Annotated in this window: 81 protein-coding genes and 3 pseudogenes (1 of these 84 running past the window's edge); 38 read left to right on the forward strand and 46 right to left on the reverse strand. The window is 73.6% G+C overall.

All coding sequences use genetic code 11. The features are described from left to right. The first annotated feature begins 1140 nt into the window (after positions 1-1140). Together ACGFT1_RS16790 and ACGFT1_RS16795 are read left to right on the forward strand one after the other, a co-directional pair. Positions 1141-1266, forward strand: coding sequence for a hypothetical protein (locus ACGFT1_RS16790; RefSeq protein ID WP_356822753.1), 126 nt, complete (start codon positions 1141-1143; stop codon positions 1264-1266). Between the two features lie 152 nt (positions 1267-1418). Next, positions 1419-2168: a hypothetical protein gene (locus ACGFT1_RS16795; protein ID WP_373909723.1), complete on the forward strand. Its 750-nt coding sequence runs from the start codon at positions 1419-1421 to the stop codon at positions 2166-2168. Positions 2169-2183: 15 nt separating this feature from the next. Here ACGFT1_RS16795 and ACGFT1_RS16800 read toward each other — a convergent pair whose 3' ends face one another. After that, complete coding sequence (locus tag ACGFT1_RS16800; protein ID WP_373909724.1) at positions 2184-3188, reverse strand: acyl-CoA desaturase; 1005 nt, start codon at positions 3186-3188, stop codon at positions 2184-2186. A 247-nt stretch (positions 3189-3435) separates the two neighbouring features. Between ACGFT1_RS16800 and ACGFT1_RS16805 the strand changes: the two genes are divergently transcribed. Beyond that, entirely contained in the window at positions 3436-5604 is a 2169-nt protein-coding gene (locus ACGFT1_RS16805; protein WP_373909725.1) for an acetoacetate decarboxylase family protein, read from the forward strand. A gap of 32 nt (positions 5605-5636) precedes the next feature. Continuing rightward, on the forward strand, positions 5637-5897 hold the full coding sequence (locus ACGFT1_RS16810; protein ID WP_373909726.1) for a hypothetical protein: 261 nt from the start codon (positions 5637-5639) through the stop codon (positions 5895-5897). Between the two features lie 51 nt (positions 5898-5948). Here ACGFT1_RS16810 and ACGFT1_RS16815 read toward each other — a convergent pair whose 3' ends face one another. Together ACGFT1_RS16815 and ACGFT1_RS16820 are read right to left on the reverse strand one after the other, a co-directional pair. Further along, positions 5949-7562: a peroxidase family protein gene (locus ACGFT1_RS16815; protein WP_373909727.1), complete on the reverse strand. Its 1614-nt coding sequence runs from the start codon at positions 7560-7562 to the stop codon at positions 5949-5951. A gap of 139 nt (positions 7563-7701) precedes the next feature. Then, positions 7702-8985: a cytochrome P450 gene (locus ACGFT1_RS16820; RefSeq protein ID WP_373909728.1), complete on the reverse strand. Its 1284-nt coding sequence runs from the start codon at positions 8983-8985 to the stop codon at positions 7702-7704. Positions 8986-9629: 644 nt separating this feature from the next. Between ACGFT1_RS16820 and ACGFT1_RS16825 the strand changes: the two genes are divergently transcribed. Together ACGFT1_RS16825 and ACGFT1_RS16830 are read left to right on the forward strand one after the other, a co-directional pair. Then, the gene (locus ACGFT1_RS16825) at positions 9630-9854 is read left to right on the forward strand and encodes a hypothetical protein (RefSeq protein ID WP_373909729.1); all 225 of its coding nucleotides are present in this window, start codon (positions 9630-9632) and stop codon (positions 9852-9854) included. 166 nt (positions 9855-10020) lie between these two features. After that, positions 10021-11268, forward strand: coding sequence for a beta-ketoacyl synthase (locus ACGFT1_RS16830; protein ID WP_373909730.1), 1248 nt, complete (start codon positions 10021-10023; stop codon positions 11266-11268). A gap of 388 nt (positions 11269-11656) precedes the next feature. Here ACGFT1_RS16830 and ACGFT1_RS16835 read toward each other — a convergent pair whose 3' ends face one another. Together ACGFT1_RS16835 and ACGFT1_RS16840 are read right to left on the reverse strand one after the other, a co-directional pair. Beyond that, positions 11657-12313, reverse strand: coding sequence for a GNAT family N-acetyltransferase (locus ACGFT1_RS16835; RefSeq protein ID WP_373909731.1), 657 nt, complete (start codon positions 12311-12313; stop codon positions 11657-11659). Between the two features lie 306 nt (positions 12314-12619). After that, positions 12620-13321: an ATP-binding protein gene (locus tag ACGFT1_RS16840; RefSeq protein ID WP_373909732.1), complete on the reverse strand. Its 702-nt coding sequence runs from the start codon at positions 13319-13321 to the stop codon at positions 12620-12622. Between the two features lie 309 nt (positions 13322-13630). Here ACGFT1_RS16840 and ACGFT1_RS16845 point away from each other — a divergent pair, with 309 nt between their 5' ends. The 3 genes from ACGFT1_RS16845 to ACGFT1_RS16855 all read left to right on the forward strand — a co-directional run bounded on the left by ACGFT1_RS16845 (position 13631) and on the right by ACGFT1_RS16855 (position 16209). Continuing rightward, the gene (locus tag ACGFT1_RS16845) at positions 13631-14506 is read left to right on the forward strand and encodes a helix-turn-helix domain-containing protein (protein ID WP_373909733.1); all 876 of its coding nucleotides are present in this window, start codon (positions 13631-13633) and stop codon (positions 14504-14506) included. Positions 14507-14568: 62 nt separating this feature from the next. After that, positions 14569-15384, forward strand: a complete 816-nt coding sequence (locus ACGFT1_RS16850; RefSeq protein WP_373909734.1) for an SAM-dependent methyltransferase — start codon at positions 14569-14571, stop codon at positions 15382-15384. Between the two features lie 324 nt (positions 15385-15708). After that, positions 15709-16209, forward strand: coding sequence for a hypothetical protein (locus ACGFT1_RS16855; RefSeq protein WP_373909735.1), 501 nt, complete (start codon positions 15709-15711; stop codon positions 16207-16209). 67 nt (positions 16210-16276) lie between these two features. On the opposite strand, the pseudogene ACGFT1_RS16860 reads toward ACGFT1_RS16855, so the two are convergent. After that, positions 16277-17083, reverse strand: a pseudogene (locus ACGFT1_RS16860) (glycerophosphodiester phosphodiesterase family protein). Between the two features lie 178 nt (positions 17084-17261). Beyond that, the gene (locus tag ACGFT1_RS16865; RefSeq protein ID WP_373909736.1) at positions 17262-18410 is read right to left on the reverse strand and encodes a PP2C family protein-serine/threonine phosphatase; all 1149 of its coding nucleotides are present in this window, start codon (positions 18408-18410) and stop codon (positions 17262-17264) included. 233 nt (positions 18411-18643) lie between these two features. Here ACGFT1_RS16865 and ACGFT1_RS16870 point away from each other — a divergent pair, with 233 nt between their 5' ends. From ACGFT1_RS16870 to ACGFT1_RS16880, 3 genes are read left to right on the forward strand one after another with little or no spacing between them, the layout of a single operon-like run. Continuing rightward, positions 18644-19330 carry a hypothetical protein gene (locus ACGFT1_RS16870; RefSeq protein ID WP_373909737.1) on the forward strand — a complete coding sequence of 229 codons (687 nt, stop codon included), beginning with the start codon at positions 18644-18646 and terminating at the stop codon, positions 19328-19330. Further along, complete coding sequence (locus tag ACGFT1_RS16875) at positions 19327-19602, forward strand: BON domain-containing protein (RefSeq protein ID WP_373909738.1); 276 nt, start codon at positions 19327-19329, stop codon at positions 19600-19602. Before ACGFT1_RS16870 ends, ACGFT1_RS16875 begins: the two co-directional genes overlap by 4 nt. Further along, the gene (locus tag ACGFT1_RS16880) at positions 19599-20330 is read left to right on the forward strand and encodes a metallophosphoesterase (RefSeq protein ID WP_373909739.1); all 732 of its coding nucleotides are present in this window, start codon (positions 19599-19601) and stop codon (positions 20328-20330) included. Before ACGFT1_RS16875 ends, ACGFT1_RS16880 begins: the two co-directional genes overlap by 4 nt. A 344-nt stretch (positions 20331-20674) precedes the next feature. On the opposite strand, the gene ACGFT1_RS16885 is transcribed toward ACGFT1_RS16880, so the two are convergent. The 7 genes from ACGFT1_RS16885 to ACGFT1_RS16915 all read right to left on the reverse strand — a co-directional run bounded on the left by ACGFT1_RS16885 (position 20675) and on the right by ACGFT1_RS16915 (position 27721). Then, positions 20675-21664: an aldo/keto reductase gene (locus ACGFT1_RS16885; RefSeq protein WP_373909740.1), complete on the reverse strand. Its 990-nt coding sequence runs from the start codon at positions 21662-21664 to the stop codon at positions 20675-20677. Positions 21665-22015: 351 nt separating this feature from the next. Then, complete coding sequence (locus ACGFT1_RS16890) at positions 22016-23242, reverse strand: cytochrome P450 (RefSeq protein WP_373909741.1); 1227 nt, start codon at positions 23240-23242, stop codon at positions 22016-22018. Positions 23243-23343: 101 nt separating this feature from the next. After that, positions 23344-24555, reverse strand: coding sequence for a cytochrome P450 (locus ACGFT1_RS16895; protein WP_373909742.1), 1212 nt, complete (start codon positions 24553-24555; stop codon positions 23344-23346). Next, positions 24552-25178 (reverse strand): ATP/GTP-binding protein, encoded by a 627-nt coding sequence (locus tag ACGFT1_RS16900; RefSeq protein ID WP_373909743.1) that lies wholly within the window; start codon positions 25176-25178, stop codon positions 24552-24554. Before ACGFT1_RS16900 ends, ACGFT1_RS16895 begins: the two co-directional genes overlap by 4 nt. Beyond that, positions 25159-25506 carry a DUF742 domain-containing protein gene (locus ACGFT1_RS16905; protein ID WP_356822701.1) on the reverse strand — a complete coding sequence of 116 codons (348 nt, stop codon included), beginning with the start codon at positions 25504-25506 and terminating at the stop codon, positions 25159-25161. The genes ACGFT1_RS16900 and ACGFT1_RS16905 overlap by 20 nt, the downstream gene beginning before the upstream one ends. A gap of 11 nt (positions 25507-25517) precedes the next feature. Further along, positions 25518-25925 carry a roadblock/LC7 domain-containing protein gene (locus ACGFT1_RS16910; RefSeq protein ID WP_356822699.1) on the reverse strand — a complete coding sequence of 136 codons (408 nt, stop codon included), beginning with the start codon at positions 25923-25925 and terminating at the stop codon, positions 25518-25520. After that, positions 25922-27721 carry an ATP-binding protein gene (locus ACGFT1_RS16915; protein WP_373909744.1) on the reverse strand — a complete coding sequence of 600 codons (1800 nt, stop codon included), beginning with the start codon at positions 27719-27721 and terminating at the stop codon, positions 25922-25924. The genes ACGFT1_RS16910 and ACGFT1_RS16915 overlap by 4 nt, the downstream gene beginning before the upstream one ends. A gap of 376 nt (positions 27722-28097) precedes the next feature. On the opposite strand from ACGFT1_RS16915, the gene ACGFT1_RS16920 reads away from it, so the two are divergent. Then, positions 28098-29087, forward strand: coding sequence for a hypothetical protein (locus ACGFT1_RS16920; protein ID WP_373909745.1), 990 nt, complete (start codon positions 28098-28100; stop codon positions 29085-29087). Between the two features lie 315 nt (positions 29088-29402). Then, positions 29403-32777, forward strand: a complete 3375-nt coding sequence (locus tag ACGFT1_RS16925) for a pyruvate carboxylase (protein WP_373909746.1) — start codon at positions 29403-29405, stop codon at positions 32775-32777. 69 nt (positions 32778-32846) lie between these two features. Here the strand turns inward: ACGFT1_RS16925 and ACGFT1_RS16930 are convergent, their stop codons facing one another. The 4 genes from ACGFT1_RS16930 to ACGFT1_RS16945 all read right to left on the reverse strand — a co-directional run bounded on the left by ACGFT1_RS16930 (position 32847) and on the right by ACGFT1_RS16945 (position 38618). Further along, positions 32847-33839 carry an SMP-30/gluconolactonase/LRE family protein gene (locus ACGFT1_RS16930; RefSeq protein ID WP_373909747.1) on the reverse strand — a complete coding sequence of 331 codons (993 nt, stop codon included), beginning with the start codon at positions 33837-33839 and terminating at the stop codon, positions 32847-32849. Between the two features lie 159 nt (positions 33840-33998). Beyond that, positions 33999-34454 carry a hypothetical protein gene (locus ACGFT1_RS16935; protein ID WP_373909748.1) on the reverse strand — a complete coding sequence of 152 codons (456 nt, stop codon included), beginning with the start codon at positions 34452-34454 and terminating at the stop codon, positions 33999-34001. A 207-nt stretch (positions 34455-34661) separates the two neighbouring features. Beyond that, positions 34662-35876 carry a carbohydrate-binding protein gene (locus ACGFT1_RS16940; protein WP_373909749.1) on the reverse strand — a complete coding sequence of 405 codons (1215 nt, stop codon included), beginning with the start codon at positions 35874-35876 and terminating at the stop codon, positions 34662-34664. A 120-nt stretch (positions 35877-35996) separates the two neighbouring features. After that, a complete protein-coding gene (locus tag ACGFT1_RS16945) occupies positions 35997-38618 on the reverse strand; it encodes a TIM-barrel domain-containing protein (RefSeq protein ID WP_373909750.1) in 2622 nt (873 codons plus the stop codon). 315 nt (positions 38619-38933) lie between these two features. On the opposite strand from ACGFT1_RS16945, the gene ACGFT1_RS16950 reads away from it, so the two are divergent. Continuing rightward, positions 38934-40016 carry a GNAT family N-acetyltransferase gene (locus ACGFT1_RS16950; protein WP_373910099.1) on the forward strand — a complete coding sequence of 361 codons (1083 nt, stop codon included), beginning with the start codon at positions 38934-38936 and terminating at the stop codon, positions 40014-40016. 256 nt (positions 40017-40272) lie between these two features. Here the strand turns inward: ACGFT1_RS16950 and ACGFT1_RS16955 are convergent, their stop codons facing one another. Next, positions 40273-41286, reverse strand: coding sequence for a Ppx/GppA family phosphatase (locus ACGFT1_RS16955; RefSeq protein ID WP_373910100.1), 1014 nt, complete (start codon positions 41284-41286; stop codon positions 40273-40275). Between the two features lie 909 nt (positions 41287-42195). On the opposite strand from ACGFT1_RS16955, the gene ACGFT1_RS16960 reads away from it, so the two are divergent. Next, on the forward strand, positions 42196-43347 hold the full coding sequence (locus tag ACGFT1_RS16960) for an FAD-dependent oxidoreductase (protein WP_373909751.1): 1152 nt from the start codon (positions 42196-42198) through the stop codon (positions 43345-43347). Positions 43348-43678: 331 nt separating this feature from the next. After that, positions 43679-46219 (forward strand): discoidin domain-containing protein, encoded by a 2541-nt coding sequence (locus tag ACGFT1_RS16965; RefSeq protein WP_373909752.1) that lies wholly within the window; start codon positions 43679-43681, stop codon positions 46217-46219. Between the two features lie 47 nt (positions 46220-46266). Here ACGFT1_RS16965 and ACGFT1_RS16970 read toward each other — a convergent pair whose 3' ends face one another. After that, positions 46267-47220, reverse strand: coding sequence for a helix-turn-helix transcriptional regulator (locus ACGFT1_RS16970; protein WP_373909753.1), 954 nt, complete (start codon positions 47218-47220; stop codon positions 46267-46269). Positions 47221-47351: 131 nt separating this feature from the next. On the opposite strand from ACGFT1_RS16970, the gene ACGFT1_RS16975 reads away from it, so the two are divergent. Continuing rightward, positions 47352-47696 (forward strand): ANTAR domain-containing protein, encoded by a 345-nt coding sequence (locus ACGFT1_RS16975; protein WP_373909754.1) that lies wholly within the window; start codon positions 47352-47354, stop codon positions 47694-47696. 15 nt (positions 47697-47711) lie between these two features. On the opposite strand, the gene ACGFT1_RS16980 is transcribed toward ACGFT1_RS16975, so the two are convergent. Next, positions 47712-48878: an amidohydrolase gene (locus tag ACGFT1_RS16980; RefSeq protein WP_373909755.1), complete on the reverse strand. Its 1167-nt coding sequence runs from the start codon at positions 48876-48878 to the stop codon at positions 47712-47714. Positions 48879-49022: 144 nt separating this feature from the next. On the opposite strand from ACGFT1_RS16980, the gene ACGFT1_RS16985 reads away from it, so the two are divergent. Both ACGFT1_RS16985 and ACGFT1_RS16990 read left to right on the forward strand, forming a co-directional pair. After that, positions 49023-50486, forward strand: a complete 1464-nt coding sequence (locus ACGFT1_RS16985) for an aminotransferase class I/II-fold pyridoxal phosphate-dependent enzyme (RefSeq protein WP_373909756.1) — start codon at positions 49023-49025, stop codon at positions 50484-50486. A 441-nt stretch (positions 50487-50927) separates the two neighbouring features. Then, entirely contained in the window at positions 50928-53207 is a 2280-nt protein-coding gene (locus ACGFT1_RS16990; protein WP_373909757.1) for a catalase, read from the forward strand. 102 nt (positions 53208-53309) lie between these two features. Here the strand turns inward: ACGFT1_RS16990 and ACGFT1_RS16995 are convergent, their stop codons facing one another. From ACGFT1_RS16995 to ACGFT1_RS17025, 7 genes are all read right to left on the reverse strand, one after another. Continuing rightward, the gene (locus ACGFT1_RS16995) at positions 53310-55010 is read right to left on the reverse strand and encodes a PP2C family protein-serine/threonine phosphatase (RefSeq protein ID WP_373909758.1); all 1701 of its coding nucleotides are present in this window, start codon (positions 55008-55010) and stop codon (positions 53310-53312) included. Continuing rightward, a complete protein-coding gene (locus tag ACGFT1_RS17000; RefSeq protein WP_373909759.1) occupies positions 54994-56052 on the reverse strand; it encodes a SpoIIE family protein phosphatase in 1059 nt (352 codons plus the stop codon). Before ACGFT1_RS17000 ends, ACGFT1_RS16995 begins: the two co-directional genes overlap by 17 nt. Then, complete coding sequence (locus tag ACGFT1_RS17005; protein WP_373909760.1) at positions 56049-56495, reverse strand: anti-sigma regulatory factor; 447 nt, start codon at positions 56493-56495, stop codon at positions 56049-56051. Before ACGFT1_RS17005 ends, ACGFT1_RS17000 begins: the two co-directional genes overlap by 4 nt. Continuing rightward, the gene (locus tag ACGFT1_RS17010) at positions 56495-56875 is read right to left on the reverse strand and encodes an STAS domain-containing protein (RefSeq protein WP_373909761.1); all 381 of its coding nucleotides are present in this window, start codon (positions 56873-56875) and stop codon (positions 56495-56497) included. Before ACGFT1_RS17010 ends, ACGFT1_RS17005 begins: the two co-directional genes overlap by 1 nt. Beyond that, positions 56872-57765, reverse strand: a complete 894-nt coding sequence (locus ACGFT1_RS17015; RefSeq protein ID WP_373909762.1) for an STAS domain-containing protein — start codon at positions 57763-57765, stop codon at positions 56872-56874. The genes ACGFT1_RS17010 and ACGFT1_RS17015 overlap by 4 nt, the downstream gene beginning before the upstream one ends. Before the next feature lie 565 nt (positions 57766-58330). Further along, a complete protein-coding gene (locus tag ACGFT1_RS17020; protein ID WP_373909763.1) occupies positions 58331-59629 on the reverse strand; it encodes an acyltransferase family protein in 1299 nt (432 codons plus the stop codon). A 531-nt stretch (positions 59630-60160) separates the two neighbouring features. Then, complete coding sequence (locus ACGFT1_RS17025) at positions 60161-61099, reverse strand: hypothetical protein (protein ID WP_393733505.1); 939 nt, start codon at positions 61097-61099, stop codon at positions 60161-60163. Between the two features lie 281 nt (positions 61100-61380). Here ACGFT1_RS17025 and ACGFT1_RS17030 point away from each other — a divergent pair, with 281 nt between their 5' ends. The 6 genes and pseudogenes from ACGFT1_RS17030 (at position 61381) to ACGFT1_RS17055 (ending at position 68110) form a co-directional block, all read left to right on the forward strand. Further along, positions 61381-62511, forward strand: a complete 1131-nt coding sequence (locus tag ACGFT1_RS17030) for an abortive phage infection protein (protein WP_373909765.1) — start codon at positions 61381-61383, stop codon at positions 62509-62511. Positions 62512-62834: 323 nt separating this feature from the next. After that, positions 62835-63272: a Fur family transcriptional regulator gene (locus tag ACGFT1_RS17035; protein ID WP_121785463.1), complete on the forward strand. Its 438-nt coding sequence runs from the start codon at positions 62835-62837 to the stop codon at positions 63270-63272. 33 nt (positions 63273-63305) lie between these two features. Then, entirely contained in the window at positions 63306-65537 is a 2232-nt protein-coding gene (gene katG / locus ACGFT1_RS17040) for a catalase/peroxidase HPI (RefSeq protein ID WP_373909766.1), read from the forward strand. A gap of 112 nt (positions 65538-65649) precedes the next feature. Next, a pseudogene (locus tag ACGFT1_RS17045) lies at positions 65650-65889 on the forward strand (carboxymuconolactone decarboxylase family protein); the annotation flags it as partial. 34 nt (positions 65890-65923) lie between these two features. After that, positions 65924-66344, forward strand: a pseudogene (locus ACGFT1_RS17050) (cupin domain-containing protein); the annotation flags it as partial. Positions 66345-66541: 197 nt separating this feature from the next. After that, positions 66542-68110 carry a carbohydrate-binding protein gene (locus tag ACGFT1_RS17055; protein WP_373909767.1) on the forward strand — a complete coding sequence of 523 codons (1569 nt, stop codon included), beginning with the start codon at positions 66542-66544 and terminating at the stop codon, positions 68108-68110. A gap of 244 nt (positions 68111-68354) precedes the next feature. Here the strand turns inward: ACGFT1_RS17055 and ACGFT1_RS17060 are convergent, their stop codons facing one another. Then, complete coding sequence (locus ACGFT1_RS17060; protein ID WP_373909768.1) at positions 68355-68756, reverse strand: VOC family protein; 402 nt, start codon at positions 68754-68756, stop codon at positions 68355-68357. Between the two features lie 347 nt (positions 68757-69103). Here ACGFT1_RS17060 and ACGFT1_RS17065 point away from each other — a divergent pair, with 347 nt between their 5' ends. Together ACGFT1_RS17065 and ACGFT1_RS17070 are read left to right on the forward strand one after the other, a co-directional pair. Next, the gene (locus ACGFT1_RS17065; RefSeq protein WP_373909769.1) at positions 69104-69286 is read left to right on the forward strand and encodes a hypothetical protein; all 183 of its coding nucleotides are present in this window, start codon (positions 69104-69106) and stop codon (positions 69284-69286) included. Positions 69287-69366: 80 nt separating this feature from the next. Beyond that, positions 69367-70257 (forward strand): SDR family oxidoreductase, encoded by an 891-nt coding sequence (locus tag ACGFT1_RS17070; protein WP_373909770.1) that lies wholly within the window; start codon positions 69367-69369, stop codon positions 70255-70257. 26 nt (positions 70258-70283) lie between these two features. Here ACGFT1_RS17070 and ACGFT1_RS17075 read toward each other — a convergent pair whose 3' ends face one another. Further along, the gene (locus ACGFT1_RS17075; RefSeq protein ID WP_373909771.1) at positions 70284-71294 is read right to left on the reverse strand and encodes a phosphotransferase; all 1011 of its coding nucleotides are present in this window, start codon (positions 71292-71294) and stop codon (positions 70284-70286) included. A 104-nt stretch (positions 71295-71398) separates the two neighbouring features. After that, positions 71399-72172 carry a polysaccharide deacetylase family protein gene (locus tag ACGFT1_RS17080; RefSeq protein WP_373909772.1) on the reverse strand — a complete coding sequence of 258 codons (774 nt, stop codon included), beginning with the start codon at positions 72170-72172 and terminating at the stop codon, positions 71399-71401. 403 nt (positions 72173-72575) lie between these two features. On the opposite strand from ACGFT1_RS17080, the gene ACGFT1_RS17085 reads away from it, so the two are divergent. Together ACGFT1_RS17085 and ACGFT1_RS17090 are read left to right on the forward strand one after the other, a co-directional pair. Beyond that, positions 72576-73424 (forward strand): alpha/beta fold hydrolase, encoded by an 849-nt coding sequence (locus ACGFT1_RS17085; RefSeq protein ID WP_373909773.1) that lies wholly within the window; start codon positions 72576-72578, stop codon positions 73422-73424. Positions 73425-73549: 125 nt separating this feature from the next. Next, positions 73550-74644 carry a fatty acid desaturase gene (locus ACGFT1_RS17090; protein ID WP_373909774.1) on the forward strand — a complete coding sequence of 365 codons (1095 nt, stop codon included), beginning with the start codon at positions 73550-73552 and terminating at the stop codon, positions 74642-74644. Between the two features lie 211 nt (positions 74645-74855). Here the strand turns inward: ACGFT1_RS17090 and ACGFT1_RS17095 are convergent, their stop codons facing one another. From ACGFT1_RS17095 to ACGFT1_RS17120, 6 genes are all read right to left on the reverse strand, one after another. After that, positions 74856-75593: an alpha/beta fold hydrolase gene (locus ACGFT1_RS17095; protein ID WP_373909775.1), complete on the reverse strand. Its 738-nt coding sequence runs from the start codon at positions 75591-75593 to the stop codon at positions 74856-74858. Between the two features lie 85 nt (positions 75594-75678). Continuing rightward, a complete protein-coding gene (locus tag ACGFT1_RS17100; protein WP_373909776.1) occupies positions 75679-78426 on the reverse strand; it encodes an AAA family ATPase in 2748 nt (915 codons plus the stop codon). A 640-nt stretch (positions 78427-79066) separates the two neighbouring features. Continuing rightward, a complete protein-coding gene (locus tag ACGFT1_RS17105) occupies positions 79067-79798 on the reverse strand; it encodes a YoaK family protein (protein ID WP_373909777.1) in 732 nt (243 codons plus the stop codon). Beyond that, the gene (locus tag ACGFT1_RS17110; protein WP_373909778.1) at positions 79779-80303 is read right to left on the reverse strand and encodes a DoxX family protein; all 525 of its coding nucleotides are present in this window, start codon (positions 80301-80303) and stop codon (positions 79779-79781) included. Before ACGFT1_RS17110 ends, ACGFT1_RS17105 begins: the two co-directional genes overlap by 20 nt. 37 nt (positions 80304-80340) lie before the next feature. Further along, positions 80341-81003, reverse strand: a complete 663-nt coding sequence (locus tag ACGFT1_RS17115; RefSeq protein ID WP_373909779.1) for a hydrolase — start codon at positions 81001-81003, stop codon at positions 80341-80343. Between the two features lie 191 nt (positions 81004-81194). After that, positions 81195-82385: a low temperature requirement protein A gene (locus ACGFT1_RS17120; protein ID WP_373909780.1), complete on the reverse strand. Its 1191-nt coding sequence runs from the start codon at positions 82383-82385 to the stop codon at positions 81195-81197. Positions 82386-82888: 503 nt separating this feature from the next. On the opposite strand from ACGFT1_RS17120, the gene ACGFT1_RS17125 reads away from it, so the two are divergent. Continuing rightward, a complete protein-coding gene (locus ACGFT1_RS17125; RefSeq protein ID WP_373909781.1) occupies positions 82889-83464 on the forward strand; it encodes a dienelactone hydrolase family protein in 576 nt (191 codons plus the stop codon). Here the strand turns inward: ACGFT1_RS17125 and ACGFT1_RS17130 are convergent. Continuing rightward, positions 83461-85401, reverse strand: a complete 1941-nt coding sequence (locus ACGFT1_RS17130) for an ATP-binding cassette domain-containing protein (RefSeq protein ID WP_373909782.1) — start codon at positions 85399-85401, stop codon at positions 83461-83463. The genes ACGFT1_RS17125 and ACGFT1_RS17130 overlap by 4 nt on opposite strands. Positions 85402-85753: 352 nt before the next feature. Here ACGFT1_RS17130 and argG point away from each other — a divergent pair, with 352 nt between their 5' ends. The 4 genes from argG (at position 85754) to ACGFT1_RS17150 (ending at position 92294) form a co-directional block, all read left to right on the forward strand. After that, positions 85754-87199: an argininosuccinate synthase gene (gene argG / locus ACGFT1_RS17135; RefSeq protein WP_373909783.1), complete on the forward strand. Its 1446-nt coding sequence runs from the start codon at positions 85754-85756 to the stop codon at positions 87197-87199. A gap of 641 nt (positions 87200-87840) precedes the next feature. Then, positions 87841-88596: a thioesterase II family protein gene (locus ACGFT1_RS17140; RefSeq protein WP_373909784.1), complete on the forward strand. Its 756-nt coding sequence runs from the start codon at positions 87841-87843 to the stop codon at positions 88594-88596. Between the two features lie 135 nt (positions 88597-88731). Next, a complete protein-coding gene (locus ACGFT1_RS17145; RefSeq protein ID WP_373909785.1) occupies positions 88732-90528 on the forward strand; it encodes an amino acid adenylation domain-containing protein in 1797 nt (598 codons plus the stop codon). 23 nt (positions 90529-90551) lie between these two features. Then, on the forward strand, positions 90552-92294 hold the full coding sequence (locus ACGFT1_RS17150) for an NAD(P)/FAD-dependent oxidoreductase (protein ID WP_373909786.1): 1743 nt from the start codon (positions 90552-90554) through the stop codon (positions 92292-92294). Between the two features lie 109 nt (positions 92295-92403). Here ACGFT1_RS17150 and ACGFT1_RS17155 read toward each other — a convergent pair whose 3' ends face one another. Both ACGFT1_RS17155 and ACGFT1_RS17160 read right to left on the reverse strand, forming a co-directional pair. Beyond that, on the reverse strand, positions 92404-93696 hold the full coding sequence (locus tag ACGFT1_RS17155; RefSeq protein WP_373909787.1) for a cation:proton antiporter: 1293 nt from the start codon (positions 93694-93696) through the stop codon (positions 92404-92406). After that, positions 93686-98146, reverse strand: a complete 4461-nt coding sequence (locus ACGFT1_RS17160) for an amino acid adenylation domain-containing protein (RefSeq protein WP_373909788.1) — start codon at positions 98144-98146, stop codon at positions 93686-93688. The genes ACGFT1_RS17155 and ACGFT1_RS17160 overlap by 11 nt, the downstream gene beginning before the upstream one ends. A 530-nt stretch (positions 98147-98676) precedes the next feature. Here ACGFT1_RS17160 and gntD (ACGFT1_RS17165) point away from each other — a divergent pair. Further along, positions 98677-99759, forward strand: a complete 1083-nt coding sequence (gene gntD / locus ACGFT1_RS17165; RefSeq protein ID WP_373909789.1) for a guanitoxin biosynthesis L-enduracididine beta-hydroxylase GntD — start codon at positions 98677-98679, stop codon at positions 99757-99759. A gap of 86 nt (positions 99760-99845) precedes the next feature. On the opposite strand, the gene ACGFT1_RS17170 is transcribed toward gntD (ACGFT1_RS17165), so the two are convergent. Continuing rightward, positions 99846-103496 (reverse strand): amino acid adenylation domain-containing protein, encoded by a 3651-nt coding sequence (locus ACGFT1_RS17170; protein ID WP_373909790.1) that lies wholly within the window; start codon positions 103494-103496, stop codon positions 99846-99848. A 1594-nt stretch (positions 103497-105090) separates the two neighbouring features. Between ACGFT1_RS17170 and ACGFT1_RS17175 the strand changes: the two genes are divergently transcribed. After that, positions 105091-107523 (forward strand): amino acid adenylation domain-containing protein, encoded by a 2433-nt coding sequence (locus ACGFT1_RS17175; RefSeq protein ID WP_373909791.1) that lies wholly within the window; start codon positions 105091-105093, stop codon positions 107521-107523. Positions 107524-107560: 37 nt separating this feature from the next. On the opposite strand, the gene gntD (ACGFT1_RS17180) is transcribed toward ACGFT1_RS17175, so the two are convergent. Both gntD (ACGFT1_RS17180) and ACGFT1_RS17185 read right to left on the reverse strand, forming a co-directional pair. After that, positions 107561-108640 carry a guanitoxin biosynthesis L-enduracididine beta-hydroxylase GntD gene (gntD, locus tag ACGFT1_RS17180; protein ID WP_373909792.1) on the reverse strand — a complete coding sequence of 360 codons (1080 nt, stop codon included), beginning with the start codon at positions 108638-108640 and terminating at the stop codon, positions 107561-107563. A 38-nt stretch (positions 108641-108678) separates the two neighbouring features. Continuing rightward, a complete protein-coding gene (locus ACGFT1_RS17185) occupies positions 108679-110313 on the reverse strand; it encodes a condensation domain-containing protein (RefSeq protein WP_373909793.1) in 1635 nt (544 codons plus the stop codon). A 191-nt stretch (positions 110314-110504) separates the two neighbouring features. On the opposite strand from ACGFT1_RS17185, the gene ACGFT1_RS17190 reads away from it, so the two are divergent. Next, positions 110505-111341 carry a putative nonproteinogenic amino acid hydroxylase gene (locus tag ACGFT1_RS17190; RefSeq protein WP_373909794.1) on the forward strand — a complete coding sequence of 279 codons (837 nt, stop codon included), beginning with the start codon at positions 110505-110507 and terminating at the stop codon, positions 111339-111341. Here ACGFT1_RS17190 and ACGFT1_RS17195 read toward each other — a convergent pair. The 3 genes in view from ACGFT1_RS17195 to ACGFT1_RS17205 are tightly spaced (at most 51 nt apart) and all read right to left on the reverse strand, a layout consistent with a single transcriptional unit that may run on beyond the window. After that, a complete protein-coding gene (locus ACGFT1_RS17195; RefSeq protein WP_373909795.1) occupies positions 111317-112942 on the reverse strand; it encodes an amino acid adenylation domain-containing protein in 1626 nt (541 codons plus the stop codon). The genes ACGFT1_RS17190 and ACGFT1_RS17195 overlap by 25 nt on opposite strands. 4 nt (positions 112943-112946) lie before the next feature. After that, entirely contained in the window at positions 112947-114029 is a 1083-nt protein-coding gene (locus ACGFT1_RS17200) for an ornithine cyclodeaminase family protein (RefSeq protein WP_373909796.1), read from the reverse strand. 51 nt (positions 114030-114080) lie between these two features. After that, positions 114081-115343: the 3' portion of an ABC transporter ATP-binding protein gene (locus ACGFT1_RS17205; RefSeq protein WP_373909797.1), read on the reverse strand. Its footprint extends 492 nt past the window's final position; only the last 1263 of its 1755 coding nucleotides appear in the window; its start codon lies beyond the right edge, outside the window; its stop codon occupies positions 114081-114083.

Genomic DNA, 115343 nt, shown 5'->3' on the forward strand with positions numbered 1-115343 from the left:
CCCCCCGCCCCGCCACCGCCCACCGTCCCCGTCCCGCCCCCCTTGCCGGCACCACCCGCGGCGCCACCGGTCCTGCCCCTGCCACCCGGCGTCGTCTTCCCGCCACCCCCACCCCTGCCACCCCCCGGCGGGCTCGCACCCGTACCCGGCGTCCTCCCTCCGGTCGCGGCTCCGGGTACGGGCGTGGAGGCACCGGGGGCTGCAGCGGGCGTCGGGGCGGGGGCCGGGGCCGGGGCTCCCGGGGCGGCTGCGGGCGGAGGTGCGGGTGCGGGTACGGCAGCCGGGGCTGGGGCGGCTGCGGGCGCGGGCGCGGGTGCGGGCACGGCTGCGGGGGCCGGGGCAGGAGCGGGCGCCGCCGGGACGGGAACGGCCGCCGGGGCGGGAGGCGCCGCAGCAGGTGCGGGGGCCGGGGCAGGCACTGGGGCAGCTGGAGTCGGTGCCGGAGCAGGTGCCGGTGCGGGTGCGGGTGCGGGCGCGGGCGCTGGGGCAGGGGTTGCGGCAGCGGGAGGAGGTGCCGCGGCCGGTGCAGGCGCCGCGGCTGGAGCGGGTGCCGCGGCTGGAGCGGGTGCCGCAGCGGGAACTGGTGCCGGTGCGGGCGGTGCGGGCGGTGCGGGCGGTGCCGCGGCGGGCGCGGGGGCCGGAGGGGGTGGCGCTGCTGGCGCCGGTGCCGGTGTCGGTGGTGCGGCTGGCGCCGGAGCGGCTGGGGTCGCGGCGGGCGCGGCAGCCGCAGCGGGAGCGGCGACGGCCGGTGGCGGAGGCGCCACCGGAGGCGGGGCCGCCGGGGCGGGAACAGGTGCCGGGGCCGGAGCAGGTGCTGCCGCCGGGGCGGGAACGGGCGCCACGGCCGGCGAGGGCGGGGCCACCGGCGGCGAGGGTGCCGGCGGTGGGGCCACCGGAGGCGAAGCGATCGGAGGCGAAACAGCCGGAGGCCGGTCGACGGGCGGCCGGCAGACAGGAGGCCAGGCGGCCGGCGGTCAGGGCGCCACCGGTCGAACGACCTCAGGTGGGACGACCTCAGGTGGGACGATCACCGGCCGGACGACCACCGGTCAGGGAACCACCGGCGAGGCGGCCGTACCGGGCCGGCCGCCGGGGCGGAACTCCCGTACCCCTCCCAGGCAACCGCACAACCCGTCCATCATGTCCCGCTTCGTCCGGCCTGGCGGCGGTCCGACCGGACTCGGCCTGCTGGCCGTGCTGTTCCTGATGCTGATCCCCGCCGCCCTGGCCGCCGCCCTCCTCGGCTCCCGGCGCATCAGCCCTTGACCGGCGGCAGAGTGAGCCCCTGACCCCCGGCCCGCCAAGCCCCCGAATCCCCCCAACCCCCGACTCCCCCCCAATCCCTGACCCTCTCAAACCCCTCACTCCCTCCAACCCCTGACTCCCCCCCCGCGAAACACCGACAGGAGACCGAGTCGATGATCGAGATCTTCGCCGTCGTGCTGGGGATCGCCGTGGTCGCCGCAGGCATCGTGGTGATCCGGCATCACTACTGGCCCCCCGCCCCGGACGCGGAACCCCGCGAGGACGTCGCCGAGTACATCTCCATGATGGTCGGCGTGCTCTACGCGCTGGTGCTGGGGCTGTCGATGGTGTCCGTGTGGGAGTCCCGGTCGGGCGCCGAGGGCCATGTGCAGGCGGAGGCGAGCGCCGCTCACCAGATCCGCCTGCTGGCCGCCGGACTCCCGGCCCCGCAGGCCGAACAGACGCGCGATGCCGTCGACGTGTACGTGCACACCGTCGTGTCCGCCGAGTGGCCCGCCATGACGAGCGGGCAGCCGCCGGGCCGGCGCGGCTGGGACCTGCTGAACGACCTCCGGGCCGCGAGCCAGGTGCCGGTCGACGCCACCCCCGCCCAGCAGGCCACGCTCCAGGAGTCCCTGGCCCAGCTCAGCACCCTGGACGACGCGCGGCGCGGCCGGGAGGCCGATGTGGGCAACAGCCTGTCGCCGGTGCTGTGGTTCGGGCTGATCGTCGGCGGTGTGCTGACCGTCGCCTTCATGTTCATGTTCGGGGTGCGCAGGAGCCTGACCCATGTGGTGATGGTGATGGGGCTGACGGGTCTCATCACGTTCACCGTGCTGCTGGTCTACCAGCTCAACCACCCCTTCAACGGCATGTTCGCCGTCGACTCCACCCCCTTCTCCCGCTACTTCCCCGGCGCCTGACCACGAGCCCGGCCGTCAGCCGGCCCGCCGGCCCCGGCCGTGCCGGCGCGGTGCCCGCCGCCCCGCCGCCTCCGTGGTCAGCCGGCCGGCGATCCGCCGTCCGTCCGGCCAGCGCACGTCGTACGCCCAGCCCCACCGCTCGAACCGGGCGATGAGCCAGGCCGTGAGGTCCGGCTGGCCCGCCAGGGCGCCGTGCCGGGCGCTGCCGGGGTCGGCGTGGTGGAGGTTGTGCCAGCCCTCGCCGAAGGTCAGCAGCGCCACCCACGGCACGTCCCGGGACTGGTCGCGGGTGCGGTAGTGCCGGGCACCGAAGGCGTGCGCGACGGAGTTGACCGACCAGGTGACATGGTGGACGACGGCGTACCGGACGAGACTCGCCCAGAAGAACGTGACCAGCGCGCAGTGCCAGTCGTGGGAGACCGCGAGGACCGCAGCGGGCGGCAGGCCGAGGGAGACGGCGGCGGTCACCGGATAACAGCGGTCCAGGCGGCGCACGTCCGGATCGGCCAGCAGATCGGGTGCGTAGCGCGGGTAGTGGGAGCGCACGGGTGAGGAGGAGAACCAGCCGACCTGGGCGTGCCACAGCCCCCTGGCGAGCGCCCGCCGGGTGGTGCCGTACGCCCACGGCGAGTGCGGGTCGCCCTCCCGGTCGGCGTACTGGTGGTGGCGGCGGTGTTCGGCCACCCACATGGTCACCGGGCCCTCCAGGGCGAGGCCGCCCGCCACACCGAGGGCGACCCGCAGCGGCCGCTTCGCCCGGAACGACAGATGGGTGAAGTGCCGGTGGTAGCCGGCGGTGACGCCCATGATGGACAGCGCGTACATCCCGGCGCCGAGGACCACGTCGTACCAGCGCGGCCCCCACCCGGCGGCCAGGGCCGCCGGCAGCGCCAGCGCCAGGACGGCGAGGGGGCCCACCACGAGGGTCAGCAGGTAACCGGTGCGCAGCGGCCGGCCGACCGGGACGGTGTCGGGAAGCGGGGACCGCAGGTTCCCCGGGCGTTCGGCGGACGTGGTCACGACGTGCCCTCCGCCAGATGGGGGACCGGTGCCGTCGGGGGAGTGCAGGGGGTCATGTGCGGCGATTATGCGGCAGTCGTACGACCTCACGGCCCAGGCTCGGCGGGCCGCCCGCAACCGTGCGCGACCTCTACCTGGATGGATGAAGGTGCGGGCCCGCTCGCCCTGGCCGACGATGGGGGCGGGGCCGCGCCCGCGGACGCGGCCCCGCCCCTGTCCCCACGTCGTCGAGCCGAGGGAGCGTCGGATGCGAGCGGAGGGCACCGCACCCGGACGGCCCGTGCCGGACCGTCAGGACGTCCAGGAACTGCTGCGCCGGTGCGCGCGGGAGGTGGTGGACGTCGCCGAGGGCATCCGCGCGGTGTCCGCGCGCACCAGTACCACCCTGTTCTCCCCGGACCTGGCCGCCTCCGCGCGCCGGCGTCCCCGCACCGGCCTCCCCGCCCGCTGGGCGCTGCTGCGCGCCCTCACCAACAAGCAGGGCCTGGGCGGTGCGGCGATCACGGTCCCGAAGGGCGTGGGCCACGTGCTGGGCGCGGCCGGGGAGGTGCTGGGCCGGGAGAGCCTGGCGGCGCTGGTGGCCGTCGGCTCGCTGCGGCTGCGGATCGCCGCCGTACTCATCGACCACCCCGAGTTCGAGCGCGATCCGGGCATGCGCCGGCTGACGGAGGCCGTCACCGCCGACCGGGACCTGGAGTCGGTGCGGGCCCTGAGGGCGCTGTTCCGGGACCAGGGAGCCCAGCGGGCCCTGTCCGGACTGGCCCCGCTGATGGCCGAACTCCTCGCGATCCGCGCCCTGCTGGACGAGGACCCGCAGAACGACGAGACCGGCTGGGCGCTGGCCGCCGGCCGTGCGCTGTCGGCCGACCCGCTGCACGGCGTCAGCGCCGCCCGGCTCGCGCACCTGGACAAGGGTGAGGGCGCCGCCGAGGCCGTCGAACTGACCGACCAGGAGAGGCAGGTCATCGCGCCGGAGGGCTCCTTCCTCGGTTTCCTGCGCAACATCGAGATGCTCTCCACCGACGGGCGGATCCTCGTGCAGAACGTGCGCGGTCCGGACGGTGTCGTCCGTTACGTCGTCCAGGCGCCCGGCATGGCACCGGGCCGCCCCCGCAACGACTCCCCGCAGGACTTCGTCGGCGCCTGGCGCAACCTGTTCCTGACGGACTCGCCGTACACCCGTTCGATCCTCCTCGCCCTGGACGACTACGGCATCCCGCGCGGCGCCGACCTCGCCCTGATCGGGCACAGCGAGGGCGGGATCGCCCTGATGAACCTCGCCCAGGACGAGGAGTTCTGCCGCACCTACCGGGTCACCCACGTCGTCGCCGTCGGGTCCCCGGTCGACAGCAAGAGACCCGCCGACCCGCGCACCTGGGTCGCCAGCATCACCAACCAGCACGACATCGTGCCCGTCCTCGACGGCCGCGGCGCGGGCTCCCCGTTCGACCCGCACCCCGCTTGGTACGAGGTCGACTACATCGGGCCCGGTCACGAATTCCCGCTCTGCCACATGATCCACGAGTACATCGAGCACCTCAGGACCGTGATCCCCGAGGCCCGCGAGCGCGTCGACGAGGCGCTCGCCCCCTACCGGGGCCCCGTCGTGCGCACCCAGGCCTACCAGCTCAAGGACCGCGCCAATCCGCCCGAGGGCTACCCCTTCCTCACTGTGCCCACCGCCTCCGTGCCCACCGCGGCCGGCCCGGTCGACGTGCCCGTGCGCTACTACGACTCCTCCGCCGCCCACCTGTGCTTCCCCGTCGACGCCGATACGGCCCGGAGCCTGCTGCCCGACGTCACCTGGCTGGCACCGAGCCGGCTGGGCAGGCGCGCCATGGCGGTGCTGTCGGTGTACGAGCACCGCTGCACCACGATCGGCCCGTACACCGAGATCGTCCTCTCCGTGCTGGTGGACGACCTGTGGCGGCCCGGCCCCTACGACGTCGCTCTGGACCTGCTGCGCCGCGTCGACCTGCGCCGCACCGGTCGCTACGTCCTCTCCCTCGCCGTGACCAGCGAGGAGGCCCGGGTCGTCGCCCAGGAGATCTGGGGCCAGCCCGTGCTGCGGGTGACCGCCGAGGCCGACCTGATGGGCCGGGAGATCCGCGCCGGCTCCCCGGACCTGGGCATCACCGTCGCAGGCCGCCTCGGCCGGGGCGTGCCCTGCCCCGAGGCCGACTGGATCCTCTACGGCCGCCGGGGCGGGAGCACGGTGCGTACCCTGGTCCGGGCTCACGGCAGGCTCCGCCTGCACCGCGGCGGCGGAATCGGGCTGCGGCTGGACACCGCGGCGGCCGAGCCCTTCGCCGGGCAGCTGCGCCGGCTCGGGATCGACACCGCCCGGCCGCTCTTCGTCCTGACCTGCCCCCAGTTCATGCTGCACCGCAGCGCCGGTGCCCTTCTGCCGCGCTGACATCCCGCACAGCCCGCCGACCGGGAGTAACCATGGTGACCGAGTCCCCAGGAGTGACGTCGTACGACACCCGGCTCCTCGACCGCGCCGGTACGCTGCGGTCGGACGCCGGGCTGATGGAGGAGTACGCGCGACGGCTGCGCGCCACCGCCGCCACGCTCGGCGACTGCCCGGCGGCACCGGACTGGAGCCGCCCGACCCTGGAACAGCACGCCGCCGCCTGCACCACGGCGGCGGCACAACTGCGCGCCGCCGCCGAGGCGTTGCTCGCGCACGCCCGAGCCGGAGACTGAACCGGACCCGGCGGCCCCACCGGGCGGCCCCACCGGGCGGCCCCGGCCGGCTCAGCGGGCCGGGATATCGGCAGCGCTCCGGCCGAGCGACACGAGGTAACGCGTCCTGTCCTCCGGCAGGTTGCGGTGCACCAGGTCGGAGAGGCTGCGCGTCTCCCGGACGATCCGCAGGCCCTCGGGGGAGAAGGTGCCGGGAGTGAACAGGCGGGGCGCCAGTAGCGGGTTGTTCAGCGCCTCGGAGAACGCGTCGACGGAGATGACGCGTTCGAGCAGCCGGCCGAAGACGGCACCGGGCTCCGGCTCCTCGGCGAACAGCCCGACGTACAGGTCGATCGCGTCGAGGTCGCCGTACATGTCGAGCAGCGCCTCCTGGATCCGCGGGTCGCCGGAGATCTGCCGCGGGTCGGTGACCCGGGGGAAGCCGTAGTAGGCGCGGTAGTCGTTGTACGAGGCCAGGCGCAGGTCGCGGCCCACTGCGACGGCGTGCGCCTCCAGCGGCAGCAGCAGCGCGTCCGTGTTGAACAGGCCGACCCGGCCCGCGGGTTGCCGGGACAGGTCCTCGAACAGCGGGCCGAGACCCCGGTCCAGGACCAGCTGCCCGTTGGCGACGGTCCGCTCCAGCGGCACCTCACGGCCGCCGAGACCGTACGTGGACGGGACGAGGCTGTGCCAGCGGTAGACCAGGCTGAACTCGATCGTCGCCCAGTTCTCGCGGTGCCAGACCCCGCGGTCGGTGCGGACGGGATCGAGGACGAACGCGAAGTGGTACGGCGTGATGTGGTTGATGTACTCCTCCAGCATCACCCGGATCATCATCACGATCAGGGTGTTGCGGGTGGTCTGGAAGACGCGCTCGTCGTCCCAGTCCGGATGCGCGTCGGCGATGATGCCGGCGACCCGGTTGTGCTCGCGCAGGAAGAGGACGTTCATCGCCATCGGCCCGATGTGCGCGTGCGCGCGTTCCCCGCCCCACGCGAACAGCGTGTCCACGTACGTCTCGGGCACTTCCTCGAACCGGACCGGTCTGATCGCCCGGAACTCGTCCGTGATCCGGCCGCCCTCGCACAGGGCGGGCGGGAACTCGGCCCCGCCGATGATCCGGCTCTTCATCCGGCCGCCCTCGAAGGTGCGCAGGCAGGCGGTGACCTCCTCCCGGTCGCCGTACAGCTGGGACATGTCCAGGGTGTGCGGCGAGTCGGTGCGGCGCGGGTCGCCGGTGGCGGCGTGGCCGCGCAGGAAGCCGTCGGTGAACCACTGCGCGAACGCGGGCAGCAACGCGGTGGACCGGGTGCAGTAGCGGCCCTCGCCCTCCCGCCGGAACAGCTCGGCGACCTTCTCCGGCGCGGGCAGGCCCTTGCGCACGGCGGCCACGGGCGGCAGGTGCCGGCCGACCCAGGAGCGATCGGTCAGGGAATCCCAGGAGGTGTACGGGGCCTTGGTGCTCAGCGGGTTGGGACGCGGCGGCGCCTTGAGCACCGCCAGGTCGATGAGGGTGGAGTTGAGCCTGCGGTGCAGCCACCTGCTGCGCTGGGCGGCCCGCCAGACCGCGCCGAAACGGGTCAGCAGACGCGTCTCGAAGCGGTTGCGCAGGCCGTCCCGGGACCTGTCCCTGACCCAGGTCCACGGCACCTTCCTGGCCCGGGCTGAGCGAGACGTGACGGTCATGGGCAGTCCTCCGGTCGGTCGCGGGCCGCATCCCGTGTGCAGTTCCCGGTGTCGGTCCCGGTGTGCGGATCCTGTCTCGGTCCCGGTGTGCGGGCCGCGGGCCAGGTCCGTGTGCGGGCCCCGGTGTCGCGTCCCGGCGTCAGGCCGTGGGCACCGCGGTGCGCCCGGACCGCACCGGGTAGTGCTGCGGGAACGGGGTGCCCGCGTAGTCCAGGGCGCCTTCACCGCCGGGCAGTGGGCGGACGCCGGGGCGCAGCAGCACACGCCGCACCAGTTCCGGCACGATCACTTGCGCCGCGTAGCGGCCGACGCAGTCATGGGCGCCGTGACCGAGGACCAGGTTGTGCGCGGGCGGGCGCCCGGGCCGGAACTCGGCGGGCGCGTCCACGACCTCCTCGTCGAACATCGCCGAAGCGAAGCAGGCCAGCACCACGCTCTTGGCCGGGATCACCGTCCGCCGCGGCGTGCCCGCGGCCAGCACGTGCTCGCGTACGCACAGCCGGGGTGTGACCGGCACGAACGGGTGGAAGCGCAGCGCCTCCCAGACGTAGGCGTCGAAGCGCGCCGGGTCGCCCGCGCCCGCCGCCCGCTCCGCCTCGGCCAGCACCCCGGGACGCACGGCGAGTTCCTTCAGCGCGGTGGCCGTGCACTGGGTGGCGTTCTGCTGATAACCCGTCAGATAACCGACCAGGTTGGCGTTGATCCGCTCGTCGTCGAAACCGTACTCGGCGGGCAGCCGGGTGCGCAGCATCCGGCCGAGGACGTCGTCGGGGCCGTCCCCGGGGCCCCCGGCTCGGCGGCGCGCGATCAAGTCGGCCACAGCGCCGCGCAGTTCACGTCCGGCGGCCACACCGGCCGCGTGGACCTCCGGGTCGCGGCCGGGATTCACGGCGAACGCCCACTGCATCCGGAGGGTGCAGGAGTGCAGCGTCCCCTCCTCGATGCCGGCGAAGCCCAGATAGGCGGCGGCGACGCGGGCGGCGGCCACGCGGGCGTAGTCCTGTACGAGGTCGAAGGTGTCCGCGTCACCGGCGGTCGCCTCGTCCAGTACCTCCTCGGCGATCCGCGCGGTCAGCTCCCGCACCCGCGGCGCGTCCTCGGCGGCGAGCATCAGCTGCCCGTACCCACGCTCGCGCCAGTGCACGTCACCGCCGTCCCGGGCGAGGACGAACGGTGCCCCGAGCACATCCTCCAGCGCCGGCCCGAAGACCCCCACGGTGAACGTCCCCGGCGCCGACAGCACCTCCAGGACATCGGGGTGCCGGGTGACGAACACCCCGACGGGTGTGCCGAACACCGGCCGGTGCGCGCGCAGCTCGGCGAAGAGGGCCGCCCGGTCGGTCGCCATGGCCTCCCGCAGCAGGGCCACCCGCTGCGGGACGTCGTCCTCCGCGATCGCGTCGTACGTGGCGAGAAAGTCCATGACGGCCATTCAGCCACCGGCCGGCGGCCACCGCACCCCGGACCGGCATTCGGGGCAGCGCGGGCGTGCGCGCCGGCGCCACCCCCGTCGTGATCGCCCCAGGGACCGTACGGCGGAGAGGAGCGCACGATGCCGCCGGCGTGGGCCGGGGCCCTGGTGCCCGTCTTCAGCGACACGACCGTGAGCGGCACCGGCCACCTGGCGCAGCCGCCCGGCACCGGCTGCCTCCTCGCCGCCAACCCCCCGCCTTCTTCGACCCGGTGCTCCTCATCGGCACCCCGCGCCGGCTCGGCCTGCGCCCCGCCGTACCGGCCACCGCCGGACTGTGGCGGGTGCCCCTGCTGGGCCCGGCCCTCACCCGGGAGGGTTACGTGGCGGTGCACAGGGGCAGCCGCCGTGCCCCGGACGCCCTGCGGCACGCCGCCGACGCGCCCACCGCGGGTCACGGCGTGCTTGATCCACCCCGAGGGCGGCCTGCCGCGCCACCGCGCCTCCCACGACCGCCCGCCCGGACGGCTGAAGTCCGGTGTCGTCAGGCTCGCCCTGTCCACCGGCGCCCCCGTCATCCCCGTCGGGCACGCGGGCGCCCGCCGCGTCTCCTGCGGTGGCCGCGCCGAACAGCTCGCGGGCTGGGCGACCGCCCCGTGCGCCGTCCCCGTGTCCACGTGTACACCGGCTTTCCCGTCCGCCTGGACACCTCCGACCGCCCCCTGGACGACCTCAGGACCGCGCTCGCCCGCGCCTGGGCCGGCGCGGTCCGCACCCTGGACGGCGGCCCCGGCGCGGACGGCACGCCCGAGGGGGACCGCACACCCGACGGCGAGGACACACCCGGCGGGGACGGCCAGTTGCCCGCCCGGTGGCACTGACCGCCGGGCGGTACCGGCGTCCGGGCGGCACCGGTCTGCGGCGACCCGTACCGGCGTCCACCGGCTCGGCCCGATTCGCGCATCCGGGTGATAGCGGCCCCCGTCCTGGGCCGATCGAGTTGCCGCGGCCCGCAGCAGCCCCTCGCGGCACGGATAATCACGCCCCATGCAGCAGGTGAGAGCAGGCGTACGACGGGCCCCGGTCGCCGTCACCGGACTGGGTCTCGTCACCCCGGCGGGCATCGGCAAGGACGCGGCCTGGACGGGCCTGTGCGCCGGGCAGTCCACCGCCGCGGCCGACCCCGGACTGGACGGACTGCCCGTGGCCTTCTCCTGCCGGGTGCCCGGCCTGGACACGGCCGGCCTGCTCGGGCACCGGCTCGCCCGCCGGCTCGACCGGTTCACCGCGTTCGCGCTGCTCGCCGCCCGCGAGGCCGTCACCGACGCCCGGCTCACCCCCGCCGGCTGGGACGGGCCCCGCGTGGGCGTGGTGATGGGCGTCGGCACCGGGTCCATGCAGGGCTGGCAGGCCGAGTTCGACCGGCTCGCCGACCACACCCCCCAGCGCGTCTCCCCGCTCGCACTGCCCCGCAGCGTGCCCAACATGGCCGCCGCCGAGATCGCCCTGGACCTCGGCGCGCTCGGCCCCAACATGGTCGTCAGCACCGCCTGCGCGTCCGGCACCAGCGCGATCGGCCTTGCCCGGGACTGGCTGCTGTCCGGCCGGTGCGACCTCGTCCTCGCCGGTGGCAGCGAGTCCGCCCGGCTGCGGATGACCGCAGCCTGCTTCGCCCAGATGCGCGCCCTCTCGCGCCGTACCGCCGCCCCGCACGCCGCCTCCCGCCCCTTCGACCGCGACCGTGACGGCTTCGTCCTCGGCGAGGGCGCCGCCGTCCTCGTCCTGGAACGCACCGAGGACGCCCGCACCCGGGGCGTACGGCCCACGGCGCTGCTCGCCGGGTTCGGAGCCTCCTGCGACGCCCACCACTTCACCGCCCCGCACCCCGAGGGCGACGGCGCCGCCCGCGCCGTGAGCGGCGCCCTCGCCGACGCCGGGCTGGCCCCCGAGGACATCGACCACGTCAACGCGCACGGCACCGCCACCCCGCAGGGCGACGCCGCCGAGCACAACGCGCTGCACCGGGTCTTCCACCGGCCTCCGCCCGTCACCGCCCTGAAGGGCACCATCGGGCACGCCATCGGCGGGGCCGGGGCCATCGAGGCGGCCTGCACCGTCCTCACCCTGCGCCACCAGTTGATCCCGCCCACCGCCAACCTGGACACCCTCGACCCGTCGATGGACCTGGACGTCGTCACCAAGGTGCCCCGGCCGCACCGCATACGAGCCGCCGTCAGCAACTCCTTCGGCTTCGGCGGCCAGAACGCCGTCCTCGCCTTCACCGCCGTCGACTAGGCGCCCCCGGCCGGGGAGAGGCAGCCATGGCCTCGGAGATCTCCGGCTCCCCCCTGCCGGCGGCCGGCGGCCGGTCCGGCCCACCGGCGGACAGCCGATGATCGGCGTCTGCCCGCTTCCGTGTCGGCGCCGGGGCCGTCCGTCCCGACCGCTCCCACGACTCCCGCGCCAGCCCGTGCCGGTCGGCGGAGCCGCCCGCTTCCGTACCGGCGCCGGGAGCCGTCCGTCCGTTCCGGCCGCTCCGGTGCCGGGCCGTGCCGTCCGGCGGGGCGGACTGCCCGTAGCGGCAACGTGCAGCCGCTCCCCGTCCCGGCCGCACCCCCGTCCCTGCCGGTTAGGGGGCCCACTCGTGGCGACCGCTTCTCGTGGCCCCCGAGTCGGTCCGCGGTCAGTGGCAGCGGGAGGCCGTCGGGGTGTCGTGGCGGTGCCAGACGCTGGTGATCACGCGGCCGTCCGGGAGGGTGTGCCGGGGCGGCCCCTCGTCCGGGACGAAACCGGCGCGGGCCAGGGCGCGGCGGCTCGCGGTGTTGCCGGTCTCCGCGCCGGCCCGGACCGTGGCCAGACCGACATGGCGGTGGGCCAGTTCGGCGCCCGCGCGGAACAGCTCCGCACCCAGGCCCTGGCCGCGGCAGCCCGGCGCCAGCCAGCCGCCCATCTCGCCCGCCCGGTGCTCCAGTTCGAGGCCACCGGCGTAACTGAGGTCGGACCTGCGCACGCACACCAGCAGAAGGGGGTCGTCCGGGCCGGATGCGTACGGCTCGGCCAGGACGCGGGGGATCCGGCGGCCGTCGTCCCCGGCAGGCCGCCATGCCAGCAGGTTCCGGCGGGTGCCGGGGCCGGGCACCACCTCGTCCGCCTGGGTGCCGAGCCACCGCTGTGCCTCGGCGTCCGCGCTCGCGGCGAGTGCCGCCACGACGTCCAGCCGGGTCCGGGGCGTGAACAGCAGCAGCCGCTCGGTGGCCAGGACGTGGCGGCCGGGCGCGCACCGCCCCGGCACGGGCAGTGCGCGGGTGGCGGGGCCCCGGCGGAACAGCGACCAGACCATGGAACCCCCGGCGCGACGGCACACACGGCGGACCCGGACCCCGTACGGGACACGTGCCGCCGCCGGTGCGGACGATCCGCACCGGCCGTGAATCTAGCGGGTCGGGGGACGGATGCCGTGCCGGCGCCGGTGTGGAGCGGGGCGTGGTTCAGCCGGACTGTTCCTTTGAGCCGGGCCTCGGGCCGGTGCGGGTCCAGGACGGGTCGGCGGCCGGGGCGGGGGTGGAGGTGGGTGCGGTGTGGCGCATGGGGGGCTCCTTCGGACGAGTGGGGGACGGTCCGGGGGCGTGTCCGCGGGGTGTGGGGGTCAGGCGCGGCCGGACGGCAGTTCCGCCCAGACGACGCGGGCGCGCCGGCCGGGGACGGCCGTCACTCCCCAGTCGTGGCTCAGCGTGCCGACCAGGAGCAGGCCGCGCCCGTGCGGGTCGTCGGGACCGGGACGGCGGACCGCCGGCAGGGCCGGGCCGCCGTTGGCCTGGTCCTCGACCTCGATCCGCACCCGGTCCGCCGCGGCGGCCAGCCGGCAGCCGATCCAGTCACCCGCCGCGTGCACGAGGGCGTTCGTGACGAGCTCGGAGACCACCAGGACCACGTCGTCCCGGGCGGCCTCCGGCACGCTCCAGGCGGTGAGCAGGTCCCGTACGACATGGCGGGCGGTGCCCACGGACGCCGGCAGGGCGGGCAGATCGAAGGCGGCGGTGCCGCGGCGGACCGCTGCCGGCGGATCGCAGGCGGCGGTGGCGGCGAGGGGTGCCCCGGAGGCGAGCCGGTCGGGGCCGTCGGGCCCGGGGAGTCGACCGGGGCGCTCGCCTCCGGGGCCGGGGAGGCCGGCCGGGGCGGGCAGCCGGCACAGGGACTGCTCGCCGTCCGGTGGCCGGCGCAGGGGTGCCTCGGTGTCCGCCGCACGGTGTTCGGGCGGCGGCCCGGACAGGAGCAACGGCGCCTGCTGCCAGGGAGGTCGGGCCGGTCCCCGGTCGTCGGGCGGTCGGGGGAGGGTGGGCGGAGCCATCGCCGTGCGCCTTTCGTGGCCTCGCTTGTCGGGGGTTGTCACCGTCGGCCCGGCCACGGAGCTGCGAGCGGCACACCGACTCCGTGGAGACCGTGGTGCGGCCCGTCTCCCCCAAGCCGGCCGCGCCGCCCGCTCCTTGGTCGACCGGAGCGGTGGGCCCACTCTGGCACCTGCCAACAACACCCCGCAACCAGCAAGTTGAAATTTGCAAGTAGCCACGTGCATGCTGCATCCGCCAGAACGTGATCGAATGGGCTGGGAAACCGATCGCGTACGAACGTGACCCGGGCACCGGACGAGGGGGTGGGCGTGACCGCGGAGACCGACTGGGGCGGCGCCCCTTCCGTGTTGCGCATGATCCTCGGCAGACAGCTGGAGGAACTGCGCACCCGGGCCGGACTCGGCTACGCCGAGGCGGGAGCGGCGATCGGGGTCAGCCACTCCACGATCCGCCGCATGGAGGCCGCGAAGGTCGCCCGGCTGCGGCTGGCGGACGCCGAGAAACTCCTCCAGGTCTACGGCGTCACCGACCAGGAGGAGATCGACACCTTCCTCCAGTCCGTGCGCGAGGCCAACAAGCGCGGCTGGTGGCACACCTACCGCGACGTCATGCCCGACTGGTTCGCCGCCTACCTCAGCCTGGAACAGGCGGCCCTGCAGATCCGCGTGTACGAGAACCAGTTCGTGCACGGCCTGCTCCAGACCGAGGACTACGCGCGCGCCCTGCTCACCGCGGCCACCCCGCACGCGTCCGCCGAGGCCACCGAACGCCGGGTCGCGCTGCGCATGCGCCGCCAGGAGCTGCTGGCCCGGCCGGCACCGCCGCGGCTGTGGGTGGTGATGGACGAGACCGTGCTGCGCTGGCCGGTCGGCGGCCCCGAGGTGATGCGCGCGCAGATCGACCACCTCATCGAGGTCAGCCGGCTGCCCCAGGTCACCGTGCAGCTCATGCCGTTCCGCAACGGCCCCCATCCCGCCCTGCGGGCCGGCGCCTTCCACCTGTTCCGCTTCCGGGCCCGCGAACTGCCCGACATCGCCTACCTCAGCGGACTCGTCGGGGCGGTCTACCTCGACAAGTCCGAGGACGTCGTGGTGTACCGGGAGGCCCTGGACCGGCTGAGCGCGCAGGCCGCGCCCGCGCGGAAGACCGAGGCCCTGCTCGGCGCGTTGCGTGAGGAGCTGTGATCCGGCCCGTGACGCGATTCCCCGCCCCTCGCAGACCCACCGATCGAATGGGAGACACGGCGTTGCCCGACAACGGATGGCCGGCCGACCGCATCGACACCGAGAACGCCCACTCCGCCCGGATCTACGACTACATACTCGGCGGCAAGGACTACTACCCCGCCGACCGGGAGGCCGGTGACGCGATGTCCCGGGAGTGGCCCGCGCTCCCGGTGCACATGCGCGCCAACCGCGACTTCATGACCCGTGCCGTGCGCTGGCTCGCCGAGGAGGCGGGCGTGCGCCAGTTCCTGGACATCGGCACCGGCATCCCCACCTCGCCCAACCTGCACGAGATCGCCCAGGCCGTGGCCCCCGCGTCCCGGGTCGTGTACGCCGACAACGACCCGATCGTCCTCACCCTCTCCCAGGGCCTGCTCGCGAGCGCCCCGGAGGGCCGGACCTCGTACATCGAGGGCGACTTCCGTGACCCGTCCGCCATCCTGGACGCTCCCGAGCTGCGCGGGACCCTGGATCTGGGCCGGCCCGTCGCGCTCACGGTCATCGCGATCGTCCACTTCATGCTGGACGAGGACGACGCGGTCGGTGTCGTCCGCCGGCTGCTGGAACCGCTGCCGTCCGGCAGCTATCTGGCGATGTCCATCGGCACCGCCGACTTCGCGCCCGAGGAGGTGGGCCGCGTCGCCCGCGAGTACGCGGCCCGCAACATGCCGATGCGGCTGCGCACCCTGGACGAGGCCCACGCGTTCTTCGAGGGCCTGGAACTGGTCGAGCCGGGCATCGTCCAGGTGCACAAGTGGCACCCCGACGGCACCGGTGAGAAGGGCATCCGGGACGAGGACATCGCGATGTACGGCGCGGTCGCCCGCAAGCCGTGACAGACCCGGGGCCGGGGTCCGACCCACCTCCCGGACCCCGGCCCCGACCCGCCCGTACGACGGGCCGGGCGGGCGCCCGGGCGACACCGTGAGCCCCCCCCGCACGCCACCCGTGACACCCAGCGCGCGCAGGCACCGCCGCCGCGCCGGCACCGCGGCGCCGGCCGACCGCGGCGCGGTCGTGGCCCGGCGCGCCGGTGACCCGCGGGAGACGGCCGGAACCGATTCGCCGGGCGGTGGAACCGGACCGCGGAAAACGAGGTCTTACGTTCCGTCGACGGCCGGGATCGGGCCGGTCGCGAAGAAACCGGGGGAAAGAGACACATGTCCATCCGCAGCCGTAAGACCCTGCTCACCGCCGCGGCGCTCACCGCGGGCCTCACCCTGGCCGCGGTGACGCCCGCCCTCGCGGGGGCGGGCGCGAGCCACACCACCCGTGCCGCCGCCGTGTCCTCCGCCCAGGGCGACCCGCGCAACGCCACCCAGCACGTGGCCGACTTCTACGGCGCCTACATCGACGCCGTCTGGGCCACCGACGACCCCACCGCCGCCGCGAGCGCCAAGGCCCTGCGCGGGTTCCACCTCTCCGCCGCCGCCAAGAAGGCGGTCGCCGCCTACGAGAAGAAGGAACACGCCGACGGCATCCTCTTCGCGCAGAACGTGCCCGTGAAGTGGAAGGTGGCCTACACCGGTTCCGGCGCGGGCCACGCCACCAGCCGGGTCACGCTCACGTGGAGCGACGGGGCGCACCCCACGGTCAGCCGGATCGACGTCCAGTCGGACCTGAAGACCCTGAAGATCACCCGTCTGAAGCCGGTCGGCTGACCGGCGGCACCGGGCGTGCGGCCCCGCCCCGCCCCCTTCGGGGCGGGCCCCACGCCCGCCGCACCGGTCAGCCGCGACCGTGCGGGAAGAAGGACCGCGGCAGCGGCATGCCGCGAGCGGCCATGATCTGCCGGACCCGGTCCGGGTAGTCGGTGATGATCCCGTCGGCCCCCAGGTCCATCAGCGCCTCCACCGTCGCCGGGTCGTCGCAGGTCCACGGAACCACCTTCAGCCCGCGGGCGTGCGCCTCCGTGACCATCGCCGCGTCGGAGTAGAACCGGAATCGGGGGTCCCCGACCTTCCCGGTCTGCGGGAAGCCGTAGTCGGGGGAGAGGGGCGTGACGCCGGGAAGCGTCGCCGCCGCCCGGACGAAGTCCCCGCCGTAGTCGTCCGCGTCGATCCCGCCCAGCCACGGGGACGCGCCCGGCTTGCCGACCTCCAGGAAATCGTGATCGGTCAGCGCCTCCGACGGCCACTTCGGCGCCAGCCGGTGCATCACCCTCAGCGCGCCCCAGTCGAATGACTGGATGGCGACCTGCCGCCCGAGGCCCGAGCGGTGGATCTCCTCGTACACGCGGCGGACGAACACCCCGCGCGGCGCGGTCTGTTCGGGCGCACCCGCCTTCACCTTGGTCTCGATCCACGACCCTCAGGTCCCGGCTCACCTGGGTGTCCAGCTCCAGCGTGGACACCCCGAGCCGCATCGCCTTGCCGAAGCCCTCCAGGGACTCCTCGGTCGTCAGGCCGAGGCCACCGCGGTGGCCTGGAGGTCGAAGCGCGCCGCCGGCGGGCCGCCCGGCACGGTGCGCGCGGCCACCGGTGACAGCAGCGCCGGCACCAGGGCCAGACCGGCGAGCAGATGCCGTACCGGCAGGCGCCGTACGGGCGGGAGTCGTAAGGGCATCGGGAACCTCGCTGCGGTCGGGACGCGTACACGGTGTCGCCGTCGGGCACGGGGGCCGGAGCGCGCGCCGCAGATTCTCGCGACACCGTGGCGGGGCGGGCCACCCGCCGGGAGGGACATCGGCGCAAGGGGAGCCGGACGCGGGCCCTCAGCCCTGCCGGGCCGGGCCGCCGCCGTGGCCGTGGTGCTGGTGGCGTTCGGCGCGGGTGCGGTGCAGGGCGATGAGCGCGGCGTCGTCACCGAGGCGCCCCCCGGCGTGGGCGAGCAGATCGCGCCGCAGATGATGCATCAGTGCCTCGGGGCTGTCGTCGGTCCAGCGCGCGACCCGGTCGGCGAGAGGATAGAACCGGCCGCGTTCGTCCCGCGCCTCCACCACCCCGTCGGTGTACAGCAGCAGGGTGTCGCCCGGCTCGAAGGAGAAGACGTCCAGCGTGTGCTCGTCACCGGCGTGCACTCCGAGCGGCGGCGACGGGTGCAGGCTCGGGACCGTGACGACGTGACCGGGGCTCAGCAGCAGCGGCGGCGGGTGGCCGCAGCTGGTCATCCGGGTCACCGGGTCCCGGTCCGGGATCTCCACGAGCAGCGCGGTGGCGAACCGTTCGCCGGCCTCCTCCGGGGGGTCCAGCTCGGCCGCGTAGCGGGTGACGCTCTGGTCCAGGGCGCCGGCCAGCTCGGCCAGCGGGAGGTGCCGGTGGGCGCTCTCCCGGAAGGCGCCGAGCAGCAGGGCCGCCTCCCCGATGGCGGACAGTCCCTTGCCACGGACGTCACCGATCAGGACGCGGACCGCACCGCCGGACCGGGTCGCCGCGTACAGGTCTCCGCCGATCTGTGCCTCGTCCTCCGCGGCCAGGTACAGCGACGCGATCCGCAGCGGGCCGATCTGCTCGGGCAGCGGCCACATCAGGACGTGCTGCGCGGCCTCGGCGACCGTACGGACCTGGGCCAGCTGGGCCTGGCGGCGCTCGCGCAGGGCGCTGTACAGAACGGTCAGCACCACGAGGACCGTGAGGGTGATGATCTGCACGACGTGGTTCGTGGTGCCGAGCCCGCCGTGGGTGACACCGATGACGATCTGGGCGGCCACCGCGAGCGCCCCGACGCCGGCGGTGGTCCGGGGCCCGGCGAAGGAAGGGGTGAGCGCGGGCGCGATCACCAGCGCCGGCCCGAGGTGGACGTCGTCGGGGGCCCGCATGTCCACCACCATGATCACCACGATGAGCACGACCGGAAGCAGCAGCAGCGCGTGGGCCGACTGCCACGGTCGCCGCGGACCCGCGCGCCCGAGCCGGGATGCCATGCCTACCAGCGTGCTCCCGGGCCGGTCGGGCGGCCACTCGCCGCGGGTCGAGCGGGCCGGGCGGACACCGGCCGCCCCTTGCCGGGGCAGCCCTCGCCGCCGTGACCCCGGCGCTCGTGGCGGAGGGCTGAACCTTCCGGTGCCGCCGTGTCGGTGGCGGTACGCCGGGTACCCGTACGAGCCCTGGAGCCGATCAGGCCGGCCCGGGGCGAGAGGCGCCGAATGGAGAGGTCATGACGCACAACGGGGAGGAAGCCGTGCCCGCCCGGCGACCGGAGGCCTCCGGGCTCCGCCTGGCCACGGACGGACCGGATCAGCAGGGCGGGCCCGCCCCCGAGCCGGCGGACCTGCCGCACGACCGCAGCCAGGCGATCCTGGAGGCCGCCAAACAGATCGGCGCCCTCTTCAAACGGGCGGGCCACCCCTTCGCGCTGGCCGGGAGCGTGGCCGTCTACGCCCACGGCGGCAGCCGCTATCTCCAGCACGACGCCGACTTCTGCGTGCTGCCCGACGACGCCGACGCGGTGGCCGCCACCATCCGCGAGGCCGGCCTCGCCGTGCTCACCCCGCCCGAGGACTGGCTGCTGAAGACGACCTGTCACGGGCAGAACGTCGACATCATCTTCTCGCTGGCCCACCGGCCCGTCACCCGGGAGATGCTCGACCGGGCCCATGTGCTGCCGGTCGACTCGGTGCTCATGCCCGTGCTGTCCCCGACCGACCTGATCCGCAGTCTGATCAGCGCCTTCTCGGAGCACTACTGCGACTTCGGGTCGGTCCTGCCGGTGGCCCGCGCCGTCCGCGAGAAGGTCGACTGGGACGACGTCCGCGCGGCCTGCGGCGACCAGCCCATGGCCGCCGCGTTCCTCTTCCTCCTCGAACGGCTGAACGTGATCGACGCCCAGGAGGGGCAGTCATGACCGAGACCAGCCCGCCCCCGCCGACGGCCGGGAACCTGGACTACCGTGTCGCCCACCTCGCCGAACACCTGGCCTCCGGAAACCTCGGGGAACTCGGCGTCCGGCTCGAGATGCGCGGCGACGCCGTCCTGCTGACCGGCACCGTGCCGTCCACCCAGTGCCGGGACGAGATCCTCCGGCTGGCCCGCGAGGAACTGGCGGGGCACCCGGTCCACTGCGACCTGCTCGTCGCGGGTACCACCTCACCCGACCACGGAGAGGACCTGACATGATCCGCGTCGCGGCCGTCGGGGACATCCACATGGGTCCCGAGAGCCAGGGCACCCTGCGCCCCTCCTTCGAGACGCTGCCCGAGTGCGCCGACGTCCTGCTGCTCGCCGGCGACCTCACCCGGCACGGCACACCGGAGGAGGCCGCCGTCGTCGCACGGGAGATCAAGGACCTCGGGGTGCCGGTCGTCGCCGTACTCGGCAACCACGACCACCACGACGAGCGCCCCGAAGAGGTCACCGCGATCCTGCGGGACGCGGGCGCGCACGTCCTGGAGGGGCAGGCCGCCGTCGTCGAGGCCGACGGCGCGCGGATCGGGATCGCCGGGACCAAGGGCTTCGGCGGCGGCTTCGTCGGACGCTGCGCCGGGGAGTTCGGCGAACCCCTCATGAAGGAGTTCGTGCGCTACACCCGCCGGTGCGCCGACGGTCTGCACGGCGCCCTGAAGGACCTGGAGCAGCGGGACTGCGACGTGCGCATCGCGCTGACCCACTTCTCGCCCGTACCGGACACCCTCGCCGGGGAACCGCTGGAGATCTATCCGTTCCTCGGCAGTTACCTGCTCGCGGAGGCCATCGACACCGGCGGCGCCGACCTCGCCGTGCACGGCCACGCCCACGCCGGCACCGAACACGGGATGACCAGCGGCGGCGTCCGCGTGCGCAATGTGGCCCAGCCGGTCATCGGGCAGGCCTTCCACGTGTACCACCTGCCCGGGCGGCAGGAATGAGGCGGGCCCCGCACCCGGACGGCCGGCCGGTGTGACGCGGGCCGGCCGCTCGGGCCGCGGTGCCCGGAAACTCCCGGCCGGTCACGGCGCAGTCCCGAGCCGTCGGCGCCACCGGCACCGGTTCGCCGCGGCGGCGCGCCAGCAGGTTCGCGCCGACCGAACCAGCGCCGCTGACGGACGGGACGGACGGCTCCTCGTCACCGCCGCCGGCCTTTACCCGGTCCGCACCTCGATCAGCCCACTGGCGGTGTCACTCCCGCTCCCGCGTGGGCTTCCTCGCAGAGCCGCAGGGCGCCCGGCACCCCGCAGCGTCCGGCGGCCGACGGCGCCCCACGCCCGTCGTGTCAGCGGTTGACCGTCCGCATCCCCGCCTCGTCGTACCGCTCGCCCGCCGCCCGCGGCAGCTCGGCGTCGATGCGGGACAGGTCCTCCTTCGTCAGTTCGATGCCGGCCGCGGCGGCGTTCTGCTCCAGGTAGGTGCGCCGCTTGGTGCCCGGGATCGGCACCAGGTTCTCGCCCTGGGCCAGCACCCAGGCGATGGCCAGCTGCGCCGGGGTCACGTCCTTCTCCGCGGCGATCTCCTTCACCTTCGCCGCCAGCCGCAGGTTCGCCTCCAGATTGGCGTCCGTGAAGCGCGGGTTGGTGCGGCGGAAGTCGTTCTCGTCCAGCTCCTCCGGCGAGGAGAAGCGGCCCGCGAGGAAGCCGCGGCCCAGCGGCGAGTACGGCACGAAGCCGATGCCCAGCTCCCGGCAGACCGGCAGCACCTCGGCCTCCACGTCCCGCGACCACAGGGAGTACTCGCTCTGCACCGCGGTCACCGGATGCACGGCGTGGGCGCGCCGAATGGTCTCCGCGCTCGCCTCGCTCAGCCCGATGTAGCGCACCTTGCCCTCGGCGACCAGCTCGCCCAGTGCGCCGACCGTCTCCTCGATGGGGACGTTCGGGTCGACCCGGTGCTGGTAGTACAGGTCGATGTGATCGGTGCCGAGCCGCTGGAGCGAGCCGTGGACCGAGCTGCGGACGTGCTCGGCCGAGCCGTCCTGCCGGCCGACCGTGCTCATGTCGCCGGGGACGGCGTCGTCCATCCGGTAATTGAACTTCGTGGCGATCACGTATTCGTCGCGACGCCCCCTGACCGCCTCGCCGACGAGTGACTCGTTGGTGAGCGGACCGTACACCTGCGCGGTGTCGAGGAAGTCGACACCGAGGTCGAGGGCGCGCCGGATGGTCGCGATCCCCTCCTCCCGGTCGGCGGAGCCGTAGAAGGCGGACATCCCCATGCACCCGAGCCCGATGGCCGATACCTGGAGGTTTCCTAGCCTGCGCTGCTGCATGGGAGATCCCTTCCTGCACACTCGATCGTCATTTCCGCACCGCACGTGGGCCTTCCTCCATCTAGCGACGGATTCCGGCACCTGGCATCCCGTGCGGGACACCGGGGCCGGACGGCCTCTTGCGCGCCTGCTGTCCGCGACGCTACGAGCTGGAGCGCGCTCGAAGTCAAGCCCGCTCCGTGCCGCACCACGGAGCGAGCCGCACAGGTCGTTCCGCGTGACCATCGGCAGGTCCCGCGGGCAAGGACGGTGCGGACGGCCGGGACGGTCAGACCCGTCCCGTCCGCCACACCCGCCGGCCACCCCCGGACGGCCCCGACGCCCAGCAGTCGCTCGTGTGTCCGTGCCGGACTACGGATCAAGCCGCACGGGCAGCTCGAACAGGTCGTTCTGCGTGACCACCGGCTTGTGGCGCAGTTGTGTGGCGGGCACCGCCAGTTCCAGGCCGGGGAAGCGGGCGTACAGGGCCGGCAGGGCGACCCCCGCCTCCAGGCGGGACAGCGCGGCGCCCGGGCACACGTGCGGGCCGTGCCCGAAGGAGAGGTGACGGGCCGACGGCTCACGGGTGATGTCGAACTCCCCGGCGGTCGGGCCGTGCGCCCGCTCGTCGCGGCCGATCGCGCCGTACGACACGATGAGCGCGTCCCCGGCCGGGATCACCCGGTCACCGACCGGCACGTCCTCGGTCGCGAACCGGATCAGGACGTGGGAGGTGGGGGTCGCGTAGCGCAGGGTCTCCTCGATCACCGCCGGCCAGTCGGCCCCGCCGGACAGCACCAGGGCGCGCTGCTCCGGGTGGGTGGACAGGCCGACGACGGCGTTGACGATCAGCGAGATCGTCGTCTCGTGGCCCGCCGCGACCATCAGCTGGAGCGTGGAGACGATCTCCTCGTCGGTGAGGCGGTCGCCGTCCTGAGAGGCCAGGATCAGTGCGCTGGTCAGGTCGTCGCCCGGCTCGGCCCGCTTCGCCGCCACCGTCTCCGCCATGATCCCCGCCAGCTCGGTGAGGGTCGCCACGACCTCCTGGGGCGGGGTCTGGGTGGAGAAGAACTTCTCGAACAGCACCTTCAGCCGGGGCAGCCGCGCCTCGTCGATGCCCATGAGGTCGGCGATGACGTACATGGGCAGCGGGTAGGCGAACGCCGCCTTGAGGTCGACGGTCGAGCCGTCCGTGGGCAGCGCGTCCAGCAGGTCCTGGGTCAGCTTCTCGATCCGCCCGCGCATCCGCTCCACCCGGCGCGGGGTGAGCGCCTGCGCGACCAGGGTGCGCAGCCGGCGGTGGTCGGCGCCGTCCACCGTGAGCATGGAACGCCCCGGGTTGGCCAGCCCGATCAGCGGCCAGTCCGCGGGGATCTCACCCCGCTGCCAGGCACCCCACACGTTGATGTCCTTCACCAGCCGCGGGTCGGTGAGCAGTGCCTTCGCCTCGGCGTGGCGGGTGACGGCCCACACCGGGACGCCGCCGGGCAGTTCGACGGCGGCGAGGGGGCCGGCCGCGCGCAGCGCCGCGCTCTCGGCGTCCAGGTCGGTGACGAAGGGGTCCAGGGCGATACGGGGTGCTTCGGTACCGGTCGTCATCGTGACGTGCCTTCCAGGGCGGGGTCGGGGTACTGCGCCTGTCCCGGGGGCCGCCCCCGGGTCCCCGCCGCGAGAAGCGGGCCGGCCGAGGCGGCCCGGGATCACAGGGCGGGTACGGGGGTGAACCGGACGGGCAGCCGGGTCAGACCCCCGAGCCAGGGCGAGGGCCGACGGGTGAGGGAGTCGGCGGGAACCGCGAGATCGATGTCCGGCAGCCGGTCGAGGACCACCTCGATCCCGGTCCGCGCGATCACCTCGGCGATCTCCTGCGCGGGGAACGGACACCGGTGCTCGCCGTGACCGAAGGAGAAGTGCGCGTTGTTGCCGCCGGTCAGCGCGGAGGCGTCGGTGCGCACCTGCGGATCGGAGTTGGCGCCCTGGAGGCCGAGCAGCAGCAGGTCGCCGGCCCGGATCCGCCGGCCGCCGAGGTGTGTGTCCCGGGCGGCCCAGCGGCCCGCCACGTTCTGTGTGGGCGTGTCCTCCCACAGCACCTCGTTCATCGCCTCGGCGACGCTGTGCCGACCGCCGAACAGCGAGGCGGCGAACCGGTCGTCGGTGAGCATCAGCCGCAGCGAGTTGCCGATCCAGTCGGCGGTCGGCTGGTGGCCGGCGGCGAGCATCACCATCAGGTCCTGCACGATCTCCTCGTCGCTGAACCCGCTGTCGTCGGCGAGCATCCGGGAGACCACGTCGTCGGCGGGCTCCTTCGTCCGCTCCGCGAGCAACCGGCTCATCGAGGAGGCCAGATGGGACTGCCCGGCGAGGGCTCGCTCCCGTCCGTCGATCATGTCGTTCAGGGCGGTGACCAGCCCCGGGCCGTCCTCGTCGGGGAAGCCGTAGAGCCGGGCCAGGACCCGTACCGGCAGCAGCATCGCGTACTGCGCGATCAGGTCGGCCTCGCCCTCGCCGCACAGCGCGTCGATCAGCTCGTCCGCGAACCGCTCGGCGTGCCGCCGCAGTTCGGACGGGTCGACCGCCTCCAGCGCGTTGCCGACCATCGCCGCGCGCTGCCGGTGCCGTTCGCCGACGGTGTAGAGGATCGACGGCTGTCCGCGGCCGATCATCGGCAGCAGCGGCCAGTCCGCGGGGATGTTCTCCCACTGGTTCCACAGGCCCGAGTCCCGGCTGAACAGCGCCGGATCCCCGGTGACCTGGTGCAGTTCCCGGTAGCCGAGGACCAGCCAGGCCGGTATGTCACCGTCGAGCAGCACCGGTACGACCGAGCCGTGGTCGCGCCGCATCTCCCGGTGGAGACGGGCGGGTTCGGTCTGGAACCGGGATCCGCTGAGCGGGACGGCGTCGGGGGTGGTCACACGAACTCCTGTCGGGGCAGGCCCGCCCGCGCGGACGGGTCGGCGTACCGGTTCTTCACGTGCTGCACCAGCGTGATCAGCACCTGCTTGCCCGACTCCCGGGAACGGGCGTCGCAGTCGAGCAGCGGCACCCGCGGATCCAGGTCGAGGGCCTCGCGGACGTCCGCACCGGCGCGGACGGGGCCGCCGAAGTCGTTGCAGGCCACGATGAACGGCGTGCCGTGGTGCTCCAGCCGGTCGATCGCGTACCAGGAGTCGTCGATGCGGCGGGTGTCCACCAGTACGACCGCGCCGAGCGTGCCGGCGAACAACTGGTCCCACAGGAACCAGAACCGCTCCTGGCCGGGTGCGCCGAACAGGTACAGCACGTTGCGCGCGTCCAGGGTGATCCGGCCGAAGTCGAAGGCGACCGTGGTGGCGGACTTGCCGCGCACCTGGCGGATGTCGTCCACCGACTCACCGGCCCGGGTCATGGTCTCCTCCGTGGTGAGGGGACGGATCTCGCTGACCGAACGGACCAGCGTGGTCTTGCCGACGCCGAAACCGCCCACGACCACGATCTTGAAACCCTGGTCGGCGGAGGCACCCAACGGGGTGCGGGCGTCAGAGGTTGCGGAGTCCAACGAGCACCTGCTCCAGTATGTCGGGGTCGGTTATGGCCGGCCGGTGCGGATGACGGGCGCTGACGCGGCCCGCCGCGAGCAGGTCGCACAGCAGCACCCGGGTGATGCTCACGGGCAGCCGCAGCTCGGCGGCGATCTCCACCACCGAGGTGGGGGACCGGGTCAGCTTCAGGATCGCCACGTGCTCCGACTGCATGCCGGCCACCGGCTCCGACTCGGCGACCACGAGGGTGACCAGGTCGAAGGGGGTGTCGGGGCCGGTGCCGCTGCGCCCCTGGGTGAGGGTGTACAGCCGGTCGGGGGCGTCGTCCCGGCCCGGCCGGTTCATGCCCGGACGGCTCATGAGGTGCGGGGCGGAGCGGTCAGGTAGGCGCCGAGCTGCTCGACCAGTTCACTCATGTTGTGGCCGACGACCCCGGCGTCCGCGTCCTCCGCGGCGATCACCGCCAGATGGGCACCCGCGCCCGCCTCCACGATGAAGAGCACACCGCCGTAGAACTCCGCCATCGCGGAGCGCACGCCGCCGCTCCCGTCGCCGAACTCCACGGACGCGCCGTGCGACAGCGACTGGATGCCGGCCGCGATCGCGGCGAGCTGGTCGGCCTGGTCGACGCTCAGCTCCGGCGTCCGGCACAGCTTCAGCCCGTCCCGGGACAGCACGAGCGCGTGCCGGGCACCCGGGGTCTTCTCCAGCAGGCCTTCCAGGAGCCAGGTGAGCTTGTCGTCGGCGGTGGTCGGGCCGGTCATGAGGTGGAGTCGCCTTCCGGGTGCTGGTGCTGGTGTTCGTGCTCGTGCTGGTGCGGATGAGAGGAAGCGGCCGGGGCGCCGGGGCCGGCGGTGTCCTGCGGGGAGTCCCCCGCCGGAGCGCTGCCGGGCGCGGGCCTCTCAGGGGGTACGGCGGTCAGGTCGTCCGGCGCCACGGAGTGCGCGGAGCCGGAGGCGTGGTCGTCCTGGAGTGGCTTCCCGTTGCCTTCGTCCCGTGCCGGACCCTGGTGTGCGGGTGCGGGTGCGGGTGCGGGTGCGGGACCGGGCCGGCGGGTGCCGGGTGCGGACGGCCGTACCGCCTGGCGGAAGCTGCTGAAGCGGGCGGCGCGGGTCCTGCCCTCGTCGGTGCCCGGCGCGGTGCGGGCTCCGGCGGCTCCCTGCGCGGACCGGGCGCGTTCCGCCTCGGCGAGCGTACGGCCGCGGCGGCGCCTGGGCAGCCCGGCCGGGCCCTCCTGGGGCGGCGCGGCGGACTCGTGGACCGGGGCGGCGTCCACGGCGGCCGGCGCCTGCGCCCGTACCGGGGTGCCGGTCTCCTGGCGCGGAGCCGTGGTGGCAACCGGAGCGGCCGTGGCAGCCGGAGCGGCCGTGGCAGCCGGAGCGGCCGTGGCAGCCGGAGCGGCCGGCGTGGCCGGACCGGCCGGGGAGGGGCCGGTGAGGATGTCCTGCGGGATGAGCAGCAGCACGCCCGTGCCACCCCGCGCCGACGGCCGGAACGACACCTTCAGGCCGTGTTTGCGGGCCAGCCGGCCGACCACGGCCAGCCCCAGCCGGGTGCCGGTCAGACCGCCGAGCTCCGAGACGTCACCGGAGACCGCCCGCTCGGCGCGGCGCAGCTGGACCTCGCCCATCACCAGCCCGCTGTCCTCCACGGAGACGATGGCACCGGCCGGCACCTCTTCGACGTAGACGTGGACCTCGGCGTTGGGCGGCGAGAAGTTCGCGGCGTTGTCGAGGAGTTCGGCGAGGGCGTGCATCACCCCCTCGGCGGCGTGCCCGGCGACGGCGGCCTCGCTGACGGAGTGCACCCGCACCCGCCGGTACCCGGCGATCCGGCCCATCGCGCCGCGCAGGATGGACTCCATCCCGATCGGCCGCGCCCATCGGCGCCCCGACCGGGCCCCGGTGAGGACGGCGATGGAGTCGGCGAGCCGGCCGGCCTGCGCGGTGCGGTGGTCGAGCTGGAGCAGGTCGGCGAGCACGTCCTCGTCGGTGTGCCGTTCCTCCATCGCCCGCAGGTCGGCGAGCGTCGCCGTGGCGAGGGCCTGCATCCGGGCGGCGGCGTTGGAGGTCGCGGAGACCGCGGCGGCCCGCTCGCGGCGGGCGAGGTCCAACTCCCGGGACAGCCGGATGTTGTCCTGTCCGAGCCGGTCGAGCTCCCGTGCGGCCTCCTCCTCCCGGCGTGCGCGTTCGGCCGCGAACGACTCGGTGAACTCGGTCCGCTGCCGGGCCAGTTCGTCGATGAGGCGCTGCTGTTCCTGGCGCGCCTCCTCGGTCACGCGGGCCTGCTGCTGGAGCAGTCGCCCGATGTCCTGGGTGGCGCCCTCCAGCCTGCGCCGGGTGTCCCTGGCGCTCTGCAGGGCGTGCGCGGCCGTGGCCACCGCCGCGCTGAGTACGACCGCCGCCGCGCCGGCGCCCCAGGCGAGCGGGGAGCGCACCGAGCCGGGAGCCATCGCCACGGCCGTACAGACCACGAGCGCCGACAGCACCGCCGTCACGGCGAGGGCGGACACGAACGTGCGGAGGGAAGGTCGTTCGCCGGGATGCGTGGGCGCGGTCATCGGTCCGGTCTGGTCCTCGCGGCAGATGCGGGCAGTGGGGCTGGGAGACGTGCGGTCGGGAGGCGTACGGCTGGTGAGTGGTGACACCGGTGGTGAACTGGCGGTCACTATACGAGAATTCGTGATCGAAACAGAAAGGTTCCCTGTCCGTTCCAGGAACTGGACGGTCACAGACGTGGGTTCACCGTGAACTCGGGTGCGTTCGGGGGTAGACGGGCAGGGGTGGGTCGGCCGGGGGAGATCCGCACATCTATACGATGGCGCCTGAAACGGACGCAGGACGGACAAACGCCTCGCCCCGCCGGACCACCGGGAGCGAGGTGAAAGGGGCGATGGAGATGACGGGGGAAGCGAAGGCGATGGGCTGCCGTGCCTCATGACCACTGAACCGCACGCCGGGCCGTTCCGCTCACTGTTCGTACGGTTCGCCCGGTTCACCGGGCGCACACTGCGGGGCGAGTGGCAGGCCATCGTCGTCGATCCCGTGCGGCAGTTCGCGCGGCGCGGACTGTCCGGGCTGCTGCTGGCGTTCGTCGCCGCGGCCGGAGTCGTCTTCTTCCACGACATCGCCCAGCACCCCATCGGAGCGGTGTGGGTGCGGCGGCTCGGCGGCGTCCAGGCCGACCTGCCGCTGTGGCTGTCCCTGCTGCGCACCCCCGTGTCGCTGTACGTCCCCGCCCTCGATCTTCCGGTGTGGGCGGGCATCACCCAGCTGTTCCTCGCCTTCGCCTGGGCCGAACTGACCCTCGGCCGGGCCCGGACCCTGGCGGTCGCCTACGCCACGACCCTGGCCGGCACCCTCACCGCCCGTCTGATGATCGCGCTGGGACCCGGCTGGTGGGGGTTCGGTCTGCCACCCGAGGCCGGGCAAGTCCTCGACACCGGGCCCTCCGCGGCCGTCGTGGGCCTGTTCACCTACCTCGCGGTGATCCGGCGCGCGCCCGTGGTGTTCACGATGACCGGCGGCTCGATGGTGTGGGAGTCCATCGCCGTGCCCAACCTGGCCGGCCGCGAGCACCTGGTCGCGGTGGGCGGGGCGATCGTCCTCGGGCTCCTGCACGGCCGCGGCGAGCGGCTGCGCGCCGTCGTACGGTCCCTGGCCGCCCACGCGGTGGACCGCTCACCCGCCCCCCGGACCCTGACGACCCCCGCTTCCACGGAGACCCTGACAAAACCCGCTCCCACCCGGACCCCGACGGCCCCCGCTCCCACCCTGGTCCTCGCCCCCGAGCCCGGCCCCGGCCCCGAGCCCAGCCTCGCCCCCGAGCCGATCCACACCGTGCCGGCTCCCGCGTCCCCGTCCGCCCCCGCCGAACAGCCCGCAAGGACCCTGTCGAAGGTTCCGGCGCCGTGCGCCGACCGCTAGGGTCTTCCGTTCGGATCAGGCCGGATCAAGCCGGATCAGGGCGCGGTGCCAGGACCCGCGCGCCCGGCATGATCCGGACGGCAGGCCCCAGGGCCACCGGCTGCTGCGCCGGGCCGCAGCCTGCTGTACTGGTGAGGTGGTGACCACCCCCGGCGGGACCGGGCCGGCGCGGACGTGTGGCGGCGGCCACCCCGTCGATGTGATGGTTTTCGCACCTCGACCCGCGCGGACACCCCCTAGGGTGGCCGCGAGATACGGCAGGCGTGGCCGACACCAGGGTGTTCGTCGCCGGCAGGCAGCTGAAGGGAATCCAGGATGTTCCGCAAGGTGCTGGTCGCCAACCGTGGAGAGATCGCGATCCGCGCGTTCCGGGCGGGCTACGAACTGGGCGCGCGCACCGTCGCCGTCTTCCCGCACGAGGACCGCAACTCACTGCACCGGCTGAAGGCCGATGAGGCGTACGAGATCGGGGAGCCGGGGCATCCCGTACGGGCCTACCTCTCCGTGGAGGAGATCGTGGCCGCCGCCCGCCGGGCCGGCGCCGACGCCGTCTACCCCGGATACGGCTTCCTGTCCGAGAACCCCGAACTGGCCCGCGCCTGCGAGGAGGCGGGCATCACGTTCGTCGGCCCGGACGCGGCCACGCTGGAGCTGACCGGCAACAAGGCCCGCGCGGTCGCCGCCGCCCGCGCCGCCGGAGTGCCCGTGCTGGGCTCCTCCGCACCCTCCAACGACGTGGACGAACTGGTGCGCGCCGCCGACGAGATCGGCTTCCCCGTCTTCGTCAAGGCGGTCGCCGGCGGCGGCGGGCGCGGCATGCGCCGCGTCGCGGAGCCGGCCCAGCTGCGCGAGTCCATCGAGGCCGCCTCCCGCGAGGCCGCCTCCGCGTTCGGCGACCCGACCGTCTTCCTGGAGAAGGCCGTCGTCGACCCGCGCCACATCGAGGTGCAGATCCTCGCCGACGGCGAGGGCAACGTGATCCACCTGTACGAGCGGGACTGCTCGGTGCAGCGCCGCCACCAGAAGGTCATCGAGCTGGCCCCCGCCCCCAACCTGGACCCGGGCCTGCGCGACCGGATCTGCGCCGACGCCGTCCGCTTCGCCCGCGAGATCGGCTACCGCAACGCCGGCACCGTGGAGTTCCTCCTCGACCGCGACGGCAACCACGTCTTCATCGAGATGAACCCGCGCATCCAGGTCGAGCACACCGTGACCGAGGAGGTCACCGACGTCGACCTGGTCCAGGCCCAGCTCCGGATCGCCGCTGGTGAGACCCTCGCCGGCCTCGGCCTGTCCCAGGACACCGTCACCCTGCGCGGCGCGGCCCTGCAGTGCCGTATCACCACCGAGGACCCCGCCAACGGCTTCCGCCCGGACACCGGCCGGATCAGCGCCTACCGCTCGCCGGGCGGCTCCGGCATCCGGCTCGACGGCGGCACCACCCACGCCGGCACGGAGATCAGCGCGCACTTCGACTCGATGCTGGTCAAGCTCACCTGCCGGGGGAGGGACTTCCAGGCCGCGATCGGCCGGGCCCGGCGCGCGGTCGCCGAGTTCCGCATCCGGGGCGTGGCCACCAACATCCCCTTCCTCCAGGCCGTCCTGGACGACCCCGACTTCCGGGCGGGCCGGGTCACCACCTCCTTCATCGAGGAGCGCCCGCACCTCCTGACGTCCCGCTCCTCCGCCGACCGCGGCACCAAGCTGCTCACCTACCTCGCCGACGTCACCGTCAACAAGCCGCACGGCGCCCGCCCCGACGTGCTCGACCCGCTGACCAAGCTGCCGCCGCTGCCCGCGGGCGAGCCGCCCGCCGGATCGCGGCAGCGACTGGTGGAACTCGGCCCCGAGGGCTTCGCCCGCCACCTGCGCCGGTCGCCGACGATCGGCGTCACCGACACCACCTTCCGCGACGCCCACCAGTCCCTGCTCGCCACCCGGGTGCGCACCAAGGACCTCCTCGCCGTCGCCCCGGTCGTCGCCCGCACCCTGCCCGAGCTGCTCTCCCTGGAGTGCTGGGGCGGCGCCACCTACGACGTCGCGCTGCGCTTCCTTGCCGAGGATCCCTGGGAGCGGCTGGCCGCCCTGCGCGAGGCCGTCCCCAACATCTGCCTCCAGATGCTGCTGCGCGGCCGCAACACCGTCGGCTACACCCCGTACCCGACCGAGGTCACCGACGCCTTCGTGCAGGAGGCCGCCGCCACCGGCATCGACATCTTCCGCATCTTCGACGCTCTCAACGACGTCGGCCAGATGAGGCCCGCCATCGACGCCGTACGGGAGACGGGCACCGCGATCGCCGAGGTCGCGCTCTGCTACACCGCCGACCTCAACGACCCGGCCGAGCGGCTCTACACCCTCGACTACTACCTGCGCCTCGCCGAGCAGATCGTGGGCGCCGGCGCCCATGTCCTGGCGATCAAGGACATGGCCGGCCTGCTGCGCGCCCCGGCCGCCGCCAAGCTGGTCTCGGCGCTGCGCCGCGAGTTCGACCTGCCGGTGCACCTGCACACCCACGACACCGCCGGCGGCCAGCTCGCCACCTACCTGGCCGCGATCCAGGCGGGCGCCGACGCGGTGGACGGGGCGGTGGCCTCCATGGCGGGTACGACCTCGCAGCCGTCGCTGTCCGCGATCGTCGCCGCCACCGACCACTCCGAGCGGCCCACCGGCCTGGACCTCCAGGCGGTCGGCGACCTGGAGCCGTACTGGGAGGGCGTCCGGAAGATCTACGCCCCGTTCGAGGCGGGCCTCGCCTCGCCGACCGGCCGCGTCTACCACCACGAGATCCCCGGCGGCCAGCTGTCCAACCTGCGCACCCAGGCCGTCGCCCTCGGTCTCGGCGACCGCTTCGAGGACATCGAGGCGATGTACGCCGCCGCCGACCGCATCCTCGGCCGGCTGGTCAAGGTCACCCCGTCCTCCAAGGTGGTCGGCGACCTGGCCCTGCACCTGGTCGGCGCCGGCGTCTCCCCGGACGCCTTCGAGGCGACCCCCGACCGGTTCGACATCCCCGACTCGGTGATCGGGTTCCTCCGCGGCGAGCTGGGCACCCCGCCCGGTGGCTGGCCGGAGCCGTTCCGTACCAAGGCGCTCCAGGGCCGGGCCGCGGCCAAGCCCGTCCCCGAGCTGTCCGCCGAGGACCGCGACGGGCTGGCCAAGGACCGCCGGGCCACCCTCAACCGGCTGCTGTTCCCCGGCCCGGCCCGGGAGTTCGACACGCACCGGCAGACCTTCGGCGACACCGGCGTGCTGGACAGCAAGGCGTTCTTCTACGGCCTGCGCCCGGGCAAGGAGTACGCCGTCGACCTGGAGCCCGGCGTCCGGCTGCTGATCGAGCTCCAGGCGGTCGGCGAGGCCGACGAGCGCGGTCTGCGGACCGTGATGTCCACGCTCAACGGCCAGCTGCGGCCCATCCAGGTCCGCGACCGGGCCGCGGCCTCCGACCTTCCCGTGACGGAGAAGGCCGACCGCAGTGATCCCGGCCATGTCGCGGCACCCTTCGCCGGTGTGGTGACCCTCGCGGTCACCGAGGGCGACGAGGTGGCGGCCGGTGCCACGATCGCCACCATCGAGGCGATGAAGATGGAGGCCACGATCACCGCCCCCAAGGCGGGCCGGGTGTCCCGCCTGGCCATCAACCGCATCCAGCAGGTCGAGGGCGGCGACCTCCTCGCCGAACTGACCTGACCCGACCCGCCCCGACCCGCCCCGCGCAGCCCGGCACCGGGGCGGCGCGGGGCGGGTGCCGTTCGCCGGTTACCGGTGGTCGACGAGGTGGCGCAGGCGGGCGAGGAGCAGATTGGGGTCGCGCCGGGTGACGTACGCGCCGCTCGGCACGTACACGGTCCGGCCGCGCACCGCGACGGCGGTCGGGTTGGACAGCCCGTCCTGTGCGGTGAGCACGGTCGTGACGGTGCCGTCCGGGCTGACCAGGACGACCCTGCTGCCGTCGTTCAGCGCGGCCAGCACGCTCCTGCCCTGGCCGGGGAAGGCGAAGTCGTCGACGCCGTCGAGCCCGGTGGTGCGTGTCTCGACCGGCCCGGCGGAGCCGTCCGGGCCGACGGGGAAGCGCAGCAGCGTGCCCCGGTCGGTGTTGGACACCCACACGGCGCCGCGGTGCACCTTGATGCCGTTGGCGCCCGAGCCCGAGCCCGAGCCCGAGGCCGGTGCCGCGGAGAGCGGGGTGAGTGCCGTGTCCGACGCCCAGTCCGTGGGGGTGCCGCCGGCCCGCGGGACGCTCCAGACGGTGCCGTGCACCGAGTCGGCCGCGTACAGCACGCCCCGGCGCTCGTCGAGGGCCAGCCCGTTGGGCAGCCCGTCGGCGGGCAGCGCCGCGATCCGCTGCGGCGCGCCACCGGCGGGGGAGAGGCGCCAGATGCCGGTGGCGCTGGTGCCGGTGGCGTAGTTGACGTACAGCGTGCCGTCGTGGGCGCGGGCGATGCCGGTGACGACGGCGCCGCGCACGACCGGCGTGGCCGGGTTCGCCACGGCGGGCAGGGTCGCGAGGATCCGGGTCCGCCCGTCGGGGGTGACGCGGGCGATCTGCCGGGCGAGGGCGAGGGTCAGGTCGGCGGAGCCGTCGGGCTCCAGGGCGATGTTCTCGGGCGTCTGCCGGGCGGCCGGGTCGAAGTGGGCGACGACGCGCGCGGCGGTGACGACCGGGTCGGTGCCGGGGGCGGGCGCCGCGCCGACCAGGCCGAGCGCGAGCACGGCCGTGGCGGTACCGGCCAGGCGGGGGAGCGGGGGCATGTGACCTCTTTTCGGTCGGCGCGCGGGGCGCCGGCGTGCGGGGTCACACCACCATGAGGGGGTGCGGACGGCCGGTGACGGGAGCCGGGGCCGGGACGTCGCCCACGCGGCCCACCTCCCGGTACCGGACGCGGTGCGCCCGGGTGACGGCCGGCCGGGTCAGTCCCAGAGCGGGTAGGTCACGACCCGCTTGAAGCCCTCCGGGAGGGCGCCGGTGTAGGTCAGGCTCATCCGGGTGTAGTGCCGGACGCCGGGGTCCTTCTTCCAGGGCTGGGCGCCGTCCAGCCGCACGGTCACCGGGTAGCGGTGGAACGTGCCGGCCGCGCAGTACGGCTTGCAGTCGTTGAGCAGGTTCACGCCCGCCGCGGTCGCGGCCCGGCCGCTCCACCGCGTCCAGTGCAGTGCGGTGAGCCGGCTGTTGCCGTCACCGCAGGCCAGGATGAAGTCGGTGGGGCGGACGGTGCGGTGCCACAGGCAGTCGACGAGGACCGGCCGCGGGTGCGCGGCCGGCCGGTGGACCGCGGACGGCGGACTCGCCGAGGCCGTCGTCATGGCCGCTGTCAGCAGAACGCCTGCCGTGAGGGTGACCGTCGTGCCCACCAGTGATCCGCGCATGGCCGCTCCCACCCGTCGTGCTGTGTCCGACCGCGTTCCCTCGACGCTACGACCGTCCCGCCGTTTGCACCAGTCCCGCAGGTGGGGGCGGGTGCCGGTGGTGTTCCGGCGCCCGCCCCCATGAGCGGGACGCATCAAGCGACGATGTGTCGCGTGCGCCCGCCGGCCCGCGTCAGGCGCGTCCGGGAGGACAGGCACGTCAGGCCCTCAGCAGGCGCCCTCGTCCTGCCAAGCGCCCCACTCCGAGGCGCCGGGCACCTCGTTCTGGGTCCACCACTTGGCCTTCCAGTTGTGCTTGTTGTACGAGACCTCGTTCCCGGCCGTGTAGGTGGCCGTCGCGCTCCAGGCGGTCCTGCAGGAGGTCGGGGTGGGCGTGGGAGTGGGCGTCGGGGTGGGGGTCGTGCTCGGCGGGGTGGCGCCGGCGAACCTCACCGAGTATTTGGCGAAGTCCCAGGGGTTCTGGGCCACGCTGGAGCAGGTCCCGGACGTACGGCCGCCGTTGTCGGCCGGGGAGCACTGCCGGTCGCGGTTCAGCGACCAGAAGGTGAACCGGTCCATGTTGTGGCTCGTCGCGTAGTCCAGCACGGTCTGGAAGTCGGCCTGACCGAAGTACTCGCCGGTGTCGCTGCGGCCGTTCATGCCCGAGAAGCCCTCGTGGGCGTAGGCGGTCGCCTGGTTCCAGCCGAAGGTGGACTGGAGAATGGAGTTGAAGTTGGTGAGCGCGCTGGTCTGGCTCGCCGCCCCGTTGAAGCCGCCGTCGAACGGCATGATGGAGAAGTTGTTCGGGGTGAAGCCCTGCGACTTGGCCTCCAGCAGCATCTGCTTGCCGAACCAGCCGGTGCCGTCCGCGGTGCCGGCGGTGGTCACGGAGACGTACAGCCCCGGGTTGTTCTGCTGGAGGATCTTGGCGGCGCCGATCTCGTTCTTGATCGCCGCGGTGTTCTCGTACTCCGGCTCCTCCAGGTCGAAGTCGATGGCGTGCAGCCCGTACTTGGTGATGACCTGCTGGTAGGCCGCCGCCGTGGAGGCCGCGTCGGCGCAGGCCTGGCCGAGCTTGGTGCCGCCGTAACCGCCGATGGAGACGGAGACGTCCCCGCCCTTGGCGCGGATGGTGTTGATCACCGACTGTACGGCCGTGTCCGAGGAGACGGACGACGTGCCGCCCCACGTGGGTGTGCAGCCGCCACCGTTGGGGGCGAGGACGAAGGCCAGCTGGAAGGCCTTCAGACCGGTGGCGTCCATGATGGCGGCCGGGTCCGGCGGCTCGTTGTCCGTCGGCATCAGATAGGGGGCGGCGGCGTACCAGCGGTTGCTGAGCGCGGTCGTCGCGCCCGAGGCGCTGCCCGCGACCAGTGCGGTGCTGCCGGCGGCGGCGAGCGTGACGGCTGCCGCCGCGCCCAGACATGCCCGAAGACGTCTCATGCGTGCCTCCAGAGGGTGGGGACCCGGGAACGGGGAGCCCCACCCTCTGGGAGCAGTCGCGGCCACGTCAATAAGTTGGACTAGACCAACTTGCTCTTTGGACTAGACCATACCTTTTCTTTACCTTCCGTCGACCAGTCGCACCGTGAACCCGCGGTCGAGCGGCAGTCTCGCCGTGGTGACGGTCGTGACCTGCCCAGCGGCGTCGTACGACCAGGTATCGCGCGGAAGTTGACGCCCGTCGAGCAGGATCCGCGCGGGTGCGCCGGCGCCGTGCACGGTGAACCGGTAGGACCGGACGGCCGCCTTGCCCGCGTAGTCGCCCCTGCTCGCCCCTACCGCCACGGTGGTGCCCCGGGTGCCCTCACGCACCGACACCCGCTGGGTGGCCGCGGCGCCCTTGGCGAAGGCACGGGTCACGCCGTCGTCCTCGTACAGCGTGTAGTGGCTGGTGCCGTGCGCGGCCGGGTAGAGGTCCCAGTCCAGCTCGTGCCGGTCGCGGGTCTGCCAACTCGTCGTCCCCTTCGGCCACATGGGCACGATCGCGCCTTCGCGCACGAACAACGGGAGGGTGTCCAGGGGCGCGTGGTAGCCGTCGAGCGTGGTCGGGCCCCGGTAGGTGCGGCCGGTCCAGTAGTCGGTCCAGGTGCCCTTCGGCAGGTAGATCCCGTCGCGGGTGTCGGAGTTCTCGTAGACCGGCGCGACGAGGAAGTCCGGGCCGGACAGGAACTCGTACGCCGCCTGCGCGCCGAGCGTGCCGGGGTCGTCCGGATACTCCAGCCACAGCGGGCGCACCGCGCCCACACCCGTCCGCGCCGCCTGGGCGGACAGGGTGTACATGTACGGCAGCAGCCGCTCCTTCAGCTGGAGATAGGCGCGGTTGACGGAGGTGTACGGCTCACCGTCGCGCCAGGGCTGCTGGTCGGCGGGCTTGCCGGTGGTGATGTCGGTGGCCCAGCCGTCCATCGTCATGACGGCCGGCAGGAACGCCTTCCACTGGAGGTCGCGGGTGTACATGGTGGGGTCGTGGCGGTAGATGCTGCCCACGTCGCCGGTGTTGTAGGCGATGCCGGACAGGGTCGCCCCGGCGTACGTCGGGATCTGCCAGCGGATGTAGTCCCAGGACAGCTTCTGGTCGCCGCTCCACAGCACCCCGCAGCGCTGGGCGCCCGCCCAGGACACCGGCAGCCACACGAAGCCGCGGGCGTCGCTGTTGTCCTCGATCCCCCGCTTGGCCGCGTCGCAGGCGTCCAGCGCGAACCGGTAGCCGTTGCCCACCCAGGCCACGTCCAGCTTGGCCACCCGCTGGCCGGCCCGGACCTGGTCGGCGAGTTTCCCGATGCCGTCCTGGGTCCACAGGCCGAGCTGGGCGTGGTGGTCCTGCAGGCCCTTCCCCGTCTGCTCCAGGTCCTCGTACCCGCAGCCGTACCCGTCGTTGACCAGCATCCAGCCGAGCGGCATCCCGTTCGCGGTGTAGCCGTCGGCGGTCTTCAGCGCGTCCAGGGTGTGCCGCTCGCCCCGGTTGGCGTTGTGCAGGTAGCAGTCCGAGTCGCCCGGCTCCAGGCCGTACACCGGTGGCATGAAGGGCTTGCCCACCAGCGACGTGTACTGGCCGATGACCTGGCGGGCGTCGCCGAGGAAGTAGTAGGCGTCCAGGCGCCGTTCCTGGTGGCCGGTGGTGACCGGCGAGCCGAAGCCGTACACGCCCGGTGCGAAGGTGTTGCGGAAGACGCCGTAGCCCGCGCTGGAGAGGTAGAAGGGCTGGGAGTTGTTGTAGCCGCCCTCGTTCCAGTCGAAGCTGTTCGCCACGTGGATGGTCCGCCCGCGGTGCGAGAAACGGCCGTTCTGCTCGCCGCCGCCGAAGAACTGCTCGTCCGCGCCCCGGACCAGGCTCTGCCGCATCCCGCCGGTCGACCAGCGCAACGGCTTGTCCTCCTGCCAGATCCGGGTGCGGTTGTCGGGCCGGTACAGCCCGAACCGCAGCGGCTTCTTGTACACGCGCAGCACCGCCTGCGGGGACCGGATGCCGTAGTAGCCGCCCGCGTCGAAGGACGAGGTGTGCCGCTGCCGGGCCGGCTGCCCGCGCACGATGGCGGTGCCGGCCGGGTCGCTGAGCGAGCCCGACGGATCCGCCTGGAGACGCAGCCGGCCGCCCGTCAGGAAATCGGCGCGGGCCGTGAGCCGCCCGGCCCCGATGGTGTAGCGCCCCTCGCCGCCCGAGAAGGAGGTGAGGGCACCGGCGTCCGCCGTGGCCGGCAGATAGGCGGTGCCCGTGAAGGAGTTGTCGTGCACGTCGTACGGCACCACCACGACGTGGTACGTCCCCGACGCCCGCGGGATCACCGTGGCCTCGGGGTCGGCGGTGCCCGCACCGGACGCCACCTGCCTGCCCTGGTCGTCGTAGACGTACAGGTCGAAGTCGTCCGAGGGGTGCTCCCAGCCGACCGACAGCGGGACACCGCCCTCGGGGTTGTCGTCCCAGTAACCGTCCGGCACCGAGACGGTCAGGTCGAAGCGGTCGCACACCTTGCTCTCGGGGTCTTCGGCGGCACCGGGGCAGTGCTCGGGCCCGGCGCCGGTGCCCTTGGCGTAGACCGGGCTCCGCCAGGTGACGCTGCTGTGGCCCGGGTCCAGCACCGCGCCGGACGCGGTGGCGGTGGCGTGAGCGGGGGCCGGAACGGCCAGCGCGGTCCCGGCCAGGACGGCCGACAGCCCCAGCGGTATCCAGGCCGGCCATGGCACACGGTGTCGGAGTCTTCGCACGGCGGAACAGCTCCCCTCGCACCTTCGCGGACTGACTGTTCTTACGCGGCGTTGCTCGGAAACGCTCGGAACGAGCATCATTCGAGCAACTTCACGCACGCAGCGTCGGTGTAGCTACAGGTTCATGTCAATACCGCGGTGGGTCATGCCGCGCTCCGCGGCCCCCATCGGCCGCGCTGGGCACCCTTGACAGACCGCGGGCTTTCTCGTCAGGTTTGAGCCAGCTCCCACGGTTCGGTTTCCCGGCCGGGGAACGGGCGACCTGACGTGGGGATCGACGTGGGGATCAACGACGTGGAGATCACCGTCCACAGACCCGGTGACCTGACGCCCGGCCTGCGCAGGGCCTGGCACCTGGCGATGGACGAGTCACCCGAGTACGCCAACCCGTTCCTGGCCCCCGAATTCGCCGCCGGTGTCGGGCGGTTCCGGTCCGGTGTGCGCGTGGCGGTGCTGCGGGAGAGCGGGGAACCGGTCGGCTTCCTCCCCTATGAGCGGGGGCCGCTGGGCACCGGCCGGGCCGTCGGACTCGGTCTGTCCGACTGCCAGGCTCTCGTGCACCGGCCCGGAGTCACCTGGAACGTGCGGCAACTGCTGCGGGCCTGCGGGCTCAGCATCTTCGAGTTCGACCATCTCGTCCGGGAACAGACCCCGTTCGAGCCCCACGTCACCGGTACCTTCGCCTCCCCGGTGATCGATGTGAAACCCGGCGACGGCACCTACGCGCAGTGGCTGCGCGAGGCGTACCCCGGTTTGGCCAGGACGACGCTGAAGAAGGAACGCCGGCTCGGCCGGGACGTCGGCGAGGTCCGGTTCGTCTTCGACGAACGCGACCCGGAGGCACTGCGCACCCTCATGCGGTGGAAGTCCGCGCAGTACAGGAGGACCGGCCGCATGGACCGGTTCTCCCGGCCGTGGATCGTCGGCCTGGTGAACCACCTGTTCCGCGTCCGCGAGGAGCACTTCACGGGAGTGCTGTCCGTGCTCTACGCGGGCGACCGGCCGGTCGCCGCCCACTTCGGACCCCGGTCGGGCACCGTCCTGGCCGCCTGGTTCACCGCCTACGATCCCCGGCTCCCCGCCTACTCGCCCGGGTTGATGATGCACCTGCGGACCGCCGAGGCCGCCGCCCGGCACGGGGTGAGCCTGGTGGACCTGGGGCGGGGTGACAAGGAGTACAAGAACTGGCTCAAGACCCGCGAACTCCGGGTCGGCGAGGGCTTCGCGGCCCGTCCGCACCCCGTCGCACTGGCCCGGCGCCTCTGGCGACGCCCGGTACGCGGCCTGCGCAACACGGTGCTGGCCCACCCGGGCCTGCGCGAACCGGCCGACCGCCTGCTGAGAACGGCCGGCACGCTGCGGACGCACGCGCGCTGACCCGCCGCTACGGCCACCGGACAGGGTCCGGGCCCGGGTGAGGGGACCATGGGCCGGCCCGAGCCGCGGGCCACGGAACGGGCGCGCCCGCTCGCCACCGGCCGATCCACGAGACCGGCCGCGCCGGGACCGGCCGTCGGCACCTCGTCGCGAGGGCGGAGCCGCGGGGCGCGGGCCACGCCGTCATGCGGCCGGGTTCCCCCGCGCGGATGTCCGCCACCCGCCGCGCGGAAGCGCCCGTCACGCCGTCACGCCGTCACGCCGACGGTGCCGCGATGCGCAGGGTCGGGGTCGGGGTCGGCGTCGGGGTCGTGGTGTCCGTGGTGCCGGTGATGTCCGTCCACCAGTCGGCGCCGTCCTCGACATAGCGCAGCAGGACACCCTCGCGGATCGCCCAGGGGCAGACGACGGCCCGGGGCAGGCCCATCAACTTCAGCGCCGTGTGCCCGACGACCGCCCCGGCCAGGCTCTGCGCGGCGCGCGGCGCGGAGATGCCCGGCAGCTGTGCCCGCTCGGCGGTGGGCAGGGCGGCGAGTGCGTGCACCGCCTCGCGCAGATCCCGGCAGGCCAGCTGACGCTCGACGAACGGGCCGTACCGCCCGGGCGCGGCCCCGCACAACCGCGCCAGCTGCTGGAACGTACGGGAGGCGACGACAGCGGTGCGTGGCCGCTCCCAGCGGATCCGCGAGGCGACGTCCCGCAGCTCGTGGCGGATCCGGCGGCGCAGTTCCTTCAGCTCACCCGGCCCCGGCGGGTCCTGTACGCCCAGATGCTCTCGGGTCAGCCGGCTCGCGCCGAGCGGCAGGGACGCGGCGAAGTCGGGCAGCCGTCCCCTGCCGAACGCCACCTCCAGCGAGCCGCCGCCGATGTCGAGCAGCGCGAGCGGGCCCGCCTTCCAGCCGAGCCAGCGGCGGGCCGCCAGGAAGGTCAGCTCGGCCTCGGTCTCACCCGGCATCGTGCACATGCGGATCCCGGTGCCCGAGGCCACCCGTTGCAGGACGTCCGCCCGGTTCGGAGCGTTGCGTACCACGGTGGTCGCGAAGGCCAGCGGTCCCGCGGCACGCCACCTGCGAGCCGTTGCGCCCGCCGCGGCCACCGCCCTCACCAGTTGTTCCACGGCCTCGTCGGCGATGGTGCCGTCCGCGCCGGCATGCTCGCACAGCCGCAGTTTCCACTTGACGGTGTGCACCGGCAGCGGAACACCGCCTTCCACGTCTGCGATCACCAATCGCACCGTGTTCGACCCCGCATCCACCACGCTCACCCGCATGGCCGGGGAGTACCCGTTCAACCGCCGATCATCCGTCCGGCGGGGGGCGCGCCGGTGCACAGGGGCCGCGGCGCGTGCCTCGGGAACGGCGCGCACGTCGGTCCGACAGGCACGACGAGCGCGCCTCCGGACGCGCAACCGGACGCCCCGGTCCGGACGATCGTGCTCCGGCCCGGGCGCGCGCTTGGCTCGGGACCCTGCGCATCCGTAGCCCGGCAGCGGACCCGAGGCCCGGGCCAGGAGGGCCGCGTCCCGCTGGGAGGGCCGCGTTCCGCCCCGGGTGTGCGCGGTCCCGTCCCGGACGCCCGCCCGCTTCCGACCCCCCGTCCCCGCCCGGCGGGTGGCGTTCCGCCCCGGGTGTGCGCGGTCCCGTCCCGGACGCCCGCCCGCTTCCGACCCCCGTCCCCGCCCGGCGGGTGGCGTTCCGCCCCGGGTGTGCGCGGTCCCGTCCCGGACGCCCGCCCGCTTCCGACCCCCGTCCCCGCCCGGCGGGTGGCGTCCCGCCCCGGGTGTGCGCGGTCCCGTCCCGGACGCCCGCCCGCTTCCGACCCCCGTCCCCGCCCGGCGGGTCGCGTTCCGCCCCCGGTGTTCGCGTTCCGCCCCGCTCCGGGCGTCCGCCCGCTTCCGACCCCGCCCAGCCGTCTTCCCCGCCCCGGACGCCCGCCACAACCGATCCGGCGTCCTCGGGACCGGCGCCGACGCGGTGGCCGCTCGATGCGCGCCCGGTCCTCTGCCGGGGCCGGCACCCGTGCCGCCGCGCTCCCCTCGGCCTCGGTAACCCCGCTCCCCGCCCCGGTCACCCCGCGCTGTCCGGATCGCGGCTCCGCGTCAGCTGCCCGGCCCCCCGCTGGACTTGAATGGTCGTCATCACTGCCGGCGCGGGACGCGGCGGGCGAGGGGGCGGGTGCGGTGAAGGTACTGGTGATCGGCGGTGGGATCGCGGGTAGCGCGGCCGCGCTGGGGCTGCGCAAGGCCGGGCACGACGTCACGGTGTTCGAGGCCCACCCGGACACGGCCGAGGACATCGGCGCCTTCCTGACCCTGGCGAGCAACGGCATGCGCGCCCTGGCCGAGCTCGACGCCACGGACGCCGTCACGGCCGTCGGTTTTCCGCTGACTTCGCTGCGGCTGCTGGACCACCGGGGAGCCGAGGTGAGGCGCGGACCGCTCGGTGAGGCCGACGATCCCGCCCTGCGCTACCGCTGTCTGCGCCGCGGCGAGCTGAACGCGGCCCTCCAGGGCGAGGCGGTCCGGCGGGGGATCCGGCTGTGCCACGGCGCGCGGCTGGTGTCGCTGACGGACGGCCCGGGCGGCGTCGCCGCCCGTTTCGCCGGTGGCGGTACCGCCATGGGAGACCTGCTCGTCGGTGCCGACGGCCTGCACTCGGCCGTGCGGCGGCTCCTCGCACCCGGCGCCCGGCCCGTCTACGCGGGCCAGCGGGTCTACTACGGCTACGGGCACACCGGCGCCATCGGTCCGGCGCCCGCCACGGCCGGCGTGATCACCATGGTGCGGGGCGCCGCGACCGCGTTCGGCTACGCGGTTTCGCCGGCCGGGGAGACGTACTGGTTCGCGCGCGCCGGCGGAGACCCGCTGCCCGCCGGCGCGACCGCCCGACCGTCCGCCGTGCTGCGCGAGCAGTTGCTGCCGTTGCTGCGCGAGGACGACACGCCCGCCGCCGGTCTCGTCGAGGCCTGCGACAGCATCATGGTCACCAATGCCACGGAGCTGCCGCTCGGCACCACCTGGCGGGCGGGACGCGTGCTGCTCGTCGGTGACGCGGCCCACGCGGCCTCGCCTGCGACCGGCCAGGGCGCCTCGATGGCCCTGGAGGACGCCGTCGTCCTCGCCAAGGCGCTGCGTGACCTGCCCGACCCGCCGACAGCGCTGGCAGAGTACGAGCGGTTCCGCCGCCCGCGCGTAGAGCACAACATCACCGTCAGCGGCGGCCTCTCCCGAGGCACCCGCCCCCCGTCCGGGCCGGCTGCCGTCATGGCCCGCCCCGCCGAACCGGACGAGGAGCTGATCCGCCGACTGGCCTGGGACGAACCGCTGTCGTGACCGGTGCCCCGCCGGCGCTCGCACCGGCAGGCCGGTGACGTCCCACCGGTGCCGCGCCGGCGCCTCCCGCGCGACACGGTCGTTCGCGCCGTCCGCCGGGCCGCGCACGGCTGCGCCCCGCGGCCCGGAGGCGGCCGTGCCATGAGGGCGGCTCCGCGGCGGTGCGGACGCCTGCCCCGTGCCGCGGGTCGCGGTGCGGGTGATCGTGGCGCGGTAGTTGAAGGATGTGGCGTCCGAAGGCTTGTAACCCGCTTGACTCACCACTTAAATCACAACATGAACTAAGCCGTGGGGTCAGCCGCTTGACCCCCGAGCCGTCTGGAGCCGCCGCATGAGACTGAGATCCCTGGGCATCGCGCTGTCCGCCATGGCAGCGCTGATCGCCCTTCCCGCCACACAACCCCCGGCCGCCGCGGCCGAAACCCCCCTGTCCCAGGGGAGGACGGCCACCGCGTCGTCCGAGGAGAACAACGGCACCACCGCCGCGCTGGGCGTCGACGGCGACACCGGGACCCGCTGGTCCTCGGCCGCCGGGGACGACCAGTGGTTGCGGGTCGACCTGGGAGGCAACGCCACCGTCACCCGGGTGGTCCTGAACTGGGAGGCCGCCTACGGCAAGGATTACAAGGTCCAGATATCCGCCGACGGGAACAGCTGGACGGACCTGAAGTCCGTCACCGGCTCCGACGGCGGCGTCGACACGCTCGACGTGTCCGGTCAGGGCCGCTACGTGCGCATGCTCGGCGTGCACCGGGCCACCTCGTACGGCTACTCCCTCTGGGAGTTCCAGGTGTTCGGCAGCACGGGCGGCAGCGGGACAGGCTGCGGCACCGCCAACGCCGCCCAGGGCAGGACGGCCACCGCCTCCTCCACCGAGAACGCCGGCACGCCCGCCTCCGCCGCCTTCGACGGCAGCACCACGACCCGCTGGTCCAGCCAGGCGGCCGACCCGCAGTGGCTCCAGGTCGACCTCGGTTCCGTCCAGGACCTGTGCAAGGTCGACCTGAACTGGGAAGCCGCCTACGGCAAGGACTTCCAGATCCAGGCGTCCGCCGACGGGCAGAGCTGGAGCACCCTCAAGACCGTCACCGGCGCCACCGGCGGCACGGCCTCGTACGACGTCGGCGGCTCGGGCCGCTACGTCCGGATCCTCGGCACCGCGCGCGGCACCGGCTACGGCTACTCCCTGTGGGAGGTCGCCGTGCACACCGGCTCCACCGGCGTCCCGCCGGTCCAGGGCGGCGGCGACCTCGGCCCGAACGTCATCGTCGTCGACCCCTCCACCCCCAACCTCCAGCAGAAGTTCGACGACGTCTTCGCCAAGCAGGAATCGGCCCAGTTCGGCACCGGCCGGTACCAGTTCCTGCTCAAGCCCGGCACGTACAACGGGATCAACGCCCAGATCGGCTTCTACACCTCGATCTCCGGGCTCGGGCTGAACCCCGACGACACCCAGATCAACGGTGACGTCACCGTGGACGCGGGCTGGTTCAACGGCAACGCCACCCAGAACTTCTGGCGTTCGGCGGAGAACCTCGCCATCAAGCCGTCGAACGGGACCGACCGCTGGGCCGTGGCGCAGGCCGCGCCCTTCCGCCGCATCCACGTCCAGGGCGGCCTCAACCTCGCCCCCAACGGCTACGGCTGGGCCTCCGGCGGCTACATCGCGGACTCCAAGGTCGACGGTACGGTGGGCCCGTACTCCCAGCAGCAGTGGTACACCCGCGACAGCTCGGTCGGCGGCTGGAGCAACGGCGTGTGGAACATGACGTTCTCCGGCGTCCAGGGCGCCCCGGCGACCAACTTCGACAACGGCCCGTACACCACGCTGGACACCACCCCGGTCTCCCGGGAGAAGCCCTTCCTGTACCTCGACGGCTCCGCCTACAAGGTGTTCGTGCCGGCCAAGCGCACCGGCGCGCGGGGCGTCTCCTGGCCGGCCGACGCCGGTACGTCGCTCCCGCTCGACCAGTTCTACGTCGTCAAGCCGGGCGCCACGGCCGCCACCATCAACGCGGCCCTCGCCCAGGGCCTCAACCTGCTGTTCACGCCCGGCGTCTACCACCTCGACCAGACCCTCGACGTCACCCGCCCCGACACGGTCGTCCTCGGACTCGGTCTCGCCACCCTGGTCCCGGACAACGGCGTCGACGCGATGCACGTCGCCGACGTCGACGGTGTCAGGCTCGCCGGATTCCTGATCGACGCCGGCGCCGTCAACTCCGACACGCTCCTGCGGATCGGCACGCCCGGCGCCAGCGCCGAACACTCCGCCAACCCCAGCACCATGCAGGACGTGTTCGTCCGCATCGGCGGCGCCGGACCCGGCCTCGCCACCAACTCGGTCGTGGTGAACAGCAACAACGTCATCATCGACCACACCTGGCTCTGGCGCGCCGATCACGGCAGCGGCGTCGGCTGGAACACCAACCGCGCCGACTTCGGCCTGCGCGTGAACGGCAACGACGTCCTCGCCACCGGCCTGTTCGTCGAGCACTTCAACAAGTACGACGTCTACTGGTCCGGGGAACGCGGCCGGACCATCTTCTTCCAGAACGAGAAGGCGTACGACGCCCCGAACGCCGCAGCCGTCACCCACGACGGCATCACCGGCTACGCGGCCTACAAGGTCGCCGACACCGTCACCACCCACGAGGCATGGGGACTGGGCAGCTACTGCAACTACACGGCCGATCCGTCGATCGTCCAGGCCCACGGCTTCCAGGTGCCCACCACCTCGGGCATCCGGATGCACGACCTGCTGGTGATCTCCCTCGGCGGCCAGGGCCAGTACGCCCACGTCGTCAACAGCACCGGCGCACCCACCTCGGGGACCAGTACCGTCCCGTCCAAGGTGACGTCCTTCCCGTAGGCCGTCCCGCGTCCCGGGTGGAGGCCGAGCCCCGCCCGGGACGCCCGTCAGGCCTCGCCCAGGGACTCGTGCGGGTTCCGCCGGAACTCCTGCCGGTAGAGGGAGGCGAAACGGCCCGGGTGGTGAAAACCCCAGCGGGCCGCTATCGACGTGACCGTGGCCCCGGCGCCGGGGTCGGCGTCCAGCAGGTCCCGGTGGGCGTGCTCTAGCCGCACCCGGCGCAGATGGGCGAGCGGTGTCGTGTCCAGATGCCGGCGGAAGGCGTACTGGAGCGCGCGCACCGTCACATGGGCCGCGCCGGCGATGTCGGCGACCGTGACGGGCTGGTCGGCGTGGTCGTCGATGTAGGCGAGCGCGCGGCGCAGCATCACCGGGTGCGCGTCGTGACGGTCGGCGGCGGTCGGCTCCTCCAGTGCCGTGCTGGGAAACGCGGCCAGGACGCTCGCCGCGAGGTGCTGGGCGGCCGTGGCGGCGACCAGCGGCTGGTCCGCGATCCGGGCGTCGGACAGCACATGGTCGCGCAGATGGGCGATCGTACCGCTCAGGTGCCGGGCCGCCGCCGCCGAGCGCGGCCGGTGGCCGGTCAGCCGCACCGGGGCAGAGCCCGCCGGGCCCGCGGCCACCTGGGAGAGCAGCGCCGGGTCCAGCATGGTGATGTTGTAGCGGGCGTTGTGGATCCGCCCCGTGAACGGCAGGTCCGGCGGCGCGAACAGCACCACGTCACCCGGTCCGAAGGCGTCCTCGACGCCCTGGAAGCCGTGGTCCCGCACGGTTCCCTCGTGCATGACGCACAGGCAGATCCGGCCCAGCGGGGACACCGAGTAGCTCATCTCGAAGTCCAGCGCGAGTTCGTCGACACTCACCGAGGACAGGGCGGCGCGGTGGATCCGGGCGTGGTGGGAGCCGGGGGTACCACTGGCGATGCGCATCCTGGCGTAGGCCCGACTGAGGAAATCCTCCGTCGCCTCCAGGTCGTCGCTGTCGAAAGTGAGCGATTCCATTCCGCTCACCTGCCCTTGAATTCCCTCCCCATGTGCCGCTGACCAGCTGTTTTTCGTTTTCTGTACCGCATTGCGCAATGTTGTTCGCCTGGCGGCTGTTTGAGAGGGAGACTGATGCGCATGGTGATCGCATGATCGGATGTGACGAGCAGGCGGACCGGCTTGACGCGCTCCGGGAGGAGGTCGCCCAGCTGCGCCGGGCCCTCGTCTCGCACGCGCTGGTCGACCAGGCGATCGGCGTGGTCATCGCCCGCGCCGGCCTGCGCCCGCAGCAGGGCTGGGACGTGCTGAAGCACGTGTCGCAGCACACCAACACGAAGATGCGGGAGGTGGCACGCTGCCTGGTGGAGTGGCCGTCCTCCGGCCGCCTGCCGGACGTGATCCGCCGGGCGCTGCCCGCCGCCGTGCGGCACGTCCGCGCCGCCGCCCAGGGGCCGGGCGAGGAACGCGAGGCACGCCACGCCGCGCGGGCCTGAGCGGGCGTACGACGCTCAGGCGGCGGCCCGGCGCAAACCCCCCCACGCGCGCCCTCGCAGGTCCGCGTCCCGCAGCACGTCCACGGCCGTGCAGGCCAGTGCCTCCACCACCGCCGGCAGGACACGGCGGGCCCGCTCCGACGCCGCCGCCGCCGCGAACTCCGGTGTGTGGTCGGAGCCGTCGGCGTCCATGACCGCGACGAACGGATGGATGGCGGGCACCCGGCCGCTGACGTTGCCGATGTCGGACGAGCCCAGGTAGACGCCGGGAGCGGGCGGGGTGAGGGTGATCCCGGCGCGGTCCAGATGCCCGGCGAACCGCTCGGACAGCACCGTGCTGTCCCGGAAGTGCTCGTACCGCACGCTCGCGCGCTCCATCGTGACGGTCGTGCCGGTCGCCAGCGCCACCCCCTCGGCGGCCGTGCGCAGCTGTGCCGCCAGGCCGTCCAGGGCGGCGGTCGTGAGCGCGCGCAGCCCGAAGCGACCCTCGGCGAACTCGGGCACGATGTTCGTGGCCGTACCACCGTGCGTGATGATGCCCTGGACGTGAGATCCCTCCGGCAGCCGCCGGCCCAGCGCCGCGACCACGTTGAACAGTTCGACCAGCGCCGCGAGCGCGTCGATCCCCTCCGTCGGGTTGCCCGTGGGATGCGCGGCCCGGCCCTGGAAGGCCACCAGGTACTGCTCCTGAGCGGTCAGCGGGGCCCGCGCCCAGTCGTACACCCCGGGGTGGAACATCAGGGCGGCGTCCACCTCGTCGAAGACCCCGGCCTCCACCTCCAGCGCCTTGCCGCCCCCGCCCTCCTCGGCCGGCGTGCCCACCGCGAGGACCGTGCCCCCGTCACCGCCCAGCACCGCGTCCGTGACCAGGGCCGCCCCGAGGCCGGCCGCCGCGATCAGGTTGTGCCCGCAGGCGTGTCCCAGCCCGGGCAGGGCGTCGTACTCCAGGGGGAACGCCACCACCGGCCGGCCCCGGCCCGAGCGCGCCGTGAACGCGGTCGGCAGGCCCGCGGTCCCGCGTCGCACCTCGAACCCCGCGCGTTCCAGCTCGCCCGTGAGCAGCGCCGCCGCCCGGTGCTCGGCGAACGCGGTCTCCGGGTCGGCGTGCAGGGCTGACGCCACGGCCCACAGCGCGTCCGCTCGGCGCGCGACCTCCTCCTGGACCCGGTGGTGCGGCGACACAAGTCCTCCTGCGGCTCGGTGTGATGTGCTCCGTGCCGGAGCCGGGTTCCACCGAACGGCCTACTGACACCGGGCCGATGGGTTTGGGGTACGGCGGCGGTGCAACACGGTGGAGGCGGCACCGACCAGCTCAGGAGGACAGCCATGGATCACTCGCGTGCACCCGTCCTGGAAGCTCTGCAGGAGTTCCGGCGACGCGGAGACGTGGTGTTCGGGCCACCCGGGCACAAACAGGGCCGTGGGGCCGACCCCCGCGTGGCCGAGATCCTCGGCATCGACGTCTTCCGCTCGGACGTGCTGAGCCTCAACGGCCTGGACGACCGCCGCCAGTCCCAGGGCGTGCTGGAGCAGGCGCAGGAACTGATGGCGGACGCGGTCGGCGCCGAACACGCCTTCTTCTCCACCTCCGGCAGCTCCCTGTCCATCAAGACCGCCATGCTGGCGGTCGCGGGCCCCGGGGAGAAGCTGCTCCTGTCCCGCAACGCCCACAAGTCGGTCATCGCCGCGGTGATCATCAACGGGGTGGAGCCCATCTGGGTCCACCCGAAGTTCGACACCGAACGTCACCTGGCCCACCCGCCGGAGGCCGACGACGTCCGCAACCGGCTCCGCGAGCACCCGGACGCCAAGGGCATGCTGCTCATCACCCCCACCGATTGGGGCACCTGCGCCGACGTCCGCGCGGTGGCCGACGCATGCCACGCGTTCGACGTGCCGCTCATCGTCGACGAGGCGTGGGGCGCACATCTGCCCTTCCACCCGGACCTGCCCGTCTGGGGCATGGACGCGGACGCCGACCTGGTCGTCACCAGCGTCCACAAGATGGGCGGCGCCATCGAGCAGAGTTCCGTGTTCCACCTCCAGCACGACCGGATCTCGCCCACTGTGCTCAAGCAGCGCGAGGACCTGCTCGGCACCACCAGCGCCTCCAGCCTCGTCTACGCCACCCTCGACGGCTGGCGGCGGCAGATGGTCGAACAGGGACGTGACCTGCTCGGCAATGCCCGCCACCGCGCCGAGCGCATCCGCGCCGAACTGTGCGAGATGCCCGGGCTGCGGGTGATGGGCGGGGACATCATCGAGGAGGGCCTGGCCGCCGAGTACGACCCCCTGAAGATCGTCGTCGACGTACGGGAACTGGGCATCAGCGGCATGCAGGCGGCCGAATGGCTGCGCGCCGATCGCCACGTCGACGTGGGTGGTTCGGACAGCTGCCGCATCAGCGCCTCCATCACCCACTCCGACGACGACGAGACCGAGAAGGCGCTCCTGGACGCCGTGAGCTCGCTGGTGGAGCACGCCGACTCCATAGAACGGCAGCCCGCCGTGCACCTGCCCGCACCTCACGTCCTGGAACTGGAACAGGCCGTCCTGCCCCGCGACGCGTTCTTCGGCCCGGCCGAACAGGTGCGCGCCGAGCGGGCGGTGGGCCGGATCGCCGCCGAGATGATCAGCCCCTACCCGCCGGGCGTGCCGGTCGTGGCACCGGGCGAGGTGATCACCTCGGACGTCCTGGACTACCTGCGCAGCGGAGTCGCCCACGGCTTCCTCATCTCCGACGCGGCGGACCCGACCCTGGAGACCGTGCGGGTCGCGGCACGCCCCTGACCCGCCGGCCCCCGGTCGCCTACCGGTCCGTCCCGGACTGCGGGAACCGCCCACGGCGCCTAGGGTGGCGTACGCGGGCGGAGCGGTGCGCGCCCGCCCGGGGCCAGGAAGCCCGTTCTGCCGGTGAACGCGTCATCGGCAGGCAGGCGCATGGCCCCGCTGACGGTCCCCGGGTCCGGACCGGCGTCCGGCGGGCCCGCCGTCCCGGCAACTCGACAGGAGACGGCCCGGCTTCACCCCGACCGGAGATCTTCGCGATCGCCGGTTTCGGACGCCCCGGCCCGGGGACCCCGCTCCCGGGCCGCCGCGGCCCTCTTCCCCGACCTCTTTGCCTGCCGGTACCTGCTGCCGGCCGCCTCCCCGGCCCGGCCAGCGCGACCGGACACCCACCCGCCCCGTCTGCGGCGGGGCCGTCCGTGACCAGTGAAGGAATTGGTGTTGATGAGCGAGACGAACCCCTTGAAGCGAGCGGCGGACAAGGTGGCCGACGCCCTCCAGAGCGGGCCCGCGGGTCCCGAGGACGGCATCCCGGGCAAGCCGGCTCCCGAGTCGCCGTCGGTCGCCGAGCCGACCGAACCCCGCGAGCCGCTGCCCCCCAAGCCCGATCAGGGCGGCCCGGCCACCGTCTCGCCGACCGGGCAGCCGACCGGCGCCGACCAGGCGCGGACGGCCCAGAGCGGCCGCTACCTCACCGACGCCCAGGGCACCCGGCTGCCCGACACCGACCACTCGCTCAAGGCGGGCCCCCGCGGCCCGGTGCTCCTCCAGGACCACCACCTGCGCGAGAAGGTGATGCACTTCGACCACGAGCGCATCCCCGAGCGCGTGGTCCACGCCCGCGGCGCCGGCGCGCACGGCGTGTTCCGCAGCTACGGCACCGCGGCCAACGTGACCAAGGCGGCGTTCCTCGCCGAGGACGTCGAAACCCCGGTGTTCGTCCGCTTCTCCACCGTGCTCGGCTCCCGGGGCTCGGCGGACACCGTCCGCGACACCCGTGGCTTCGCGACGAAGTTCTACACCAGCGAGGGCGTCTTCGACCTGGTCGGCAACAACATCCCGGTGTTCTTCATCCAGGACGCGATCAAGTTCCCGGACGTCATCCACGCCGGCAAGCCGCACCCCGACCGGGAGATCCCGCAGGCACAGAGCGCCCACGACACCTTCTGGGACTTCGTCACCCTGCACACCGAGGCCACCCATCACACCCTGTGGAACATGTCCGACCGGGGCATCCCCCGCTCGTACCGCACGATGGAAGGCTTCGGCGTCCACACCTTCCGCCTGGTCAACGCCGCCGGCGAGACGACCCTGGTGAAGTTCCACTGGAAGCCGAAGCTGGGCGTGCACTCCCTGGTGTGGGAGGAGGCCCAGATCGCGAGCGGCGTCGACCCCGACTTCCACCGCCGTGACCTCTACGACGCCATCGAGGCGGGCGCCCACCCCGAGTGGGAGTTCGGCATCCAGACCTTCCCCGACACCCCCGACCAGACCTTCGAGGGCATCGACCTGCTGGACCCGACGAACATCGTGCCCGAGGAGCTCGCCCCCGTGCAGCCCATCGGGCTGCTCACGCTCAACCGCAACCCGACGAACTTCTTCGCGGAGACCGAACAGGTCGCCTTCCACGTCGGCCACCTCGTCCCCGGCATCGACGTCACCGACGACCCGCTGCTCGCCGGCCGTCTCTTCTCCTACCTCGACACCCAGATCACCCGCCTGGGCGGCCCCAACTTCCCGCAGCTCCCGATCAACCGGCCGCACGCCCCCGTCAACGACATGCTGCGCGACGGCTTCCACCAGACGGCCGTGCACCGCGGGGTCGCCCCCTACCGGCCCAACTCCCTCGACGGCGGCTGCCCCTTCACCGCGGGCGCCGACATGGGCGCGTACGTCGAGACGCCCGTACGGGTGCCGGAGGCGACCAAGGTCCGCGAGGCCCCCGAGTCGTTCGGCGACCACTTCAGCCAGCCGCGCCGGTTCTGGCTCAGCATGAGCCCCGTCGAACGCGAGCACATCATCGGCGCCTACACCTTCGAACTCGCCAAGTGCTACGAACAGGCCATCCGCGAACGGGCGTTGCAGACCCTGGCGAACATCGACCCGGAGCTGTGCGCTGGCGTCGCCGCCGGCCTCGGGCTGCCCGCCCCCGAGCCCACCGTGCCCCTGGCCGACGTCGAGCCCAGCCCCGCCCTCTCCCAGGTGGGCCGGACCTGGCCCGCCGACGGCCGGATCATCGGCATCATCACCGGTCCCGACGGAGACCTCGACGGCGTCCGCGCGGTACGGCAGGAGGTGCTGGACGGCGGCATGGTCCCGCTGGTCGTCGCACCGGCCGGCGGCGTCCTCGGCGACGGCGACGACGCCGTGACCGTCCAGCGGACCTACGCCGCCGCCCGCTCCGTGGAATTCGACGCCCTCCTGGTGGCCGGCACGCCCGGAGTGGGCTCCGACGCCTATGGCGCCCGCGACGCCAAGGCGGGCCGGCCCACCGTCCAGCAGGCCACGCCCGACCCCCGGGTAGGACTGCTGCTGGCGGAGGCGTACCGGCACGGCAAGGCCATCGGCGCCACCAGCGGCGGGGAGAGCGCGCTGGAAGCGGTCGGCATCCCGCTCGACGCGCCCGGCGTCGTCACCGGCGACACCGCCGGTGACGTGCTCCAGCAGCTCAACCGGCTGCTCGGCGGCCACCGGGTCTGGGAACGCTTCCCGTCCGCCGCCTGACCGGCCACCGGCCCCCCGCGTGACCACGGGCCCACCCGCGGGTCATGCGAGGGGCCGTACGCGGCGACACCCCGGCACCGCCGGACGCCGCGACGGCGCCGCTCACCCCTGCGCGCCGTCCTCAGTGGTGCGGCACAGCAACAGGCAGATGTCGTCGTCGTGTTCGGAGTCGTGCAGCATCGGCTTCAGCACCGAGTCGGCCGCCGCGTCCAGATCCTCCAGCTCCAGCGCGCCGAGCGCGCCCATCGCCCGGGCCAGCCGGTCGATGCCCGCGTCGATCCCCGCGGACCGCCGCTCCACCAGTCCGTCCGTGTACAGCGCGAGGGTGGACCCCTCCGGCAGCTCGAGGGTGTACTCCTCGTACTCGTACGGCATCGGCACCCCCAGCATGATCCCGGGTCTGGCCTCCAGCACCCGCACCTCGCCCCCGGGGCCGCGCGCGACCGCGGGAGGGTGCCCGGCCGCCGCCCACACCACCCCGGGCTCGCCCGGCGTGAACCGGGCGATCGCACACGTCGCGTACAACTCCGGCTCCTGGTGGCGCAGCATCCGGTGCAGCAGGGTCAGGATCCGCGCCGGGCCGTTGCCCTCGACGGCGTAGGCGCGCAGCGCGGTGCGCAGCTGGCCCATGATGACCGCCGCGCGCAGCCCGTGGCCCGTGACGTCGCCTATCACCGTCAGCACACTGCCGTCGGGCTGCGAGAACGCGTCGTACCAGTCACCGCCGATGTTCAGCCCGTGCGTCGCCGGCAGATAGCGGGCGGCCAGCGCGAGCCCCGCGGTGTCGGGCAGCTCGGTGAGCTGGGCCCGCTGGAGGGCCTCGGCGACGTCCCGGTGCTGCTCGTAGGCGTGGGCGTTGTCCAGGGCGATGCCCGCGCGCCGGGCCAGTTCCAGCAGCATCACGGTGGTGTCCGCGTCGAAGCGGTCGCCCGGTGCGGACAGCGTCAGCACGCCCCGCACGGTGCGCGCGCCGAGCGGCAGGCACAGCAGCGGCCGGTCCGGGGACAGCGCCGAGGCCGGCAGGTCGTCCACGCCCGGCAGCCCCCCGGGGTGGCCGCCCGCGTGCTGCGGGCGGCCGGTACGGGCCGCGGTCACCGTGGCCGCCGCCCGCGCGCCCGGCGCGGTCCCCTCGTCGTCCACCAGCCAGACGTCGACGTGCCGGGCGTACTCCGGGACCAGCAGACCGGGCAGCCGGCGCAGGATGTCCTCGTGGTCCAGGGACGCGTTCAGGACCGCGCTGGCATCGGCCAGGAAGGTCAGCAGCCGGCGGGCGTTCTCCGCCTCCGCGCGTGCCGCCCGCTCGGCCTCCAGGTGCTCACGCTGCGCCAGCGCCGCGGCCTCCAGCTCGGCGTGCAGCGCCAGGACCCCCTGGTTGGTCTGGTGCAGTTCCTCCCGGTGGAACCGGACCAGCTCCTCCGTCTCGTCCAGGTGCGCCAGCAGGCCGGCGGCGGCCTCGTCGGCGTCCAGCAGCGCCTCGGCGAGCCCGGCGTCGCCAAGTCCGGGCAGCGGCCCGGCCACGGGCGTGGGGCAGGCGAGGACGTGCTGCCAGGGCTCCGGCCCGTCGAGCACGACCCGCAGCGCCCCGCGCCCGTGGCCGGGCGCCCCGGCGGACTCGGCGGTCACCGTCAGCTTCGTACGCCCCTCACCGAGGCCGCGGCGCAGCCGGCTGCCGAGCGCGGCCAGGAAGCGCGCGCGGTCGAGCGCGGGCACGCCGGCGTCGGCGGTGAGCCGCGCCAGCAGGGCGCGGACACGGGCCGCGTCGGCGGCGGAGGCGATGGTCCAGGAGTCAGAGGCGGCTGTCATGGGGGCTGGTCCGGCGGTCGGGGGCCAGTACGGCCACACTGGTGTCGTCGCGAGCGGGGCGGGCGGGGCTGCCCGCTTCACGCAGGATCGCCGCGGCCACCACCGACGGGTCGTGGGCGAGCAGCCGGGGGTCCTCCGGCGGCGTCCAGCGGCTGGGCAGCCCGTCACTGTGCAGCACGAGGAGGCTGTCCGGGCGCCATGGCAGCCGGCGCACGGGGACGCGCGCCGGGAAGTACGCCCCGACGATCCCCGGATGGGCGACGTGCGACGTCCAGCCGACCCCGGTACGCACCCGGGCGGAGACGTTCCCGACACCGGCGAGGGACAGTTCCGCCCGGTCCGCGTCCACCTGCGCCACCGTCACCGCCGCGCCCCGGGTGGGCCGCAGCACCACGTGCAGCCGGCGCAGGACCTCCGCCGGCGGCAGATGCGCGGCGCGGCGCAGCTCCGCGACCGCCGCCGTGGACGCGTGGGCGGCCTTCGGACCGTGCCCCAGACCGTCGGCGAGCAGGAGGGTCACCAGGTCGCCGGAGCGCGCCCAGCCCCAGGCGTCACCGCACTGCTCCGCCCGGGCGAGCGCGGTCGTGATCCCGCCCGCCGGCACCGGCGCCTGCGCGCTCCCGCGCACGCGGGGCTCCGCGTCGATCCGGGCCGTCGCCACCGTCCCACGGCCCGGCAGGCTGTACAGATGGAACGCGTTCGCGCTGCGCAGACAGCTGCCCAGGCCCGCGCCGAGTGAGCCGGCGGCGGTGGAGTAGCCGTCCCGCAGGGCCGTGCCGGCGTCCGCGAAGCCCGGCCCGTGGTCGAGCGCGAACACCTGGACCGACGTGCCCGCACCGGCCGGCGGCGCCACGAGGTTCACCACCATCCGGCCCCCGCCCGCGTGCCGGAGCAGATTGGTGGCGAGCTCGGTGGCGACCAGCTCCGCGGCGGCGGTGCGCGGTGCGGCGAGACCCGCTTCCGCGCACGCCTCCTGGGCCGCTGTCCGGGCGTCCCGGACCCGCGTGGAGTCGTGCACCGGGACCTCCCACACCCGGCTCATCCCAGCACCGGACGCGACCCGGGAACCTGGGTCACCCAGGCGACGGCCGTGACGGTCGTGCCCCGGCCGGGTTCGGTGTCGACGCTGAACTCGTGCACCAGCCGCTTGGCTCCGCTCAGTCCGAGCCCCAGCCCGCCGCCGGAGGTGTAGCCGTCGGTCATGGCCAGCTCCAGGTCGCGGATGCCGGGACCGCTGTCGATGAACCGCATCCGCAGCCCCCGGCTGCGGCCGTTGTCCAGCGGCGTGATCTCCACCCGTCCGCCACCGCCGTGCACCAGCGTGTTGCGGGCCAGCTCACTCGCCGCCGTGACCAGCTTGGTCTGCTGCACCAGACCGAAACCGAGCTGCGCCGCGCGCTGCCGCACCTCCTGCCGGACCCAGGCCAGATCCGCGTCCGAGCCGATGGGCAGACTCGTCGCGGGCGCCTGGCCGGACACCTGCATCAGCTCCCCCTCCGGGCCAGCAGTTCCATGGCACGGTCGACATCCAGGGCGGTGACCAGCCCGGGCAAGGTCAGCCCCAGCTCGACCAGGGTGATCGCCACCGCGGGCCGCATGCCGGCGAGCACCGTACGGGCCGCCAGCAGCCGGGCCGTGGAGGCGATCTCGGCGAGCACCCGCCCGAGGAACGAGTCGACGATGTCCACGCCGGAGATGTCGAGCACCACGCCGGTCACCCGGCTCGTGGCGATGCGGCTGGTGATGTCGTGCTGGAGCTGTTCGGCCATGCCGTCGTGCAGCTCGCCCTGGAGGGAGACGAGCAGGACGTCGCCCAGGGCGAGTACCGGGACCTGGGGGGAGTGACGGGGACTGGGCTGGTTCACCGGGCGCTCGCACGCGCGTCCGGACGGGAGACCTCTATGCCCTGCCGGCCCAGCGCGTAGGCCAGCGCGTCGGCCAGCGAGGCCCGGGTGAGTACCGAACCCAGGTCGATGCCGAGCTGCACGATGGTCTGCGCGATGGCGGGGCGGATCCCGGAGACGATGCACTCGGCACCCATCAGCCGTGCCGCGGCGACCGTCTTCATCAGGTGCTGCGCGACGAGCGAGTCGACGGTCGGCACCCCGGTGATGTCGAGGATGGCGTAGCGGGCGCGCTGGTCGACGATGGCCTCCAGCAGCGACTCCATCACCACCTGGCTGCGCTCGCTGTCCAGCGTCCCGATCAGCGGTACGGCGACCGTGCCCTCCCACAGTTTGATGACCGGGGTGGCCACTTCGAGCAACTGCTGCCGCTGGCGCTCGATCAGCTCCGCGTTCGCGTCCAGCGCCGTCTCCATCACCACCAGGCGAAGCGTCCCCATCAACAGGGTCAGCGCCAGCACACTCTCCTGGACGTGCGGGGTTGCGGGGTCGGTGAACTCCTCGCGCAGCAGCTCGACGGTGGGTGCGCGCAACCCGGCGACCTCGTCGGCGATCTGCGCCGGGGTCGACCCGGTACGCGTCCGGGTGTGGGTCATCCGTCCCAGCTGGTCGCGCACCGACGTGTACCCGGGCGCCTCGATGTCCTCCAGCCGGCCGCTCACGGCCACCTCGGACAACGCGTCCACCACGGCCTTGCACGCCTCGACCGCCTCGTCGCGGGAGACGGTGAAGACCGAGCGGAACAAGGGGGCGTCGGCCCAGCGCTGAGCGATCTGCTCCCTGCGCCGTTCCAGGAAGGCGCTCACCACCTGCGGCGCCGATTCGGCCGCATCCTGCTCCGGCACTCTCATCCTCTCCTCTCGCACAGCCAGGTGCCGACGCCGGTCGGCCGGCTCCCCTGAGCCGATCATTGCCGACCGCCAACCGTAGCCCTCGGTGTCCGGCCTGGCCAAACCTCCGGGCGCCACGGGGCAACGCCTCTCTCCGGCACCGGTAGGGGCGGTTCCGGAATGTCGTTCCGGCCGCCGCCACGCCGTCGCTCAGTGCGCCGGCGTTCGTTCCCCCGTCCCCGGGCCCGGCCGGGAACGGCAGCGGTGCCCGGGCAGTGCCCTGGTGCGCGGCAGCGCCGACCGGCGGTGGGCAGGGGCGGCCGCGGTCGGGCCGGCTCCCGCCCCCCGGCTCACCCCGGTGTGGTTCCCGCGCACGTCGAGACGGCTCCTTCGGTGTGGTCGAGGTGCCGGCCCGTCGGTGAGTGCCGCCGGGCCGGTGTCGGGAGCCGCTTACCCCGAAACCCGCCGGACTCTCCTGACTGTTGCCGACGTCACCCGCGCGTGCGACCGGCTTCCGGCCGACCGGACGGGACGGGCACGGAGGAACAGGACAACTCGGCGGCCACCGACCGGGCCGGTGACGCCGTCAGTCACGCGCCGGCGCCGCCGTCTCCCGGCAGGCCTGCACCGCCTCCGGCTGCGGTCCGGGTGCCCGGACCGCCTCGGGCTGCCGGGGGGCCGCTTCCGGCTGTCGTACGGGGATCACCTCCGGCTGTCGTACCTGGGCCGCTTCCGGCTGCGCCAGCGGGGTCGTCCGCGGGCGCGGGGCCGGCCGGCGGCGGCGCAGCAGCAGCCGTCTCGCCGGGCGCTCCACCCCCTCGTACAGCGCCCAGGACAGGGCGAGCGCCACGCCGAAGGCGGCCGTGGTGACGGCCAGGCCGGTCAGGAGGCCGAAGCGCGGCTTCGTACCCAGCGCGCTCGTGGCGGCCCGCAGCACCAGCAGGTGGATCATGTAGAAGGCGAACGACAGCTCCCCGAGCCGCACCATCCGCGGGTGCCGCCACAGAGACGGCAGCCCGCGCAGGTCCGCGACGGCGGCAGCGGGGATCAGCAGGGCGAATCCGGCGATGGTGCAGACGGTGGCGGAGTAGCCGGGTGTGACCTGCGGGACGAGGAAGTAGCCGATGACCGCGAGGGCGAGCGACGCCTCCAGCCCCGGCCCGCGCCAGCGGCCGATCAGCACCAGCCGCGCGCTGACCGCGCCGAGCACGAACTCGGGCAGCCGCGCCGCGGGGAACGAGTAGACCGACCTGTCCCACCAGTGGTGGGCTTCGGCCCAGGCCAGCACCATGACCGCGGCCACCGACAGCCCGCCCAGCGCGGTCGAGCCGTGCGCGCCGAGCCGGCGCAGCAGCAGGATCAGCGCCGGGAAGGCGGCGTAGAAGAACGCCTCGCAGGCCAGGGACCAGCTGACCGGGTTCAGGGTCTGCCACCACGGGCGCCACCAGGAATGCAGCAGCAGCGCGTTGGCGAGTGTCTGGTGCGCGGTCGGCCTGGCCTGGTGCCTCAGCGTGTACGCCATGACCAGCGCGGCGGCGAGGGTGACCAGGTGCACCGGGTAGATACGGGCGATACGCCGCCGCCAGAAGGCGAGGGCGCGGTCGCCGGGCCGCGCCGACCAGGTCAGCACGAATCCGGACAGCAGGAAGAAGAACGACACTCCGGTGGCGCCGGCGCCGAACCCCCAGGACACCAGACGGCCACCGGTACCGCCGAAGTAGCCGAAGTTGTGCACGTGCAGCCCGAACACCAGCAGCGCCGCCATCCAGCGCAGTCCGGTGAGCGACGGCAGGGAGGGCTGGGCGGCCGGTGAGGAGAGCCGGACGGTCGGGGCGCCGCTTCCGGCGGGCGGCGTCCGGGGCGTCCGGGTCGTCGCCGTGGTCATCACATCACCTGCCGCAGGGATTTCGCGTGGGGCATGAAGGGGACCTTTGCCCGCCCACCCAGGACCCATCACGCCGCATGCCGGACTTCACACGGCTGCCGAACGACAGACCACCGCGCGGACCACGCCCGACGGGACCGGCTGCACCCACCCGAGTGAGACGACGGACGGCGGCGCTGGACGCCGTCCGCCTGGGGCAGGACGCCCACCGCGGGCCGGACGTCCGCCGTGTGGTGGGGCAGGCGTCGCGGGGTCGGATGCCGCCGTGGGGCCGGGCTCCCACGGCGGTGTCGGGCACCGCCCGGCGCAGGGGCGGCCACGCGCGGTGGAGTCGGATGCGCCCCGCGGGGCCGGACGCCTGCCGTGGGGCCGAACGCCCTCGTGAGACCCGAAGCCCACCGTGTGGTCGTGCATGCGTCGCGGGGTTGGACGCCCACCGCCGGGCCGGACGCCCACCGATGGGTCGGAGGACGTCCAGCTCAATGACGGGAGCGTTCCCCCGGGGGTCAGGGGCCGCTGCCCGCCCCCGTGTCAGCCGCCCAGTCGTTCCAGCCGGGCGGCTGCCGTCCCGGACCGGCGCCGGGCCTCGCGGGCGGTCCGGTCGGCCTGCCGTGCCCGCTCCCGCGCCTCCTGTTCACCGGCCCGCGCCCGCCGCTGCTCCTCCTCGGCATGCCGCAGTCGCCCGCGCAGCTCACGGACCCGCTCCTCCGCCTCGGTCACCCGGACGCCGGCCTCCCGCACCGCCTGCCCGGCGGCACCGGCCTCGTCCTCCCGTGCGCGCAACTCCCGCTCGGCCTCGCGGGCCAGCTCGCGGGCCTCGGCGAGGCGCCGGCGGTGTTCCGCGTCGCGTGCGCGGTCCTTGTCCCGCGTACGGTTCTCGTCCTCGTCCCGCGCACGGGTCTTGTTCTTGTCCGGCGTACGGTCCTCGGACCGGGCGGGCTGTTGCGGCCCGGCCGCGGGGGGAGTGGGCCGGCGGCGGAGGAGGGCCTCGTCGGCCGCCGGGAAACCGGCCGTCGCGCTGAGCGGTCTCACCAGCCGGCCCGCCGCCCAGTCACGCGCGGCCCCGGAGTCGGCGAGTACGGCGTGCAGCGTCTCCTCGACCGCCCGCTGGACATCCTCACCGACCGGATGCCCGGCCTGCGCGGCCAGCTGCCGGGCCTGCCGGGCCAGCGCGCCGATCACCTCGTTCTGCCGAGAGGCCAGCCGGCGCAGCCGCGCCCCGTCCAGTTCCCGGTGCGCGCGGCGCAGTTCCTCACCGAGGCCGAGCAGCGACCGGACCTCCTCCGGCTGCCGGCGGACCAGCAGATTGCTGACCCAGGCGGCCCGGCTCGGCCGCCGCAGCGCGCCGACCGCCTTGGCGAGATCCTGGTCACCGGCTGTGCGGGCGTCCCGGGCGCGGCGGTCGCGGGCGGCGACGAACTCCTCGGGACGCAGCCCGTACAGCTCGTCGGTGACGGCGTCCAGGTCCACCAGCGTCCTCCTGACGGCCATCCCTTGCCGAAAGTGCGCACGACCAGGTCCGATCTTCTCACTCCAGGGCGCTCGTGCGCCTCGTACGGTGGTCCGCGGGAGGGGCGCGCGCCACGACCGCCGGCACCGCGAGCCCTGCCTTCCGGCGCCGGACCGCCACCCTTACCTCGTCCCTTCGGCACGCTACGGCCTCCCTTCGGCAGCCGACCGCCACCCTTCGGCCCCCTTCCGTGGACCGTCGGCCGACGGCGCCGGTCGGCCGGGCCCGGCAGGGTGACCGTATGCGGAGGACCGAGGGGATCGAACGCGCACAGTTCCTGGCCGGCATGGCGTCCGCCGGACTGGCCGCGGCGGGGCTGCCGGCGGGCCCGGCCCGGGCCGCGCAGGGGGGACTGCGGCACCGAGGGGTGGTGTACACCGTGGGGGAGGGGGAGACACCGGGAACGGCCTTCGGCGCGGCCCGGATGCGGGAGGACATCCGGGTCATCCGTGACGAGCTGTACGCCGACACCGTCGACGTGACCGGTGACGGCGTCGAACGGCTCACGGCCACCGCCGCCGAGGCGGCCGAACGAGGGCTGCGGGTCTGGCTCCAGCCGACCCTCGGTGACGCCCCGGAGCGGGACATCCTGGAACACCTCGCGGAGACGGGCCGGTTCGCCGAGCGGCTGCGCCGCCAGGGTGCCGCCGTGGACCTCAGCGTGGGCTGCGAGTTCTGGCTGTTCGTGCCCGGCATCGTCCCCGGCGACACCGTCCTGGACCGGGTCCGCAACCTGCTCGACGGCACACTGGACCCCGTCGAGACGCAACGCCGACTGGACCGCTTCACGGCGAAGGCCGCCGCGGTCGGCCGCTCCGTCTTCGGCGGCCGGCTCAGCTACGCCGCCGCCCAGGAAGACCGGGTCGACTGGGGCCTGTTCGACATCGTGGGCATCGACTACTACTCGTACTTCCCCCAGCGGGCGGACCACGTGAACGAGCTGAGCCGCTATCTGCGGTGGGGAAAGCCGCTGGCCGTCACCGAGTTCGGCACCTGTGCCTACGTCGGGGCGCCCCGGACCGCCGGCATGGGCTGGGACGTCGTCGACCACGACAAGGAACCCGAGGAGATCAAGGGCGACCTGGTACGCAGCGAGCGCACCCAGGCGGACTGGATCCTGCGACTCCTCGACGTCTTCTGCTCGATGGGCCTGTACGCGGCGATGGCCTTCGAGTTCGTGACTCCCGACGCCCCGCACCGTCCGGGTGACCCGCGCCACGACCTCGACATGGCGAGCTACGCCGTGACCAAGACCCTCAAGGACCGGCCGGACGATCCCGCTTCCGACTGGCACTGGGAACCGAAGGAGGCCTTCCACGCCCTGGCCCGTCGTTACCGGTCCGCGCCCACCGCCTGCCGGCACACGCACTGAGCCAGGCCGGACCGGTCCGGCCTGGCGCGGGGAGCCGCCGGCCCAGGGGTCCCCGGGAGGGCCACGCGAGTACACAGGCTCACCCCTTCGGAGGACCGTCCGGCAGGCCGCGGGGCCGGCGCGGTGCGACGGCCCCATGATGCGGGCATGCCCCACCCCACCCGCCACCCCACGCCCGGCCGGGCCTGCCCAGGTGCACGCACCGGTGAAGGCGGAAGCGGACGCGGATGGCCGGGAGGAAACGTTCCGGCGCCGGTACACGGCCAGAATTGCATCGTTCGTTTTCTTGAATCCCTCGTGTTTATGCCGGTAGGTTCAGCGCCATGACCGCCTCCCCGGCCCCGACCACCGCCGGACAGCTCCGCGGTGCCGGCCTGCGTGTGACGGCGGCCCGCGTCGCGCTGCTGGAGACCGTCCGGGACGGTGACCACCTCGGCGTCGAGGCGATCGCCTCCGGAGTCCGCGAGCGCGTGGGCCACATCTCCTTGCAAGCCGTCTACGAGGCCCTCCACGCGCTGACCGCAGCGGGTCTGGTGCGCCGGATCGAACCGGCCGGCCATCCGGCCCGGTTCGAGGGACGCGTGGGCGACAACCACCACCACATCGTGTGCCGGTCGTGCGGCGCCGTCGCCGACGTCGACTGCGCCGTCGGCGACGCGCCCTGCCTGACCGCCTCGGACGACCGGGGCTTCGCCATCGACGAGGCCGAGGTCGTCTACTGGGGCACCTGCCCCGACTGTTCCACCGGCCGCAGTTCCTGAGCACCACGTTCCGCACAGTTCGGAAGGATTGCCATGACTGAGAACCACGACGCGATCGTCACAGACGCGAAGACGGACGGGGCGGGCGGCGGTTGCCCCGTCGCCCATGACCGTGCCCTGCACCCGACCCAGGGCGGAGGCAGCCGTCAGTGGTGGCCGGAGCGGCTCAACCTGAAGATCCTTGCCAAGAACCCGGCCGTGGCGAACCCGCTCGGTGAGGACTTCGACTACGCCGAGGCCTTCCGTGGTCTGGACCTCCCGGCCGTGAAGCGGGACATCGAAGAGGTGCTCACCACTTCCCAGGACTGGTGGCCGGCCGACTTCGGCCACTACGGCCCCCTGATGGTCCGTATGGCGTGGCACAGTGCGGGCACCTACCGCATCAGCGACGGCCGCGGCGGTGCCGGCGCCGGCCAGCAGCGCTTCGCCCCGCTGAACAGCTGGCCCGACAACGTCAACCTGGACAAGGCCCGCCGCCTGCTGTGGCCGGTGAAGAAGAAGTACGGTCAGCGCATCTCGTGGGCCGACCTGCTGATCCTCGCCGGCAACGTGGCCCTGGAGTCCATGGGCTTCGAGACCTTCGGTTTCGGCGGTGGCCGCGAGGACGTGTGGGAGCCGGAGGAGGACGTCTACTGGGGTCCCGAGACCACCTGGCTGGACGACAAGCGCTACACCGGCGACCGTGAGCTGGAGAGCCCGCTCGGCGCCGTCCAGATGGGTCTCATCTACGTCAACCCGGAGGGCCCGAACGGCAATCCGGACCCGCTCGCCGCGGCCCGCGACATCCGCGAGACGTTCGCCCGGATGGCGATGAACGACGAGGAGACCGTCGCCCTGATCGCCGGCGGCCACACCTTCGGCAAGACGCACGGCGCCGGCCCCGCCGACCACGTCGGTCCGGACATCGAGGCCGCCGGTTTCGAGGAACAGGGCCTGGGCTGGCGGAACAGCTACGGCACCGGTAAGGGCGCCGACACCATCACCTCCGGCCTGGAGGTCACCTGGACTGCCACGCCGACCCGGTGGAGCAACGGCTTCTTCGACAACCTCTTCGGCTACGAGTGGGAGCTGACCGAGTCCCCGGCCGGCGCCAAGCAGTGGCGGCCCAAGGACGGCGCCGGCGAGGGCACGGTCCCGGCCGCCCACGACCCGTCGAAGAAGATCGCCCCGGCGATGCTGACCACCGACCTCGCGCTGCGGTTCGACCCGGTGTACGAGCCCATCTCCCGCCGCTTCCACGAGAACCCGCAGGAGTTCGCGGACGCCTTCGCCCGCGCCTGGTACAAGCTCACCCACCGTGACCTGGGCCCGAAGTCGCTGTACCTCGGCCCGGAGGTCCCGCAGGAGACCCTGCTGTGGCAGGACCCGCTGCCGGAGCGCGAGGGCGAGCTGATCGACGACGCGGACATCGAGACCCTGAAGACCAAGCTGCTCGACTCGGGACTCAGCGTGTCCCAGCTGGTCACCACCGCGTGGGCGTCCGCGTCGACGTTCCGCGCCAGCGACAAGCGCGGTGGCGCCAACGGCGCCCGTATCCGGCTGGCCCCGCAGAGCGGCTGGGAGGTCAACGAGCCGGACGGGCTCGCCCAGGTGCTGCGCACGCTGGAGGGCGTCCAGCAGGAGTTCAACGCCTCCTCCGGCACCAGGAAGGTCTCCCTGGCCGACCTCATCGTCCTCGGCGGTGTCGCCGCCGTGGAGAAGGCCGCCAAGGAAGGCGGCTTCCAGGTGCGGGTGCCCTTCACCCCGGGCCGTGTGGACGCCACGGAGGAGCACACCGACGCCGAGTCCTTCGAGGCGCTGGAGCCGACCGCGGACGGCTTCCGCAACTACCTCGGCAAGGGCAACCGCCTGCCGGCCGAGTACCTGCTGCTCGACAAGGCGAACCTGCTGAACCTCAGCGCCCCCGAGCTGACCGTCCTCGTCGGCGGCCTGCGCGTCCTCGGCGCCAACCACCAGCAGTCGCAGCTCGGCGTCCTCACCGACACGCCCGGCGCCCTCACCAACGACTTCTTCGTCAACCTGCTCGACCTGGGGACGACGTGGAAGGCGACCTCCGAGGACCAGACCACGTTCGAGGGCCGTGACGCGAGCACGGGCGAGCTGAAGTGGGCCGGAAGCCGTGCCGACCTCGTCTTCGGCTCCAACTCCGAACTGCGTGCCCTCGCCGAGGTCTACGCGAGCGACGACGCGAAGGAGAAGTTCGTCAAGGACTTCGTCGCCGCCTGGGACAAGGTCATGAACGCGGACCGGTTCGACCTCGTCTGACCTGCCGGCCCTCCTACCGGCGCGTCCGGGTCCGCCCCCACGGGGCGGACCCGGACGTTTCTCTCTGCCGGCTCGCTTCTGCCGTGGCCGTCAGCGCCCGAGCGCCGCCGCGGTCTGGGAGCGTCCCGGTCTCTCTCCGCGTGACCGCAGTCTGGTCACGGTGAGTGTGCGGGCCGCCCTCTACCGCGGCGAGCAGCTCGGATATCACCTCGGTGTGGCGCTGGACGACGGACTGAGCGTCCAGGAGCTGTCCGAGGCCATCACCCACCTGGCCTTCTACGCGGGCTGGCCCCATGCCATGACCGCGATCACCCGGCTCAAGAAGATCGCCGACGAGCGTGCCGCGGTCTGAACAGTTCCCGCCACGCCGCACTTCGTGAAGAGAGGAATTCGTCAAGCAGCCGGCCACGGTCAAGGCGCCTGCCGACCGGTTCACCGGCGACGTCTGGTTCGACGTCGTCCACGCCGGCCAGGAGCCGTTCCGGATGCGTGCCAACCTGGTCCGCTTCTCACCGGGCGCCCGTACGAACTGGCACTCCCACGTGCTGGGCCAGACCGTGCACGTCGTCTCCGGCGTCGCCCTGATCGGCACCCGCGACGGCACCGTCCTCACGGCCCACCCCGGCCAGACGGTCACCCGCCCCCCCGGACGAGGAGCGCTGGCACGGCGCCACCCCCGACCGCTTCATGGAGCACATCGCGCTGTGGGAGGGGAAGGGCGACGGCAGCGAGGAAAGCACCTGGCTGGAGCCGGTCACCGACGAGCGGTACCCGGCGGCCTCGGCCGGGCTCGGCAACCGACCATAAGCCATGGATTCACAAGTCTGAATAAGGATCACGTACGCGACTATTGACGTGCCAGTCGGCTCATCCCTAGCGTCGGGAACTCCCAGAGGGAAAGCGCTTTCCGGTGGCCTTCACCATGCCGCGACCGGCCGCCGGGTTCACCCCTCCGGACACCCGCATCCCGCACAGCCGAGCCAGAACCGCTAGGAGACAAGCCGATGCAATTCAGATCCGCCCTCGCGTGCGCCGGTCTGCTCGCCGGCACGCTCGTCGCGCTGTCCGGCACCACCGCCCAGGCCGCCACCACCCGTTACGAAGCCGAGAGCTCTCCCGCGGTGTGCACCGGCACCGTGGACTCCGACTGGGCCGGATTCTCCGGCACCGGCTTCTGCAACGGGACCAACGCGTCGGGCGCGTACGCCCAGTTCACGGTGAACGCCACCGGCGCGGGCACCGCGACCCTCGGTGTCCGCTACGCCAACGGGGCGGCCGCCGCCCGGTCCGCGACCTTCGCGGTCAACGGGGCGGCGGCCACCACGGTGTCGTTCGAGAGCACCGGCGCCTGGAACACCTGGGCGACCAAGACGCTCACGGTACCGGTCAGGGCAGGTGCCAACACGATCCGCCTCAGCCCCACCGGCGCCGACGGCCTGCCCAACCTCGACTACCTCGACGCCGACGTGTCAGCGGCGGCGACCGGCGCCGTGCTCTACGTGTCGCCGAGCGGCAGCGACAGCGCGGCCGGCACGGAATCGGCCCCCACCACGCTGACCTCCGCCATCAGCCGCATCACGCCCGGCGGCACGATCTACCTGCGCGGAGGGACGTACACCCCGTCCGCCACGGTCACCGTCCCGGCCGGCAAGGACGGCACCGCCGCCGCCCGCACCACCCTGTCGGCCTACCCGGGCGAGAAGCCCGTACTGGACTTCGCGGCGCAGAGCGAGAGTCCGGCCAACCGGGGCATTCAGCTGAACGCCTCCTACTGGCGGCTGTACGGCCTGACCGTCGAACACGCCGGGGACAACGGCATCTTCGTCGGCGGCAGCAACAACGTGGTCGAGCGCGCGGTGACCGCCTACAACCGCGACACCGGCCTGCAACTGGGCCGCATCGCCTCCACCACCCCCGACTCCCAGTGGCCCTCGAACAACCTGATCGTCAGTTCCGAGTCGCACGACAACGCGGACTCCGACGGGGAGGACGCCGACGGCTTCGCCGCGAAACTGACCACCGGCACCGGGAACGTCTTCCGTTACGACGTCTCGCACAACAACATCGACGACGGCTGGGACCTGTTCACCAAGACGGACACCGGCGCCATCGGCCCGGTGACCATCGAGTACTCCCTGTCCTACGGCAACGGCACCCTGAGCGACGGCACGGTCAACTCCAACGGCGACCGCAACGGCTACAAGCTGGGCGGCGACGGCATCGCGGTGAACCACGTGGTGCGGCACAACATCGCCTACAAGAACGGCCACCACGGCTTCACCTACAACAGCAACCCCGGCACGATGACGGTGTCCGACAACGTCGGCATCGACAACGCCCAGCGCAACTTCTCGTTCGACGCGGGTACTTCGGTGTTCCGCACCGACACGTCGTGCCGCTTCGCCGTCAGCGGCTCGAACGACAAGACCGTCGGTGACACCGACGGCTCCGACCAGTTCTGGACCGGTACCAACGGCTCCCGCTGCTCCGCCTACGCGGGCGCGCTCGGCTGGTCCTTCGCCTCGGACGGCCACCTCGTGGTGACGTTCGGCGGCAGCGTCGTGACGCCGTAGCCGGTGCACGGCGGACGGTGACACGCGGGACGCCGCCCCGGGCGGCGCCCCGCTCCCGGGCCGCGGGGACAGCGGGCTCAGCCGTCCGGATCGGTCACCGCACACAGCATCGAGGGGGGTCCTGCGGCCACCACGGGGCCAGAAGGCAGGCGAATCGGTTCACCCGCACCGTCTGCCGTGTCCGCGCCGGGGGGGGGGGGGGGGGGGGGGCGGGCCGGGGCGCGTGCCCCGGCCCGCCCGTTCCTCAGGACTCCGCCGGGGCCTCGGGGCTGCCGTAGGGGCGTGTGATGATCTCCATGCCGTGTCCGGCCGGATCGTGGAAGTACAGGCCCCGGCCGCCCCAGTGGTGGTTGATCTCGCCCGGCTGCTTCCCGTGCGGGTCGGCGTAGAAGGTGATGCCGGCCCGCCGGATACGGGCGAAGGCCGCGTCGAACTCCTCCTCGGAGACGAGGAAGGCGTAATGCTGCGTGACGATCGACTCCGCCGGGACGGTGGCGAAGTCCAGGGTGACCCCGTTGCTCGTGGACACCGGAATGAACGGGCCCCATTCGGCCCCGGCCTCCAGGCCCAGGATGCCGGCCAGGAAAGCGGCCGACTCCCGCTTGTCCCGGGCATGGACGATGGTGTGGTTCAACTCGACTGACATGGGTGGAATGCCTCCGCAAGGCAAACTCACGGGCACCTCCATGCCTCACCCGGTCGGTGACCGGCACGCGATGCCGTACGACGATCCTAACGGCCTCACCCGGACGGCCCAACGGGCTTATCGGCCACGGTCGGCACGCCGGTCCGTGCGCCCGCGCCGGACCGCCTCCCCGGTCAGCGGCCACCCGTCGCGCCCCCCGGGACTCGGAATGACTCTCACAGAGAGTGACGGTCATCCCGGAGTGAGACCGGTTTCCCAGTACCGCCAGTAACATGATGACCTTGTTCCGGGTGTACCAGTCAGTCAACTTGTGCCGTCCTCGGACGCGCCCCTGCCCGGAGATGTCGATGTCTACTGCCAACGACGCGCTGGAAAACGCGCGCTTCACCTACGAGCAGCACATGCGGACGTGCCGCCAGTGCCACGCCGACGCCGCTCTCTGCGCGGTGGCGAAGCATCTGCTGCGGCTCTACAACCTCGCCCGCCGGGACCGGCTGCGCGCCTCCGGGCCGCACACCCCGACCGGTTGACCGGCAGGAAGCGCTTTTCACCCGCCGCAACCTGGGAACCCGCTCGCCTGTCCCGTCCGCCCGAGACACAGGAGGCCACTGTGACGGAGCAGCGCGGTGACCGGCCCGATCCGGTCACCCAGCACCCCCGCCCCGACTTCCCCGCCCAGGAGCAGCCGCATCCCGGCTGGACCGGCCCCATGGACCCGCCGCCCGACCACGGTGAGGACTCGTACCACGGCACCGGCCGTCTCGAGGGCCTCAAGACCGTGATCACGGGAGGGGACTCCGGCATCGGACGCGCGGTGGCGCTCGCCTTCGCGCGCGAGGGCGCCGACGTGCTGTTCACGCATCTCGACGCGGAGGAGGAGGACGCCCGCGAGACGTCCCGGCTGGTGGAGGACGCGGGGCGCAAGGCGGTCGCCGTGTCCTGTGACATCCGCGAGGAAGGCAACTGCCGTTCGCTGATCGAGCGGGCGGTCGGCGAGTTCGGCCGTATCGACGTCCTCGTGAACAACGCCGCCTACCAGATGGCTCAGCCGGACGGCATCGAGGCGATCAGCACCGAGCAGTTCGACCGGGTGATGCGGACCAACCTGTACGGGATGTTCTGGCTCACCAAGTTCGCCCTCCCGCACATCCCGGCCGGCGGCTGTGTCATCAACACCACCTCGGTGCAGGCGTACCAGCCCAGCCCGCACCTGCTGGACTACGCCATGACCAAGGGTGCGATCGTCACCTTCACCCAGGGCCTGGCCCAGATGCTCGCCGAGCGCGGCATCCGCGTCAACGCGGTCGCGCCGGGACCGGTGTGGACCCCGCTCATCCCCGCCACCCTTCCGGACACGGCGGAGTTCGGGAAGCAGAGCCCGCTCGGCCGCCCCGCCCAGCCCGCCGAAATGGCCCCCGCCTACGTGTATCTGGCCTCACCCCAGGCGAGCTACATCACCGCGGAGATCCTGAACGCGACGGGCGGCACCCCGCTGCCCTGACCCGGCCCACGCGCCGCCGGGAAGGGTCAGCCGACCCCGAACGGCGGCTCGGCCAGGAGCTCCAGCAGCCACCGGGCGCTCTGCGCCGCTCCCGGCCCGGCCCCGGACGCGCCGGGGAACATCCGGCCCCAGGCCGCCGCCCGGCTCAGCACGCTCAGCCGCCAGGCCAGCGCCGCCGCCCGCCGCAGCTGGGCCGCCGTACGGCCGGGGCCCGTCCAGGGGTCCAGATACGCGTCGAGCAGCCGGGGCAGCACGTGCGGGCCGTAGCGGTCGCGGGCCCGCTCGGCGGTGACGCGCAGACTGCAGAAGGGGTGGGAGACGGCGGCGTCACCCCAGTCGAAGAAGGTGTACCGGCCCGGGGCCGGCCGGAACACCTGCCCGTCGTGCAGGTCCGCGTGGTCGAGGCTGTCCGCGACGCCCAGCGAGGCGAGTTCGGCACACCAGTCCACGAGGCGCGGCCGGAACTGCTCCAGGCGGGCGCGGTCGTCCGGGCCCAGCACGCGGTCCCCGGCGAGCAGGCGCTCGAACACCTCCGGCAGCCCGGGTGTCCGGGCTGCCGGCACGCCCAGCCGCTCGAGGGCGTGCGCGTGCGGGACCAGGGCGTGCTGCATGCGCGCGTACTGGCCCAGCAGTTCCTCCCAGGCGCGCGGTCCGACCGGCTCACGGGCGAGCACGGTCCGGAACAGGTCGCCTCCGTCGGGCAGCAGTGACCAGCCGCGCGCCGCGTCGACGGCCAGGGGCCGCAACACGTGCTCCGGCACCCAGCCGGCCAGGGCGGCGGTCAGCGGGCCCTCGAACGCGCCGGCCGGCGGGCTCGCCTTGAACCAGACCGCCCTCCGTCCCGCGACGGGCACCCGGATCAGCACGGACCAAGGCCGCAGCCGCACCTCGAGCCCGCCGGCGGCCCGCAGACCGTGCGCGGTGAGCTCCTCGGCCACCCAGCCGAGCGCCTCGGCACGCCAGGTCTCCTGCTCCCAGGGGGTCACCGCGTCCCGGTACTGCCCGCGGTCGACGACCGTCGCGGCATCTTCTCGCATCGCCCCATCCCATCACCGCCACCGGCGGACGGGCCAGTGGTTTTGCCGCACACCGGCGTCGGGGGACGACTTCCTTCGCGGTACTGCGGCCGAGGTCCCCCGCGTCAGCGCACCGGGAAACCGAAGGCGTAGCCCTGCTGCTTCAGCCACGGCAGCAGGGTGCCCAGGGCGGCCACCGTCTGGGAGCGGTCGCCGCCCGCGTCGTGGAAGAGGATCGTGGGGCCGTTCGCCAACTCCCGCTTGACGGTGGCCACGACGGCGTCCGTGCCCGGCCGCTCGAAGTCCTTGGAGTCGACGTTCCAGCCGAGCGGACGCATCCCGTGCGAGGCCGCCAGTTTCCGGCTGTACGGGGTGAAGGCGCCGCCCGGAGCCCGGTAGTACATCGGGCGCACCCCGCCGGACGCCTTGGTGATCTGCCGCTCGGCGTCCACGATCTGTTGTGACTGGTACGCCGGGGGTTTGGTGTCCATGGTGGTGTCGTGCGACACCGTGTGGTCGCACAGCCGGTGCCCGGCGGCCACCACCTGCCGGACCAGATCCGGGTGGGCCTCGGCCTGGGTGCCGACCATGCAGAACGTCGCCTTCACGCCGTTGTCCCGCAGGACCTGGAGCACCCGCGGGGTCCAGACCGGGTCCGGACCGTCGTCGATGGTGATGTTCACGGCGTGCTCACCGCGGTCCGAGGCGTGAGCGATCACGGCGGACACGGGCGCCGCCGTGGGCGCGGCGGGCCGGGCCGGGGCGCCCCGGCCGGCCGAGCCGCCACCGGTCTGCCCGGCCTGCGCGGTGTACACCGAGGTGGCGGCGGCCACCACCGTCACCCCGAGCGCCGCCGCGACCATCCGGCCGTACCATCCCCGCCCGCCATGCCGCGCCATTCCGTCCGCCCCCTGCCGTGTCGATGACTCCCGTCGCCGCGCCGACGGGTTCCGTGCACCTGGCAGGACGGCTGCGGACGATCACGGGATCCCTCTGTTACGGATCACGGACAATTCCGGGGCGCTTTGGCGACAGCCGCTCCCTGTGCGGGCCGGAAACCGCCGGTCCGGTTCGGCTGTGTCACCGTCCGTCCAGCGCGGCCCGTACGATCGCCGCCGCCTTGCCCGCCGCCAGAACCGGCGCGGTGCTGCGCGCGGTGCGGCCGAGCATGAAGGCGCCCTCCAGCAGGGCGATGACCGAGGAGGCCGTCTCCCGGGCGGCCGGTCCAGCTGTCGAAGACCTCCCATAGTGACAGTGACACTGGCAGAGGCATTGGCAGCCAACCGAGTCGGAGGCACGGACATGCCGGAGATCGAACTCAGCGCGGGAACCATCGACTACGAGGACACGGGAGGCAGCGGCCCGGTGGTGGTCCTGGTCCCCGGCCTCGGCTTCGACGAGTCGGTCTGGGCCGACGTCGTCAGCGGACTGAGCCCCGGCTTCCGGGTGCTGATCCCCGTCCTGCCGACCGGCAGCCACCGGCGCCCCATGCGCCCCGGCGCGGACCTCTCCGCGCACGGCGTCGCCGGCCTGCTGGCCGAGTTCATGGACGGTCTGGACCTGCGCGACGTCACCCTCGTGCAGAACGACACCGGGACGGCGCAACTCCTGCTGGGTGTACGGGACGAGCGCATCGCCCGGCTGGTCCTCACCTCCTGCGAGGCCCTCGACAACTACCCGCCCGGTACCCAGGGCCGGCTGCTGACCGCGGCCTGCCGGATCCCCGGCGCGCTGTTCCTGCTCATCCAGTCCTTCCGCTTCCCCTTCCTCGCCCGTATGGAGACCTCGCTCGGCGGAATGGCGAGAACGCGGCTGCCGAAGGAACTGATCGCCCGCTGGTACCAGCCGTTGCTGACGAATCGTCACATCCGGCGGGACTTCGCGCGGTTCCTGCGCAGCACCCGGCGGGACTGCTATCTGGAAGCGGCCCGGAACTTCCCCGCGTTCACCCGCCCGGTCCTGGTCGCCTGGGGCGCCGAGGACCGCATGATGCCGCCCGAGACCGGCCGCCGGCTGGCCCGACTGCTCCCGGACGCCCGCTACGTGGAGATCCCGGACGCCCGCACGCTGGTCCAACTGGACAACCCCGCAGCCCTCGTCGCCGAGATCCGCGACTTCGTCGGGGCGCACCCCCTGCCCGGTGAGCACTGAGCGCGGACCGCACGCCGGGCGCGCCGGGGTGGGGAGAACTACCGGAACCGGGTGGAGGCAGCCCCCCGCCCGTCCCGGTGACTGGCAGGCTGTTCCGGCCGGGCGGCCGTGCCCAGACTCGACGCATGACGATTTCCACCGGCGCCTCCCCCGAGTCCGCGGCGCCCGCCGCCCGATCCGGAACGCCCTGCTCCACCGCCGGCAGCGACTACGCCCGGCTGTCCCGGCGCGTCGCCGAGGCGGGCCTGTTCGAGCGGCGCCCCGGTTACTACACGGCACGGCTCGGTACGGTGATCGCGCTGCTGGCGGCCGGCTGGGGGACGTTCCTCGCGCTCGGTGACAGCTGGTGGCAGCTGGCCGTGGCCGCCTTCCTGGCCCTGGTGTTCGGACAGGTCGCCCTCGCGGCACACGACCTGGCCCACCGCCAGGTCTTCCGGCGGCGGCGGCCGAGCGAGACCTGGGGCCGGCTCTTCGGCAACCTCGGGATCGGGATGAGCTATGGCTGGTGGATGGGCAAGCACACCCGCCACCACGCCCACCCCAACCACGAGGAACTCGACCCCGATGTCGCCCCCGAGATCCTCGTGTGGTCCACCGGGCAGGCCCGCGCCAGCCGCGGCGTGGCCCGGCTCATCGGCGGACACCAGGCACTGCTGTTCCTCCCGCTGCTCACCCTGGAGGGCCTCAACCTGCACGTCTCGAGCGTGCGGGCGCTGCGCTCACCGGCCGTGAAGAACCGCCCGCTGGAGGGGGCCCTGCTCCTCCTGCACATCGCGGGCTACCTGACCGCGCTGCTTTTGGTGCTCAGCCCCGGCAAGGCGGTGGCGTTCCTCGCCGTGCACCAGGCTCTCTTCGGTGTCTACCTCGGCTGCACCTTCGCCCCCAACCACAAGGGCATGCCCACCTTCACCGGTGACGAGCAGCCCGACTTCCTGCGCCGCCAGGTCCTCACCTCCCGCAACGTGCAAGGCGGCCGGCTCACCGACGTACTGCTCGGCGGGCTCAACCACCAGATCGAGCACCACCTGTTCCCGAGCATGCCCACGCCTCATCTGCGACGGGCCCGGCCCCTCGTCCGCGCGTACTGCGCGGAGGTCGGGGTGCCCTACCACGAGACCGGGCTGATCCGGTCCTACCGCGAGGCCCTCACCCATCTGCACCGCGTGGGGGAACCGATCAGGCGGCAGCGCCGGGCGTCCGGACACCCGGAGGGCGCGTGACGGCGGTGGCCGCGGGGCCGGCCGGACGGTCCGCCGCCGTCCCCTGCGCCGCTCAGGTGCGGACCAGTGGCGTGTCCTCGCCGTCGACGGAGTCGGGGACAACGTCACCGCCCTGGTCCACCTGGCCGGAGAGGTCCGGGCCACCTCCCGCCGACTGCCGCCGCGCCCTCTCCGTTCCCGCCCCCACCGCTCGCGGGCGGACGCGGGCGGCTCACGCCGGGGCAGGGCCGTGGCCGTCGCCGCGGGCCATGCCGTGGGCGACGGCCTCCCGGATCATCGCCGCCACGGCCTCCGACTGGGACAGAACGACGGCGTGCGAGGCGTCCAGCGCATGTTCGGTGGCCGTCATGCGCTGGGCCATGAACCGCTGGGCGGAGGGGTTGAGCATCCGGTCGGCGGTGGCGACGGCGTACCAGGACGGGGTGGAGGCCCACGCCGGAAGGCCGGACCTCTCGGTCAACGCCAGCCTGTCGAGAGGCTGTTGGGCGGCGGCCAGCAGGCGTGCGGTACGGGACGGGAGGTCGCCGGCGTACACCTGCGCGAACCGTTCCGCCCGGATGTACATTTCGCCGCGGCCTCCTGCGGTGACGGTGGCGTCCGCCATCGGGGTGGGGGCGAAGCGGCACAGCACGTCCTGGACGCACTCTCCGGCGTCGAGGCCGAACGCCGCGACGTAGCACAGCGCCAGCAGGCCGTCGCACGCGGCGGCCTGGGTGATGACCGCGCCGCCGTAGCCGTGGCCGACCAGGACGACCGGCCCGTCCGCCCGGTCCAGGAGGGCCTGGAGGCAGGCGGCGTCGTGCGCCAGGCCGCGCAGCGGGTTCACGGGGGCGGCGACGGCCAGCCCGGCGGCCCGCAGGTGGCCGATGACCCCGCTCCAGCAGGAGGCGTCGGCGAACGCCCCATGCACGAGCACGACGGTCGGGGGTACGGCGGTGGGTCTGTGCATGGCGGTGGCCTCCGGCTGGGTTCGATGGGCCAGCCAAGCGCCGTCGGCCGCGCCGCGCCTCACGCGAACGTACCAACCCGGGCGCTCAGTTCTCGCCCAGGGAGGCCACCAGATTGGCCAGCTGCACCCGGGAGTTGACCGACAGCTTGCGGAAGACGGACGTGAGATGGGTGTTGACCGTGTGCGGGGAGACCACCAGAGTCTCGGCGGCCGACCGGTTGGTGTGGCCCTCCGCGATGAGCCGCGCGACCTTCTTCTCCGAGGCCGTGAGCGCCTCCCAGCCCTGCACGGGGTGCGGCGCGGCCTGCGCCCGGCGGCTGCCGGCCCCCCCGCGCTCAAGGAGCCGCAACACGGACGCCGCCGGGGCATGGGCGCCGGATGCGGCGTACAGGCCGTGGGCCTGGGTCAGGACGGTCACCGCCTCGGTCCTGCGTCCCGCCGCCAGCAGGGCCGGCCCGAGGTCGGCGCACGCGGCGGCCCGGACCAGCGGGCGGGGGCTCGCCCGGAGCAGTGTCACCGCGTGTTCCAGCAGGCCGAGGTCGTTGCGGACCAGGCCCATGGTGTGCGCCGCGAGACCGGTGGCGGTGGGTACCGCCGGGTTCCGCGCGGCGTGCGCCCCGGCCTGCGCGGCCAGGTCCTCGGCGAGCGCGTGTTCCGCACCGCGCAGCGCCATGCGCACCGCCGCGTCGACCCAGTCGCGCAGCAGCCGCCAGCGCATGAACGGTCCCACCCGCTGCACCCGCCGGATCGCCTCGACGGCCGCTGCGACGTCCCCGTCGGCGTCGGCGTGCACGGCTTCCAGGAAGTGGACCACGGCGGTATTGCCGGGGTTCGGTCTCCTCGTCCGTCTCTCCCGCGCGGCGGCCAGGTGGTGGCGAGCGCTGTCCCGGTCGCCGCGCAGCAGGGCGATCCGGGAACGGACCACCCGCGCGTTCACCTGCTGGACGACGGCCTTTACGTCATCTTCCAGACGTTCCATCGTCACGAAGGCGGTCTCCGCGTCGTCGAGCCGGCCCAGCCCCAGCTGGTACTGGGCCTGGGCCCACTGGAGCATCGCCTGCCGGGGTGAGCTTGCGTCGTCCGCCGCCCGCTGCAGCAGCCGTTCACCGCAGGCGAAGTCGTCCAGGTGCAGGTGCGCGACGATCTCCTCGGGCAGGTAGGCGCCGTCGACGGCGCTGAGCGCGGCGAATCGTTTCAGCGCGAGGGCGTTCTCCCCGGCGTTCTGCGCGATCTCACCGAGCGCGGACAGGGCCAGCACATGCGCCTCCCGGTCCTGGGCCGCGGTGGCGTCACGCAGGGCGTCCTCCCCGGCCGTGCGCGCCGCGACCAGGTCCTCCCCCCGGGACAGGGCGAGCGCCCGGAGCGCGGCCAGCCGTGCCGCGACCTCGGGGGCGGCCCCGCCGACGGCCAGGGCGGCCTCGGTACGGCGGCGCAGCTCGTCGGCGAGGTCCATGCTCCACAGGGCCCCGCCCAGGGCCGCCTGGATCCGGCCGAAGGTGTCGAGGGGCGGCCGGCAGGCCAGCAGCCGGTCGGCGGCGGCCAGCGCCTCCCGGTCCCGGCCCGCGCGGGTCAGGCAGATGATCGCCCGCTCCCCGGCCGCGAATCCCGACGGGCGTGGCGGCGGCACCAGATCCAGCGCGCGCGTCATGAGGTCGGCCGCCAGCCCGGGGGTGACCGGCAGGACGTCGTCGGCGGCCCGGTGCAGCAGCGCGGCCGCCTCCTCGTCGCCGGGCCGGGCGCTTCTGAGGATGTGCGAGACGGCGTCGATCGGCCGGTGGCCGGCGGCGACGAGATGGCCGGCCGCCTCCCGGTGCAGCGCCTTGCGGACCGACGGCGGGATGTCGACGTAGACCGCCTGGCGCAGCAGGTCGTGCCGGAACACCAGTTGGTCGCCCTCGTCGTCCAGGAGTCCGGCGTGGACCGCCTCTTGCAGCGCCTCCAGCAGCGCGGCGGGCGGCCGGCCGCACAGGGCGGCGGCGGCCGGGAAGGCGAAGGCGCGGCCCAGCACGGACCCCATCTGGAGGAAGCGCAGCGTGCCGGGCCGCAGGGAGGCGAGCCTGCCGCGCACCCCCACGACCAGGCCCTCGGGCACGGGTTCGCCCGACGGACCGGCGGCGCGCAGGCCCGTGAGCATCTCGACGGCCAGGAACGGGTTGCCGCCGGCGCCTTCGAGCAGCTGCCGCACCCGGTCGTCGACGGCCGCGCCCAGGACGTCTCCGGCGAGTTGCCCGATGGCCGGGCCGGACAGCGGGCCCAGGGCGACCGTGACCGTGGTGAGCGCCTCGCGCGCGGCCGTGGCGATCTCCTCCGGCGGCCCGCCTGGACCCTGGCGCCTGGTCAGCGCCCACAGGACGGGTGAGGTCCGCAGGCGGGCCGGCAGGTGTTTCAGGGCGAAACGGCTCAGCGGATCGGCCCACTGGATGTCGTCCAGAGCGATCACCACCGGGCCGCCGCGGGCTCTGGACTCGATCGCCTCCGCGAGCCGCTCCACGAGCCAGATCCGCTGGTCGTGGCTGCCGGCGAGGTCGGTGAAGGCGTCACCGGACAGCAGCGGCCGGTCGCCGTGCAGAAGGCTCGCCGCCAGTGACGACAGGGGCGCGATGTGGTGGAGTTCGTCGGCCTTCCCGACACCGGCCGCGAATCCGGCGGCGCGGGCCCGGGTGACGGCCTCGGCGAGCAGCGCGGTCTTCCCGATGCCCGCCTCGCCCTCGATCAGGGCCAGCGCGCCGCTTCCGGTCCCGGCCACCGCCGCGATCAGGGACCGCACCCTCTCCTGCTCGGCCTCCCGGCCGCGCAGACCGTCCCGGGACAGCGATCCGTCTGCCGCCGTCACTCCCGCCCCTTCCGTGTTCCGCGCCCACCGCCGAAGCCGGGAGCGCCCCGCGAGCGGTGACTCCGCTCCGTCACGCCGGCTGCCGGTACCGGAGCCCGGCTCCGGCCCCGGCGGACGACACGCCGGGGACACTATGACAAGGAACGACGGGTTTGCGCACATCCGGGGGGCGGGGGCGGGGGCGGGGGCGTACGGCGGGCTGGCCCGCGAGGGGCCGGGCCGAACGGGAGGGGCGGTCGGCGCGGGACGGGAACGTACGGCGGACAGCTCCGAGGGGCCCTCCCAGGACGGGGACGGCCGGCAACCATGGAAGGCAGCGCCGCGAAGCCCGGGCGGGGGCGTCAACGGCCGGCGGGCAGCGCCGCGGAAGCCCCGGCGGGGCGAGGACGGCAGGGACGGTGGGACGCGGGTGTGGGCGCTGCCAAGTGATGGTCAACGGACCCTGGCGGATGGCCGCCACGAACCGGACGGAGAAGCCGCACCGGGGCGTCGCCCCCCTCCCGGTCCGCACGGCGGGGCAGACTCGCGATGCGATCCGCGCCGACCGGCGAGGAGAACCCGACGCACTCCGGCAGGGGCAGCACACCGCGACCGCGCCCCTGGGGACGCCGGGGCGCCGGTCGGGGCGGGACAGGGCGGGTCAGGGACGGCTCCAGCCGGCATTCGCGGCGGAGAGCCGGTGGACCGTGACGGACGTGGCCGCCAGCAGCGCGAGCGCGAGGCCCAGGGTCAGGACCAGATGGCCGTGGCGCAGCAGCAGGGCTCCGGCCAGGGCACCGGTGAACATGGCGAGGACGGACAGGATCCGGCGGCCGGGCCGGGGGGCCTCGCCGCCGGCCGGTGTGGAGTCCGCGGCCAGCCCGGTCAGCGTCAGGGTCAGCACGGTCGTGGTGAGGTCCGGGACGCCCAGCCGCCGGGCCACGGCGTTCTGGCACCCCATCGCGAGCCCCAGGAACACGATGAGCGCGTACTGGACGCCGGTGGTGACCCGGCCGTCCGCACAGGCGGCCACGACGACGGCCACCGCCACGAGCACCGTCTGGGCCCCGGTGGCCGCCCTCAGCAGGTGGCCCCGGTGCGTCGCGAACCGGGTGCCGAGTGCCCCTCCGGCGAGCGCGCCGAGCAGGAAGGAGGCGATGGCGGTGAGGGAGGCGAGCGCCGACAGGTTCGCCGCACCGCCGAGAGCGAACCCCAGGAAGACGACGTTGCCGGTCATGTTGGCGACGAAGACGTGGTCGAGCGCCAGATAGCTGACGGCGTCGACCAGACCGGTGACCAGCGTCAGGGTGAGCAGCAGCGGGGCCAGCGGCCCGTGCCGGTCCCCGGCGGGCGGTACGAGCGTACGCGCGGCGTCAGTCAGCAGCTTGCGCATGGGGGACTCCTCGGGTCGGGGCCGGGGCGCGGTGCAGGACCGCCCGGGTGAGCAGGCCACTGGTCGGGCCGGTCACCAGGGCCGGGAGGACGATCCACACCGGCCAGGGGGTGAGCCCGGCCGCGTGGTCGAGGGACCAGCGGCCGGGCCCGGTGAGGGCGAGCGCGGCGCAGGCGGCGACGAGGACGAGGGGGTACTCGTAGCCGTCGTTCTGCACCCACAGGCCGTGGACGCGTTTGACGGTGCCCGCGACCGTCATCACGCCCATGGCGGCCATCGCCGCCAGGGGAGTGAGCAGCCCGGCGGCCAGGAACAGGCCGGCCCCGATCTGGCTGGTCCCGGCGACGACGGCGGTGAGCCGGCCGCCCAGGAACCCGTCCTGGCGGAACTCCTCGGTCCCGCCCGCCAGACCGTGGCCGCCGAGGTGGAAACTCACCTTCTGCACCCCGTGCCCGGCGATGAGCAGCCCCACCACCAGCCGGAGCACCAGCAGTCCCGTGTTCATCTTCTCCTGCCTGTTCCTGACGTGTCGGTGGTGCGGGTCAGCCGGCCGCGTGGGCGCCGATGACGGCCTGGGCGTAGACGATGCCGAGGCCGTAGGCGCCCCCGTGCTCCTTCACGACGTCCGTCACGGCCGCGTAGGTCTCCGTGCGAGCCCAGTCGCGCTGGAGCTCCAGCAGCACCTGCACCCAGGTGACGGGGACGGCGCCGGCCTGGATCATGCGCTGCACGGCGTGCTCGTGGGCCTCGGGGCTGACACCACCGGAGGCGTCGGTGACGACGTAGACCTCGTAGCCCTGGGCCAGCGCGGACAGGGTCGGCAGCACCACGCACACCTCGGTCCACAGACCGGCGATGACGAGCTTGGGCCGGCCGGTGGCCTTCACGGCCTCGACGAAGGCGGCGTCCTCCCAGGCGTTCATGCTGGTGCGGTCGATGATCTTCTGGTCGGGGAAGACCTCCGCGAGCCGGGGGAGGATCGGGCCGGAGAAGGACTCGGCGGCCACGGTGCTCAGCACGACCGGGACGTCGAACGCCTTGGCGGACCTGGCCAGGCCCAGGGTGGCGTTGATGATGGCGGTACGGTCACCGCTGCCGGTGCCGAAGAACATCTGCGGCTGGTGGTCCACGAACAGCACGGCGCAGTTGTCCGGCGTGAGCAGGTCCGGGCCGGGAGCGGGGGTGACCTTGGAAATGTCGACCATGAGGGTGGGCCTTTCGGGTACGGGACGGCACGGACCGCTGTCCGTGCCGTGGAGGGGCGCCGTCCGGAGGGACGGCACCGGCGGGTGGGAACCAGGAAGGGGCGGCTCGCCGAGCCCGGCCCCTTCCTGGACTTCGGAGGACGGATCGGGGAAGCGGTGCACAGCGCGGTCGCGCCGGCCCCGCCCTCACGCTAGGCACCGTCGGCGTGGCGCCCTTCCTCTGCGCGCACCCCCACTGGTCTCCCCGTGCACGCGGCCCGGTCGGCCCGGGTGACCACGATGACGAGCGCCGCGCACAGCAGGCCGGCGACGAGCGCGGGAGCCGGCGTGAAGGCGGCCGCCGGCACCGCGACGGCGACGGCGGGGAACGCGAACCGCTCGACACCGCCACGCCGGTGGGGGCGCACGTGCACGGCCCACACCGTGCACAGGAACACCGCCATCGGCACGGTGACCGCGGCACGCGCGGCCAGGGGCACCGCGTCACCGTGGCGCTGGGTCAGCACGGCGTACGCGGCCAGGCCGGCGCCCTCGGCCGCGGCCGAGGCGAAGACCGGGAAGTGGCCGTACGCCCAGACGAACCTCCTGCGGGCCGCCCGGTGCGTCGTGGCGAGGATCGTGTGCGCGGGCCGGGCGAAGTACAGCCACCACATGGCGAAAACCATGAGCAGACCGCCCGCCGCCAGCAGGTACAGCGCGCCGGAGTCGCGGTGCCGGCCGAGCGCGTCACGGACCGCGCTGGTGGCGGCGGCCACGGACTCGCCGAGCACGATGAGGACGAACGACTCGTAGCGCTCCGCGATGTGACGCGGATGCCACGGGGTCGTCCCCGCCGACTGCGCCCACACCGGGACCGCCAGCTCGCCGGCGATCATCACGAGGATCGCCGGCAACCGCGCCTGCGCCGGGAGGAACAGCAGCCCGATCCATCCCAGTTGGCACAGCGTCACCCCGGCGGCGAAACGCAGCGCGGTCCGGCGCCGGACCGGATCCGACCGTGCGGCCCGCAACCACAGGGCGGCCAGGGTGGTCCGCAGGACCGCGTACCCCAGGGTGATGATCCGCAGGTCACCGTCCTGGAAGGCCCGGGTGACCCCCGCCGCCAGCACGAGTGAACCGGTGATCTGCGCCAGCACCGTCAACCGGTACGGCACGTCGTCCGGGTCGTAGGCGGAGGCGAACCAGGTCAGGTTCATCCACGCCCACCAGACCGTGAAGAAGACCAGCGCGAAACGCAGGGCGCCGGAGCCGGCGTGCCCGCCGGCCACCGCGGCGCTCAGCCCCCGGGAGGCCTCCGCCACGGCGATGACGAAGCACAGGTCGAAGAGGAGCTCCAGGGACGTGGCCGTCCGGTGCTCTTCCCCGGGATCCCGACCCCGCATGGTCCCTCCGGGACGCAGCCGCCCCGCGACGCCTCGCGGTGTACGCCCCGTGAGACGGCGACCCGTGACACCGGGGAGCACCGCGCCGGCCCGTTCGCCCACTGTTGTTCCTCTCCTCGCGCCCGTCGGCCCGGGCAGCCGTCGCGAGCGTAGAGGGGACCGGGCGGCCGGCTGAGCCTGCGGGCGCACGAGAAGTTGCCCCCGCGCGCACACACCGCTTGCCGGGCGCCTCGAGCGGCCCCGGCGGGACGCGGAGGGCGCGGGACGGCGTCAGTGGTCCCGTCCGGGCGCGGACCTGGCACGACCCGACGCCGCCCGCGATGTCGAACGGACCCCCTCGGGTTCCGGTCCGGGACGGTGCCCTGATCCGCCGGGGCGAACGGGGCGGTGCCAGCCGGGGGAGCGCCGCGCGCGCCCCGGGCTGGCACCGCCCCGGAGTGGTCCGGCGCCACTGCGCAGGCGATCGCGGCGATCCGGAGCCCGCCGTACGGCACCATGACGCCATGGCGCACGTCGCGTTGTTCCACTCGGTTCTCGGTCTGCGCCCGGCCGACCTGCTCGCCGCCGAGCGGCTGCGGCGTGCCGGGCACGAGGTCGTCACGCCCGACCTCTTCGGCGGCGAGACCGCGGCCACCCTCGACCAGGGGTTCCGGCTGCTCGACCGGGTCGGCTGGGCAGCCGTGGCCCATCGTGCCCGGCAGTCCCTCGACGGCATGCCGGACGAGACGGTGCTGGCCGGTGTCTCCATGGGCGCGGGCGTGGTCGGCGAGGTCTGGCCCGAACGTCCCGCTGCCGCCGGTGTCCTTCTCCTGCACGCCACCGCCGACCTTCCCGCGTCCGCCCGTCCGGGGCTCCGGGTACAGCTGCACGCCGCCGAACCGGACGACTTCGCACCGCCCGAGCGCGTCGCCGCGCTGCACCGGGCGGCCCGGGAGCGGGGCGTCCACCTGGAGGTCTTCCGCTATCCGGGCGCCGGCCACTGCTACACCGACCCCGGGCTCCCCGACCACGACCCGGCCGCGGCCGGGCTGACCTGGCGCCGGGTCCTGGACTTCCTCGCCCCCCGGCCCACTCCCTAGTGGCCGCCGGCCTCCCCGCCCGTGCGCTGCTGGAGTTCCCACAGGGTCCGGAAGAGCCCGGGCTGCCGGGTGAGTTGCGCGTACGTCCCTTCCTGCACCACGTGTCCCTCGTCGAGGACGACGATCCGGTCCGCCACCGCGACGTTGGCGAGCCGGTGTGTGATCAGCAGGATCGCGCGCTCCTTGGCCAGCTCCCGCAGTCCGGTGAAGACGCGGTGCTCCGCCCGCGCGTCCAGGGCGGCCGTGGGCTCGTCCATCACCAGCAGGGCCGCGCTCCGGTGGAACGCCCTGGTGAGCACCACCCGCTGCCACTGTCCGCCGGACAACTGCTGGCCACCGAACCACTCCGACGTCAGCAGGGTGTCGAGACCCGACCGCAGACCCGGCAGCAGGTCCGCCGCCCCGGACGCCTCGCAGGCGGCCAGGACGGCAGCGTCGCTGGTGTCGCCCTGCCCGAAGGTGATGTTGTCGCGGAGCGTCAGCGGCAGGTGGGTGTACGTCTGCGGGGCCAGCGCGACGTGCTTCCACGCTTCCCAGGGCGCCAGCTCCGCCGTGCTGACGTGGTCCCACGCCACGTCGCCGGACGTGGGCAGCAGCAGACCGCACAGCAGCCGGGACAGGGTCGACTTGCCCGACCCGTTCTCCCCGACCAGCGCCACGATCTCCCCGCGCCGCACCTGGAGGGACACCCCGCTGAGACTGTCCCCGGGAGCGCCGTCGTACCGGTAGGTGACGTCGCGGACCTCGAACCGCTCGGGCGGCCCGGGCAGCGTCCCGCCGCCCCGGGAAGCGGCCATGGCCTGCCCGTGGGCGTTGTCGAGGAACTTCTGCCAGTCCTGCACGTACCAGCCGGTGCGGATCAGCCGGGCCCCGCTGTTGATGATGCCGCGCACGGATCCGGTCGCCGTCTGGAGGGCGAAGACGGCGCCGCCTCCGGCCGCGAGGTTCATACGGCCGGAGGCCAGGAGCCAGAGCAGCGCCGCCCACACCGCGGCCGACGCCGCTCCGCCGGCGACCGCGCCGGCCAGCCCCATCCACACGCCGGAATCCGCTGCCCTGCGCTCCGCGGCGTTGACGGACGCGGCGAGCCGCCGGTACCGGCCGAGGAGGAACGGCCCGGCCAGGCAGGCCCGCATCTCCTCGCTGGACTCCGCGTAGGCCATGTGCCAGCGGAGCTTGTGCAGCATCCGCCGCCGTCCCGAGGTCTCCAGGGCCGCCAGGTACAGCACGCGCGCGGCCCGCACGTACGCGGCGGCCTGCGGGAGGCACGCCAGGAGGAGCAGTGGGAGCAGCGCGGGGTGCAGCACGGCGAGGACGGCCGCGCCGGCGGCGAGCGTCGCCGTGGCGGCCAGCACGTTCTGCGCCTCGTCGACCAGGTCCGGAGTGACCTGGGCGCCCCGGTCGGCGATGTCGTAGAAGTCGTTGTAACCCGGCTGGTTGTGCGCCGCCGGCTCCGCGCCGAGCGCGGCCTCGATCATCGTCAGCTCGGCAGCCCGGGCCAGCACCGGCCGCAGCCGTCCGGTCAGCCACGTCACCATGATGCCCAGCAGGGCGCGCGCACCGGTGGCCGCGGCGATGACCGCCAGCTGGGGGGCCGCGTCCCGCAGGCGCTCGGTGAGGTCACCCGACGAGATCAGCGCGGTGATCGTCCCTGTGACCGCGAGGAGCCCCAGGGCGGAGAGAACGCCGGTGCCGGCCTGGCACGCCAGCAGTCCGGCCGTGGCGCCGCGGTCCGCCCGCCACGCCATCCGCAGGGACCGCAGGACCAGCGCGGGCAACCGCCGCGCCATCGTGCCGGTCGTCATCTGCGCGCCGGCCCGGAGCCGGGACTCGTCGCGGTACAGGAACTCCTCGTCCTGGGCGCTGTGCGCGGCGTCGGGCGGGATCGTGCCCGATGGGCCGGGAATCGGTTGTCCCTGTGTGCTGGCCGAAGTCAACGTGGTCCCCCTCGACGGTCGCGCGGCTGGCTCGGAAGGCTCAACGACCCGGCGGGGTTCTCGAACACATGTGTTTCGGCCGTGCCGGGAAGCCCGGGATCGCGCCCACACCGGAGCCCGCCAGCGCACCGGTCCTTGCCGCACAAGGGCCCGGCCCGGAACGGGCGGTGACCGAAACGCCGAGCGTGCCTCGGCCCGGACGGCGTGGAGGCGCGGGACCGGCCGGCGAATGAAGGCCGCCCGGTACTGAGCGTGACCATTCGCCTCTTATGCGTGCACAGCCGGCACATGTGCGCCGAGTATCACCCCCCAGGGGTCTGCATGATGATGTGGAATCTTGCATACTCTTCCTATGTCCAAGGTCCTCACTTCCCTTCCCGTCGGCGAGCGCGTCGGCATTGCCTTCTCCGGCGGTCTCGACACGTCGGTCGCCGTCGCATGGATGCGCGACAAGGGCGCCATCCCGTGCACCTACACCGCCGACATCGGCCAGTACGACGAGCCCGACATCGCCTCGGTGCCCGGCCGCGCGACCAGCTACGGCGCCGAGGTCGCCCGCCTGGTCGACTGCCGGGCGGCCCTCGTCGAGGAGGGCCTGGCCGCACTGGCCTGCGGTGCGTTCCACATCCGCTCGGGCGGGCGCGTCTACTTCAACACCACGCCCCTCGGCCGCGCCGTCACCGGCACCCTGCTGGTGCGGGCCATGCTCGAGGACGACGTGCAGATCTGGGGTGACGGCTCCACCTTCAAGGGCAACGACATCGAGCGGTTCTACCGCTACGGTCTGCTCGCCAACCCGCATCTGCGGATCTACAAGCCCTGGCTGGACTCCGGCTTCGTGACCGAGCTGGGCGGCCGCAAGGAGATGTCGGAGTGGCTGCTCGCGCACGGGCTGCCGTACCGCGACAGCACGGAGAAGGCCTACTCCACCGACGCCAACATCTGGGGCGCCACCCACGAGGCCAAGACCCTGGAGCACCTGGACACCGGGATCGAGACCGTCGAGCCGATCATGGGTGTCCGGCACTGGGACCCCGAGGTCGAGATCGCGCCCGAGGACGTGACGATCGGCTTCGACCAGGGCCGCCCGGTGGCCGTCAACGGCAAGGAGTTCGCCTCGCCGGTCGAACTGGTCATGGAGGTCAACGCCATCGGAGGCCGGCACGGCCTCGGCATGTCGGACCAGATCGAGAACCGGATCATCGAGGCCAAGAGCCGCGGCATCTACGAGGCCCCCGGCATGGCCCTGCTGCACATCGCCTACGAGCGCCTGGTCAACGCGATCCACAACGAGGACACCGTCGCCCAATACCACAACGAGGGCCGCCGCCTCGGCCGGCTGCTCTACGAGGGCCGCTGGCTGGACCCGCAGGCGCTGATGGTCCGCGAGTCGCTGCAACGCTGGGTCGGCGCCGCCGTCACCGGCGAGGTGACCCTGCGGCTGCGGCGCGGCGAGGACTACTCGCTCCTCGACACCACCGGCCCGGCGTTCAGCTACCACCCGGACAAGCTGTCCATGGAGCGCACCGAGGACTCCGCGTTCGGCCCCTCCGACCGCATCGGCCAGCTCACCATGCGCAACCTCGACATCGCCGACTCCCGCGCGCGTCTGGAGCAGTACGCGGGACTCGGCCTGATCGGCACCGGCCATCCCGCCATCGGCGCCGCCCAGGCGGCCGCCACCGGCCTGATCGGCAGCATGCCGGAGGGCGGCGCAGAGGTCATCGCCTCCCGGGGCGAGGCCGCCGCCGGTGACGAGATGCTGGACCGCGCCGCGATGGAGTCGGGCGCCGACTGACCGGCCGCCGGTCACACGTCCCCGCGCGACGGGCCCCGGCGGTGCCGCACCGCCGGGGCCCGCTGCCGTCCGCCCGCCGGAACCGCGCGTGTGGGGACCGCGCCCCGTGCGTGCTGGAACCCCGCTCCCGCACCGCGTGCACGCCGCGTACGTGCCGCTCGCGACGACTGTCGCACCGGCGGCGATCCCGCGCCACCGTGGCGCAAAATAGTCAGGTCCATGATCGGGGGACTGTGATAGACATGGAAGCCACAAGGCGGGGCTCACTCAGACACACGTCACCAGGCGGTACGCCGCCACCGCACGCCAGTGCACACATCCCCCCGGGACGGGCCGCGTACCACAACGACCCCACGTCGCCGTCGTATCGGCCGGGCCGGGACAGGCCGGGCCGCGAACCCGGGCACCACGCCAGCCCCGTCCACCTCTCAAGGGAGCGCCGTGCCAGCACACCAGACGCCCACTGCCGCACCACGGGTACGTGAGGTCATGGCTGCTGCCACCAGACGCCGCCGGACGCCACCCCGGAGGCCGTGACCCGCAGGCCGCCGCGCCGGCACCCGCCGGGCGGCACGCGCCTCGTCACGAACCGGACGCCCCTCACGCAGTACTCGTCGTGGATCCCCTTGGGTGGTGTGCACATGCAGAACAATTCCGGTCCCAGCGGCGTGTCCCTGCACCGCTTCGGTCCGCCGGGCGAGGCGGGGGACCCGGCGCACCGGGCCGGCCTCGTCTGCTTCCCGCACGCCGGGGGAGGGGCGACGGCCTACGCCTCCTGGCGGCGCGCACTCCCCGACCGGATCGACCTCTACGCCCACGTTCCGCCCGGGCGGGAGGCGCGCGGGCGCGAGGCACTGCTGGACTCCGTGCCCGACCTCGTCGCGGACGTCCTGCCGGATGTGATGGCCCTTCAGCAGCCGCTGGTCCTGGCCGGACACAGCTTCGGGGCGTGCCTGGCCTACGCCTTGACGCTCCGGCTGACCGAACTGGGGCGCCCGCCGGCCCACCTCGTCGTACTGGCGGCCGGAGCACCCGGACCGGCGACACCCCGGGCCCCCGGGGACGACCACGAGATCGAGCTGCTGTGGAAGCGTCTCGGCGCGAACCCCGCGGGACTCGACCGCCCCGCGTTCCGGGAACGGTTCTTCCCCGTGCTGCGCGCGGACCTCACCGCGCACGCCTCCTTCCGTCCGCCGCTCGACGGACCGCACCTGGCCACACCCGTCACCGCGCTGTACGGGGACGAGGACGCCGATGTGACGGCCGACGTGGCGGCCACCTGGCGCGCGCTGTGCGCCGGCCCCTTCCGGCTCGCGGCGGTACCGGGCGGGCACTTCTTCCCGCAGAACTCGCCGACCGCGACGATCGGCGCGCTCGCCCGCGCGCTCGATGTCTAGTTCGGTCGTCCGGGGAATGGCCCGGTTTATCCACCCGGGCCGCACGCAATGCAGAGAAGTCCCCCTTGAGTGTTCGATTGACGACGGATAGGCTGCGGAGGTCGAGGATTCACGGTATTCGCACAGGGGGAACATGTGGCGATAGCACCCGACAAACCGGGGACCCTGCACCAGTTTTTCGAGGAAAGCGTCCGAAAAGCTCCCGATAATATCGCTCTGGAGTACGAGGGCGAATGCATCAGCTACGGCGAACTGAACCGCAGAGCCAACAAGCTGGCGCACTACCTGCGCGACACCGCCGGAGTCGTCCCGGACGACCGGGTGGCCATTCTCGTACGGCATCCGCCGAGTGTGGTCATCGGCATGCTCGCCGCGCTCAAGGCCGGCGGTGCCTATGTCGCGCTGGATCCGGACAACCCGCCGGCCGTGACGCACCGCATCATCGAGAACACGGCGCCCAGAGCGCTCCTCGTCGAGTCCTCCGCCGCGGCCGGCGCCGCGTTCTTCGGCGGCGCGCTGTTCGTGACGGACGTGATGAGCGCCACCCTCGACACCCCGGACACCGATCCGGCACCGCTGTCGACACCCACGGACCTCGCCTATGTGATCCACACCTCGGGCACCACCGGGGCACCGAAGGCGACAGCGGTCGAGCACCACGCCATCGTCAAGACGCTGACCTGGCGCAATGCCTACTACGGGTTCGGCCCGGACGACACGACGCTCGCCATGCCGCAGCCCTCGTTCGACAGCTCCGTGGCCGACACCTTCTGTGCCCTCACCTCCGGAGCACGACTCCTCCTGCCCGCCCGGGACCGCATCACGGACCGGCGCTATCTCACCGGCCTGATGGAGCGGCGGGAGGTCTCGCACTTCCTCATCACCCCGGCGCTCTACAGCCGTCTCCTCGCCGGCATGAACGCACAATCGACCAAGGCGTTGCGAAGTATCACGATCGCCGGGGAATGGTTCACCTCCAGTCTCGTTCGTGAGCATTTCTCCCGGCTTCCCGACGTGAAACTCCTCAATGAATACGGCCCCTCCGAGAATTCCGTGTGCTCTACGGTCCACCCCCTCGGCGCCTCGGATCCGCACGTGCTCATCGGAAAGCCCATCGATCACACCGAGGCTTTCGTGGTGGGCGAGGACGGAGAACCGGTGGAGCCGGGCGGCACGGGCGAGCTCTATCTTGCCGGAGCCCGCCTGGCCCGGGGCTACCTCGGTAATCCGGAGCAGACCGAGGAAAGCTTCTTCGTGCCCTCGCCGCCGTTTTTCGGCGGAAAGCGGGTCTATCGGACCGGTGACATCGTCCGGGTGCACGAGGACGGCAATCTCCAGTTCGTGGAGCGCCGGGACCAGCAGGTGAAGATCCGGGGCCGGCGCGTCGACCTGGGTGACGTGGCCGAGGCCCTCACGAAGGACGACTCGGTCGACCACGTCGTCCTGCTGCGCCGCGACGTCACCTCGGCGACGCCCCGTCTGGTCGCCTTCGTCGTCGGTCCCACGGCGAGCGACGTCGAACGCCTGCGGGCGACGGCGCAGGAGAGCCTGCCGGACTACATGGTCCCGTCGGCGATCATCCCGATCGACACCGTGCCCGTCACCGCGCACGGCAAGGTGGACGAAGCGGCCCTCGCCGCGCTGTACTCCGACACGACCTCTCCGGCGGGCCCGGCGCCCGAGCCGGCGTCACCGGCCGAATCGGTGCTCCTCGGGATCTGGCGGAAGATCTTCGCCCCCCTCGCAGTGGGCCTGGACGACGACTTCTTCGAACTCGGCGGCGACTCCCTCAGCGTGATGGACCTCGTCGCCGACGTGGAGGAGAGCCTCGGGGTCCAGCTGGACAACTCGGATCCCTACACGGGCAGAACCATACGGAGCCTGGCTCTCATCATCGAGAGCCGGCAGAGCAGCGAGGTGGGTAAACCTTGAGCGGACAGGGCGGTACTGATTCCATGGAGACGGAGTTCACGGGCGTCGACCACGACGTGGTCATCGCGGGCGGTGGCCTGGCCGGGCTCTGCCTCGCCAAGCAGCTCAAGGACGCCTACCCCTCGCTCAGCGTCCTCGTGTGCGAGCGCGAGCGTTCGCCCATTCCGCTGTCCGCGTTCAAGGTGGGCGAATCGACGGTCGAGGTGGGCGCCCACTACTTCGCCGCGGTCGTCGGCATCCGCGACTACCTCGAGGAACACCAGCTGGAGAAGCTGGGGCTGCGCTACTTCTACGGCGACCACCCCGACTTCCACCTGGAATCCGAGTTCGGCGTCAACCGGTTCCTGCCGGCGAAGTCCTACCAGCTGAACCGGGGCTCCCTGGAGGAGCACCTGCGGGTGGTGGCGGCCGGCGCCGGGGCCGAACTCACCCAGGGCGTACGCGTCCTGGACATCGAGCTGGGCGAGCAGGACGCACCGCACCGGGTGACGTACCAGAGCGACGACGGGGACAACCCGGAGACGACCACCGTCACCTGCCGCTGGGTCGTCGACGCCACCGGCCGGCACCGGCTCCTCCAGCGCAAGCTGGGACTCACCAAGCGGTATCCCAAGCCGCACAACTCCGTCTGGTTCCGCCTCGAAGGACGCCTGGACACCGACGAGCTGGTGGCGCCGGACAAGACGGCCTGGCACGACCGCGCGGACGAGCCCCGGTGGCATTCCACCAACCACTTCATGTTCGAGGGCGGCTGGGTGTGGGCCATCCCGCTGGCCCCGAACCACACCAGCGTCGGCATCGTCGTGAGCGACGAACTCCATCCGGTCACCAAGTACAACCGGATCGAGAAGGCCATAGACTTCGTGGTCGACCGCGTCCCCGGCTTCGACCCGGCGATCCGCGAACTGCCGGTGCTCGACTTCCGGGTCCTGAAGAACTACAGCCACTCCTCCCACCAGGTCTTCTCCCAGGACCGATGGGCGTGCGTCGGGGACGCCGCGGTCTTCGCGGACCCCTACTACTCGGTGGGCTCGAACCTGATCGGCTACGCCAACGGATTCGTCACCGAGATGATCGGCCGTGACCGGGCGGGGTCCTTCCAGGCGGACTTCGTCCGTTACGCCAACCGGTGGTTCCTGTCGCTTGCCGAAGGACTCACCCACAACATCCAGGGCTCGTACGCCTTCCACGACAACCCGGTGATCATGTCCCTGAAGACGATCTGGGACTACTACGTGGGGTGGGCGTTCTCCGACCCCCAGTTCTACGGCAAGACGTACCTGGACGAGTCCGCGAGTACGACACTCAGCGCGCTCGGTGCCCCCGTGGTGGCGACCCAGGGCGCCGTCATGAACCTGCTCAAGGCATGGTCGGGCAGCTATCGGGGTGTCTTCGAGTTCGACTACATCGACTACTTCGACGACCTGCCGACCCTCGCCCGCCTCTTCGTGCAGAACCTGCCCGCCGACGACACCGAGACCCCGGCCTTCGGCCAGGTGCTGGTGAGCATCCGCGACGGCATCGACCGCATCGAGGAACTGGCGCACGTCCTGTTCTACCTGGCCCTGGAGGACGCGCTGCCCGAGCACCTCGACACCGTCCGCTCCCGCGGCTGGCTGAACGTCTCGGCACTGAGCCTGGACCCGGACCGCTGGGAGAAGGACGGCCTGTTCACGCCGAAGAGCCGGCCCCGGCTGGACGAGGTCAAGAAGCTCGAAGAGGAACTGCGCCGGCTGTACCGGGTCTCGTCGCCCGTCCGGCAGTAGTCCGCCCCACCCCGCACAGCGGGTTCACCTCCCCGAGGTGAACCCGCTGTCCTCATGCGGTGCCGCAGTGGGCGACCCGTACCCGTGGCACCCGCACCGCCGGGATCCGTCAGTGGCCGCGGGGCGCCGCCGCCGACACCGGCCCGGCGGAGGGCCGCGGGTCGGCGTCCGCCGCCGGCAGGCGGCGGCACAGCATCAGCAACGGCTGCGTCAGCAGTGTGGTCGCGATCGCCATCAGCACGAACACGGTGTAGAGCGGTCCGCTCAACAGCCCCGCCTGGAGACCGGCGTTGAGAGCGATCAGCTCCGTGAGACCGCGGGTGCTGAGCAGCACCCCGATCGTCAGCGACGTACGGTTGTCCAGCCGGCAGGCACGCGCCGCCAGCGCCCCGGAACCCACCTTGGCGACCACGGCGAGCACCGTGACCACTGCCAGCACGGCCACGGCGGTGCCGCCCAGCGCGCCGACGGCGACACTGCGGCCCGACACCACGAAGAAGAACGGCAGCAGCAGCGAGCCCACGCTGTCCAGCGAGCGCACCAGCTCCGGGTCCAGGGTGCCGTCGGGCTCCCGCGGCGTGACCACCCCGGCGAGCAGCGCCCCGAAGATGACGTGCAGGCCGAGCGCGCTGGTCGCCCACGCGGCCGTGAAGGCGAACCCGATCAGCAGTGCCAGCCGGGGCTGCGCGGAGACACCGGGGAAACGGTGGAAGCGCTTCAGCAGCAGCCGCGCGGGCCAGACCATCACGACGACGAAGACCACGAGCAGGAGCAGGCGTACCGGCAGTGACATCCCGGAACCGCCGCCCTCGCCCCGCATCAGGGTGCCGAGCAGGACCGCCCAGCCGACGATGTCGATCAGGCCGGCGGCCGAGACGGCGAGGACACCGGGAACCGTCCCGGCCAGCCCGTTCTCCCGCACGACGACGACCAGCACCGGTACGGCGGTGATCGACAGCGCGACGGCCAGGAAGAGGACCGAACTCGCCGACAGGTGGTGCGGGACGCCCAGCTTCTCCAGCGTGCCGTGGAACAGCAGCGCGGCGCCCGCGCCCACCGCCATCGGCACGGCGAACGCCGCGGCGGCGACCGTCAGCGTGGTCCGCGACCTCCCGCGCAACAGGCTCAGGTCGAGTTCGTACCCGACGACGTACAGGAACAGCACCAGCGAGACCTGGCTCAGACCGGTCAGCATCGGCGCTATGGCCTGGGGAAACAGCGTGTCCCCGACGGAGTCGGGGAGTTGGGACAGCAGGCTGGGGCCGAGGGCGATGCCGGCGATCAGCTGGCCCACGATGGTGGGCTGGCCGAGTCTGCGGGACGCCCATCCGCCCGCGTGGGCGGCCAGCAGGATCACCGCCGCCGCTCCTATGAGATGGGTGATGGCCAGGTCAGGACTCACGGATTTCCCCCTTGTCGGCGCCGTGCGGCACGGATGCGGCAGGCGTGGTGATGCCGTCCGGGAAGGGTTCCCGGGGCTGGGCGAAGCAGCTCAGTGCCTGGTCGAGGCCCTGGCGCAGCGCCCGGGCCGTGCGCTGTCCGGCCTCCTGCGGGTCCGCCTCCAGCCGTAGCACCCGCCGGCCGGTCCGGGGCGCCGCGAGCAGGGTCACGCTCAGCGGCACCCGGCCGGCCGGCGGGGCGACGGCCTCGGAGGCGACCAGCACCGTGGGCAGGCCGTGGGCCGGGGCCGCCGTCCGGACCGCCCGGTCCACCGCCACGACCAGGTCGGCCGGGGTGGTCGCGACGGCCACGTCCACCGGGCAGCGGACACGCGCCGCCGCCCGCTGCACCTGAAGGCCGCCCGGTCCGCCGCAGCCGGCGGTCAGCAGCGCCACCGCGGAGGTCAGTACCACGAGTTCCTCGGCCGCCCGCCCGCCACTGATGCGGGCCAGGGCCCGTACGGCGCTCTCCGACAGGGCGAGGTCGGTCGTGGTGCGCGCCGGTCCACCGGCGGCGTCGGCCGCCGGGGCGGACAGTGCGGGCAGCGCGGCAAGCGGCGCGTCGGGGTCGTCCAGGACGGCCCGCAGGACCTCCCGCAGCTGCTCGCCGATGCGCGCGGCGCTGTGCGCCGTGAACCGGTCGAGGCGGTGGCCGACACGGATCTCCGCGGGGTGGGCGGTGCCCGGCTCCGGCAGCCGGAAACCGAACGACAGGTCGAAGTCACCGACCTGCGGCGGCTCGTCCAGATGCCGGGCCGTGCGCCGGCCGTCGCCCTCGCCGGCCGTGACGGCCGGCGACATCGCCGTCTCCACCAGCACGTCGAACAGCGGATTGCGGCCCGCCGTCCGCGGCAGCGCGAGGTCCTCCACGAGCCGGTCGAACGGGTACTCCTCGTGCTCCTGGACGTCCAGGGCCGTCCGGCGGACCCGGTCCAGCAGCGTGGTGAAGGAGTCCGCCGGCTCCAGCGCGGTGCGCAGGACGACCGTGTTGGCGTACAGGCCGACCTCCTCCGCCAGTCCGGGCGCCGAACGGCCGGCCACCACCGTGCCGAGCGGCAGGTCCGCGAGGCCCGTCAGCCGGTGCAGCAGCACGCGGGCGGCCGCTACGCACACCATGAACGGTGTGGCGGAGGCCCGTACGGCCACCGCGCGCAGCCGGCCCGTCAGTTCCTCGTCCAGGGGCACACGCGCCTGCCCGCCCGCGCTGTCGCGGACTGCGCCCGGCGGGTGGTCGGCGGGCAGCGGGGGGAGCGGCGGGAGATCGCCGAGCGTCCGCCGCCAGTACGCCGAGTGCGCCGCCCCGTTCCGCGCGGCCAGCCGGTCCGCCAGCGCCCGCGTGTGCGCACGGTAGCCGGGCAGCGGGGGCAGCTCGGCGGGCCGCCCCGCCTCGGTGGCGCCGGCCGCCGTGAGCAGATCGCGCAGCAGCACGGTGTACGACCAGCCGTCGTTCACGCAGTGGTGGACGTTGAACAGCAGCACGGGCCGCTGACCCTCGGCGCTCAGGTACCGCAGCCGGAACAGCGGGCCCGTGGCCAGGTCGAAACGCCACCTGCTCTCCTCGTCCCGCGCGCGGGCGAGGGCGGTCTCGAAGTGCTCGGGCGCGACCACCTGGACCAGCGGAGCGAGGTCCGGGCCACCGGTGTCGTGCACGACCTGCCGCAGTCGCGCGCCCGAGCCGTCCGAGGGCAGATCGAAAGTGGTGCGCAGCGACTCGTGCCGGGCCACCACCGCGCGCATTCCGGCGCGCAGCGCCTCCTCGGACAGGGGACGGTCCAGCTCGTACGCCTCCACCATGTTGTGGGCACGCGACTCGCCCTCGTCCAGCGCCTCCAGCAGCCACATGCGCCGCTGCGCGTTGCTCGCCTCGATCGTGGCCGGCAGCGGCTCCCCGGGCGCCTGCGGCCCGGGAGCGGCGGCTGGCGAGGCGGCCTGCGCGGCGGGGGACGGCCGTGCGTCGTCCAGGCCCTTGCGTACGGCCTCGGCCAGCGCCCCGGGGGTCCGCGCGGTGAAGATCTGCCGTACGGCGACCCCGCACTCCGGCTCCACGGCGCACAGTGCACTGACCAGCTGGGCGGCGGTGAGGCTGTGGCCGCCCGCCTCGAAGAAATCCTCGTCGGCGGAGCGGGGCGGCTGCCCGAACACGCTCTCCCAGGCGTCGGCGACCGTCCGTGAGGCGTCGTCGTACGTCGCCCAGACCTCCGTGGTCCGGGGATCGGGCGAGGCCGCGAGCGCGGCCCGGTCGATCTTGCCGTGCGGTGTCCGGGGGAGTGCGGGCAGCTGGGTGAGGAGGCGGGGCACCATGTGCGCGGGCAGTCCCTCGGCCAGCCGGGAACGTACGACGGCCGGTTCGACCGGGGTGTCGGCCGTGTACCAGGCGGCCAGCGTCACCGAGTCGGCGCCGGCAGGGCGGGGCAGCACCACCGCCTCCCGCACCCCGGCCAGCCGCACCAGCGCCTGCTCCACCTCGCCCGGCTCCACGCGCTGGCCGTGCAGCTGGACCTGGCTGTCGATCCGGCCCAGGAAGTCCAGCGTGCCGTCGGCGTTCCAGCGGGCGAGGTCGCCCGTGCGGAAGCTGTGGCCGGCGTCGCCTGCCGGGCACGGGACGAAGCGCTCCGCCGTAGCCTCCGGCGCGTCGAGATAGCCGGCCGCCACACCGGGGCCGGCGACATAGATCTCCCCGGGGACGCCGACGGGCGCCGGCACGCCCCACCGCGTCACCAGGAGCACGCCGAAGCCCGGGGACGGGGAGCCGATGGGCACCGACATCAGCTCGGCGGCCCGGTCGCCGGGGCACACGTACGACGCGCACTCCACGGTCGCCTCGCACGGGCCGTAGAGGTTGACCAGCGTGCCGATGCGCAGCCGGCCCGCGGTACGGGCCATCAGGCCGCGCGGCACGGCGTCGCCGCCGAGGATCAGATGGGACAGGGGCAGCCCGGCCGTCGGCGGAAGAGCCTCCAGCATGGCCGACAACAGACCCGGGACGCAGTTGAGAAGACTGACCCGTTCGGCCCGGACGCGCTCCCAGAAGGTGACCGGGTCCAGTTCGTCGGGCGCTCCCATCGCGATCAGGGTGCCGCCGACGCCGAGCGTCACGAAGATCTGGTACGCCGTGGCGTCCGAGGTGAGCGCGGACAGCAGGGCGGTCCGGACGCCGGCGTCGATGCCGAGCTGCGCCGCGGAGGTGACCACCTTGTGGCGCAGCTGGTCGTGCCGGATGCTCACCGGGCGCGGCAGCCCGGTGGACCCCGAGGTGAAGAACAGGACGGCCTCGTCACCGGGCCGTGCCAGCGGTGCGGGTGACGGGCCGGCCGTGACGTCCGGCCGGTCACCGAGGACCCGGGCCGAGGGCACGGCCGGCAGGGCGCAGTCGGCGGGCGGCCGGTCGCCGATCAGGAGCTTGGCCCCGCTCAGCCGCAGGAGATGGCTGATGCGCTGTTCCGGATGGCCGGGATCGACGGGCACATAGGCGGCGCCCGCCCGCAGGACGGCCAGCACGGCCACGACCAGGCCCGCGCCGCGCGGCAGCAGGACGGCGACCCGGTCGCCGGGACCGACCCCGTGCTCGGCGCGCAGCTCACCGGCCAGGAGCGCCGCCTGCCGCATCAGGTCGTCGTACGTCAGACGGGTGGCACCGTCGACGACGGCGATCCGGTCTCCGCTCCGCGCGGCCGTCGCGTCGACCAGGTCGAGGAGCGACAGGGCGGGGAAGGCGGCCGGCAGCGGCAGTCCGCTCCAGCGCTCCAGCTCGGCGCGCTGGTCCGCGCCGAGCACGTCCACCTGCCCGGCGGGGCGCCGCGGATCGCGGCCGAGGTCGGTCAGCGCGGCGGCGACACACCGTGGCAGCCCGGCCGCGGCCACCGGGACCCGGCCGTGCGCCGACACGGCTTCCACGCGCAGGGTGCCGTCCTCCTCGAGCCGCCCGCGCACCTCGACCCCGGCACGCGCGGGCCCTGCGGACTCTCCGGGCTCCTGCCACCGCACGGCGAGTTGGGACAGGGCGTCGCTCTCCGCCGCACCCGCCGCCCGGAGTTGCGCGGCCAGTGCGCCACGGTGCCGCCAGGCGAACGGGGTCGCGGCTCGCAGGTCGGCGTGGGCGGCGGTGAGGAACTCGGTCATCGGCGTCGTCGGGCCCAGCGGTGTCCGCAGGGCGAGTTCGGCGTCCGGGTCGGCCGGTGAGGCACAGAGCACGGCCAGGTCCCCGGCCGCTCCGAAGGCGGTCAGGCACAGCCGCGTGGCGGCGAGCAGCAGCAGGTGCAGGCCGACCGGGTCGTCGCCCGCGATGCGCCGCAGCGCCGCGGCCGGCCCGGCCGGCACGAACGCGGCCTCCGGTACCGGCGCGGTCGCGCCGTCCGGCTCCAGCAGGGGTTCCCGCCGGATGCCCCGGAGCATCGCGAGCCAGTGGGCGCGCACTGCCGCGGAGTCTCTTTCCGCCGCGTGGCCGGAAACAGCGGTCCCCGGTGAGGAGCGCGTCGGTCCAGGGGTAGGGTCGGGGCCTTTCGGCAACGGTGACTCCTCGGCTTGGAAAGGACAGGAGAAGATGCGGGTCAGGAAATCGAAGCGGTAACCGTGGGACGGGCGCGAGAATGCCCGAACGTGCTTCGGTGGTTTGGTTGTCCGCAGGGTCGCGGGGAATGCGCGGGATGTGAAGTGACGCGGCTCACATTGCGGGTTACTGGGTCGAAGTGTCTGGTGAGACTAGGCTTCGACCCAGTCTTTTCCGGCGGCGCGGGGATTGAGAGTCGGTGGACGGAATCGGGGGAAGGGGGCTTTCCGTGGCGTTCTCGGAACGTCGATCGAGGATATCCGGAGCGTCCCGAATTTCCCCGCATTTTAGACCGGAGAAGGTTTGCCCCGACCCGGACCGTTATGTGTCCGATATCTCTCCCGAGGGTCCGTCTGTCCCGAATAAAGCCTGAGCACAGAAAAGGAAAGCACACCTCATGAACTTCAGAGGAGCTCTTCCCGTCGCGGAACTCCCGCTGCGAGCCGACGACCGGATGCCCTGCCTGGAACTGACGGACGCGGAGCACACCGCCCTGCGGGACCTGGCGGAGGCGGCGCTGGAGCGCGGTCACGAACAGCCGATCGACCGACGACTCGACGAACTCGCGCTGCTCGCCCACGAGATACCTCTGCGCATCCGGTCCCATCTTGTCAGCTTCCGCCTCACCGGGCGTCCCTACGGCGGTCTCGTCCTCGCCAACCTGCCCGTGTCCGAGGCCCTGGCCGGACCGACCCCCACCGACTACGTCCACGAACCGGTCAGCGAGGAAGCCGAACGGGCGACCGCCCTGCTGCTCCTGATCGGCTCGCTGCTCGGCGACCCGGTCTCCTTCGTGACCCAGCAGCGGGGCCGACTGGTGCTCGACCTGTTCCCGATCAAGGGACATGAGGGGGAACAGCTCGGCTCCAGCTCCACCACCACCCTGGAGTGGCACAACGAGGACGCCTTCCACCCGCTGCGCGCCGACTGGATCCTGCTGGCGGGGATCCGCAACCACGACCGGGTGCCGACCACCTTCGCCACCGTCCAGGACATCGAACTGGAGGACCGGGTGCGGGAGGTGCTCTTCCAGGAACGCTTCGTCATCCTGCCGGACGAGTCGCACACCGCCGCCTTCAACAGCAGGACCACCGGTGTGGACGAGGAGAGCTGGGTCGCCGAGGCGTTCCGCGACATCGCCGACCGGCAGACGGCGCCGCGCCGGACGGCGGTCCTCTCCGGCGACCGCGAGGCTCCCTACATCTGCATCGATCCGGCCTTCATGCCACGGTCCCTGGACCCTGAGGCGCTGGAGGCGCTCGACGCGGTGACCGCGGCCATCGACGCCGGGCTGCGGGACGTCGTGGTCGGGCCCGGTGAGCTGCTCATCGTGGACAACAAGCGGGCCGTCCACGGGCGGCGGCCGTTCGCCGCGCGCTACGACGGCACCGACCGCTGGCTGCGCCGTATCAACGTGCTCGCCGACCTGCGCAAGGCCGGCGGACGGCGCTTCGCGCCGCACCGCCGCGCCCTGGTCTGACCGGTCGTCACGGTGGCGGCCCGCGACCACGGGCCGCCACGCGGACCGGGTGGCCCGGTCCGCGGCCCCCCGGACGGGCCGGGAGGTCAGAAGTCGTAGGTCGTCGCGCCCCATACGTCCTCCTCCGCTTCCGGCAGGCTCCGGACCGCGCCCACCGGCGTCCGCGGTTCACCCACCACGGCGGACACCAGCCCCACCAGGTCGTCCGCGAAGCCGGCCGCCTCCTCCTCCGTCACCAGCTGCCGGTCGTAGGTGAGATCCAGGTGCAGCAGGCCGCCGCGGACACTCGCGTACAGCCACAGGTCGCTGTCGGCGGGCAGTGCGTCGGCCAGGACGTCCTCGACCTGCCAGGACGGGCCGCCGACGGTCGCGTTCTCCCAGCTGACGCCCAGGTCCAGCAGGACGCTGCGGCCGGGCCGCGCACCGATGCCGAGGCGCTCGACCAGGGTGTCGAAGGGCAGCCGGGCGTGCTCGTACGCCTCCACGACGCGCGCGCCGACATGCTCCAGCAGCTCGTCCAGCCCGTCCTGCGGTCCGAACTCCAGCCGCAGCGGCACCGCGTTGGCGAAGTAGCCGACCAGCGCGTCGGCGGCCGGGCTGTGCCGCAGACTCGCGGGGAAGCCCAGGACGAGATCCGTCGCCCCGGTCGCCCGGTGGAGCAGAGCGGTGAACGCGGTCACCACGACCGCGTACGGCGTCGCCGGGGAGCCCTGCACCGACTCGGCCGGGAGCGTGCGCCGCGCGAGTCCGGCGAGTCCCCGGCGCCTGCCCCGGCGTGCGGCGTCCACGAGGTCGGGGGCGGGCCGCACCCCCGCCAGCCGCTCCCGCCAGAACGCCTCCTGCCGCGCGGCCTCCCGCGAGCCGAGCCAGGCCTGTTCCTCGGCGGCCCAGTCGCGGTACTGGTAGTCCGGCACGGGCCGCCGGTCACCGCCGTGCCGCTCCACCGCGTCGTACGCGGCGAACAGGTCGTCGAGCAGCACGTTCACGCTGGCACCGTCGTAGATCAGATGGTGGGCGCTGACCGTGAGCAGGTCGCCGCCGGCCGGCCCCTTGATCAGGCACACCTCGAACAGCGGGGCCCGCTCCAGGTCGAAGGTCACGGCACGGGCCCGGCGCAGGGCCTCGCGGACGGCCGGCCCGTCGGGGTCGGCGCCCGGCAGCTCGGTCACGCGCAGCGGCACGCCCCCGGGGAGCCGGTCCAACACGGTCAGCCCGGCGGTCGCCCCGGAGGGCAGCACCTGCGCCCGCAGCAGTTCCTGGCGCTCGACGACGGCGGTGAGCGCCGCGCGCAGCGTGTCGGGGGACAGGGAGCGGCCCGTGCGGACGAGGTCCGCGATGATGAACCGGTCCGCGTGCGTACGGCGCGAGGTCAGCCAGACCCTGCGCTGTGCCCGGGACAGCGGGAAGGCGCCCTGGCCGGCCGGGGGCGCGGCCACCTCGGGCTCCGGCGTATCGTCCGCCGCGCGGTCCGGCAGGGCCTCCGCGAGCCGGCGTACCGTCGGGCGGGCGAACACCGTGCTGACCGCCACGCCCAGCTCCTTGGCGATGCGTGCCGCGGTGAGGCTGTGGCCGCCCAGCGCGAACAGGTCGGCGTCCAGCTGGTGCACGGGGTGGCCCAGCACCGCCGACCACACGCCGGCCACGCGCAGCTGAGCATCGGTCAGTTCCGTCTCCGCCGCCGCGCCGGCGTCCTCCCCGGGCTCGGGCGGGGCGGGCAGCGCGGAGCGGTCCAGCTTGCCGATGGAGGTGACCGGAAGCGCCGGTACCGTCACGTAGGCGTCGGGGACCATGTGGGCGGGCAGCCGGTCGGCGAGGTACGCCCGCAGCCGGGATGGCTCGCCGTCGCCCACGACGTAGGCGACGAGGCGGTGGGAGCCGTCCCCGGCGGTGCCCGGCACCGCCACGACGGCCGCGCCGCGTACGCCCGGCGCCCCGGCCAGCGTCTCGGTGACCTCGCCGGGCTCCACCCGGTGGCCGCGGATCTGCACCTGGTCGTCGATGCGCCCGAGGCACAGAAGACTTCCGTCGGGCAGCCACCGTCCCAGGTCGCCGGTGCGGTACATCCGCTGCCCGTCGCGCACCGGATTCGCCACGAACCGTTCCCCGGTCCTGCGCTCGTCGCCCAGGTAGCCGCGCGCCAGCCCGATGCCGCCGATGCAGATCTCGCCCGGGGCGCCGAAGGGCACCAGTGCGCCGTGCTCGTCGAGCAGGTCCACCGTCTTGTTGGGGAACGGCCTGCCCACGGGCGGCTCTCCGGCGCCGGCCCGCACCTGGACGAGAGTGGTGGCGACACTGTCCTCCGAGGGGCCGTACTCGTTGAACAACTCGGCGTCGGGCAGCAGCTGGTGATGCCGGTCCGCGAGGGCCGCGGTGAGCCTCTCGCCGCCCAGGACGACCTGGCGCAGCGAGGGCAGCCGGTCCCCGGCGTAGTCCAGGATCAGCTGGTACAGGCTGGGCACGGTCTGCACATGGGTCACGTGCTCGCGCCGGATGACGGCCGCGACCTCGTCGGGGTCGATGAGCTGTTCCCGCTCCAGGACCACCAGGGGCGCGCCGGCGCAGAGAGCGGACAGCACGTCCGAGATGCCCGCGTCGGCGTGCACCGGGTCGACCTGGAGGACGCGGGAGTGCGGGCCGAGGCCGTAGTGGTCGATGCGGTAGCGGACCGTGTTGAGGATGCCCAGGTGCTCGACCATGACGCCTTTGGGGGAGCCGGTGGAGCCGGAGGTGTAGACGACGTACGCCAGGTCCTCGGGGCCCGCCGCGCGCGACCGTGGCCCGGGTGGTCCGGCGGCGGTGTCCCGGCCGAGGACCACGACGGGCTGCGGCGCCCCGGCCAGCGTCTCGGCCCGGACGGGATCGGCGAGCACCGCTGTGGCCCCGCTGTCGGCGAGGAGTTCCCGCACCCGGAGTCCGGGCTGTTCCGGGTCCAGCGGCAGGAAGGCGGAACCGGTCTTGAGGATGGCGAGAAGGGACACCAGCATCCACTCGGTGCGCGCGCACAGCAGGGCGACGATCCGCTCGGGCCCGGTCGGTGCCGCCGCGGCGAGTCGCGTGGCCAGCCGGTCGGCCATGCCGTCCAGTTCGGCGTAACCGTAGGCGCGGTCACCGCAGATGACTGCGGTGGCCCCGGGCCGCGCGCGGACCTGCTCGGCGAACAGGTCGAGGACGGTGCGCTCGGCCGGGAGCCGCTGGTGCGGCCCGGTGCCCAGCGCGAGCAGGTCCTCGCGCCGACCCGCCGGCAGGACGGGGAGGAGCGCCACCGGGGTGTCGGGTGCGGCGCACACCTGCGCGGCCAGTCCGGCGAGCCGACCCGCTGTGCGCCGGGCGTCGCGGGCGTCGGCGGTGTCGCTGCGCACGGTCACCGCGATGCGCCCCGCGTCCGGGTCCAGCCGGCCGGTGAGGACGGCGTGCCGGACTCCGTCCGCCGTGAAGGCGGTGCCCGGCAACTGCCCGCGGCCGACGGCGGCGTCGACGGCCCGCTGCTCGGCACGCAGGCAGGCGCGGAAGCCGGCGTCCGGGTCGAGGGGCGTGCTCACAGGCGCCTCGCCGCCGGGGAGTACGGCCCGGACGGGGCCGGTCGCGTCCGGGGCCAGCCGGTGCAGCAGGACGCGCAGCAGCGCGGGGACCGCCGTCGGTACCTCCGCGCCCGCGGAGGCGCACAGCGCGCGCAGCGCGGCACTGGTCTCGTCGTCGAGCGCGACGGTCACCCGCGCTCGGCCATCGGCAACGCTCATCAGGATCTCCTCTGCCAGGGGCGCCTCGGCCGGGAACGCGGACGGGGTACGCCGATTGCGGCACTGCCGGTGGCAGCGGGGGACGGCCGGTGGGGTGGCCCGTGCGCGGGCCACCAGGACGGTCACTCGGGCCGGCGTCGGGGCGGGCACGGCGTGGCCGCCGGGAGCGGGTCGTGGGTCCGGTGCCGGCAACCGCCCGGACGGCGGGGAGGGTCAGGTGGCGGGACGGTGGTGCGGCGGACGCCGGCGGGCGTGGACGCGCCGGTGCCGCTCGGCGGGGGCCCGGCCGTCCTGTCGTGGCCCCGGCCGGTACGGCTCACGTGGGAGCCGCACCCCGGGCGGCGACCGCCCGCGGGGCGTGCGGTCGCGTGCGTAAGGGGGCTGGTGTCAGCGGGCACCCGCCGGCACCGCAGGCGCCGACGAGTGGGAGCGTACGTCCGGGCGGGAGGCGCTCGCCGCGGCGGTGCTCACCGGGCCGGCGGGCACGGTCTCGGGTCCGGCGTCGTGTCGGGGACGCGCGGGCGGGCGCGGCGACAGGACGCGGATGCCGCGGCCCGCCCCGGCCGGGCGAGCGGGAGACGCCCCGCCGGCCTCCGTGCGTCGAGGCCTTCGGGGGCGGGCGTCCGGCTCCCGGCGGAGCCGTCGTCCCGGACCGGTGGAGAGAATGCCTCGATTGCGGGCGTCATGGACGTGCGGTCCTTTCGTCATTCCTGCGGGTGGTCTGCCCGCGCGGGACGAGGAAACGAAGGCGAGAGCCCGGGATTCCGCGCCCCCTGCCCACCGTGGGGCGAAGCTCGTGACCTTCTCCGTCCGAGCGTGCCATAGTGACGGGTGTCAGCCAAGCGTTTTCGGGGAAAATCTGACGGGGGGTCGCGGGGGCGATCAGGGACTGTGTCAAGATCCGTTCCGCTGCTATGCTCGTCGTCCGAACGCCTAGCGATACGGGAGGGGGCAAACGCGGAAAATCCGACATGCGGGGGCGGTGCGGTATGCCGAGTTCGCCCGGCACTCGTGAGTGTAATGCCGAAGCTGCGGTATTGACCGGGACGCAGCGGCTCGCCTGCCCACTGTGTCGGTCTCAGGCCATCTGACCTGCGAGAACCTCAGCTCTTCCGGAACTCGGGAAGCGCGGGGCGATGAAAAGGGAAAGCCGTTCCCGGGATGCCCGAGAGGCAATGGAGCGGCCCTTGTCGGACTTTCGCGATGTCATTCCCGGAAGCTGGGCATGAACTCCCGCAGAACTGCCCGCGAGGAAATCGGTGAGAAAACGAGAAGAGACCCCCTCGTCTCCGCGGACGGGGGGATATCCGGTTTCTCGACGGCATTTTCCGGGAACTGTCCCGCGGTTCCCCGTCCGGTGCTGCGTGCCCGTCGGCCCGCGGCGCCCGGCCGGTTAAACGGCGCGCTTCCGCGTGCGCCTCACAAGGCGGCCCCCGTCCCGCCCGCCGGAATCTCCGGCACGTAAACACCCTGTCCGATTCCGTGGGCCCGGCACAAGACCCTTCCTGGCCTCGGAGACAGCCGCGGCCACGCGGGCCCGCGAGGCGAAACCCGCGCCGTGCGGGGCCCGGCCCCGACCCCTTGAGGACCCGTCATGAGCTTCGAAAACGCATCCCGCCCCACCGCGGCACCGACTCCGACTCCCCTGCGGGCCAGGCTCACCGGAGCCGGGCACAGCGGACGCGGCGAACTCACCGAGGAGCTGACGCCCGCCGCGCGCGAGGGCCTGCGCCGGGTGGCCGGGGAACGCCCCCTGGAGGAACTCGTCGTCCTCACCGCCGCCGCCGCGCTGGTCCTGCGTGCGGCGGAGGACGTGCCCGAACCCGTGCTCGCCGTGTCCGGGCCACGGGGCACCACCGCCTGCGCCGTCACCACCCCTGGGGAAGCGCCCCTGCGGGACCTGGTCCTCGCCGTCGACACCGCGCTGCGGGGCGCGGACACCGTGGCCGCCGACGACTCCGGGCTGCCCTTCTCCCTCCTCGTGCGGTCCGACCGGCTGTCGTCCGCGCCGCACGCCGGCACCGCCCTCGTGGTGAGCCTGCGCGAGGCACCGGACGGCGGCCGCGCGCTGCACGCCGCCTTCGACACCGGGCGGCTGGACGCCTGGTGGGCCGCAGTGGTGCTCCGCTCCCTGGTGACCGTGCTGGCCGCCTTCACCGAGCCCGGCACCGCCTGCGCCGCCGTCGAGCCGACGGCGCCCGAGGACAGTGCCGAGGTGGCCCGCTGGGAACGCGCCGGGTTCGCGCCGGAGCCCACGCCGGGCACCCTGCTGGGGCCGTTCATGGACCGGGTGCGCGAGGCACCGGACGCCGTCGCCGTGGTGGACGGCGACCAGCGCGTCACCTACGCCGACCTGGCGGCCCGCACCGAGAAGGTGGCCCGCCGGCTCGCCGAGGCCGGAGTGCGGCCCGGCGACCGGGTGGCGACCGCGCTGCCCAAGAGCTCGAACGCCGTGGCCGTCATCCTCGGCGTCCTGCGCGCCGCCGCCGCCTACGTACCACTGGATCCCCGACTCCCCGCCGAACGCCTCCGGTTCGTCCTCGACGACGCCGCCTGCGCGGCCGTGGTGAGCGACGACACCGGGCTGCTCGCCACGAGCCCGGTGCCCGTGCTGACGGCCGACGCCCTCGCCGGGACGACGGAGACCGCCGTGCAGGGGCCGGCCCTGCCCGCCCTCCCCGGTCCGGACGACCCCGCCTACGTCATCTACACCTCCGGCTCCACGGGCACCCCCAAGGGCGTCGCGATCCGGCACTCCGCCATCGCGGGATACCTGTCCTGGAAGCGGCGCTACCACGAACTGGACGCCGGTACCCGGCTCGTCCAGGTGCCCTCGTTCTCCTTCGACAGCTCCGTCTCCGATCTGTTCTCCGTCCTCGGCGCCGGCGGCACCCTGCTGCTCCTGCCGGAGTCCGACCGGCTGGTGCCGCAGCGCGTCGGGGACCTGGTGAGCCGCCACCGCGCCACGCACATCACCCTGGTGCCGTCGCTGTACCGCGTCCTGCTCGACGCACTGGCCGCGCCGGGCTCGCTGCGCCTGGTCACCGTGGCCGGCGAGGCGTGCCCCGCCGAACTCGTCACCCGCCACTTCCGGCGGCTGCCCGGTGTCCGGCTGGTCAACGAGTACGGCCCGACGGAGAACTCGGTCGGCGCGACCGCCTACGACTGCGACGAGCGGCCCCGGCACGGATTCCCCGTGGGCACGCCCATCGACACCACCGTCCTGGAGGTGCTCGACGAGCGGGGCCGCCGGCTGCCCCCCGGCTTCCCCGGAGAGATCCACCTGGCCGGGACCGGCCTGGCCGACGGCTACGTGAACGACCCCGACCTCACCGAGCGGCTCTTCACCGAGGCGGCCGAGCTGCCCGGCGGCCGGCGCTACCGCACGGGGGACCGGGGCTGGTGGACGCCCGCCGGGGTGGAGTTCCTCGGCCGTGGCGACAGCCAGGTCAAGATCCGCGGCAACCGCGTCGAACTCGGCGACGTGGAAGCGGGGCTCTGCTCGGTCCCCGGCGTGGCCTCCGCCGTCGCCCTGGCCGCGCCCGGCGCCGACGGCTCGCGGGTCCTCGTCGCCTTCCTGACCGGCGACGCCGACCCCGACGAGGTACGCGCGAAGGCGCGCCGCGTCCTGCCCGGCCACATGGTGCCCGGCCGGGTCGAGCGGCTCCAGGACATGCCGCTGACCCGCAACGGCAAGGTGGACCGGGCCGCCCTGGCGGACCGGGCCGGAGAACTGCTGCGGGCCACCGCCGCGCACGACGCGCCGGCGTCCCCCGCGCCGGCGCCCGAGGAGCCTGCCGGCGGCGGCCTCACCGCCCAGGTCACCGAGCTCTTCGCCGAGGTGCTCGGGGTGTCGGCGGTGGGCCCGGAGGACGACTTCTTCGAACTGGGCGGGCACAGCCTCGCCGCCGCGCTCCTCGTCATCGAGCTGGAGAACCGGCTCGGCGTGCAGGTGGAGCTGGACGACTTCTTCGACGAACCCACGGTGGGCGGCGTGTGCCGCGCCGCCGCGGTCTCCCGGGCGTGACGTCGGGGCCGGGCGCACCGGCGCCCGGCCCCCCGTCTCAGCCGATGAGCCGGGCACCGACGGAACGCCGCAGACTGCGCGATTTGCGCAGGTCGTGGGTGACGTTGACGCGCTTGAGCCAGCGATCCGTGCCGTCGTAGCGCGCCGTGAAGGAACTGCGGCCGTGCACGACACGGTGGTTGTTGAGGAAGACGAACGTGCCGGCGTCCAGCGCGCGGGGACGGGCGCCGCGGGTCAGCAGCTCGTGGGCGGCGGCGAACGCGCGCACCGCCTCGGGGTCGTCCTCGGGCGCCGACATGTGCGTGGCGTCGAAGCACAGCAGCGGATCGGTCCGGGAGCCGAAGAGCACGGGGACCCGGCCGAGACCGTTGATCAGCTGTGAGATGTTGTCGAAGATCCGCTGATCCTCCGGTGTGCGGACCGTGTTGTTGTGCGGCAGGTGCGAGTCGTCGGAGATGATCTCGAAACGGCTGTCGAAGAGGACGTCGAGCACGTCCGCCGGGAGCGTGGTGAAGTCGGCCTCCGCCACCACCACGGGTATCCGCTCCGGATTGCGCAGCGCGGCCAGGATGATGTAGTCCGCGCGGTAGGGGTGGAAGGCGTCCTCCGTGTGCAGGGTGAGCGCCGTCCTGCTGCCCGTGCCGAGCAGCAGGGTCTCGTACTCCTTGATGGGGAAGACGTCGTTGACCAGGTGGCCGTCCTGCTGGGTCGACCAGCCGAACGGCTCGCCGAGCAGCGAGGCGTACAGCAGCAGCAGGATCTCCTCGGGCAGTTCGCGGTGGACGCGCTGCTCGTCGCGCCAGTGCGCCGGGGTGGGGCCGATCCTGTCGTCGTCCACCAGGTGCCCGCTGACGGCGCAGTACCCGTGCGCCCGGTCCAGCTGGAAAGCGCGCAGGAACCTGCGCACCCGCTCCGGCAGCCGGGCGGCCAGCAGCGGCAGGTCCTGGAGCAGGCTCTCGCTGTCCGCCGAGGGGTGCTCCGCGGCCAGTTCCAGGGCCAGCCGGTCGGTCTCGGCGGCCTCGTCGGGTGTCAGCCGCAGCTCGGTCGGCCCGGCCGGCTCGGGCACGGACGCCGGCGCTGGTGTGGGCGTCGACGCGGGTGTGGGCGTCGTGGTCATGGGTGTCTCCTCTTCGCTCGGATGGGGTCGGGGCCGGGTCAGCTGTCGAAGCGGAAACCCTGGAAGGCCGGGGCGGGCGGACCGCTCGGCGGCTTCGCCGGTCCTCCGGTACCGGACTCCCCGGCGAGACGGCCGAGTTCGGCGAGGACCCGGCCGGCGATGTGCTCGGCCGTGTCCCGGGCGTAGCGCCCGGTGTCGTACTGGAGGCAGAGCCGCAGCCCCCGCTCCTGTTCGACGAACTGGAACGACAGCTCGAACATGCCCCGCCGTTGCAGGAAGGGGCCGCCGCGCAGCGCGATGCCCCGTGGTCCGGCCGGGCCGGTGTCGATGCGGGGGAACAGGGCGACCCACACGTCGAAGAAGGGGCCGCGCCCCGGCGTTCGCGGCGGGTCCAGGGTCGCCACCAGCTCGTCGAAGGCGACCTCGCTGCGGTCGAGGGCGTCCGCCGTCCGCGCCGCCACATGGCGCACCAGGCCGGCCGGGTCGTCCCGGCCGGTCAGGTCGAGCCGCAGCGGGACCGTCGCGACGTGGAAACCCACCGCGCCGTCCAGGCCCAGCGAGGAGCGACGGTCCACGGGCGTGCCCAGGCAGATGTCGTCGGTCCGGGTGAGCCCGCCCAGCCCGCTCGCCACGGCGGCGGCGAGCGGGGCGAAGAGACCGGCGTGCGCGGCCGCGGCCAGCGCCCGGAGGCGGGAGGTGACCCGGGGTTCGATGTCCAGGGGCACCGTGTCCGTCACCGCGCCGGCCGGCTCGCGCCGGGGACGGTCCACGGGCAGGAGCAGCGGGGCCGGCGGGGGAGTGAGCAGGTCCCGCCAGTGCGCGAGCGACTCCTCCCGGGGGCGCGGGGCCGGGCGCGGCCCGGGGACCGGCACCGGCGGCGGGGCGCCGTCCTGCCGGTAGGCGGCCACCAGTTCGGCCGCCAGGACCGTCAGGGACCGGCCGTCGCACACCAGGTGATCGGCCGTGAACAGCAGCGACCAGGCACCGTCCGGCCGCAGGAACAGCGTCGAGCGGAAGAGCGGACCCTCGGCCAGGTCGAAGGGGACCTCGACACGGTCGTGGACGAGCGCCTCGAACTCCTCCTCGGTGAGGGACCCGCCGCGCAGGTCCACCACCTCCAGTGGGGCCGTCCGGTCGGTGACGACGGCGCGGACGGCGCCCAGTCGTTCCACGAAGACGGTCCGCAGCGCCGGATGGCGGGCGGGCAGGGCGGCGACGGCCGAGGCGAGGCGGTCGACGTCCAGCTCCCCGTCGCCGCGCAGCAGACACGGCACGGTGTACGCGCCGGCGCCGCCGTGCTCGTTCTGGCGCGCCAGCCACAGCCAGCGCACGGACTCCGGAACGTCGCCGTCCCGCGCCCGCACCGGCTCCGGTACGTCGCCGTCCCGCGCCCGCCGGGATCCCGGAGCGGCCCGCGGAACGCCCTCGGGGACGGGGCCGGCCGCCCCGCCGCGCGCCTCGGTGAGACGGGCGGCCAGCGACTTCGGGGTGGCGCACTCGAGGATGTCGCGCACCCGGACCGGAAGTCCGACGGCCTCCTCGACGGACACGGCGAGGGCCAGCGCCGACAGACTGTGTCCGCCGGCGAGGTAGAAGTCCGTGTCGTCGGTCACGTACTCCAGCTCGAGTGCCCGCGCGAACAGCCGGCACAGATCCTGGGTGAGGTCAGTCATGATTCCACTCCGTGACGGCAGAACTCTGCGGAAAAAAACCCTGCACAAACACTCCGGATCTTGTCAATAACCTTCCGGCTGGCGGAGATTGCTGTCATTGCCCTCGTATCTCTGTCGGGTTAGGGTGGCGAGCGGAAGGCGCCGGCATATGTTCAGCGCGTCATGTCACCATATGGTGAAGGGGGATTGCCTTGCTCAAGTCCCAGCGGCTTGCGGTATTGCCCATCGACTCCTACGACCTGGAAGCGGAGCTGGCCCTCGTGGACCGGCATGACGCCGGAGGCGAGTACGACGCCTTCACCTTCGGTTCGTGGTCGGCCCATGTGCTGGCCAATGGCAGCGGCGCCGAGTCCGACACCGCGTTCCGTCCGCACGGCGACCGGCTGACCCTCACCGATCTGGGTAGGGAACTGCCGGGCATCATGTCCCTGGTGACTGAGCACTTCCCGCTGGACCGACTGCAGTGGGTGCGTATCTTCAGCCTCGCCGACGGAATTCTCGCCCCGCATGTGGACTTCCTGGAATTCACCGAACCGGGCACCCGGGTGCAGATTCCGCTGCGTACCGGCGAGGAATCCCTGCATTCCGAGAACGACCTCGTCTACCACCTCCGTCGCGGTGAGGTCTGGAAGATACACACCACCGACCCGCATTCGGCACGCAGCAGCGCGGGACCCGCCCGGCTCTCCCTCTGCCTCGACTTCGCCGGCGCCGCCGAGCCGGTCGAGATCCGCGGCGACGTCCCGGCGGCGCGGCCCGTGCGCGTCCTCGACCTCCCCGAGGTGACCGACGCCGACGTCGAGGAACTCATCGGCTCCGGCCCGCGGCTGACCCGGGCGACCATGCGCGCCTCCTTCCGCCGGTTCGCCGCGCTCCACTTCGAGCGGCGGGCACACGCGACGGCGGCCTTCGACTGGTTCGCCGAGGCCGCACGGCGCACCGGCGACGAGGTCATGGTCGCCAAGGCGGAGGCGTTCCGCACGTACTGCATCGAGAAGCGCGGCTACCGGGAGACGTTCGCCTGGTGAGGGACCACGGCGAGCTGCGCGGCCCCCGGCCCGGGCAGGGCCCTGCGGTCCAGCTTGCCGTTGGCCGAGTACGGCAGCTCGTCCGTCACCCACCAGCGCACCGGCACCATGTAGTCCGGCAGCACGGCGAGCAGCGCGCGACGCAGCTCCTGCGCCGGCGGCGGATCGCCGGTCAGCGCCGCGTGCAGCTCCGTGCCACCGTCGGCCCGCGCCACCCCGAACACCGCCGCGTCCTTGACCCCGGGCAGGGCGGTGAGCCGGGACTCCGGCTCCCGGGGCTCCACCGCGTTGCCACGGATCTTGATCAGGTCGTCGATCCGCCCGAGGAGCCCGAGCGTCCCGTCGGCCCGCCAGACGCCCCGGTCCCGGGTGCGGTACAGCCGGGCCCCGGGCAGGAAGGGGTCCTCCACGAAGACGGTCCGGGTGAGTTCCGGGTCCGTGTAACCGCGGGCCACCCCCACCCCGCCGATGTACACCTCGCCGACCTCACCGTCGGGCACCGGGTTCCCCTCCTCGTCCAGGATGCGGATGTAGGTGTTCCACACCAGTGACCCGACCGGCGGGCGGGGTTCCAGGTTCCCGCGCCGCGCGCTCATCGAATGGCTGGTCACCATGTGGTTCTCGGCGGGCCCGTAGTGGTTGTGCAGGGTGACCTCGGGACGCCGGGTGAGCAGCCCCTCCAGCGCCGGCGTGACCCGGACCGTCTCGCCCGCGCTGATGATGTGCCGCAGCGCCGGGGCGTGTTCGAGGGTGGTGGGCAGCGACATGAGGATGTCGATGAGGGACTGCGGGAAGTCGACCACCTCGATCCCCTCGCCGATGACGTACTCGACCAGGTCACGCGGGTCACGCCGTACGTCCGGGTGCGGGACGTACAGGCAGCCGCCGGAGGCCAGGGTGTAGAAGATCTCCTGGACGGAGACGTCGAACGTGAGCGGCGCGCACTGCAACACCCTGCGCTCCCGGCCCAGACCGGACCCGTTCGCCTGCCAGGCCGCCAGGTTGGCCAGGCACCGGTGCGTCTGCACGATGCCCTTCGGCGCGCCTGTCGAGCCGGAGCTGAAGATGACGTAGGCGGCGTCCTCGGAGGCGATCCGGGGGCGGGCCGGCGGCGGGCCCGGATACTCCGCGAGCAGCCGGGTCAGCGTGGTCGCCGCCGCGTTCCGGTCCGCCACGGCCGTGCCGGGCACCCCCTCGTCCAGGACCGTGAGCCGGGCGCTGCCGGCGCGCAGGATCTGCTCGATCCGCTCGCGCGGATAGGTCATGTCCACGGGCAGATAGGCCGCACCCGCCCGCAGGGTCCCGAGCACCACCGCGGTGAAGTCCACGCCCGCCCGTGCGGCGATCAGCACGGTGTCGCCGCGGCCGATCCCGAACGTGCCGGCCAGATGGGCGGCCACGGTGTCCGCGAGCCGGTCCAGTTCCGCGTACGACACCGGGCGCCGGCCCTGTTCGCACACCGCCCAGGCGTCCGGGCGGGCCGCCGTCTCCCGGTCGACGAGCTCCAGGACCGTCCGGGCGCCGATGTTCACGACCGGCCCGCGGTGCTCAGGATGCCGGTTGCCGCCGGGCGGGTCCGGGCGGTCGGTGGGCTGGGGCACGGGGTCACACCTCCTGTGCGGGCCACGGCGCCCGCGAGACCGATTCGGGCAGGAACGAGTAGGGGTCCTGCGGGTCGTGCGCGGTCGCCTCGATCACGAGCCGGTGTCCCGCCCCCGCTTCCCCGGCCAGTTCCTCCAGCAGCTCCACCATCACGAGATCCTGGAGCGCCAGCCCGGTCGAGTCGTAGACGGTGCGCCGGTCACGCAGCTCCGCCTGCCGGGCGGGATCCGTCAGCAGCTCCGTGAGCGAGGGACCGATCTCCTCCGGCCGCAGCCGCTGGCACTCGCCCTCCGCCATCGCCTGCTCCCGGTGATCGGGGACGACGACGGCGTCCCGCAGCAGGTCCAGGGGCAGCTCGGTCTTGCCGGGCATGTCCGAGCCGACCGCGTTGATGTGCACCCAGGGCCGCAGGGACGTGCCCTGGAGCACCGGACCCTGGTCGGGGGCGACGGAGGTCGCCGTGCACAGGATGTCGGCGCGCTCCTCCACCTCCGCCGGCTCGGCCACCCGGACCAGCCCGCCGGGCATCCGCGCCCGGGCCGCGAAGCTGCTCTCCGCCCGGATGTCGGTGTCGCACACCAGGACCTCGGTGAGCGGGAACGCCCGCGCCAGGGCGTGCAGTTGCGTCACCGCCTGGGCGCCGCAGCCGATGAGCCCGAGGACACTGCTGTCGGGCCGGGCCAGCGCCCGGGAGGCCAGCGCGGACGCGGCCCCCGTCCGTATCGCCGTCGCGAACGTGCCGTCCACGATCGCGCGCAGGTGCCCGGACTCGACGTCGAAGGCGAGCAGGGTGGAGAGGATGGTGGGGAGCTGGTTCTTGACGGGGTTGTGCGGGTTGTAGCCCACCAGCTTCATGGAGACCGTCGCGCCGGGACGGACCGCCGGCATCCATTCGAGCAGCCCCAGCCTGGGGGTGGTGAGCAGGAATCCGTCGCGCGTCTTCATCTCGGCGCGAGCAGGACCGCTCGAGGTGAGTACTTCGGTCAGGCGTTCGGTGGCCAGGTCGTACAGCCGGCCGAGGCCGACCTCGCTGACGACTGTGGCGACCGCCGCGGCATCGACGATGTGGGTGGTGTCCGGTTTCACGTCACTCTCCTGATCCGGTTCGTGTTCCGCTGCCGGAGGGTTGGGGTGTGCTCAGGTACGGGGTGTGTCGGGGGCCCGGCCGTGCCAGGAGTCCCACAGGGCCGCGTAGGCCCCGCCGGCGGCGACCAGTTCGTCGTGGCCGCCGCGCTCCGTGACGCGGCCGTCCTCCATGACGAGGACGGTGTCGGCGTCGTGCGCGGTGTGCAGCCGGTGGGCGATGGCGATGACGGTGCGGTCGCGCAGCACGGCCGCCAGGGAACGTTCCAGTTGCCGGGCCGCCCGGGGGTCGAGCAGCGAGGTGGCCTCGTCCAGCACCAGCGTGTGCGGGTCGGCGAGGACCAGCCGGGCGAGTGCCAGCTGCTGGGCCTGGGCGGGGGACACCTCGTGGCCGCCCGGGCCGATCCCGGTGTCGAGCCCCCCGGGCAGCCCGCGCACCCAGTCGCCGGCGTCCACCGCGTCCAGCGCGGCCGTCACCTGTTCGTCCGTCGCGTCCGGCACCGGCAGCGTCACGTTGTCGCGGACCGTCCCGAGGAACACGTGGTGTTCCTGGGTGACCAGCGCGACATGCCGGCGCAGCTCCTCCAGGGGCAGTTCGGCCACCGGCACGTCGCCGATGGTGACCGTCCCGCCGCGCGGCGGATGGACGCCCGCGAGGATACGGCCGAGTGTCGACTTGCCCGCGCCGGACGGCCCCACGACGGCCACGCGCTCACCTGGCCGCACCCGCAGGGTGACCCCGCGGACGACGTCGTGGCCCTCGCGGTAGGCGTAGCTGACCTCGTGCGCCGCCACGTCGCGGCCCTGCGGACGGCGGCCCGCGCCGGTGTCCCCGGCCGGGGCGGCGCCCACCCCGACGAGGCGGGCCAGCGAGGCGTCACCGACCTGGAGTTCGTCCAGCCAGCCGAGCAGTTCGTCCAGCGGATCGATCACCGCGCGGGTGTACAGCGTCGCCGCGGTGACCTCCCCGAGGCTCACCCACCCGTGGATGTGGAAGAGGCCGCCGCACAACAGGGTCGAGGCCACCGGCAGGACGTAGCCGAAGTCCATCAGCGGGAACCACACGCTGCGCAGAAAGAGCGTGCGGTGCTCGGCGGCGTTGGAACGCAGGACGTCCTCGTCCGTACGGCGGATCCGCCGCTCGGCGAGGCCCAGCGCCTCGACCGTACGGGCACCCGTCACGGTCTCGGCCAGCCCCTGCGTCAGATCCGAGTAACCGGCCGCCTCCGCCAGGTACGCCGTCCGCGCGCGCTTCAGGTACCAGCGCGTCGACCCCGCGATCAGGGGTACGGCCACCAGGCACGGCAGCGCCATGAG

It is taken from the genome of Streptomyces sp. Y20, assembly GCF_043195475.1.
GTDB lineage: Bacteria > Actinomycetota > Actinomycetes > Streptomycetales > Streptomycetaceae > Streptomyces.

What these genes read in the sequence shown, in the direction of transcription:
- ACGFT1_RS16890 (WP_373909741.1), bottom strand. Translation starts at nt 23,242, where the DNA reads ATGACGACCGGTACCGAAGCACCCCGTATCGCCCTGGACCCCTTCGTC.
- ACGFT1_RS16830 (WP_373909730.1), top strand. Translation starts at nt 10,021, where the DNA reads ATGCAGCAGGTGAGAGCAGGCGTACGACGGGCCCCGGTCGCCGTCACC.
- ACGFT1_RS17110 (WP_373909778.1), bottom strand. Translation starts at nt 80,303, where the DNA reads ATGAACACGGGACTGCTGGTGCTCCGGCTGGTGGTGGGGCTGCTCATC.
- katG (WP_373909766.1), top strand. Translation starts at nt 63,306, where the DNA reads ATGACTGAGAACCACGACGCGATCGTCACAGACGCGAAGACGGACGGG.
- ACGFT1_RS16965 (WP_373909752.1), top strand. Translation starts at nt 43,679, where the DNA reads ATGAGACTGAGATCCCTGGGCATCGCGCTGTCCGCCATGGCAGCGCTG.
- ACGFT1_RS16970 (WP_373909753.1), bottom strand. Translation starts at nt 47,220, where the DNA reads ATGGAATCGCTCACTTTCGACAGCGACGACCTGGAGGCGACGGAGGAT.
- ACGFT1_RS17075 (WP_373909771.1), bottom strand. Translation starts at nt 71,294, where the DNA reads ATGCGAGAAGATGCCGCGACGGTCGTCGACCGCGGGCAGTACCGGGAC.
- ACGFT1_RS17105 (WP_373909777.1), bottom strand. Translation starts at nt 79,798, where the DNA reads ATGCGCAAGCTGCTGACTGACGCCGCGCGTACGCTCGTACCGCCCGCC.
- ACGFT1_RS17150 (WP_373909786.1), top strand. Translation starts at nt 90,552, where the DNA reads ATGGAGACGGAGTTCACGGGCGTCGACCACGACGTGGTCATCGCGGGC.
- ACGFT1_RS16870 (WP_373909737.1), top strand. Translation starts at nt 18,644, where the DNA reads ATGACGCACAACGGGGAGGAAGCCGTGCCCGCCCGGCGACCGGAGGCC.
- ACGFT1_RS17090 (WP_373909774.1), top strand. Translation starts at nt 73,550, where the DNA reads ATGACGATTTCCACCGGCGCCTCCCCCGAGTCCGCGGCGCCCGCCGCC.
- ACGFT1_RS17120 (WP_373909780.1), bottom strand. Translation starts at nt 82,385, where the DNA reads ATGCGGGGTCGGGATCCCGGGGAAGAGCACCGGACGGCCACGTCCCTG.
- ACGFT1_RS16915 (WP_373909744.1), bottom strand. Translation starts at nt 27,721, where the DNA reads ATGACCGCGCCCACGCATCCCGGCGAACGACCTTCCCTCCGCACGTTC.
- ACGFT1_RS16790 (WP_356822753.1), top strand. Translation starts at nt 1,141, where the DNA reads ATGTCCCGCTTCGTCCGGCCTGGCGGCGGTCCGACCGGACTCGGCCTG.
- ACGFT1_RS16855 (WP_373909735.1), top strand. Translation starts at nt 15,709, where the DNA reads ATGTCCATCCGCAGCCGTAAGACCCTGCTCACCGCCGCGGCGCTCACC.
- ACGFT1_RS16875 (WP_373909738.1), top strand. Translation starts at nt 19,327, where the DNA reads ATGACCGAGACCAGCCCGCCCCCGCCGACGGCCGGGAACCTGGACTAC.
- ACGFT1_RS17020 (WP_373909763.1), bottom strand. Translation starts at nt 59,629, where the DNA reads ATGACCACGGCGACGACCCGGACGCCCCGGACGCCGCCCGCCGGAAGC.
- ACGFT1_RS17140 (WP_373909784.1), top strand. Translation starts at nt 87,841, where the DNA reads ATGCAGAACAATTCCGGTCCCAGCGGCGTGTCCCTGCACCGCTTCGGT.
- ACGFT1_RS17125 (WP_373909781.1), top strand. Translation starts at nt 82,889, where the DNA reads ATGGCGCACGTCGCGTTGTTCCACTCGGTTCTCGGTCTGCGCCCGGCC.
- ACGFT1_RS16820 (WP_373909728.1), bottom strand. Translation starts at nt 8,985, where the DNA reads ATGGACTTTCTCGCCACGTACGACGCGATCGCGGAGGACGACGTCCCG.
- ACGFT1_RS16840 (WP_373909732.1), bottom strand. Translation starts at nt 13,321, where the DNA reads ATGGCTCCGCCCACCCTCCCCCGACCGCCCGACGACCGGGGACCGGCC.
- ACGFT1_RS16880 (WP_373909739.1), top strand. Translation starts at nt 19,599, where the DNA reads ATGATCCGCGTCGCGGCCGTCGGGGACATCCACATGGGTCCCGAGAGC.
- ACGFT1_RS17000 (WP_373909759.1), bottom strand. Translation starts at nt 56,052, where the DNA reads ATGAGCCGGGTGTGGGAGGTCCCGGTGCACGACTCCACGCGGGTCCGG.
- ACGFT1_RS16835 (WP_373909731.1), bottom strand. Translation starts at nt 12,313, where the DNA reads ATGGTCTGGTCGCTGTTCCGCCGGGGCCCCGCCACCCGCGCACTGCCC.
- ACGFT1_RS16885 (WP_373909740.1), bottom strand. Translation starts at nt 21,664, where the DNA reads ATGCAGCAGCGCAGGCTAGGAAACCTCCAGGTATCGGCCATCGGGCTC.
- argG (WP_373909783.1), top strand. Translation starts at nt 85,754, where the DNA reads ATGTCCAAGGTCCTCACTTCCCTTCCCGTCGGCGAGCGCGTCGGCATT.
- ACGFT1_RS17185 (WP_373909793.1), bottom strand. Translation starts at nt 110,313, where the DNA reads ATGACTGACCTCACCCAGGATCTGTGCCGGCTGTTCGCGCGGGCACTC.
- ACGFT1_RS17060 (WP_373909768.1), bottom strand. Translation starts at nt 68,756, where the DNA reads ATGTCAGTCGAGTTGAACCACACCATCGTCCATGCCCGGGACAAGCGG.
- ACGFT1_RS17115 (WP_373909779.1), bottom strand. Translation starts at nt 81,003, where the DNA reads ATGGTCGACATTTCCAAGGTCACCCCCGCTCCCGGCCCGGACCTGCTC.
- ACGFT1_RS16795 (WP_373909723.1), top strand. Translation starts at nt 1,419, where the DNA reads ATGATCGAGATCTTCGCCGTCGTGCTGGGGATCGCCGTGGTCGCCGCA.
- gntD (WP_373909792.1), bottom strand. Translation starts at nt 108,640, where the DNA reads ATGACCACGACGCCCACACCCGCGTCGACGCCCACACCAGCGCCGGCG.
- ACGFT1_RS16815 (WP_373909727.1), bottom strand. Translation starts at nt 7,562, where the DNA reads ATGACCGTCACGTCTCGCTCAGCCCGGGCCAGGAAGGTGCCGTGGACC.
- ACGFT1_RS16920 (WP_373909745.1), top strand. Translation starts at nt 28,098, where the DNA reads ATGACCACTGAACCGCACGCCGGGCCGTTCCGCTCACTGTTCGTACGG.
- gntD (WP_373909789.1), top strand. Translation starts at nt 98,677, where the DNA reads ATGAACTTCAGAGGAGCTCTTCCCGTCGCGGAACTCCCGCTGCGAGCC.
- ACGFT1_RS16995 (WP_373909758.1), bottom strand. Translation starts at nt 55,010, where the DNA reads ATGACAGCCGCCTCTGACTCCTGGACCATCGCCTCCGCCGCCGACGCG.
- ACGFT1_RS16985 (WP_373909756.1), top strand. Translation starts at nt 49,023, where the DNA reads ATGGATCACTCGCGTGCACCCGTCCTGGAAGCTCTGCAGGAGTTCCGG.
- ACGFT1_RS16940 (WP_373909749.1), bottom strand. Translation starts at nt 35,876, where the DNA reads ATGAGACGTCTTCGGGCATGTCTGGGCGCGGCGGCAGCCGTCACGCTC.
- ACGFT1_RS17085 (WP_373909773.1), top strand. Translation starts at nt 72,576, where the DNA reads ATGCCGGAGATCGAACTCAGCGCGGGAACCATCGACTACGAGGACACG.
- ACGFT1_RS16955 (WP_373910100.1), bottom strand. Translation starts at nt 41,286, where the DNA reads ATGCGGGTGAGCGTGGTGGATGCGGGGTCGAACACGGTGCGATTGGTG.
- ACGFT1_RS16805 (WP_373909725.1), top strand. Translation starts at nt 3,436, where the DNA reads ATGCGAGCGGAGGGCACCGCACCCGGACGGCCCGTGCCGGACCGTCAG.
- ACGFT1_RS17030 (WP_373909765.1), top strand. Translation starts at nt 61,381, where the DNA reads ATGCGGAGGACCGAGGGGATCGAACGCGCACAGTTCCTGGCCGGCATG.
- ACGFT1_RS16990 (WP_373909757.1), top strand. Translation starts at nt 50,928, where the DNA reads ATGAGCGAGACGAACCCCTTGAAGCGAGCGGCGGACAAGGTGGCCGAC.
- ACGFT1_RS17065 (WP_373909769.1), top strand. Translation starts at nt 69,104, where the DNA reads ATGTCTACTGCCAACGACGCGCTGGAAAACGCGCGCTTCACCTACGAG.
- ACGFT1_RS17095 (WP_373909775.1), bottom strand. Translation starts at nt 75,593, where the DNA reads ATGCACAGACCCACCGCCGTACCCCCGACCGTCGTGCTCGTGCATGGG.
- ACGFT1_RS17080 (WP_373909772.1), bottom strand. Translation starts at nt 72,172, where the DNA reads ATGGCGCGGCATGGCGGGCGGGGATGGTACGGCCGGATGGTCGCGGCG.
- ACGFT1_RS16935 (WP_373909748.1), bottom strand. Translation starts at nt 34,454, where the DNA reads ATGCGCGGATCACTGGTGGGCACGACGGTCACCCTCACGGCAGGCGTT.
- ACGFT1_RS16925 (WP_373909746.1), top strand. Translation starts at nt 29,403, where the DNA reads ATGTTCCGCAAGGTGCTGGTCGCCAACCGTGGAGAGATCGCGATCCGC.
- ACGFT1_RS17175 (WP_373909791.1), top strand. Translation starts at nt 105,091, where the DNA reads ATGAGCTTCGAAAACGCATCCCGCCCCACCGCGGCACCGACTCCGACT.
- ACGFT1_RS16910 (WP_356822699.1), bottom strand. Translation starts at nt 25,925, where the DNA reads ATGACCGGCCCGACCACCGCCGACGACAAGCTCACCTGGCTCCTGGAA.
- ACGFT1_RS17055 (WP_373909767.1), top strand. Translation starts at nt 66,542, where the DNA reads ATGCAATTCAGATCCGCCCTCGCGTGCGCCGGTCTGCTCGCCGGCACG.
- ACGFT1_RS16810 (WP_373909726.1), top strand. Translation starts at nt 5,637, where the DNA reads ATGGTGACCGAGTCCCCAGGAGTGACGTCGTACGACACCCGGCTCCTC.
- ACGFT1_RS17170 (WP_373909790.1), bottom strand. Translation starts at nt 103,496, where the DNA reads ATGAGCGTTGCCGATGGCCGAGCGCGGGTGACCGTCGCGCTCGACGAC.
- ACGFT1_RS16905 (WP_356822701.1), bottom strand. Translation starts at nt 25,506, where the DNA reads ATGAACCGGCCGGGCCGGGACGACGCCCCCGACCGGCTGTACACCCTC.
- ACGFT1_RS17015 (WP_373909762.1), bottom strand. Translation starts at nt 57,765, where the DNA reads ATGAGAGTGCCGGAGCAGGATGCGGCCGAATCGGCGCCGCAGGTGGTG.
- ACGFT1_RS16865 (WP_373909736.1), bottom strand. Translation starts at nt 18,410, where the DNA reads ATGGCATCCCGGCTCGGGCGCGCGGGTCCGCGGCGACCGTGGCAGTCG.
- ACGFT1_RS16930 (WP_373909747.1), bottom strand. Translation starts at nt 33,839, where the DNA reads ATGCCCCCGCTCCCCCGCCTGGCCGGTACCGCCACGGCCGTGCTCGCG.
- ACGFT1_RS17035 (WP_121785463.1), top strand. Translation starts at nt 62,835, where the DNA reads ATGACCGCCTCCCCGGCCCCGACCACCGCCGGACAGCTCCGCGGTGCC.
- ACGFT1_RS17005 (WP_373909760.1), bottom strand. Translation starts at nt 56,495, where the DNA reads ATGCAGGTGTCCGGCCAGGCGCCCGCGACGAGTCTGCCCATCGGCTCG.
- ACGFT1_RS16975 (WP_373909754.1), top strand. Translation starts at nt 47,352, where the DNA reads ATGATCGGATGTGACGAGCAGGCGGACCGGCTTGACGCGCTCCGGGAG.